Origin of the sequence: Yoonia tamlensis, assembly GCF_900115105.1 — a bacterium.
GTDB classification, from domain to species: Bacteria; Pseudomonadota; Alphaproteobacteria; order Rhodobacterales; family Rhodobacteraceae; genus Yoonia; species Yoonia tamlensis.
Map to the genome: position 1 here is coordinate 1,831,088 of NZ_FOYP01000001.1, position 115,343 is coordinate 1,946,430.

Consider the following 115,343-nt stretch of genomic DNA (forward strand, 5'->3'; position numbering starts at 1 on the left):
TAGACCGCATCGATCGCAGGGTCCGCCAGCAGGGCGTCATAGCTGTCATGCACCTTTAGCCCCGGTGCAAAGGCCTGAAACGGCACAGCCTTGGCCGGATTAGACGTGGCAAGCGCTGCCAATTCGGCCCCGCGCGCAGCATGGATCGCAGGCGCCATATGGTTGAGCGCGAAATTTGCAGCGCCCAAAACGCCCCAACGCAGTGAAGTCATTTTTGTCTCTCCCGATTTTGGCGCGATGTTAGCGCTAAAAATGCGCAAAGGGAAATAGGCAGAAACCCCCAAAACAAAAAACCCGCCAGAACAATCCGGCGGGTCAGAGGTGTTTTTTGTGCAGTGGTTTTAATCCGCTGGCACCAGCATGCCCTTTTCCTTGGCAAGCTCTTGCATCTTTTCTTGCAGCTTTTCAAAGGCGCGCACTTCGATTTGACGAATACGTTCGCGGCTGACGTCATACTGGCTGCTCAGATCTTCAAGCGTGACAGTTTCGTCCGACAGTCGGCGCTGAACGAGAATATCTTTTTCGCGCTCGTTCAGCACGTCCATTGCCTGAGCCAAAAGCGCACGGCGCACGTCCAATTCATCGTGTTCTTCGTAATCGCCAGCGGTGTTCGCGCTCTCGTCCTCAAGCCAATCCTGCCATTGCATGGTGCCTTCGCCGTCAGAACCAACCTGCGCATTCAGTGACGCATCCCCGCCCGACATGCGGCGGTTCATCGAAATCACTTCATCTTCGGTCACGCCAAGATCGGTCGCAATGCGGGCCACGTTTTCAGGACGCAAATCACCCTCTTCAAGCGCTCCAATCCGATTCTTGGCCTTGCGCAGGTTGAAAAACAGCTTTTTTTGCGCCGATGTCGTGCCAAGTTTAACAAGCGACCACGACCGCAGGATGTATTCCTGGATCGACGCGCGGATCCACCACATCGCATAGGTCGCCAAACGGAAACCTTTTTCCGGATCAAAGCGTTTGACCGCCTGCATCAGGCCGACGTTGGCCTCGGAAATGACTTCGGCTTGGGGCAAGCCATAGCCACGGTAGCCCATCGCGATTTTCGCGGCCAGTCGCAGGTGCGATGTGACCATCTTATGCGCGGCTTCGGTGTCTTCGTGATCGACCCAGCGTTTGGCCAGCATATATTCTTCCTCAGGCTCCAGCATCGGGAACTTGCGGATTTCTTGCATATAACGGTTCAGCCCGCCCTCTGGGGTTGGTGCTGGTAAATTCTTATAGTTGCTCACTGTCGTGCCCTCCTATGTTTAAAGGCTTAACATGGATATGGTAACGCTATCAAATCGTTTCAAGACGCGATATTGATTTTCTGTTAAGACAATATGAACCGAGCAGTTCAGTTATGCGAGGGGAAAACATGTGCGTTCACGCACATGGGAACGCATGTTTCAGCCCTGATAACCCAAATCCGCCAAAAGTGCGCGCATATCAGCGGGCAAAGCGGCCTCGAACTCCATAAACTCTTCGGTCACCGGATGTACAAAGCCCAAAGTCGCCGCATGTAGCGCCTGCCGCGAAAACGCGGCAACGGCATCAACGCCCGCCTCACCGACTGCCTTTGGCGACAGTTTGCGCCGCCCGCCATAGACCGGATCACCGATCAACGCATGGCCACAATGCGCCATATGCACCCTGATCTGATGGGTGCGCCCCGTTTCGAGCCAGCATTCGATCAGCGCCGCACAGGGCGGCATGCCCAAAGGCTGCAAGATCCGCGACCGCGTGACCGCATGACGGCCAGTAGTAAAGGACACCGCTTGCCGCTGCCGGTCGGTTTTATGGCGCCCCAAAAACGTCTGCACCTTCAAAATATTGCCCGGCTCGAACGAGGTGCCTTTGATGCCGCGCAGGCGCGGATCATTGGCGTCAGGCACCCCGTAACAAATCGCCAGATAGCGCCGTTCAACCGTGTGGGTCGCAAATTGCGCGGCCAGATGATGGTGCGCACGGTCCGATTTCGCCGCGACCAACAGACCTGTGGTTTCCTTGTCAATCCGGTGCACAACGCCGGGGCGTTTCATACCGCCAACGCCCGACAGGCTATCGCCGCAATGATGGATCAGCGCATTGACCAACGTGCCGCCCGGCGTACCGGGGGCGGGATGCACAACCATACCGCTGGGCTTATTGACGACAATCAGGTCATCATCCTCATAAACCACCTCAAGCGCGATTTCCTCGCCAACGATATGGCTTTCTTGGGCGATTTCGACTGTCACATCGACCTGCGCGCCCTCGAGCACGCGGTGACGCGGGTCCGTAATGACAACGCCATCTACGGTGACCGCACCCTCTGCGATCAATTTTGCCAAACGCGACCGGCTAAGCGACGCATCTTCGGGCACGTCCCGGCCCAACGCCTTGTCCAAACGCGGCGGCGGGGCCGGTTGGATCACAAAGGAAATCACATCAGACATAGAAAATCAGTTCTCACATACGAAAATGGACGCCAAAGATGCTGGTGGCCTGGCTTTCGGGGTTTGCGGGATTGCCCAACAAATAGCAAGTGTGCTGGACGGCGTTAAATGTAGACCAGCAAGCATCCAAAGAAGCGACGCTCGTTTTCCGGTGCAATGGACAGGCAGTGGCCTGCTAAACAGTCGCCTAGCGCAGTGCAGGTAGTCATGGCTTGATCACAGCGGCATGCGACTGGCGATCACGGCGCGGGACATCAAAAACACCGCCGATAGCCGCTCCGCGGGACAAAGCGACTTTGGTTCAGTTTCGTTTTTCCTGCGAAACGGCTTTCTACTCAAATGCCGATGCGTAGCAGAATTGCTGCGGCAACTGCACAGCCAACACTAGCGAACATGAAGCTTTCAAAACTGCGGCCCAAAAGCAGCCCTGATTTATTGCCTGAAAACAGCATCAAGAGCCACACACCCGAACAAATCAGAAAACACAGCAAAGCAATCAATCCCAACATTTGTTTTTCCTATGGAAGCTACTGAATGTGAGTAAACTGTCGGTCGCCATGTAACGTTGAATTTAACTAAAATAGCTTGGCAACACAATGGGCTCAAACCTGCCATTCGCTGCATTCCTCTCGAAAGTCCGGTTTTCCATCTTGGGGAAGGAGATAGTGGTAAGGTAAGGTCAAATTTGACCACCGCTTTTCACCAAACACTACGAAATTTGAGAATGGTACCGCCTCCCCGGCTTGAACGGGGGACCCCTGGTTCCACAAACCAGTGCTCTAACCAACTGAGCTAAGGCGGCATTGCGCGTGATTTAGCGGCACGTGCGGATGAATGCAAGTGCCTCATGCCGAAAAACCCGCGTCAAAGCATGGCGCGCGACGACACCCTTGCCAATTATGCCCGCGCCCTTGTAGGAAACCCCATCAATAAAGGAATGACCATGGGCATTAACAGCGAACGCGACATCGAAGCGAATATGCAAATCGGGCCAACCGACCAAGGGATGGTGCGCATCTTTATCGAATCCGGCGGCACCGAAATCCCGATGGATTTCGAACCCGAAGAAGCCGAAGAAATCGCCGAAGAAATCCGCGCCGCCGTGATGGCCGCCCGCGCAATCAAAAAGCGCTGATAAATCCGGGGTCTTGCGCCGCCTGCGCCCGAATGGCGGCATGGCGCGCGATTTTTTGCACCAACACCTTGCGCCGCGCTGGCGCAAGCTTGGCCTCTGGGCCCATCCGGATAATTTCCGCGCCGTATGCATCGGCAAAGATCAGCCCCGTATCATCCGGCAAAAGATCGGTCGGAAAATCGCTGTCGACCGCCCAAAAATACCGGTCACACCAATCCAGATAGCCCTGCCATTTTTGGTCTGTTGTAAAATCCGCACGGCTTGATTTGCATTCAACGATCCAGACTTCGCCCTTTGGGCCTAGCCCCATCACATCCACCCGCAGCCCTTTGGCGGGGGCAAGCTCTTGTACTGAGACGAAATCATAGCTGCGCAAATGCCGCGCAACCCCGCGCGCCAGCAACTGGCCGGGCATTAAATCGCAAAGAGGTGAGTCGCCTGCCATGCTAATAATGTGAACAATACGTGAACAAATGGCAATAACCCAAAACTTTTCCTAAAAATATCGACAAAATTACAGAATGCATAAAATTGAAGGCAATATTAACAGCATTAGCCTCCTCCCCTTATTAATAAGGCGCAAACGCGATCTTTGGGTCGCTATGCTGCGACACCCGCGACAAACATTGTTCACAATAAGGCAGCTTACGTAGGGGCAATGCCCAATTTACCTCCCCAAGGTCACGGTTTTGTCCAGTTTATGCGCGAATACATAAGTGTTGGTTAAGATGCGGTACAACACGGCGTCGCGAAAACCAGAACCGAACGGCAGGAGAGCAAGATGTCACTTTTTAGCGGGATTACTGTTTACGAAGTTTCAATGGCCCTGATCATGGTCGGTCTTGCCGAGCGCGTTCTCCTGGCCTACGCGCCGATTGAAATGGTTGGCCCGAATGGCTGGCTGATCAAAGGCGACATCAAAGAATAATCTGTGATCCCTACTTGCCCTGCCCCATAATCCACCCTACCTGTAAACACGGCGGGTTTCTGCTCTTCTCGTTATCCCGGGTACAAATCCAGCGGCCTTAAGCAAATCCTAGGATGCTGGCTCTGTTCTGACCCTGGTTAGTTTACCTGGCGCCCACCTGTACATACAGGTCCTCAGGATTAGTTACCCCTACGGCTGCCGCGGTTCCCGCCACCTTTACCGCTTACCGCCGCATGTTGGGGGTTGAAAATGAACCAGTTCACCGGAACCTGCCTGTGCGGGGCAGTGCAATTCACGGCCTCGGAACAGCCCCTGCGCATCGGCATTTGCCACTGCCGAGATTGCCGCAGGCACCACGGGGCCGCATTTTATGCCGCCGCCGTTTTTGACCGGCATGCCGTGACAATCACCGGAACCTATGCCGCCCACGCAGGGCGCGCGTTTTGCCCCGAATGCGGATCATCCGTGTTTGCGCGCTGTGGCGACGAAATTGAATTGCATCTCGGCGCGCTATCAAACGGCGAAACATTGGTCCCGACATACGAACTTTGGACAGAGCAGCGATTGCCTTGGGTGCAGCCACTGCCAGCGGCGCAGCAATTCGCGCGTGGGCGCGATTAAAACTTCTCTGGCTGCGCTTCGCGGGCCATGTGATCAAGCACTGCGTTCACGAACTTCGGCTCTTTGCCGTCATGTGAAAACGCTTCTGAAACGGCGACAAATTCGCTGATCACGACTTTGGGCGGGGTTTCGCCCTGACGCAGTTCAGCCCCAGCAGCGCGAAACAGTGCGCGCCATGTCGGGTCGATCCGTGCAATCGGCCATTTAGCTACAAGCGCGCGGTCGGTCATCTGGTCAATCGCGGCCTGTTCGTTCACCGCGCCGTCCATAAGCGCGCGAAATGTGTCCAGATCGCCCTCGATCATTTCAACGTCATCATAGGTCGCGCCAAAGCGGTGGTCTTCGAATTCGCGCATCACCTGATCGACGGTCTGGCCCGAGGCCTCCATCTGGAACAAGGCCTGCACAGCATAAAGCCGTGCGGCGGATTTCATTTTGCGACGTTGGTTGTTCGAAATGGTCATGCGTTTGTTTTGCCGTCTGTTTGACCCGCGAGCAGAATTTCTTGGGTAAAGCCCACCGGTTTTTCGGATTGGCCCCACTTACGGGCGAGCGCGACAAGGTGCAAGGCCGCAGCGGCCGCGCCGCCACCTTTATTCATTTGTGCGGGATCTGCGCGCACTTCGGCTTGTGTGCGGTTTTCGACCGTCAGGATGCCATTGCCAATACAGACGCCTTGCAGCCCCAGCAGCTGGATGGCGCGCGAACTGTCATTGCAGACCGTGTCATAATGGGTGGTTTCACCGCGGATCACACAGCCCAATGCGACATAACCGTCGAAATTCGACATGCGTTCGGCAATGCCGATGGCGGTTGGGATTTCAAGCGCGCCGGGGACTTCGACGATATCCCATGTGGCGCCCGCTTTTTCGATTTCAGCCTTGGCGCCCGCGATCTGGTTGTCGGAAATATCCTTGTAATAGGGCGAGGCCACAATCAGGATTTTCACCGGCTTTTCAAAGGTTGGCAGCGGCATGATGTAATGCGATGGTCCGGCCATTATCCGATCTCCGAAATTTTGCGTGTGCCTGTGATTTCAAGCCCGTAAGCGTCAAGACCCACGACCTTGGGCATTGGGGAGTTGGTCAGCAGCTCGATCTTGTGCAACCCGAGCGAGCTGAGGATCTGCGCGCCCAGCCCGTATTGGCGCAAGGTCTTGGGCGATGCTTCGGCGTCCGGATCGACCTGCATATGCAGATCACGCAGCAGGACAAGCGCGCCGCGCCCCTCATCTGCAATCAGCTGCATCGCATCACCAAATTCGTTGCGCCGCCCCGCAGGGCCCGCGCCGATCACATCCAGCATCGGGTCAAGCGCATGCATCCGCACCAGCACAGGTTCAGGGGTGGTGATGTCGCCTTTGACCAAAGCGATATGTTCGGCCCCTTGGGTTTCATCGGTGTAAATCCGCATTTCCCAGTTACCGCCGAATTCGGACTGGATCTGGCTGACCTCGCGGACGCGTACCAGATTGTCGTGGCGGCGACGGTAGGCGATCAGATCGCTGATCGTGCCGATCTTCAGCCCGTGCAATTGCGCAAATGCGATCAGGTCCGGCAGACGCGCCATTTCGCCGTCTTCTTTCATGATCTCGCAAATCACGCCGGATGGGTTCAGCCCCGCAAGCCGTGAAATATCGACGGCGGCCTCTGTATGGCCTGCGCGGACCAGAACGCCGCCATCGCGCGCGCGCAGCGGGAACACGTGGCCCGGCGTGGCGATATCGGCGGCACCTTTGGATGCATCAATCGCCGTGGCGACAGTGCGCGCGCGGTCATGGGCAGAAATGCCGGTGCTGACGCCTTCGCGGGCTTCAATGCTCACTGTGAAAGCGGTTTCATGGCGCGATGAATTATGCGAGGCCATCAGCGGCAGACCCAGCGCATCGATACGGCTGCCGGGCAAGGTCAGGCAGATCAGCCCGCGCCCGTGGGTCGCCATAAAGTTGATCGCGTCAGGCGTGGCCATTTGCGCAGGGATCACCAGATCGCCTTCGTTTTCGCGGTCCTCGTGATCGACAAGCACGAACATGCGGCCGTTGCGCGCGTCTTCGATGATATCTTCGATCGTGCTGATCGCATCCGCCCAGTCTTGTTCGACCGGACCGGGTGTTTCGAAATTCTGGCTCATGCGGATCCCCGAAAAATATGTTCCTTCGCAGATAGACCAGCCGCCCCAGTTTGAAAAGGGTGGTGGATCAAGATCCACCCTACGACGTTACGATGCGATGAGTCCGTAGGGTGGATTTCAAACCACCGCCTGCGCGAAATAGACATCCGCGGGCACATAGCCCGCCATTTTGCCTGTCTCGACCCATTCGCGCTCAAACGCGGTATCACCGACCAGCACCAGCCGGCTTGCAGGTGTTTTGGCATCGGCTGTCATGGCACGAAACTGGTCGCGGACGCTTGACCAGCTATCGGTAAATTGCGGCGCGCGGAATGCACGGTCGATTTGCGGCAATGCCTGCAAGTGTTTGACCATCGCAGGCGCATGCGCCAATGCAATACGCTGCGCACCAATCAATTGATCAAGCTTGCGTTTCCGGTCCGCAGCCATCGCCTGCCCTGCACGCAAAACCCGCAGCGCGTTATTCGAGAACATAAACCCGATCAGATCATCGCCGGAACTGGCCCGAATGCCTGCATAGGTCTTGTAGGGCAGCCCCAGTTCGGCGGCGCGGCGCACCCGCATACGGATCACCTCGACCGGCAGGGTGGGCATAAGTTTCTTGCGCGCTTTGGTCCAGACATGTTTGCGCCAGGTATGGCCGGGTTCAATCACGCGGCCCGAATTATGCCCGATGCCCGCCATCACGCAAACTCTTGTAACCGCGCGACATAGCGCGCCATCGTGTCGATCTCGATGTTGATCTCATCGCCGACCCGCGCATCGCCCCATGTGGTCGCTGTTTTGGTATGCGGGATAATATTGATCCCGAATTCCGCGCCCGACACTTCGTTGACCGTCAGGGACGTGCCGTTGAGCGCAACCGATCCTTTGGGTGCGATAAATCTGGCCAGCGCATCAGGCGCACGGAACGTCACCCGCGTGCTATCGCCTTCATCATGCATCGCAATCACCTGTGCGACCCCGTCCACATGGCCCGACACAATATGCCCGCCCAATTCGTCCCCGACTTTCAACGCGCGTTCGAGGTTCAGTCGCGTGCCGACAGCCCAGCCGCCAACATTCGTCGCACCCACCGTTTCAGCCGAGATTTCCACATCAAACCAGTTGCGCGGCGCATCGCCCAGCGCGATCACCGTCAGGCAAACCCCGTTGCAGGCGATCGACGCGCCGATATCAACCCCGCCCACATCATAGCCCGTCGCGATCCGCGCGCGCAGGTCGCCGCGTTGCTCAAGCGTGATCACTTCGCCAATATCTGTGACAATCCCTGTAAACATGCACCCGTCCTTTATTGCTGTCATTTGACTAGCCCGTGGCGTGCAGCCACGCAAGCGCGCGCACATCATATCTTTACGCTTAACCGCTTACCTCGGCGCGCATCAGCCGTTATATGTGGGCCTTATGGATAGCACGCGTAACTTTTTGTTTCTCCAAGGGCCGCACGGGCCGTTTTTTGCGCAGCTTGCAAAAATGCTGGTTGCGGCGGGGGCTAACGTGCACCGCGTGGGCTTTAACGCAGGTGACCGCGTGTTTTGGGGGCGGATGCCCAATTATATCGCGTTTCGCGCGGCGCGCGATGCGTGGCCAGAAAGGCTCTGCGCTATTCTGCGCGACCGCGCGATCACCGATATTGTGATCTATGGCGATACCCGCCCGATCCACGCCACTGCCGTCGCCCAAGCCAAGGCCGCTGGCCTGCGTATACATGTCTTCGAAGAAGGCTATCTGCGCCCCTATTGGGTCACTTATGAACGTGACGGATCCAACGGGCATTCCGCGCTGATGGATATCCCTCTGCCCGAGATGCGCGCCCGACTGGCCGCAGGCACCACCGATATCCCGCCGCCGCCGTCGCATTGGGGCGATATGCGCCAGCATATTTTCTATGGCGCGCTTTATCATTGGTTTGTGATGTTCTGGAACCGTGGCTACCCGCAATTCAAACCGCACCGCGCCCTGCCTATCCACCGCGAGGCGCTGCTTTATTCCAAACGCCTGTGCTTGATGCCGTTTCTGGCGCTTAGCCGGATATATGCCACGTATAAAATCAAAAAAGCAGGCTACCCCTATCATATCGCGCTATTGCAGCTTGAACATGACGCAAGCTTTCAGGCGCATTCGCCGTTTGACGATATGCACGGGTTTCTGGCGCTTGTCATCGACGGGTTCGCGCGCGGCGCGCCGGCGCATCATCACCTTGTGATCAAGGCGCATCCGCTTGAAAGCGGGCAATCGCCGCTGCGCAAGATGATCCGCAAACTGGCGCAAGAACACGGGGTTGCCAAACGGGTGCATTATCTGCGTGGTGGCAAGCTGGCCGGTATTCTAGCCCAAGCGCGCAGTGCGGTGACGGTGAACTCCACGGCGGGCCAGCAAGCGCTTTGGCGCGGCATTCCGCTCCGCGCCTTTGGCACCAGCATTTATGAAAAACCCGAATTTGTATCCACGCAGCCCCTGCCCGCATTCTTTGCCCACCCCATGCGGCCGGATGCCGAAGCCTACCGCGACTACCGGCAGTTTTTGTTGCAAACCAGTCAGGTTCCCGGCGGGTTTTATTCTTCCAAGGGGCGCGATCAGCTCAAGCGGCAATTGGTCGACAAGATGCTTGCGCCCCAAGGCCCCTATGCGCGCGCGCCACAGTCCAAAGCGCGTACGATGAAGGTCGTGCGCTAGGACATGCGGGTGCCGGATCGCAAAAACCTGTTTGTCTATAATGGCGGGCTGCTGACCAAAGGGCGCGTGCGGCGCATAATCGAACTGGCGGGCTATGAAATCCGGCTGGGTGTCCCCGCAGAGGGTGATCAGGTCGGGGTTTGGGGGCATAGCCCCACTGCCCCGCGCGGCGAGGCGGTCGCCGGTCGCAAGGATTCGCCGATCGTGCGGGTTGAGGATTCGTTTTTGCGTTCCGTCAGGCTGGGTCGCGATGGTGACGCGCCAATCGGGCTGAATATTGATACGCGCGGCGTGCATTTTGATCCCAGCGTGCCCAGCGATCTTGAAACGATCCTGAACGAAGACCCGCTGGATAACACAGCACTATTAAACCGCGCGCGCGCAGGAATTGCGCTGCTCAAATCCGCGCATCTGTCGAAATACAACGCCTTTGACCCTGCCCTCCCTACCCCCGAAGCGGGTTACGTTCTGGTCATCGACCAAACCCGCAAGGACGCGTCGATCAAGGCCAGCGGCGCCGATAGCAACACCTTCCGCGAGATGTTGTTTTTCGCGCTCACCGAACATCCCGGCGCGCGCATTGTAATCAAAACCCACCCCGAAACTGTCGCGGGCCACCGCACGGGGTATTTCACCGAAAAAGACTGCGATAGCCGCATTGAACTGTGTGACGCGCCGCTGTCGCCTTGGGCGCTGCTGGAAGGCGCGATTGCGGTCTATACGGTCACATCACAACTGGGGTTCGAGGCGATTCTGGCAGGGCACAAGCCCGTGGTCTTTGGCCAACCGTTCTACATGGGTTGGGGGCTGACCGATGACCGCAAGCCGCTGCAACGCCGCCAGCGCAACCTGACGCGCGCGCAACTGTTTGCAGGGGCGATGCTGATCTATCCCAAATGGTACGACCCCTTCCATGACCGCCTGTGCAGCTTTGAAGAGGCAAGCGTCACATTGGCCGCCGCTGCACGCGCATGGCGTGACGATCACAACGGCTGGGTCGCCGCCAATATGCGTCTGTGGAAACGAAAACCCCTGCAAGACCTGTTTGGCGCGCATAAACGCGTGATCTTTGCCAAAGGCGCGCGCGCCGCGCAACGCGCCAACAAGACAAATCGCCGCCTTATGCGTTGGGCCAGCACAGGCGCCACAGACGCCACATTGGTCGAAGACGGGTTCTTGCGTTCGCGCGGGCTTGGCGCTGATCTGGTTGCGCCGCTCAGCCTCGTGCTGGATGACATCGGCATTTATTATGACGCAACGCGGCCCAGCGCGCTTGAAAACCTGATCAACGGCGCGGATGACCTTTCTGACGGCGACCGCGCCCGCGCACAGGCGCTGATCACGCGGCTGCTGGATGCGCGTTTGACGAAATATAACCTGTCAAAACCCGCCACAGTAGACCTGCCAAAAGGGCGGCGCATTCTGGTGCCCGGACAGGTCGAGGATGACGCCTCTATCCGTTTGGGCTGCACGGATGTGGCGACGAACCGCGATCTGCTAAGGGCCGCGCGCGCGGCGAACCCTGCCGCGATTATCGCCTATAAACCCCATCCGGATGTCGAGGCAGGGCTGCGCCCCGGCGCTGTGCCCGACGCGCTGCAATGGGCGGATGTTGTGCTGCAAGACGCCGACCCGCTTGCGGCCCTTGAACAGGCTGATGCGGTCTGGACCATGACATCATTGATCGGGTTTGAGGCGCTTTTGCGCGGCAAGCAAGTCACCTGTTTGGGGATGCCGTTTTATGCAGGCTGGGGACTGACAGATGATCGCGCCATGCCAATCGCGCGCCGCCATGCGCAGGTTGATCTGATCGCGCTGACCCATGCCGCGCTGATCAGCTATCCGCGCTATTTTGATCCGCTTACAGGGCTGCCCTGCCCTGTCGAGGTGATCGTCGACCGGCTTGCAAATGATGACATTCCCGATGCCAGCGCGCTGAACCGCAGTCTGGCCAAACTGCAAGGCGTCTTTGCCAGCGCCGCCCCTTTGTGGCGCAGACGCTAGGCCCGCCGCCAGATATGCATGATATCGCCGCCCAAGGGCTGCACCTGTTCCAGCACAAAACGCGGCGCTTGCGCCAGACGGTCAATGCCCATTGCGGCCAGCGCTGGCGTGCCTTCGGCGCCGATGGCCTGACCTGCGGTAAACACGACCAATCGGTCGACCAATCCGGCCGACAAAAGGGACGCAGCCAACATGCCGCCGCCTTCGCAAAATACACGGGTAATGCCCCGATCCGCCAGCGCGTTCATCGCCGCAAGCGGGTCAATCTGGCCTGCGGATACGGCGCAAGGCAGGCTTTGCGCGCCTTGATCCACCCAAGCGGATGCATCGCTATTGGCACCGTGGCACAGATAAACGGGGGTTTCACGCGCGGTCCGCGCAAGCTGGCAATCGGCGGGGATTTTCATCCCGCGCGACACAACCACCCGCACCGGCTGGCGCGCAATGCCAAGCCCGCGCACAGTTAGCGAAGGATCATCGGCACGCACCGTGCCCGCCCCCACCATCACCGCATCATGACGCGCGCGCATCATATGCACGGCGCGGCGGGCCTCAGGCCCCGTGATCCATTGGCTTTCGCCCGTCGCGGTGGCAATCCGCCCATCCAAAGTGCCCGCAAGTTTAAGCGTCACAAAGGGGCGGTTGTGCGTGATGCGCAGCAAGAATCCGGCGTGATCGACGCGGGCCTGATCAGCCAGAATATCGGTCGTCACGGCAATCCCCGCGTCACGCAGCATCTGCACGCCGCGCCCCGCTACGCGCGGATCAGGATCGCCCAGCGCAATCACCACACGGGCCACGCCTGCATCAATCAGCGCCTGCGCGCAGGGCGGGGTTTTGCCAAAATGCGCGCAAGGTTCAAGCGTGACATAGGCGGTCGCACCACGCGCAGCGGCGCCAGCTTGTGCAAGTGCTGCCGTTTCCGCGTGGGGCCGTCCACCATCGGCAGTGCGCCCGCGTCCGACGATCACGCCACCCTGCACAATCACACAGCCCACAGCAGGGTTCGGCCAAACACGGCCCATCCCGCGCCGCCCCAAATTCAGGGCAAGCGCCATAAACCTTTCGTCAGATTGCAGGCTCACTCTTTTGCGGGGTCGCTGGGGCGCAATTCACTGACAAATTTGTCAAAATCATCGGCCGCTTGGAAATTCTTGTAGACGCTCGCAAAGCGCACATAAGCCACCGTATCAATCCGCGCGAGGCTTTCCATCACGATTTCACCAATGGTGCCGGACGGGATATCGGTTTCACCCATGCTTTCCAGACGGCGCACGATGCCGCTGATCATCTGGTCCATGCGTTCAGGCTCGACAGGGCGTTTTTGCAAGGCGATACGGATAGAGCGTTCGAGTTTCGGACGGTCGAAATCTTCGCGGCGGCCATTGGATTTGATCACCACCAGATCACGTAGCTGCACCCGCTCATAAGTCGTAAACCGCCCGCCACAAGCCGGACAAAGCCGCCGTCTGCGAATTGCGGAATGATCTTCGGCTGGTCGTGAATCTTTGACTTGAGTGTCAACATTTCCGCAAAATGGGCAACGCATATCCGGTCCTCGTCAGTTCGCAATTGGGGGAAACCCCAAGTTATCCACAGCCACTATAGGAACCCGCACAGGTTTTGGGTAGTGGGCAATTCACACCGCTAGATGATGGGTGCAAATCGTGGCGATTGGGACTCAGTTCCTACACGCGTCCCGATCTGCTGGCCGGTGCATCAAACCCGTCTGGATACAGCGGTTTCAGCTGGGCCTTCAACGGTGCAAGATGTGCGTCATACCGCTGCCAGCGTCGCATGGATGACGTATAAAGCGGTTCACGCACTTGCCCCGCTGAGAGTGTCTGCACCCGATTTTTAGAGGTTTGGTATTCAAGACAGGCCGGATCCCAATCGAGCCCCAGGAAATCAACAGCCCTGCGCCCTTGGGTTTCGATATCACGCACGACATCTTCATAATTCACCTGCAAAATCGGGTTTGGCAGCACCTTTTCCCAATGCGCCATCAGGCGATCATATTGCATATAGGCGTGCCCCAAACTATCGAGATCTTGTGTGTATTTATGCCAAGCTGACAGGTTTTGCATGTAACACGAAACACAAGTGTCAAGCGGATCGCGGCGCATATGGATGATCCGTGCACGCGGAAACAGGACCGCGAAGAAGCCCAACAATTCAAAATTATGCAGGGACTTATCCAACGTCCGCAGCGCGCCCGTTTGGGCGGTTTCTGCCAAATACCTTGCCGCCATTTTTTGCGCTGCGCCATCGGGAATTTGCTTGATCGCACGGACCAGATCTTCGCCGTTGTGACTGCGCGCTTTGGTGTCTTGCACGATCACGTTCAGGCTTGGGCTTTCGCCCGCGCTACCAATTTGGCCGTGGCTGGCGAGCACCTGTTCCAGCAGGGTTGAACCGCTTCGCGGCATCCCCACGATCAGCACTGGCGCGTCGCTTTGGCTGCCCCGCGCAAAATAGTCGGCCCGACTGATGTTTGTACATTGGGTACTCACAAAGTTGGCGTAGTGTTTGGCGTCATATTGCATCGGCAAGACCGCCTTGGCCCGCGCAAACAGGTTAAATGCCCCGTCATAGTCACCAAAGTCATTAGACGCCTTGGCCAACTGCTTGACCACATTTGAAAGATGCATTCCGCCAATTTTTTCCGTTGCTGGCAATATAACGTCGCGCAAATACACAAAAATCGGGTCATCTGACTTGATCCGCGTTGCATGAATATAAAGCCCGATCACATTCATATCGTCGGGATTGGCCTGCAATAGATCGCGGCAAAGCGATTGTGCCGTCGCCAATTCGCCCGTAGCGACCAATGCCCTGGCAGATTGCAACATGGATTGCCTGTGCCCCGGCCGGATTTCCAAGGCATGTGTTAAATGGCCTAGCGCGGTGTCATATTCTCGCTGTGCCATTGCAACATGGGCTGCAATAAACAACACGTCAGGGTCATCGGGCGCCAGCGCCAACGCGGTTTGCGCATGCTGACTAGCAGAGGCCAACCGCGCACAATTACACATTGTTTCGGCGGCCAACGCGTGGCTGCTTGCGGCTTTGGGCCGCAGTTTCAACAGCAATTGCAGCATTGGTAACGCGCGCCGGAAACGCATACTATAGCGGTTGTGAAAACTGATAACGGCGCTAAGGACAACAATATTTTGCGGCTTTTGCGCCAGCAGCTGCTCGTACATCTGTCCCGCATCGGCAGTGCGGCCAGCCTTGGCCAATGCCATCGCATGACCCAAAGTGGCGACCTTATTCAGTTTATTGGCCAAGATGTGCGCCCCCGCGGCGGTTGAGCGAATGATCGCGTTGTTCAAACAAATAGACGCCTTGGGCAAACCCGCTTGAGCGATCGGCAAATTTGCAAAGCCCGGCGCCACGGGTCGTGATTTCAAATGTTGTCTGCATCTGCCCAGTTTGCACGTTCCAAGATCCAAGCACAACTACCCGCGCTGCACTTGTGGGAAACCTCAAAACATGGTTTTCAGCGGGCATAGTAACGTAGCGAGACCCAAGATGGCCAAAGCACCCAAAGACCCGTTTATCAGGCAGGCCAAAGCCGCCGAAGCAGCCGGACAACTTGCGGCGGCCGAACAGCTGCTGAAAAAGGCCATTGCACGCGCTCCCAAAGACCCCAACGCCTATGCTGTGATTATCCATCTGTACATGCGCCGAATGGACAAAACAGAGAAAGCACACGCGCTACTGCCCAAACTTTTGAAACTTGCCCCGCGGGCCGCACTGACCCATGAACTGGCTGCCGAGTGTTATTGCCGGCTCCATATGCTGCCCAAAGCAAAAGCGCATGCTGACAAAAGCCTGCAGCTCGGACCGAAATCACCCGACGGATTATATGTTGCCGCAACAGTCTATTCGACAATGGAAGACTTTGCCGCCGCAACCGTTTGCATGGAAACATGCCTTGCCATCCGGCCCAAACACCTCCCCTCGCGCCTGCTTTATGCAAAGTCACTGCGCAGCACAGGCGCGCTCAAGACCGCTGAAAACATCTGTCGCGACATATTTAGGGAATTTCCGGATAGCCTTGCGAACTACCTGATCTGGAACCAGACGTGCAAAATCACCGCCGACGATCCCATTTATCTACGCATACGCGACAAGACCCTCCCGTTAATGATCGAAAAGAAATTGCCAGGCCAGATTGAATTGTTGCGCGTGCTTGGAAAAGCGGAAAACGACATCGGCAACTTTGAAACCTCTTTCCGGCATTTCACCGATGCGAAGGCGCTTGAAGCTAAACGGCATAACCGCGCGGTCAACAGGGTATTTGTCAACACCGTGCTGTCCGGCGTCTCGAAGGCCGATTATTTTGGGGCGCAGGGCGATGACAGCGATAGCCCCGTTCTGATTGTGGGGATGCCCCGTTCCGGCAGCACGTTGCTTGAACAGATCCTTTCAAGCCATCCGCAAATCGGCGGCATCGGCGAAAGCAGGAACCTGCGCGAAATTTCGACAAATGCCGGTGTGAAGCCACAAAATGGCCCCGCAATTGTTAGCGCGATCCGCAATATGAGCCCCGAACAGACGCAGGCACTCGCGGCCAAATATCTTGAGGCGTCTACAACTGCGCAGCCAAACAGGCTGCGGATCGTTGACAAGAACCTTCACAACTTCGAAGTCTTGGGACTATTCGCCAAAATGTTTCCAAAAGCGCGTATTATCAACGCTCTGCGGGACCCGATGGATAATTGCGTGTCGTGTTATCTTGCTCCGCTCAACAGCTTTCACAGCTATACCCAAGATCTGACGTCATTGGGCCAATATTACTGCGAATACCGGAGCCTTATGGCGCATTGGAAGAATGTGGTGCCAAACCCGATCATGGAAGTGCATTACGAGGACATTGTTGCCGACACCGAAGGTAAGGCGCGCGAGGTCATTGATTTTCTCGGGCTTGACTGGGACCCTGCATGTCTTGACTACCAGCAAAACGAAAATCGGGCACGAACAATCTCTACATGGCAGGTGCGGCAGCCGATTTACAAAAGCTCGGTCAAACGCTGGGCGCGCTATGAAAAGCACCTTGATCCGCTAAAGGCGGAACTGAAACAGTTTTATCCCGACGGTTTTTAGGTTTCGCCTTGGCCTCGGGCGTGGCTGCTGATTAACTCTGCCCAAATTCAGGGAGCCGAATAATGTTTGCAAAAGAAAAAATGTCCTATAGCGCCATGCCCCTGCCCGATCATGCGCAAATGACGGATGCAGATGCCCAAGCCGCGGCCGCCGATTTTCGCGCCTTTATGGCCAAGCGCCATTCGGTGCGCGATTTCACAGACCAGCCGGTGCCGCGCGAAATCATCGAAGATTGCCTGATGACCGCGGGCAGCGCGCCGTCTGGCGCCAACCACCAGCCATGGTTTTTTGCCTGCGTGTCTGACCCTGCGCTCAAGGCGCGTATCCGCGAGGAAGCCGAGGTTGAAGAACGTAAATTTTACGACGGCGGCGGCAGCGACGAATGGATCAAAGCGCTCGAGCCCATCGGCACCAATGCAGACAAACCGCACCTGACGACCGCGCCCTGGTTGATCGTGATTTTCGCACAGCGCTGGGGCGAATTTGACGATGGCACGCGGTATAAAAACTACTACGTCCCTGAAAGCGTGGGCATTGCAACGGGGTTCTTGATCACCGCGCTGCATAACGCGGGGCTGTCGTGTTTGACGCATACCCCCAACCCGATGAAGTTCCTGAATGCCGCGCTTGACCGCCCCGATTCCGAAAAACCGGTGATGATCCTGACGGTCGGTCACCCGTCCAAGGACGCAACCGTGCCTGCGGTGGCGAAATACAAAAAACCGCTTGATAAGATCGCGCGGTTCTTTTGATCAACGGAAAATGCTGTCGCCCTGCTGGTCAATGACCACGCGGGCCTTGGCCGCCCCTTCGGTCCGCGCGACATTCTCGCTTTCAAGCATATCCGCGCGGATCAATTGGTGCACCTTCAGCTCTCCGTCGATCTCTTTTTCGATCTTCGCGGCCAGACGAAACTTACCACCTTCGCGGATCGGCTCTGGGGTGATGGTGTAGCCGTTGTATTCTTCCGAAGGGACCACGGCGGGTGCGGCACTGCCGCCGAAAAGGCGTTTGAAAAGGGACATGAGAAGGCTCCGTGTTTTCGGTTTTTTACCGTACCGTCCAAGCGACAAAAGCGAAAGAAGTCAGTTTCCAATCGCAATCAATCAGCCTGAACAACTATGTCCATACGACGAGCACATAGCCCATTTGAGTCGAGGTTATCGACCGCACCAAGGACAAATCTAAATTTACTGTACCATTCGAAGCTTTACTAAGGTTGTACACTTGAAACAACCCTCTGAATGTCCACGATTGGCATAGGGTGGGCTCGAAGATATGAAGGCCTATCCTCCATCTCCATTATCATATTGAAAATATTTGCTAAATACCGATCTCTTGCAGGAGGTTTTTGCTCTTTAGACCATTTTACAAATTGCAAACTACCACAGCGGGTTTCGACGTACGGCTCGTCAAAACTGATGGTCGCACGATGAGCAAACTTGTTACGAATTTGCGTCAAAATCTTTAATGTGTCCCGTTCATCTTGGGAGATGAGGCCTAAAGAAAGACATAAATCGGCAACTGTCGAAGACCGCATGTTCGAAACCAGCTTTTCCATATGAGCTGTATTTTGCGCGTAGGCGACTAATATTTCTTGTAATATCTCATCCAAAAAAGCTGACCCTACGATCACCGCTCCACGGTCACTTTCAGCGCTCAATTCATCAATAATTTTTTTGACGTTATTGTAGGCGGCATCACCACCACCCAGCACCACAAACCGTTTAGTCTTTTCTTGAGAGGGCCAGTACTCTAGCATAATTTATGCTCCACGCTTCCAAAACAAAAACGCCCCCGTTTCCGGAGGCGCCTTTCTAATTATTGATCCAAGAAGCTCCGCAGCTTTCTACTCCGGCTTGGGTGTTTCAGCTTCCGCAGTGCTTTCGCTTCGATCTGGCGGATACGTTCGCGCGTTACGCTGAATTGTTGGCCGACTTCTTCGAGCGTGTGGTCGGTGTTCATGCCGATCCCGAAACGCATGCGCAGCACGCGTTCTTCGCGTGGGGTCAGGGATGCCAGCACCCGCGTTGTGGTTTCTTTCAGGTTTTCCTGAATCGCGGAATCCAGCGGCAAGATCGCGTTTTTGTCTTCGATGAAATCGCCAAGCTGCGAATCTTCCTCGTCGCCAATGGGCGTTTCCAAAGAAATCGGCTCTTTCGCGATTTTCATAACCTTGCGGACTTTTTCCAAAGGCATTTGCAGTTTTTCTGCCAATTCCTCTGGTGTCGGCTCGCGGCCAATTTCGTGCAACATCTGGCGCCCCGTGCGAACCAGCTTGTTGATCGTTTCGATCATATGCACCGGAATACGGATCGTGCGCGCCTGATCCGCGATAGAGCGCGTGATCGCCTGACGGATCCACCATGTCGCATAGGTCGAAAATTTATAACCGCGGCGATATTCGAATTTATCAACCGCTTTCATCAGGCCGATGTTGCCTTCCTGAATAAGATCAAGGAATTGCAGGCCACGGTTTGTGTATTTCTTGGCAATCGAAATCACCAAACGCAGATTGGCTTCGACCATTTCTTTCTTGGCCTGACGCGCCTCTTTTTCACCTTTTTGGACCTGCTGCACAATGCGGCGGAATTCGGTGATGTCGACGCCAACATATTGGCCAACTTGGGCCATGTCGCCGCGCAGCTCTTCGATTTTATCAGTCGATTTTTCGACCATCATCTGCCAGCCACGGCCCGCCTTTTCGCCCATTTCCTCAAGCCAGTTCGGGTCAAGCTCGCGACCACGATAGGCATCAATAAATTCGCGACGGTTAATCCGGGCTTGGTCGGCCAATTTGACCATGGAGCTGTCGATCTGCATGATCCGGCGGTTGATGCCGTAAAGCTGGTCAATCAGCGCTTCGATCCGGTTGTTGTGCAGGTGCAGTGAATTCACCATCAGCACGATTTCCGACCGCAGTTTCTGGTATTTCTTTTCCTGCTTGTCGGTGAACGACGAATCCTCGTTAAGGGTCGCGGACATCCGCGCGTCTTGCATATCGGACAATTCGGCAAAATCATGCGCGATGACTTCAAGCGTTTCGAGCACGCGCGGCTTCAGCGCGGCCTCCATCGCGGCAAGCGACATATTGGCCTGATCGTCTTCGTCCTCTTCGTCGTCTTTGGCAATCGGGTTGCCGTCAGCGTCCAGTTCTTGGGTTTTTTCCGATTTAGCCGGCGCACCGGCAACGGCTTCGACGACGGGTTCTTCGTCTTCGCCCAACTGGTTGCCAAAGGTGGTTTCCAGATCAATCACATCGCGCAGCAGAATGTCTTCGGACAAAAGCTCGTCGCGCCAGATCGTGATCGCCTGAAATGTCAGCGGGCTTTCGCACAGCCCGAGGATCATCGTATTGCGGCCGGCCTCGATCCGTTTGGCGATGGCAATTTCGCCTTCGCGTGACAGCAGTTCAACCGATCCCATTTCGCGCAGATACATGCGCACGGGGTCGTCGGTACGGTCGAGTTTTTCGGTTTCCGCACCACCAAGCGCCACTTCGCGCGAACCGGCAACGGTCGCGACTTCGGTGCCGGACTGGTTTTCTTCGGATTCTTCTGATTCTTCTTCTTCGGTGACCTGAATGCCCATTTCCGACAGCATGGACATCACGTCTTCGATCTGGTCGGACGAAACTTGCTCTGGCGGCAAAACGGCGTTCAACTGGTCGTAAGTGATGTAGCCCCGTTCGCGCGCATCAGCGATCATCTTTTTGACCGCTGCCTGGCTCATATCAAGGCTGTCATCGCCGTCCTGGTCCGCATTCTTACGATCGTCGTTGTCTTTCGCAGCCATCAAAAGGACCTTTCCAAGTCGTCGTTTGCGCGCCGAAGTGATTCGGCTGATTCGGTTAGCGTCGAATCAAACCTGCATTGCACTGATTCGCAAGCAGATCGCACCTTGTTTTCAAATATGTGACACTCCAGAACCGTCAACTCTACGGCATGGCTCATCCGGTCGCCACCAGAACTAACTTCATGACCATGTTTGTAATCAGTTATTTCTTCGGTTTCTTGGTGTTAGATATGATGTCTGCAACAATTTTTGCAAGGGCGTCCCGCTCAGATCGATCCATTGAAAGCCCGTTACTACTCACATCATATTCCACTGACTGTTCGAGGGATGTGCCACCCGAATCATTTAGAGCGTAGTTGGCGAGCTGCACGCGGTGCGTCAGGCCTTCATCTACGTAACCTGACATATCAAATTCTGCATCTTCCATCGCTTGCCTATGACCTCGCTCTGCATCAAGCTTGGCAAATTGCTCGGCCAGAGTCATGCGTGGAACTTCAAATTGCACATCGCGCTGCATGGCTGGCAAAACTCGGACCATGGGATCGTTGAAAATTTTTGATACGACGGACTCCAGGCCGAACTTACCTAAATACATCAGTATTTCATCATCTCCATGCGACAGCGCCACGTCGATCAAACGCAATGCCAGTTCTTGATGATCAGGCTCCAAGAATTCGAAATTTTCCAATGCGGCCTCAAACTCGGAACGCATTTGTGCGTGACGTACACATAGCGCCAATATGACCCGCTCTCGCAGAGCCTCGATCGAACGGCCGTTTGGGTCATTTACTAGCGCTGAAGCTTTAGTGCTTGCTAGTGGACCGCCGGGGGCCTTCCTACGATCAAATCTATTCGCGGGAGCATAGTAGTTGGGGCGGAACGTAATCCATCGAAGTTCCTTTATTGCTTCCGCGTAATAGCGCTTAACATCTTGGTTTTGAATTTTGCCGATAGCCATTCTCAACCGTAGATCAAGTCCAGCGCGTTGCTCTGGCGTCGAAGCTGGTGCTGCTTCTAGCTCTCTATCCCAGAGCATTCGTACCATCGGAATCGCGCCATCCAGCAGTTTTTGCATTGCGCTGGCACCTTGGGTTTTGATCAGATCGTCGGGGTCCAACCCTTCGGGCATCAGCGCAAAGCGCAGCGATTTCCCAGCCTCAAGCAGCGGCAGCGCAATGTCGATCACACGCATCGCCGCGCGCAAACCGGCCGTGTCGCCGTCCAATGCGATGATCGGCTCGTCCGCGATCCGCCACAAAAGGTGCAACTGGTTGTCGGTGATCGCGGTGCCAAGCGGCGCAACGGTCGCCGCAAATCCGGCCTCTGACAGGGCGATGACATCCATATAACCTTCGGCGACGATCAGCGGCTTGCCCTTGCCTGCGGCCTCGCGGGCGGGGCCTTGGTTATACAGGCTACGGCCCTTGTCGAACAAATCGGTTTCCGGTGAATTATAGTATTTCGCCGGATGGTTCGGGTCCATCGCGCGACCACCAAACCCGATCGGCCGCCCGCGCCCGTCACGGATCGGAAACATGATCCGGTCGCGAAACCGGTTATAAAGCCCGCTTCCGCGGTCGCTTTGCGCCGCCAAACCAGCGTCAACGATCAGTTTTTCGGCGACCCCTTTGCCCGTCAGATATTCAAGTACACCGCCCTGCGCAGGGGCAAAACCGATATCCCAGCGCGCTTGGGCCTCGGGGTTCAAACCGCGGTGTTCAAGATATTCGCGGGCCTGTGCCGCCGCGCCGGTTTGAAGCTGCATCTTGTGGAACTGTACCGCCTGTTCCATCACCGCAACCAATGCGCTGCGGTGATCCGTCTTTTGCTGCGCCTGCGGGTCGCGTTCGGGCATGGGCAACCCCGCCTCGCCCGCCAGAATGCGCACGGCCTCCATGAAATCGACATTTTCGGTTTCGCGTACAAATGTAATTGCATCGCCTTTGGCGTGACAGCCAAAGCAGTAATAAAACCCTTTGCGGTCATCGACATGGAAGCTCGCGGATTTTTCCTGATGGAACGGGCACGGCGCCCAAAGATCGCCCTTGCCCTGATTTGACTTGCGCGTATCCCACATGACTTTGCGCCCGACGACCTGCCCCAAGGACAGCCGGCTGCGCAATTCATCAAGGAAACCGGGCGGCAAACTCATGCGCGCAGTATCGCGCAGTTGCGGGGCAATTGCCATGTGCTTATGCGTGAATTTGCAGCCGCATGTACGGCACGCAAAACCACGCCTTCGCGCCGATTCGCGACATTTTTGGCAGCACAATGCCCGCAAGCACAATCAGACCGAGGCGAAACGGCAACAAATTGCCGACCCGCAAATCGCAGAACTCGACAAATTCATGAACAATTGCCGCCCACGCATCGAATTGTTCGCAGTTTACCGCAGGTCAGCAGCCTTGCGCCAAAGTATCGCCACATTCTTGCCATCACATGCTCTGGCGTTCATGTCATGTTTATATTCAGTTATGCAGCCCTTTCAGATTAGCGTATGAAAGCCTTGGTGTATTGCCGCGGGGAAAAATCAGCCGATGACAAAGAATATTCAGACTCCAGTGATCGATCAGCGCGACAGCGTTTTGCGGCGTTTTGCCAAAGACGAGGACGGCGGCATTATTGTGATGACCCTGCTCTTGCTGGTCACGATGTTGATCATGGGCGGCATGGCCGTGGACTTTATGCGGTTCGAGGCAAAGCGCGCCGAATTGCAAAGCGTTGCAGACCGCGCTGTGCTTGCCGCGGCCGAACTTGACCAAAGCCTCGACGCCAAGGATGTCGTCGTCGATATGTTCGAAAAAACGGGCTATGGCGATAATATTATCGGCGAACCGTCTGTAAACAGCATGGCCGCTTCGCGCTCTGTGAGTGTGCAGTCGCGGTTGAATCTGGATACTTTCTATCTGCGTCTTGCCGGCATCGACACACTGTCTGTTCCCGCCCAGTCAGCCGCGATTGAGGGTGCCGGTAACATTGAAATCTCGCTGGTGCTTGATATTTCCGGGTCGATGGGGTCCAGCGCAACCGATGCCAATGGCAATAGTAGTGACCGCATCACCATCCTGCAGGAAGCGGCAAACAATTTTATCGACCAGTTGTTGATCGAAGACTACGAAGACCAGATCTCGATCAACCTTATTGCCTATTCACAGCAGGTGAATATTGGCGATGCGATTTTTGACCAGCTGACGCTGGATGAAGACCCATCAATGTTCGAATTTGAAACTGACAGGCTCTTGCCCGCAGCGAATCGCGTGGGTGACTGGTATACGAACCCAAGCCGTTGTATCGATTTCGACTCGGACGAATTCCTGACAACCACATTTGACACATCGCGTGCCTACCATCAGGTTGAGACATTCGATCACTACTCTGGTAGCAGCACAAGCACGGTTCGCCTGCCGCTTTGCCCTGCGACAGTTTCCGGCGGCATGCAAACGCATATCATCCCGTTGTCACAAGACGCCGACGAGCTGAAAGCCGCGATCAACAGCTATGAGCCAACAACCTTTACGGCGATCCATCTGGGTATGAAATGGGGCGTGTCCCTGCTTGATCCGTCGATGCGCACATTGCTGGGCAATGCATCAGGCATTGATCCTGCATTTGCCGGTGAACGCCCGTCGAACTATTCTGCCAATGATGATGGTGTCTCGACGGTGAAATACGTCATTCTCATGACCGATGGTCAGAACGTGGCCGGCAAGCGCATACTACCCAGCCGCTATGATGAACTTGACGAACGCATTATCTGGGGCACATACCCGCACGCCTATTGGTACAACTGGAACCGCTACCAGAACATCACCCCCGTCATTCCGCGCGAAAGCGAAAACACCGTTTCCTATTCGGGCTATTCAAAGGCTGACGCCGACCGGCAGCTCGAGGAAATCTGCACCGCTGCAAAGGGCGAAAACATCATCGTGCATGCGATCGCAATGGGTGCCGGTAGCTCGCAGATGTCAAGCTGCGCATCATCGGTGGCGGGCCACTATCACGAAACACAAGGTGCCGAGCTGGAAGCAATTTTCGAACAGATTGCCGAGCAAATCACCGAACTGCGGTTGAGCCTGTAATGCGGCACCTGATGTCAAAATTCCGGCAATTCGCGGGTGACGACTCTGGGGTCGTCACCGTCGAATTTGTGCTTGTCTTTCCGATGTTCTTTGGCTTTTTTCTGATGACCTATGAACAGGGCGTCATATCGCTGCGCAATGTGATGCTCGAGCGTGGCGTTGACATGGCCGTCCGCGAGATCCGTATCGGCGCGATGCCCGAACCGACCGGCCCCCTGCTCAAAACCGCGATCTGTGGCTACGCCGAGATTTTGCCAGATTGCGAAGAACAGATTGAACTTGAAATGGTTGTGCGCGACGTGCGCAACTGGGTCGATATTCCGTCACAAGTGCGCTGCATCGACAGGAGCGTAACAACCCAAGCCTCGGTTGAATTTGTCAACGGCGGAAATAACAAACTGGTTTTCTTGCGGGCCTGCATCCGGCTTGACCCGATGTTGCCGACTTCGGGCATTGGACGCTCGATCGTCACTGCGGCCGAAGGAAATGATGCCGCCGGTGGTTCATATGCGCTGGTCGCATCTGCCGCCTTTGTAGTGGAGCCATTTGCAGATGAAGATGAAGAATAACTTTAGGTCGCTTGTCCGGAATTTTCATCAAGACGAAAGCGGTGTAATCGCGATCGAACTCTTGCTTGTCGTCCCGATTCTCGTTTGGGCGCTTTTGTCGACGCTTGTGTATTTTGATGCCTTCAAGGCGCAGTCAATCAGTACCCGCATGAGCATGACGCTCGCTGATATGTTCAGCCGCGAAACCGATGTTGACTGGACCTTTATCAACGGCGCATACGACCTGCTTGATGCGCTTTCGCATTCTGCCAGCGCGCCGGACTTGCGCGTCACCGTCTACAGCTACGACGAAGCGAATGACCAATATTCACGCGAATGGTCACGCAACAAAGGAAGCTATTATTCCAACCATACCAATGCGACGCTGCGCGCTGAATCGGACCGCTTGCCGATCTTGGCGGATGGCGACCGCGCCCTGCTTGTTGAAACGCACACCGAATATTCTGCGCCATTTTCGATTGGCATCGGCCCGTTTTTGCAAACCGATCTGGACGATTTCACGTTCGACACTTTTACAACCATCCGTCCACGCTATACCGAATCCGTCTGCTTTGTAAAAAACAACGGTGATCTGCTTTGCTAAAGCCGTGCTGCGGTTATCCGTAGCGCGATTTGTTCGGCCATGAATTTGGCTTGGCCTGCGGATGTTACCCCACCGACACCAATGCGGCGACCATACCGCCACCAAAGCCCCGGCGCCCATGAGCGGGGCTTTTTCTCTTTGAGTTTCAAGGTAAAACCGTTGGACGGTTTGAACGCAAATGCGCCACGGTCGACGGCGATGATTTCATCCATCCGCGCCAGAACAAAACCGTTGCTGGCGCGCAATTCGGTTTCGGTCAATTCGATCGACAACAGCGTGCAGCGGCGCATCGTCTCTGCCAGCCAAAGCATCGCGCCCCCGAACGCCAACATAAACACCAGCCACACCGGTGCAGGCGGCTGCACGAGCGCCGTATAGATCACCAGCCCCCCCAGCCCGAGCAAGACCCCAAAGGCAAAAATCCGGCGCAGCGCAGAGGCTTGCACGGTGGCATAGACGCCGTTTTCATCGGATTGAAACATGGTGATCCTCTTGTTTGTTGCAAGTGATCTAACCGATCTGTTGATGAATGCCCAGTTGCACTGGCGCGCGCGGAATGCAAAACATCACACTATGCGTTTTATGCCCCTTCTTCTTGTCGCTTTGGCCGGCTGTGCACAAATTCCGGCGCTTGATGGCAGCATCAGCGATGCGGCGCGTGCGGCCCCCTATCCCGTGCTGACACCAATGCCCGGCATTGCCCCCGTCACAGCCGCGCAAGATTCGGATCTGGCGGCCCGCGTGGCCGCATTGCACGCCCGCGCAGCTTGGTTGCGCCAGATCGACATCGCTGCGTTGCAGTAGCCGCGCGGTTTCGCTAGTACGGCGGGAAGACAAATCAACCATGGACGGACCCTGATATGACAACACCTTTGCGCCTTGGAATTGCGGGTCTGGGCACCGTTGGCGTCGGAATCGTCAAGATCGTACAAAAACACGCGACACTACTGGAAACTCGCGCAGGCCGTCCGATTGTGATCAGCGCCGTATCCGCACGTTCAAAAGACAAAGACCGCGGCGTTGACCTGTCAGGCTACGCTTGGGAAAACGACCCTGTCGATCTGGCGAAGCGCGACGATATCGACCTGTTTATCGAAGTCATGGGCGGCCATGAAGGCCCGGCCAAAGACGCAACGATCGCCGCGATAAACGCTGGCAAAGACGTGGTTTCAGCCAATAAGGCGCTGCTTGCGATCCATGGTCAGGCGCTTGCGGAATCGGCCGAAATGGCCGGTCGCGTGATCCGCTTCGAAGCGGCCGTTGCAGGCGGTATTCCGGTGGTCAAGGCACTGACCGAAGGGCTGGCGGGCAACGGTATTTCACGTGTAATGGGCGTGATGAACGGCAGCTGCAACTATATCCTGACGCGCATGGAAAACGCAGGGCTCAGCTATGAGGCGGTCTTTGAAGAGGCCAATAACCTTGGCTATCTGGAAGCCGACCCCGAACTTGATGTTGGTGGCATCGACGCAGGGCACAAGCTGGCGATATTGGCGGCAATAGCCTTTGGCACACAGGTGGATTTCGAAGCGGTCGAGCTTGAAGGCATCGGCGCGGTCACCATCGAAGACATCCATCAGGCGGCCGACATGGGCTATAAAATCAAATTGCTTGGCGTGGCGCAAATGACGGGTCGCGGGTTGGAACAACGCATGTCACCCTGCCTTGTGCCCGACACCTCGCCTTTGGGGCAGCTTGAAGGCGGCACCAATATGGTTGTGCTGGAAGGTGACGCCGTCGGGCAGATCGTATTGCGCGGCCCCGGCGCAGGCGAAGGCCCGACCGCAAGCGCTGTGATGGGCGATGTGATGGATATCGCGCGCGGGCTGCGCATGTCGACATTCGGACAGCCTGCCAAAACCCTGCGCAACGCGCGCGCCGCCCGCGCGGCTGTATCCGCACCCTATTATCTGCGGATGCAACTGGTCGATAAACCGGGCGCCTTGGCCAAGGTCGCCCACGCGCTGAGCGAAGCAGGTATTTCGATCGACCGCATGCGCCAGTATGGGCATCAAGATACCGCAGCACCTGTGCTGATCGTCACCCATAAAACCACCCGCAGCGCGCTTGACGAAGCGATTGGCGAATTCGAAAAAACCGGCGTTGTTTCTGGCACACCGGTCGCGATCCGAATCGAACAGATTTAGGCGTCCAAAAATTCGCGAATTTTTGGTTCCAGAATTTGTTTCAAATTCTGACGCCGCCAAAGTTAGCGCAAACAGTCTTGCGGCGCGGCAGCTGACACGGTTTAGGGAGACCAACCATCAAAGGAGTCCCATCGTGACCAAAGCCGCCGATTTCAATGACCGCTCTCTTTCACTTGGGCTTGCCCGTGTTTCCGAAGCGGCCGCGATTGCCTGCACCCCGCTGATCGGGCGCGGCGATGAAAAGGCCGCTGATCAGGCTGCTGTGGATGCGATGCGAAAGCAGCTCAACAAGCTTGATATTGCCGGTGTCGTTGTGATCGGCGAAGGCGAACGCGACGAAGCCCCGATGCTTTATATCGGCGAAGAGGTCGGCACCGGTGACGGGCCAGGTGTTGATATTGCGCTTGATCCGCTGGAAGGGACAACATTGACGGCAAAAGACATGCCAAACGCGCTGGCCGTGATTGCAATGGGCCCGCGCGGATCCATGTTGCATGCGCCTGATGTCTACATGGACAAGCTTGCCATTGGTCCCGGTTTTGCGCCGAATGTTGTCACGCTCGACATGTCGCCAAGCGAGCGTGTCGCCGCGCTTGCTGCCGCCAAGGGCTGCACGGCGCGCGACATCACAGTTTGCGTGCTTGAACGCCCGCGCCACGAGGACATGATCGCCGAACTGCGCAGCACCGGTGCTGCGATCCGCCTGATTACCGATGGCGATGTTGCGGGTGTCATGCATTGTGCCGAACCCGACATTACAGGTATCGACATGTATATGGGCTCTGGTGGCGCGCCCGAAGGTGTGCTGGCTGCTGCCGCTCTCAAATGTATGGGCGGGCAGATTTTGGGGCGTCTTCTGTTTCGCAACGATGACGAACGCGGCCGCGCCGCAAAGGCCGGAATCACCGATCTGAACCGCGTCTACACCCGCGACGATCTTGTGACCGAGGACGTGATTTTTGCAGCCACCGGTGTGACAGATGGATCACTTGTGCACGGTATCAAACGCGAGGTCGGCTATGTGACCGCCGAAACGATCCTGATGCGTTCCAAAACCGGTTCTGTACGGCGCATGATCTATCGCAATCCTGTTTCCTAGACCGCCACTGCGCGGGAAAACTGCGCCGGCCGACGGCATGCAAGGTCTGGCCCGCTTGGATGCGGGCACAGGTATCAATTGCCTGCGCGCTTAGGCTTGCGCAGCGCTTTGTCGCGCGCCGCTTAGCCGCAATATTTCAAATGAATTCTTGCCGGAAGCACTTGTCTGCATGCGCGACGCGAGCAAAACGCCAGCCGTCGCGAGGGTAGATCAATTAATGCTGTCCATTTCAAATGCTTAACCAAATTTCTTTCCTGATAGGCCCCTGCGACGAATCAAAGGCGTTTACATGTCTTAACCAATGTGGCTCAATGCCGCCACCAACAGGGATACTAGTCTACAAATTAAGACCGATTCCAAACCGTCTGGGAGGACACTATGTTTCAATTCAAATCAATGACCACCTTTGCTGCGAGCGCCGTTGCCGCGACAACGATTCTGGCGACTTCAGTTGCGGCTGAAACAACATTGCGCGGCGCCAGCATGTTCGATGAAGAGCACGCCTATACAAAAACACTGCGTGAATTCTCTCGTCTTGTTTCCGAAAACTATGCTGGCGAAGTTTCTTTCGATATCAGTTTGAACGGTGAACTTGGCGACGAAAGCGACTTTGTCACATTCCTGCAGCAAGGTGTTGCGATCGACTTTGCAATCATGGCCCCATCCAACATGGCGACCTTTGCACCTTCGATCCCGCTGATGGACATGCCGTTCTTGTTCCGTGACCTCGAGCACTGGAACACAGCGCTGTCCAGCGGCGTTATGGCCCCGCTTGAAGCCGAGCTTCTTGAAAAAGCAAACATCCGCGTGATCGGCTATGCTGGTGGCGGCGTACGTAACCTTGCTTCTGCCGATCCGATCACCAACATGGAAGAGCTGAACGGCCACCAGATGCGGGTTATGGGCGCACCGATCCAAGCGCAGATTTTCGCAGCGATTCAGGCCGCACCTTCGGCGATTGCCTATAACGAAGTCTACAACGCGATCCAGACCGGCGTGATTGCAGGTTTTGAAAACGAAGCGGCTTCGATCCAGAACCTCAAGTTCTACGAAGTTGCACCGCATATCACCCTGACACGCCACGCGATCACTGTGCGCCCGTTGGTGATGGCAGAAAGCACATTTAGCGCTCTGGATGCCGACCTTCAGGCTGTCATTCTGGCTGCCGGTGCAGACGCAGGTGCCTTTGGCCGTGAACTGGAAAGCCGCCAGGATGGTGAAAAGCTGCAAGAAATGATCGATGCCGGTCAGGTTTTCGTCAGCGAATTCGAAGGCCGCGACGCGCTGCTTGAAATGGTTATCCCCGTACAGGACGCCTATGCGGCCGAACTGGGCGCGACTGACCTTCTCGCGGCGATCCGCGCACAATAAGGCGCTTTGAAAAGCAGATTATCGGCGCCCTCGGGGGCGCCGATAGTTCATTTCGGGGACGAACCTTCGGGGACTGGAGACTATCATGTTTGGACGCTTTCTTGAACAATTGTGCAATTGCCTGAAGGTATTACTCGGGGCTCTGATTGCGCTTCTTGCGGTGCCCGTCGGCATGCAGGTCATCGCCCGCTACACAGGCATCATACCTGTCTATCTTTGGACCGAAGAGCTTGCAACGTTCCTGTTTGTCTGGGCCGTTATGATCGGCGCCATGATCGCCGTTTGGGAAAAGACGCATTTTGACGTGCGCGTTATTCCGGATGCGAAACACCCCCTTATGGTACTGCTCCAGGACGGATTTGTTCTGGTCATGATCCTCGGGTTTGCGGGTGTTTTTGCATGGTACGGCATTGAATACGCAAAATTCGGCTACATCCAGAACTCTGTCATGATGCGCGCGAATATGATGATCACCTATATTTCCGTGCCGATCGCAGGTGTGGTCTGGATCCTGTTCGCGGGCTACCGCCTCTATGAGGCCATCTCAACCTACAAAAACCGGGCGGTAAACTAATATGATTATTTCAACTGGTCTTGCCTGCGCGATCCTTGTCGGTTGCTTTATTCTTTTGGTTATCTTGCGCGTACCTGTCGCGTTTGCGCTTGCGATTTCGACCGTTCCAATCGTGGTGCTTGAACTGCGGCTGACCCCCTTCATCGTGCTGGACCGCATGTTCCAGTCCTACAATTCGTTTATCCTGTTGGCCGTGCCCTTTTTCTTGTTGGCGGCGAACCTGATGAACTCGGGCAAGGTGACAGACCGCCTGATTGATCTGGCGCGCGTCCTGACCGGCTGGATGCCGGGCGGTTTGGGCCATGTGAACGTTGCCGTTTCGATGCTGTTTGCGGGTATTTCAGGGTCCTCGACGGCGGATGCCGCCGGCTGCGGCAAAATCCTGATCCCTGCGATGCTCAAGGAAGGTTATGACCGCAAGTTCGCAATTGCGATCACCGCCTGTTCATCGGTTATGGGCGTCATTATCCCGCCATCCATTTTGATGATCGTCTGGGGCGGGGTTATGAAAACCTCTGTTGGTGCGTTGTTTCTTGCAGGTGCAATCCCGGGGATCATGATCGGCCTTGCGCTGATGGCAACGGTTTACGGCTACGCCAAGGTCTATGACTACCCGATCATCGGCAAACCGACGCTCAGCGAGATCTGGACTGCATTCAAAGGCGCGTTTCTTGCCATGCTGACTCCGATTTTTGTGATCGGCAGTATCGTTGCCGGTATCGTGACCCCGACAGAAAGCGCGATTATCGCGGCAGGGTATTCCTTGATCCTCGGGATGTTCGTCTACCGCACGGTAACGATCAAAGACCTCGGCCATATTTTCTATGACACCGGACGTTTTGCGTCGATTTCATTGTTCGCGATTGGTTCGGCCTCTGCATTCGGCTGGCTGCTGGCGTTCTATCATGTGCCGCAGCTTGTTGTTGACGCGATGACCAGCCTTGAGTTCGGGCCGTTCGGCACCGCCATGGTTATCGCCGGGCTGTTCTTGTTCTTTGGCCTGTTCATTGATGCGATCCCGACCATCATCATTTTGGGCACCGTATTGTTGCCAGTCGCACAAGCGGCCGACATCCATCCCATTGTCTTTGCGATCATCGGGATTGTGTCGCTTGCATTCGGTCTGGTGACACCGCCCTACGGGCTTTGTCTGCTGATATCCGCATCGATCGGTGGCATGAACGTTGCGCAGGTTATGCGCGAAGTCTGTATCATCTTGCTGCCGATGCTGGCGATCCTGCTGCTGATTATCATCTTCCCCGGCATCGCACTCTGGCTGCCAGAGCTGTTGATGCCCGATTCAGTCAAATAGGTGCGGCGTGTCCTATGATAACGGCGCGCAGCCGCGCGATGCATCCGACTGGTCCAACTGGTTCTGGAACGACTATTTTGGCGCGTGGCTGGCGCGCGTGCAGGATGGGCAGAACGGTGTCTTTGATGCGCTGAACGCGGATGGCACGGCGGATGTGACGGCGGGAAAATCAGTGTTGGCGCAGGCCCGCACGCTATTCACCTTGTCGCATGTCGCATTGCTATCCGGCGACACGGCGCATATTGACGCCGCGCGCCAACAAGCCGCATTCTTGCGCCACTATTGCAAGGCACCCGGGCTGTACCGCTGCAACGCAAACCGCGATGGCAGCCCGACGGGCAAGTCGGCCGATGAAATCGCGCGAAGCTACGACCAGACCTTTGTCATTTTGGGGCTGGTCACATGGCACAAGCTGGCCCCGTCCAACGAAGTCGCGGTACTGATCTCAGAATGCTGGAACGCGCTGCAAACCCATTTGCGTAACCCGCAAACGGGACTTTTGCGCAATGATGATTCCGCCGACATCAGCAACCCCGCGCAGAACCCGCATATGCATCTCTACGAGGCCTGCCTGCAAGCCTACCGCATGACCGGCGTAACAATCTGGCTAACACGCGCCGCCGATCTTCGGATGACCGGCCTCAAGCAGTTTATGGACCCGCAAAGCGGCAGCATCGCGGAATTTGTGACGCCATCATTGCAACCCTTGCCCGGGGACGCAGGCCAGCGCCGCGAGATTGGCCACCAATGCGAATGGGCGTGGCTATTGCTGGAAGAAGCCGCGCTTGCAAACAAGCCCGAACTGCGCAAAATCGCGGCACGGCTGTCGGATTTCGCGCAGGCGCACGGGTTTGCCACAAGGCCGCCACTTACTGGGGCGGCATTTGATGCGGTCTCCACGTCCGGCACTATTGTCGAACACAGCTTTCTGCTCTGGCCGCAAACCGAAGCAATCAAACTGCTTGCGCTACATCATCTGGCCGGTGATCCCAAAGCCGCAGATAAGGCGCGGGCGCTGCTTTGCCTTGTTTTCGAACGCTATTTTGCTGATCGCCCCTGCTATGTGAACCAGCTGGATACGCACGCCGATGTGATCTGGGATCAGGCCCTGACGCGGCTGATGTATCACTTTGTGCTCGCTATGACCGAAGGTGCAAAAGCAGGCTTGTGGCCTGATGTACCAAGCACCCGGTAAGCATTCACAGGCATCTGCAACCGCATGAATACGCGGAATTTTGCGGCCCTTTCCATGCAAATTATCCGGCGCTTGCACGGCGCATGGTTGTACGCCCGTTTGCAAATTTTCGAAAAATCGGGTATATTTTGCGGACTGGGTACTAGTGTTCATCGTTCTGAGTTCCGTGAAAGGATGCGAAATGTTTAACTTTCGTACGCGACTTCACCCTTGTTTTCTGCCACTTACGACCGCGAAAAGCACATTGGCGGTCCTCGCTTTTTGTGGCGCTGCGGCCCATGCGCAAACCGCCGATGCCCCCGATGTGGCACTCGCGCAGGGGCGCGCGCTTGTTTACGCGTCAAACACCGTAACACCCGCAACACGCGAAGGCTTGCAGTTGCTTGAATCCCAAGCCGAAGCCGGAAACACCGCCGCGATGATCGAATTGGGGGCGCTTTATCTTTACGGCACTATTCTTCCCCAAGACTGGCCGCGCGCGCTTGAATATTTCGAAGCCGCGGCCGAAGCCGGTGATCCCGACGGGATCTATCAATATGCAATGATGCTGATGTGGAGCGAACGCGCACCTGCCCGTGCCGAGGCCATGCTGCAACGCGCTGGCAATCTGGGCGCGACCAAGGCCTGGGTCACATTGGCCGAGGGCGCGATGTATGGATACTTGGGCGGCGGCAGCGTATCGCGCGCCAAATTCGCAGGTTATGCCGCACAGGCCCATGCCGCTGGCGAAGAACGCATTGCCGTGCTCGAAGCGACCCGCTTTATGTGGGGGATATCCGTGCGCGCCTCTGGGCCGCAAACGATTGCCGTGCTTGAACAGGCCGCAGATGCGGGCAATAGCGAAGCAGCCATGTTTCTGATCCGGCTTGTGCGGTCGGGCAATCGCTATAACATCCGGCGCGAGCCGGATCGGGCCAGCGCGTATCTGGAACAATATCGCGACCTGCTAAGTCAGGCGCAGATCTGGCAGTTACAAATTGCAATTGCGGCGCAGACTGCGCGCAGTGCGACGCAGATGGCCGACATCGTCGCAAGACTTGATGCGCAGCCGCAGCTTATCACCCAAGGCTTTGGCGCCGACCTGCTAACAGCCAATGAAAACGTTGCGATCTATGTGCTGCAAACGCGGCTTGCCGCGCAGGGCCATGCTGTTGGTCAGCTAGACGGGTTTGCCGGAAACCGCACGCTGCGCGCCATGAATGCCGCCTGTCGCGAGATTGCACCGCTTGCAGCATGCGCTGATTCCGTGATGCGCCCTGACCTTGTCGCCCTGCTGATCGAAAAGCTTTAAAAACAACAGTTTAGACGCGCAAATCCTCCTAGGATCGGCACCGCGAATTTATTGCAAATATGGCGTAAATTTGTCCTAATCTTGACAAAGATGCGATTCGAGCGCCATATTACTTCATTGTTTGAGTGAGTCGGCAAAGCGCCTACCAAGTATGTCAAGCGCGCTTTCCGGTATTAACTAGGTTGGCCAGTCTGTTTTTTGGCCGACACCTTTTTGGAGAGGTGTACCATGAAAGACCATGCTTTCGATGGCTTTTTGCCCCGTATAAATTCTAATCATCGCACAGTATTAATCGCAGGCGGCGCCGGCTTTTTGGGATCGCATTTGTGTGAATTCCATCTGCAACAGGGCCATTCTGTGATCTGTGTCGACAATTTCCAGACCGGCGCGATGGCGAATATCAGACCGTTTCTGGGGCGTCCGAATTTTTCCCTGATCAACCATGACATCACAACGCCGCTGCAGATCCTGCAGCCCGTTGACCAGATATTTAACATGGCCTGCGCGGCTTCGCCTCCGGGTTATCAAAAAAATCCGGTGCATACGATGCTAACCAACGTGATGGGGGCCAAACACCTGCTGGATTTGGCCCGCGACAAAGGTGCGCGCATTTTGCAATCCTCCACATCCGAGGTTTACGGCGACCCTGAAATCAAGGTTCAGGTTGAAACCTACCGCGGCAACGTAAACACCTGCGGCCCGCGCGCCTGCTATGACGAAGGCAAGCGCGCCGCCGAAGCGCTTTTTTGGGATTATCACCACAGTTTCGGCGTGCAGACCCGTGTTGCGCGGATTTTCAACACATACGGGCCGCGCATGCATCCCGATGACGGGCGCGTCGTGTCCAACTTTATCCGCCAAGCGCTTAAGGACGAGCCGCTCACTGTCTATGGTGACGGATCCCAAACGCGGTCGTTTTGCTTTGTGTCCGATTTGGTCGCAGGGCTGGTCAAGCTGATGAATTCCGAAGAAACAGAACCGGTAAACCTTGGGAATCCGACCGAAATTACCATGCTGGAGCTGGCAAATATCATCCGCCGCAAGACCAATTCGGAATCGAAAATTGTGCATTTGCGCTTGCCGACCGATGATCCCAAACAACGCCGTCCGGACATCTGCCGCGCGAAAACGCTGTTGGGCTGGCAGCCTGCTGTCGCCTTTGAAGATGGTCTTGCACAGATGATCGACTGGTACAGATCCGAACTTGACGGCGCCAGACTGGATGACGCTCTGGTGTCATAATGCAAAAACTGGGTACAGCGGTTTTGGTAACGGGTGGGGCCGGATTCATCGGGTCCCATGCGTGCAAAGCATTGGCAGCGCAGGGCTATCTGCCTGTTACAATTGACAATTTATCGACTGGCCACGCGGATGCAGTGCGCTATGGCCCTTTGGTGCGGGCCGATATTCGCGACAGCGATGCGGTAAATGCGACGATCCGGTCCTATGATATCGCCGCAATCATTCATTTTGCGGCATCGGCCTATGTCGGCGAAAGCGTGCAGGACCCGCTTGCCTATTATCGCAATAATATCGGCGGCATGACGGCGTTGTTGCAGGCGGCGCAAGGCGCTGGCATCAAGCGCATTGTTTTCTCCTCGAGCTGCGCGACCTACGGGGTGCCACGCGATTTTCCGATCACCGAAAATTACCCGCAGCGGCCGATCAACCCCTATGGGCGCACCAAACTGATCGGCGAGCAGATGCTTGCAGATATGGCTGTGGCGCACGGGATCACCTATGCGGCGCTGCGCTATTTCAACGCGGCGGGCGCGGATCCGGATGGGGTGCTCGGCGAACGCCATGCGCCTGAAACCCATCTGATTCCGCTTGCGCTTTTGGCGGCTGCGGGCAATGGCCCCGCGCTGACCGTCTTTGGCACCGATTACCCGACGCCCGACGGCACATGTGTACGCGACTACATTCACGTCGATGATCTTGCGCGCGCGCATGTGGCCGCCTTGGCGCATCTTCTTGCGGGTGGCGAAACGCTGCATCTGAATTTGGGCAGCGGCTTTGGCCTGTCGATCCGCGATGTCATCGCTGGGATCGAAGCCTTTACCGGCGCGCCGTTGCCCGTGTGTTATGGCCCGCGCCGCGCCGGTGATCCGCCAATCCTGACCGCAGATCCGGCCGCGGCCGCGCGTTTGTTGGGGTTCAAGACCCGCCTGTCCGATTTACCCACGTTGCTGGCGCATGCGGCGCCATGGTTTGGGGTGAAACAACATGAGAAAGCATAGGGCAAAACCGCTGTTCTTGGGTTCGCTGCATAGCCGCGCCGGCATGGTGGTTTATTGCGCGCTGGTCGCCGTCTGGCTGGGGGCTGTGCTGTTTTTCTGGGTTTGGTGGTTGCAGCCTGCGCATATGTTGCCAGGTCTGCGGTATTGGGTCGTCACCGCATTGCTGGGCTGGGTCAGCTTTTTGCAATTATATTTCGTCTTTTTCGCGCTGCGTGCTGTGCGCTCTGTCGCGCCCGACCCGACCCCTGGCGCGTGGCGCGTCGCGATGATCGTCACCAAAACCCCTTCCGAGCCGTTTTCGGTCCTGCAAGAAACGCTGCGCGCAATGCTGGCACAAGATTACCCGCATGACACATGGCTGGCCGATGAAAACCCGACAAAAGAAACCCGCGACTGGTGCGCGCAACATGGGGTCAAAATTTCAAGCCGCTATGGCGTTGCCGCCTATCATCAATCGCATTGGCCACGTCGTACCCGCTGCAAAGAAGGCAACCTTACCTATTTCTATGACCAATGGGGCTATACCAATTACGATATCGTCAGCCAGCTCGATGCCGACCATGTGCCGCAACCCGGCTATCTGCGCGAAATGGTCCGCCCCTTTATTGATCCCGCAGTGGGCTATGTCAGCGCGCCGTCGATTTGCGCTGCCAACCAGAACCGGCATTGGGCCGTCCGCACGCGGCTGCACACCGAAAGCGCGTTTCACGGGATTTTGCAGGCGGGCTATTGCAACGGGTTTGCGCCGATGTGCATCGGGTCACATTATGCGGTGCGCACCAAAGCGCTTAAGGCCGTTGGCGGGCTAGGGCCGGAACTGGCCGAAGACCATTCAACAACGATGATCCTTAACGCAGGCGGCTGGCGCGGTGTGCACGCAATCGACGCGATTGCTATCGGTGATGGTCCGGCCTCGATTGCCGATCTCGCAATTCAGGAATTCCAGTGGTCGCGCAGCCTTGTGACATTGTTACTGCAATATACGCCACGCTATCTGCGCGCGCTGCCGCTGCGGCTAAAGGTGCAGTTCCTGTTTTGCCAACTTCTTTACCCGATTTTTGCGGTGACATTTCTGGCTATGTATCTGCTGCCCGTTTTCGCGGTTGTGTTTGACATGCGCTATGCCGAGGTCACCTATCCGCAGTTCATCGCCCATGCGCTGCCGCAGATTGTCGTACTGCTGGTGATCTCTGCGCGGTTGCGCGCTGCAAAGGCGCTGCGCCCTGTCAACGCGCCAATTATAAGCTGGGCGCGGATGGTGTTTGTCATGCTGCAATGGCCTTGGGTGCTTTGGGGGTGCTTGGCTGCGCTGCGTGACACGATCACCGGCGAATTCGTCGATTTCCGGATCACCCCCAAAGGCGCCGGACAAAAGCAGCAGTTGCCGTTCAAGATATTGGGCGTTTATGCGGTGCTGGCGCTGGGGTGTATCCTGCCGGTGATGATCTTTGGCCAACTGGCACAGGCCCAAGGGTTCTATGTCCTGAGCCTGCTGTCGGGGCTGTTATATGGTTTGACACTTTTGACAATTATCGTTCGCCACTATGCCGAAGAAGGCTGGCAAATCGCAGCGCCGCGTATTCTGGTAGCACATGTCAGCACGATGGCAATGGTGACGGTGCTCTTTGGCGCCGCGCTGACAATGCGCTCGGCCGAAGGGGTCTATGCGCTCGCGATCGGGCTTGAACCGCTTGAGATCGTTGAGGTCAAGACCCGCATCGCAGGTGCGGGCAGCGACAGCCGCAAACCGTTTGAATATGCTTTTAATCTTAGTTTCACCCGCCCTGAAACCAACGGGTCACCTGACCCTCGCAATTGAAGGAATACGCATCATGCGACACGCACAGATGATCACATCCATCAAGACAACATTGGTTGCAGCGGCCTGCACATTGCCCACGCTTGCGCATGCCCTGCCGCCAGGCAATATGCCATATGGCGCATTTGATCCCGGTGGCGACTACCGCGATGAAACGGTCAATGTCATCGAACATATCTTCCTGCCATGGGAAGATGTCGCGCTCAGTTCTTTGACCGACGCCGATCTTTACGCGCTGGAACGCAACCGCGCGCTGATGATCACAATTGAACCATGGACATGGACCGTGGACGAACGCAACACGCCCGCGTTTTTGCGCAATGGTGTGCTTGATGGCTATTACGACGGCAATATGCGCACCGTCTGCCGCATTATCGGCGGCATGCAAAGCCCCGTCACCGTCCGGTGGGGCCATGAAATGGAGCGTAACGATGGCCAGTTCATCTGGGCCGGATGGGAACCGGCCGATTATATCAGGGCGTTCCGCCGGATGATTGATATCTGCCGCAGCGAAGCCCCCAATATCAACATCGTCTGGTCACCTGCCGGCGATGACGGGATGGAACGCTACTATCCGGGCGACGATTATGTCGACATTATCGGCGTCTCGATTTTTGGCTATGAACCTTGGGAGGTGGGGATTCTTGGCGGTCCGCGCAATTATCAGGATATTCTCGATGAAATTTATGAACGCGCATCCATTTATGGCCTGCCTGTAATGGTCGCCGAACTGGGGTATTCCGGTAGCGCCGGTTACGTTGACGCATGGGAAAACATCGTTCGGCAGCCGCAACCGGATAAGCCATTGTTATCAGCCGTGGTTTACTTTAACCAAGAAGAGGTACACCCTTGGCCAAACGGCTATGGCTACCCTGATTGGCGGCTGTCCGAGCGGGTTATCGAATAGAATAATCGTTTGTTCCCGACATGATTGTGATGGGCGGCCATTGTTTCGCCCATTTCCTGCTGCAATCCCTGCCTAATTTCGCTGCAAATGCCCAATACGAACCCGCTTGGAATAGAGCAGTACGTATAAGGGCACATTTACATGACAGCAGTTTCGCGCAAGTCCGCGCCACTTCTCGTAGCCGTTAGTATTGCAGGCCTTTTGCCCACAGCGTCTTTGGCAGATCACTCCACCACCACCACCACATCACATGCAGTTGCAGCAAACGGGTTTAACTGGCTCGCTAATGGTAGCAACGTCGAACGTGAACATGCCTTGGCAATCGCGCGCGAACGCCAGCAACTGGCCGCCGCACAAATGGGCGACGGCAGCTGGATCTGCAGCCCCGCAGGATTCGGGCAAAAATCCTACTGCGTCAGTAACTAAGCCCGCGTTTCACGCAAAACACCTGCCGCCGCAATTGTGCGCCCGTGGCAGGTGACCGCATCCGAATTGTAGTTGAACCAGAACCGTTCATTGCCCGTGTCGCGGATGCGAACTCCGTCGGGCAGATCAATCGTCGTGATCCCTGCCTGCACACAGGCGGCGCGCAGAAAATCCGCCATCGCCACGGGGTCAAGCCACCCGCCCAGATAGGTGTGCAACCCGTCGCGCATCGCAACCGATTCGCCATTTGCGGTCTGCAGAACGCTCTGCGCAGCCCCTGCCAATACATCGCGGTAGTTCACAATATTGCCGCCTGATGCCAGTGGGATCGGCATATCGGGGCGTAGGCTTTCGACTTCGGTAACAGTGACGTCAAGATTTGGGATCGCAGGCGGCAGCGGATTGGGAATACCCATTTCCGCATTGCGCGCACCCGTGCGCGGGCCGTAAATCACCTGCGCACCGCTATCGTTAAGCGCAGATTTCAAATCATCCGCCAGCATCATCATCCCCGGCACCAGCACCAGCCCGTAGCCCGCAAAATCGCGCGCCGTGGCGGGCAGAATATCCACCGAAAGCCCAAGCGCGCGCAGTCCGCGGTACATATCCAGAACCAGCCCGAAATAGCTAAGCCCTGCGCCATGCGGCTGCACGGCCCACGCAAAATCAGCGTCATAATCAAAGACAATCGCGACAGGCGCCTGCACCGGCACGACATCGGGCGCATCGGCCAGTTCAGCCGTGATTTGGGCCAGTTCGCCCATTACACCTGCATCAACGCTATCAGGGCGCAAAAGCCCCGCGTGCATCTGCTCTTGGGCCACGGGGGCCTGACGCCAGCGGAAATAGCAGACAGCCTCGGCCCCGTGGGCAAAGGCCTCCCATGACCAAAGCCGGACCATACCGGGCAGCGGCGCGGGGTTGTAAGGCGCCCAATTCACTGGGCCGGGTTGTTGCTCCATCACCCACCAGCGCCCTTTGCCGACCGCGCGGTAAAGATCGTGATGCAAGGCCTGAAAATCGGGATCGCCCTGACGGGCAAAGGCACGCTGACGCGCCGCATCCGCGCCAACACGGTCCTCAAGAAACCCGAGCGGATAACTGTCCCAGCACGCGATTTCCAGATCATCACCAACCGCAAAATGGTCAAAATCCGTGATCCGGCCCATGTAGTTATGCGCGATCGGCGCGTCGGTCTGCGCGCGGATCAGATCGACCTGCAACCGGTTGAACGCCACCACCTGATCCGAACTGAACCGCCGAAACGCAAGGCTATGCGCGGGGTTCGGTTCGGTCACGGTCAGATTGGGCAGGTCAACATCGTCAAAGCTGGGATAATCCATCGACCAGAACGTATTGCCCCAATCGGCGTTCAGCTGGTCAATGCTGCCATAGCGTTTTGCAAGCCATCCTTGGAACGCCACGCGCGCCGCATCGCTATAAGAAATCGTGGTATCGTGGCAGCCATATTCATTGTCGGTCTGCCACGCGGCCACATGCGGGTTCGGGCCATAGCGTTCAGCCATCAGACCCACAATCTTGGCGCATTCGACCTTGTAGGGTTCATGGCTAAAACAATAATGCCGCCGCGATCCGAATTTGCGCGGCCGTCCGTCGCGATCCACCGCCAGCATATCGGGATGGCGGGTCAGCATCCAGCGTGGTGGCGTGGCGGTGGGTGTGCCCAGCACGACCTTTAGCCCCGCGTCGCCCAGCGTTTGAATGGCGCGGTCCAGCCATGCCCAATCATATTTCTCAGGCTCGGGTTCAAGCTTTGCCCAAGAAAACTCGCCAATGCGCACCCATGTCAGACCGGCGGCAACCATCCGGCGCGCGTCCTCGGCCCAAATATCCGAAGGCCATTGTTCAGGGTAATAGCAGGTGCCAAGCGTGCGTTTCATGGGGTCTCACTTTGCAATAAAAACTTAGGCCGTGGCCTGATCATAGGCCGTAACAATCGCGCGGGCGCGGTCGCGGACATCTTGGGCGCTAAAGCCGGACTTATAGATGCCTGTGCCAATGCCAAAACCTGCAGCCCCTGCCGCAATCCAGTCGGCAAAGTTATCCGGCCCCGCCCCGCCAACCGCATAAACAGGCATATCTTTGGGCAGCACGGCCTTATATGCGGCAAGCCCGCTTGTGCCGATCACAGAGGACGGAAATATTTTCAACCCGTCTGCGCCTGCATGAATGGCGGCGAAGCATTCGGTTGGCGTTAAAACGCCGGGATAAGACAGCATCCCCGCCGTTTTGGTTGCTTTGATCACTTCGACATCCGCGTTGGGTGACACGATCAACGTACCACCTGCGGCCTGAACATTTGCGACGTCTTGCACCGTCAGCACCGTACCCGCGCCGATCACAACACCCGCAGGCGCAACTGCAACCATTGCGGCGATTGACGCAAACGGATCCGGCGAATTCAGCGGCACTTCGATATGGGTGATGCCTTCGGCCACCAGAACCGCGCAAATTTCCGCAGCTTCGGGCGGGGTGATCCCGCGCAAGATGGCAATGATATTTCTGCTCATAGTTTCAAACCCTTATGCATGGCCTGTGACACCTATCCGGTGGTCACAACGCCGCCATCAACAACCATCATCTGTCCGGTCATCATCCGGCTGGAGCGCGACGCCAAGAAAAGCACCGCATCAACGATATCTTGCGGGGCAAGTGTTTCTTTCAGGCATTGCCGTTCGACATGCGCGGCCAAGCCTTCGGGTGTGACCCACATTTCTTTTTGTTTCTCGGTCAGCACCCAACCCGGTGCCAGCGCGTTAAAGCGGATGTTATCGGGCCCGAATTCGCGCGCAAGCGACCGTGTCATGCCGTTGATCCCTGCGTTTGCAGTCGTATAGGACACAAAGCCCGCGCCGCCCATCATATAGGAAATCGAGCTCATGTTGATCACCGCACCGCCGCCCTGTGCGCGCATGCCCGCAATCACGGCCTGACTTGCGAAAAAATAGGGCTTGAGATTGATCGCCTGCGATTGATCCCAAAATTCTTCGGTTACATCTTCGGCCGCGTGGCGCGCATCATTGGCCGCATTATTGACCAGAACGCTGACCGGCCCATGGGTTTCGGCCGCCTGCGCGATACAGGTTTGCAGCGCGCCAATGTCAGAAATATCGCAGCGCATCGCATGCGGGCTACGGCCATGCTTTGCCTTCATTTCATCACAAAACGCGGTCGCATCACGGCGTTGTACAAAACTGACATCTGCGCCCTGCCCCATAAACCCGTCAGTCAAATGCGCACCAATGCCGCTGCCGCCGCCAGTGATAAAGACCGACTGCCCGTTCAGATCGGGAAAGATGGCACCTTTTGTCATTTAGTGGCTTTCGCGGGTGACAGGACGGGTGTCTTTGCCGACCAGAAAATCAAGATCAGCGCCTTTGTCGGCCTGCAAAACCGTATCGACATACATCTTGGCATAGCCGCGGGTGTAGTGTGGCGCATCCGGCTGCCATGCGGCACGGCGCTCAGCCAGAACCGCGTCTGATACCAACAGGTCAAGCGCACCTTTGCTCGCGGACAACCGGACACGGTCGCCGGTTTTGACCAGCGCCAGATTGCCGCCCGCGTTGGCTTCGGGGCTGACATGCAGCACCACCGTGCCAAATGCCGTGCCCGACATCCGCGCATCAGACACGCGCACCATATCGCGCACGCCTTCTTTGACCAGTTTTGCAGGGATCGGCATATTACCGACCTCTGGCATGCCAGGATAGCCCTTAGGCCCGCAACCCTTAAGCACAAGGATAGTGTCGGCAGTCACGGGCAGGTCTTCGCGGTCGATATTGGCTTTCATATCTTCGATGTTTTCAAAAACATAAGCCTCGCCCTCGTGCTCCAACAGCGCTTCGGTTGCAGCGGATGGTTTCACGATGGCCCCGTTTGGTGCCAGATTGCCACGCAAAACACGCAGGCCCGCCGCCGGTTTCAGCGGATTGTCAAAGGGTCGGATCACATCATCATTGTAGCATTCAGCGCCGTCGGCATAGGCCATAATATCGCCGCCCAGAACCGTTTTCGCGGGCCGCAATTTGTCTTTGAGTTCGGACAAAACAACTGGCATGCCGCCCGCATAGCAAAAATCTTCCATCAGGTATTTGCCCGATGGCATACAATTCACCAAGAGCGGAATGTCGGTGCCAATCTCAAAGTCGTCTAGAGATAGATCAATCCCAACACGCCCAGCAATCGCAAGTAGATGGATAACTGCGTTGGTCGACCCACCCACAGCCGCATTGGCCAAAATTGCGTTTTCAAACGCCGCGCGGGTCATGACTTGGGATAGTTTCAGGTCTTCTTCGACCATTTCCACGATCCGTTTTCCGGTCATATGCGACAGCGCCATGCGGCGCGCGTCAACGGCAGGAAGCGCCGCATTTGTGGGCAGTGACATGCCCATCGCCTCGACCACGCTGGCCATTGTGGATGCGGTGCCCATGGTCATGCAGACGCCCTTTGACCGACTCATGCCGGATTCCGCGTTCATGAAATCCTTGAGCGTCATATCGCCCGCGCGCACAGCTTCTGAGAATTTCCAGACATCCGTGCCCGATCCGATATCCTTGCCTTTGAACTTGCCGTTCAACATCGGGCCAGAACTGACAACGATCGTCGGCAGATCAACGGATGCAGCCCCCATCAATTGACCCGGCGTGGTTTTATCGCAACCGCCCAGCAGCACAACACCGTCAATCCCGTAGGCGCGAATGCTTTCTTCGACATCCATCGCCAGAAGATTGCGAAATAGCATTGCGGTCGGTTTCATCTGGGTTTCGCCCAACGACATGACAGGGAATTCAACGGGAAATCCGCCGGCTTCCCAGACGCCTCGTTTGACGCCCTCGGCCAGATCGCGCAGACCGGAATTGCAGGGGGTCAGTTCGGACCATGTGTTGCAAATCCCAATGATCGGACGCCCGTCAAACGCGTGATCAGGAAAGCCCTGATTTTTCATCCAGCTACGGTGGATAAACCCGTCGCGGTCCTGTTTGCCGTACCATGCGCGGTTGCGTTTTTCTTTGGTCATAGTCGTGTTCCTTCAACGACCCACATGCGCTCTGGGAACGACCAAGGAAGCGTGATGCCGTGGCGCATGAGATACGCACCTGACAGTTCCAAGGTTTGATCCTTAAGGGCTGTTGTTCCGCGTGAAAGGGTCGAGATTTCAGCACGGTTTTTCAGTGAAATACGGTAGAATGCTGCGGGGTCAAGCCCGGTTAACGGCAAGGGGCGCGGCGCGATTTGTCGCGACGTGGTCGATTTGCCTGCAAACACGACAAAGCGCGCGCCATCAGCGGCCAGTTGTTGTTCAGCCGTGACGGCGGGGTCCGCGCTATCAAGGCGCAAAATATCCGCGCGGCGCATCCAGTCACGGTTGTCTTTCCACCAGCTTGTAACCTGCGACAACACCGCAACTTCGCGGGCATCCAACTCGCGCGGGTCCATTTCAAACCCCATATGGCGCTGTGCCGCAACCCAAGCGCGAAACGTGATATCCAGCGTCCGGCCAGAGGTATGGCAAACGCGCGGGCCGACATGGCTGCCGGTCACCGCACTTGGCAAAAACAGCGCGGCGTCATGTTGAATGCGCAGCCGTTCAATCGCGTCATTGCTATCAGACAGCCAAACACGCTGGGTCCGGCTGAGAATGCCAAAATCAATCCGCCCCCCGCCCGATGCGCAGCTTTCAATCTCGACAGCGGGGAAATCAGCGCGCAACCGATCAATCAGCGCGTAGGTGCCATGCGTCTGTGCCGCATCCGGTGCGGGCAGCACCCGATTATGATCCCATTTGATATAGTCGACATCATTGCCCCGCAAAACTGTGGCAATATGATCATATAGATAGTCGCGCACAGCAGGCAGCGCCATATCAAGCACATTCTGCTGGCGCCCCAATATCTGGTCCACTGGCCCAAGAACCCAGTCAGGATTGGTGCGATAGACATCGCTATCTTTGTTCACCATTTCCGGTTCAAACCAGATCCCGAATGTCATCCCAAGGGAATGCACATGATCAATCAGCGGCGTTAGCCCGTCTGGGAATTTGCGCGGATCAATCACCCAATCGCCAAGGCTTGTGGTGTCATCATCGCGCTTACCGAACCAGCCGTCGTCCAGCACAAACCGTTCCGCTCCAAGGGCAGCGGCGCGTGCGGCGATGTCTTTCAGCTCGGGCAGGTCATGGTTGAAATAGACGGCTTCCCAACAATTGTAATGCACAGGGCGCGCAGTATCGGGCTTGGGCCAAGTCACGATCCGGTCGCGCAGGTGCCGCTGAAAACTGACGGCGCAGCCGTTTAATCCGGTATCTGAATAGGTCAGATAAAGCGGCGCGGTCCGGAAATGCCTGCCAGCCGCCATTTGCGTGCGGGTTGCATGACCAAACTGGACCTGACGGCGGCCGTCTTGCAGTTCTTCGGCGAACATCGTGTGCCCGCCTGACCAGCCATAGTGGAACGCGTGACATGCACCTTGCGTGTTTGTTGTGCCTGCACTCGGGATCAAGAGCCCCGGAAAATGTTCGTGCCCTGTACGCCCGGTGCGGTTTTCGCGCATGTGCACACCAGCGGTCCACGGTGTCCGGTTCAACTGAAATTCGTCGCACCAACGGCCAGAGACATCAATCATTTCAACCGCTTGCTGTGGCGCGGGTATAACGGGTGCTGCCAACCAGTGCAGCTGCACCGGACGGTCCGCGTCCAATGTCGTCTGGCACGTGATCACATGGGTCTGCGGGTCGGTGACGAAATGCACCGTCAGTTTCAGCCCGTTGGCGCTGTCTGTGCTGGTCAGCGTCAGCCCGTTTGATTGATCAACAACCGTATTGCCGAAAACTGGCAACACCGGCGCGCCCGTTTCATCGTTAAGGATCAACCCCGCCTGCCCCTGAAACGACCGCCCCGCTTCGGGGCAGATTGACAGATCGGGGTTCTGGTCCAGCATCCCGCCCGTGACATCAATCGCATGGGCTGCGCAAATCGCGGTCAGGTCTTCGGTCTCTGGCAGGGGCGCGCCCCAATAGACCACCTGCGGCAGGCCGCCACCAGCTACTGCCAGCACAAGGGTTTGCTGGCCATCATCAAGACGATAGGCGTCCATTTATTTTACCGCTCCAAGGGTGAGCCCTGCAATAAAGTGTTTTTGCATCAGGAAGAACATTGCGACAGGCGGCAGGGCCGCGACAATCGATCCCGCGCTCATCAGGTGATAGGCCGCGCGGAATTGCGAGTTGAATTCGGTGATCCCTGCGGTCACGGGCTGCGCACTCGGCCCTTGGGTCAGAACCACCGCCCAGAAGTAATCATTCCAGATAAAGGTAAAGATCAGCACGGCCAAAGCCGCCAGCGCGGGCTTCATCAATGGCAGCACAACGTACCAGAAAATACGCCATTCCGCGACGCCTTCGACACGGGCGGCTTCGATCAGCGGGAATGGCAGGGCGCGGATAAAGTTGCGCATAAACAGGGTACAAAACCCCGTTTGGAACGCGATATGGAACAGCACAAGCCCTTGAATACTATCATACATCCCCATGTTGATCGTCAGGTCACGCACAGGCACCATCAGGATCTGGAACGGCACAAAATTGCCCGCGATGAACATGAAAAAGATGAACAGATTGCCCTTGAATTTATAGATGCCCAGCGCAAAGCCCGCCATGCTGGACAGCGCAACCGCGCCCAGAACCGTCGGGATCGTGATGAACATCGAGTTCAACAAATAACGCGGCATATTGGATTCAAGGAAGACCTTACCGTAGTTGGTGAACCCTTCAAAACTGGACGGCCAGCCCCAATAATTGCCGTTGGCGAAATCTGCGGCGGGTTTGATCGAAAACATCGCCACGGCAATCAGTGGCAACAGCCACAGGATCAATGCAAACGGCAGTACCGCCTGATAGGTCAGCTGATAGCTGCGCGATTTCTTTGCAATAGGTGTCGGAAACATCAGCGTGCTCCTTTTTCGTCGCGCCACATGGAATACAAAAAGTATCCGATAAAGCCGAGCATGATAAAGAATAGAACCACCGCAATCGCCGAGCCATATCCCATGCGGAACCCGAATTCGGACAGGGATTCCTCGAACATATAGAACGACAGCACGCGGGTTGACCCGAACGGCCCGCCGTTGGTCATCACGCTGATCAGATCAAACGACCGCAGCGCACCGATGATGGTCACGACAAAGGCGATGAATGTCGCCGGTTTGAGTTGCGGCAGGATGATATACCACAGCATTTTATAGCCTTTCGCCCCGTCCAGACGCGCCGCTTCGACTTGTTCGGGGTCAACCGCGTTCAGCCCCGTCAGATACAAGATCATGCAATAGGCCGTCTGCGGCCATAGCCCCGCCGCGATAATCCCGTAAGTGGCGAGGGTCGGATCGCCAAGAATATTCACAGGACCGGCCCCGAACACGCCTAGAATCGCGTTCAACAGGCCTTCGCGTGGCAGGTAGAACCATGAAAACACAAGGCCGACAACGACCTGCGAAATCACAAAAGGAAAGAAGAACAGGGATTTATAAAGACGGATACCGCGCACCGTCTGGTTCAGCAGCAGCGCAATGAACAGCCCTGCGGGCACAGCCAAAAGATACAGCACCAACCATTTGAGATTGTTCCAGAACGATGTTTCAAACTTGCGGTCGATATTCTGATCACCGATGCCAAGTAGCCGTTCGTAGTTGGCGGTCCCGATATAGGTCTTTTCGCCCAACCCGTCCCATTGATGGAAACTGATCCAGAAACTTTGGCCGATGGGAATGATCACATAGACCGCAAAGAAAAGCATTGCGGGGAAAAGGAACAGCCAAGGTGTCAGCGCGATTTCATTGCGCTTGTACCAGCTTCGTGATGTGGGGGTCAGTGATGACATGTCATGGCCTTCCGCAGATTTAACACATGCGAAAACCATACAGCGGTTTGCGGATGGGTTAAGTTGGGGGCGCATCCCCCGTCCAGGACGGGAGATGCAAAGATTTATTGATTATTGGTAGATACGCTGACGCGCTTCTTCGAGACGTGCAAGGATGTCATCCAGATTGTCCGGGAACACCATGAATTCTTGCAGGCCTTCCATGCCAACGCTGGCCATTTCCGCAGGGAAATCACGGTCAAAGAACTGCGCGACGCCGCCCTTTGCGTTTGTGGACAGCATTGCAAAGCCCTGCTCGAGGAATTCATCCGCATCAACACCGGATTCCGCGTTGATTGGCAGTTGGCCAAGCGCATCACCAGAGTTGATTTCGGTCTGAACGTTGGCCGAAGTCACATACTGAAGGAAAGCACGTGCGTTTTCCTTGTTTTCCGCACCGGATGGGATGTGGAATGTGTCAGTCGGTGCATCTTCGCCCTGTGGGAAATCGCCGATCAGCGGGAACTGATAGAAATCGATTTGCTCGTCTGTCAGGCCTGCTTCACGCATCGCGGCAACCGCAAAGTTACCCATCAGATAAGATGTGGCTTCGCCGTCGATCATGAAGTTCAGGGCTTCTTGCCATGAATACGACTGGTGATCAGCAATAAAGCCGCCCATGTCGATCAGCTTGCGCCAGTTTGCAAATGTTTCGCGGACGCGTGGGTCTGTCCATTCAACTTCGCCACGGGCAAGCTGCATGTGGAAATCAAAGCCGTTGGTGCGCATGTTCATATAGTCGAACCAGCCACCAGCAGTCCAAAGGAACTTGGTCCCGATTGCGTAACACGCACGGCCTGAATCAACGATGACTTGGCAGTTCGCGATTTCTTCGTCGAATGTGACAGGCTCTGACAGGCCCAGTTCGTTAAAGATGTCTTCGCGGTAATACATGCCCCACTGATAGTAAGTATACGGAACACCGTATTGCTTGCCGTCAAGTGTCAGCGCGCCTTGCACGGCGTCCAGACCTGGCAGGTCGCCGTTCGCGTACATGTCAGAGATGTCTTCGAACAGGCCCGCATCAACGTATGGACCCATACGGTTGGCTGCGTACCAGTTCACAACGTCCGGCGGGTTTGCGCCCAGCGCGTTGCGGATCTGTGTTTTCCACGCTTCGCGGTCAACAACAGTCAGTTCGATGTTCAAATCTGGGTGCAGCTCTTGGAAACCCGCAACCAGACCTTCCATCACTGCGCGTGGCGCAGGGTTGGACATGTCGGATGTGATTTTCAGATCGCCGGTCAGTTGATGGCCTTCAGCGAATGCCGCTGTTGCTGCCATACCCAATGCGGCCACCGCCGCGCACGAGGTTTTCAAAATGGAATGCATGGTTTCCTCCCTAAGCTTCCGGTGCAATATTTTGTCTCACTATGTGAAACGACGTTTTGCATATTGATACTAAACCGCGACTCGGTTACCGTTGTCAACAGTTAGCAGTGGGTTTAGGTCAAAATCCGAACGTGCAGCTAGCAAGGGAGACGCGACAAATGGGGAGGGAAACCATGGGCGTTGTGACCGGTGACGGCACAGTCGGCAAAGCACTTACCGTGCTTGATCAGGTCGCGGGCATTGGCCGCCCTGTGCGCATGCGCGAATTGCTTGAAACTTCCGAATTCCCCAAACCCACGCTGCACCGTTTGCTGCAAACCCTGACCAACCAAGGCATGCTGACCTATGACCCCGATGCGCAGACCTATGCACCCGGCATCCGTCTGGTCCGGATGGCGCATATTGCATGGTCGCAAGCCTCGCTTGCGCCAATTGCGCGCCCGCATATTGATGCGCTTGCCGCCAACCTGCGCGAGGCGGTCCATGTGGCCCAAATCGACAACGGTCAGGTGGTGTTTGTCGACAAACGCCAAGCCAGCACAAAATTCTCGACCCTTGCCCAAGCAGGCCAGGTCGCCCCCGCCTATTGCACCGGCGTCGGCAAGGCGATCCTTGCGTTTTTGCCAAAGCCAGAGCTGAAACAGGCGCTTCAATTGCAAGCCTTCCACCGCTACACGCCTGCAACCCACACCAATGCAGAAACGCTAAAGGCCGAACTGGCAACCATCCGCAAAGACGGCATTGCCTATGACCGCGAAGAACATGCGCAGGGCATCATCAGCATTGCAGCCCCCATTCTGACCCCCGCGAACCGCGTTGTCGGGGCGATGTCGATCGCAACAGCCACCAACCGGCATTCACTCGACGGGCTAGAGGCATTCCGCCCTGCCTTGGTGGAATGCGCCCAGAAAATCGGGGCCGAGGCGCAGTCTTGGCAACCCCCATCACTTCCCTAGTTGAAAGGAACGACCCATGTCCGGCGTAGTCATGAAAGATGTCATCAAGCGATATGGTGACGTGCAAGTCATCCACGGGATTGATCTTGAAATTAACGATGGCGAATTCTGCGTCTTTGTCGGTCCGTCCGGCTGTGGGAAATCCACGCTTTTGCGCATGGTCGCTGGGCTGGAAGAAACCACCGAAGGGGCCATGTCGATTGGCACCCGTGATGTAACCAGAATGGACCCCGCCGAACGCGGCGTGGCGATGGTGTTCCAGACCTACGCGCTTTATCCGCATATGACGGTGCGCGACAACATGGGTTTTGGCCTGAAAATGAACGGCCACCCCAAGGCGGAAATCGCCGAGAAAGTCGCCGAAGCCACCCGCATTCTGAAACTCGAAGAATATCTCGACCGCAAGCCTGCAGCCCTCTCAGGCGGTCAACGCCAGCGGGTGTCTATCGGGCGCGCCATCGTGCGCGGCCCCGAAGTGTTCTTGTTTGATGAACCGCTCTCGAACCTTGATGCGGAACTGCGCGTCGAAATGCGGGTCGAGATTGCCCGCCTGCACAAGGAAATCGGCGCGACAATGATCTATGTGACCCATGATCAGGTCGAAGCCATGACGCTGGCGGATAAGATCGTCGTGCTGCGTGCAGGACGCATCGAACAGGTCGGCGCGCCGCTTGATCTGTACCGCGACCCTGACAATAAATTTGTTGCTGGGTTTATCGGATCTCCTGCGATGAACTTCCTGGATGGTGTATCAACGGGCGAAGCGGTGACGCTCAATGATCTTGCAGGCGCATTTGCATTGCCCGTCACGATCCCGTCCGCAGGCACCGAAATCAGCGTGGGCATCCGCCCCGAACATATCGCAATCGACCCCGATGGTGACACGCATACGGTCGAACTGACCGAAGCCTTGGGCGGCGTGTCCTATGTGCATCTGAAATCAAATTCCGGCGCAAAAATCATCGTCGAAGAACGTGGCGACGACCGGTCGCGCGCTGGCATCCGTGTCGGCATTACCCTCCCACTGGAGCGGGCAATGCTGTTTGATCGCAAGACCGAACAACGCATCCGCTAACGGTGTTCTGCCGAACCCCACGGGAATAACGCCCCGCCGACAGCAAGCGGTGGGGCGTTTTTTTGCAATACACGCGCCGGAAATTTCGCGCGGCGCCGGATAAGGTTGCAAACAATCATCGGGGAACCACCATACACCGCCTCCTTCGCAAAATCCCTTTGGCAGCGTCATCGCACAGCCGCTCGGCGCCGAAACCTATCGCGTTGACGTCTGGGCCGACACTGGTTTGTGCTTCATTTGAACGGCAAAATTGTCGACCAGAATAGCGTGCCGATTACGACCGAACGGTCGTTCAACACCGAATCCTTTACCTTTGACGCCACCGCCCCGTTTACTGTCGGCCTGCACGCGATGGATTTCAAAGAAAACGACAGCGGCCTTGAATATATCGGAACCGCGCGGCAGCAAATGGGCGATGGTGGCGTGATTGCACAGATACGCGACGCCGCGGGAAACACCGTCGCGGGTCAGGGCGCCTGCGCATTTAGCGCCGCATATGCACCTGATGGCTGAGATACGGCTGGATTCGACGATGCCGGATGGCAGGCCGCAACCGTGTTTACAGAAAATCAGGTCAGCCCCAAAGACGGCTATGACCGCATTGACTGGGACACAAACGCCCAACTTGTCTGGGGCCCTGATCTGGAAACCGATAAAACGGTGCGATGCCGCGCAACCGTGCAATAGCTGCGTTTCTTCCCCATTAACGGCGCAACATTTCGCCCCGCAGGCAAAAACCTGCGGGGCGTTTTTTATGCCGCGCCACAGGCCGTTTTACAGGTCGTCCGGTCGATGCACGTTGCGGGAATGTTCTGATGTTTACGTCAAATTAAGAGACGCACGCGCATAACGCAGTCGAAGCCAAAGATGTGCCGATAAAGACAATGAACGGATTGCTTTTACGATGACAACACCCGCTCCTCCCTATCAGCTTGCCGCATTGATGACCTTGGAAGACTGCGAAAAGCTGCATGAACATCTGAATACCGCATACGAATCTGCCGTGACATTGGACTGCGCAGAGGTCACGCGCCTGCCCGGGTTGGCGGCACAGCTTTTGGCGATGGCGCAAAAATCATGGGAACAGCGCGGATTTGCATTCGCGCTAACAAATGTCAGCGATGCCTGCAAGGAAAACCTGCAAACGCTGGGTTTGGCGCAACTATTGACACATAAAGAAGCCACATCATGAAAACGCGCATTCTGGCAATTGATGACTCGCGGACCATTCGCAGCCTTTTGACCATGGCGCTGGAAAAAGCCGGTTTTGAAGTGACGACCGCGGTGGACGGCGTCGACGGCATCGCAAAATTTCGCGCGTCCGACGCGGATTTGGTGATCACTGACGTGAATATGCCCAATAAGGACGGGTTCGGCGTGATCGACGATATTCGGGGGGGCGTCAAAAACCGCGCGGTGCCGGTTCTGGTACTGACCACCGAAAGCGGTGCTGCTCTCAAGGATCGCGCGCGCAAGGCCGGTGCTACCGGCTGGATCGTGAAACCTTTTGACGATGATGCGCTTGTTTCGGTCATCCGCCGGCTGACGGGGGCGTGAAATGACATCGGCCCCGTCAATTCTGGATACGTTTTTCGAAGAATGTGAAGACCTGATCGTCGCGCTGACAGAGGGTCTGACCGAAATGCGCGAAGGTGAGGCAGACGACGAAACAGTAAATGCTGTTTTTCGTTCGGTCCACTCGATCAAAGGTGCCGCCGGCGCATTCTCTCTCGATGAGCTGGTCGGATTCGCCCATAAATTCGAAACCGTCCTTGACGAGCTGCGCGCGCACAGGCTCAAGACCGATGACAATCTGCTGCGCGTGCTACAACGCGCGGGCGATGTTCTTGCCGATCTGGTCGAAGCCGCGCGCGACAATATTCCGGCAAATCGCGATCAAGTCGATCCGGTCCTCAACGAGCTTCAATCGTTCTTGGGCGATGCCGATGATGAACACGAAGAAGAATTCGTCTTTGAAGCGATGGCGCTCGATTTTGGCGCGCAGCCTGTGCAGGCCGGCTACCGCGTTTCATTCAAACCCAATCACGAATTCTATGCCTGCGGCCATGATCCGCTCCTTATTCTCAAGGCGCTTTGCGCCCTTGGCCCCGCGCAGATCACGGTCGATTGCGACGCGCTCCCTGATGATTTTGCGGCCTACGACTGGGAAGGCGGCTATCTGCGCTGGGTCGTCGAAATTGACGATCTGGGCAACGATCTGGGCATTCTTGAAATATTCCAGTTTGTCGACGACCTGTGCGAATTGTCGGTCACGCCGCGCGAAGACGACGCCGAACCGCAGGACGAAATCGCACCGGCCCCTGCCGCGCCGCCTGAAATCGTTGTGGTCAACGACCCCGCACCAACGCCCGCGCCCGCCACTGCACCGACACCCGATAGCGTGCCGCAAACCGCCATCCCGAAAGCCGACAGCAAACCCGCAAAACGCAGCGCAACCAGCCTGCGCGTAGACCCTGAACGGGTCGACAGATTAATTAACGCGGTCGGCGAGCTGATCATCAACCAATCCGTCATTTCGCAGCGGCTGGAAAAGGCCAAGCTACCAAATTCTTCCGAACTGTTTGCCGATCTTGACGACTACAAACTTCTTGCCCGCGAAATTCAGGAAGGCGTAATGGCGATCCGTGCGCAGCCGGTCAAACCACTGTTTCAACGCATGTTGCGGATCGCGCGCGAAGCGGCGGATGGCACAGGCAAGGACGTCGCACTGTTGACCGATGGCGAGAATACCGAGGTCGACAAAACCGTTGTCGAACGGCTTGCAGATCCGCTGACACATATGATCCGAAACGCGATCGATCACGGGATCGAATCGCCCGCGCAACGCAAGGCCGTAGGCAAGCCCGCACAGGGTGTGCTTTCACTGACCGCGCGGCAAAGATCGGGCAGTATTGTCATCGAAATCGCCGATGACGGCGCCGGATTGAACCGCAAACGCATCCATGAAATCGCCATCAAAAAGGGGCTTGTTGCCGGTGATGCGGTGCTTAGCGAACAAGAAATCGACCAATTGCTCTTTGCGCCAGGTTTTTCGACGGCCGCCGAGGTGACAAACCTGTCGGGCCGCGGGGTCGGGATGGATGTTGTAAAAACGGCGATCACGGCGCTCGGCGGGCGCGTCGCCATCGCCAGTATGCCGGGCAAGGGCACCACGTTTTCAATAACCCTGCCGCTCACGCTGGCGGTGATGGACGGGATGATCATCAATGTCGGTGGCCAAACGATGGTGGTTCCGATTTCGAGTATTCTTGAATCGATCCGGCCAAATGCGGCTGACCTTTCGCGCATCGGCCTGAACGGCGAACTTTTGCGGATTCGCGGCGAATATGTCCCGATTATTGATCTGGCGGACAGGCTCGGGCAGCCGCGCGACGGGCGCTCCATGACAGAGCGTGTGCTGCTTTTGATCCAGACAGAGGCTGTGCCGCAATGCGCGCTGGCCGTCGACGACATTTACGACCAAAGGCAGGTCGTCGTGAAAAGCATGCTTGGCAATTACGGCGCAATAGCCGGCATTTCCGGCGCAACCATTCTGGGTGACGGTAAAATCGCCTTGATCATTGACCCCGATGCAATCGCGCAAAACGCGCGCCCCCTTAACTATGAAGAGGAGCCGGCGCATGTCGCAGCAGGCTGAATCCCCGCAAGCAAAACAGCTCGAATTTGTCACTCTGGTTGCCGGTGGCCAGAATTTCTGCGTCGAAATCACGCAAATCCGCGAAATCAGGCGCTGGACCCCGGTCACGATCCTGCCGCATTCGCCGCCGCATGTTTTGGGCGTCATCAACCTGCGCGGGGCCGTCATCCCGATCATCGATCTTGCCGTGAAGATGGGATTTGAAAAAATCCAGCCAACAGAAAGGCACGTCATTATCATCACAGCCATTGATGAACGCATTGTCGGGCTTTTGGTTGAATCGGTTTCCGAAATTCTCGGGGTCAGCGCCGAGATGGTGCGCGATACCCCGCGCGGCCCAGAAGATCCGGCAACGCGCGCGATCCAGGGAATCATCCCTGTCGCCGACGATATGACCAAAATCATCAATCTGAGCGCGTTACTGCCCAGCCCTGATCCGGTGGCGGCATGAATGCACCCGCACGCGCCACAACGGATAGTCAACTGGCTGAATTCACCTTTTCAGAAAGCGATTTTTCACGCATTGCCAAGCTGGCCCGCGAAAAATACGGGCTGGATCTTCAGCCATCAAAAAAAGCGCTGGTCTACTCGCGCCTTGCCAAACGGCTGCGTTTTCTCAAGCTGACGGCCTTTTCCGACTATTGCGACCTGTTGACCCAAGCCCGCGGCCAAGAGGAAAACCCGCATTTCTTGTCTGCACTCACGACAAATGTGACGCATTTTTTTCGCGAAGCGCACCATTTCACTTATCTTGAAAAAGTAGTGATGCCAAAACTGGTTGCAAAAGCACGTGCAGGTCAGCCCGTGCGCCTGTGGTCATCGGCGTGTTCGTCGGGACAAGAAGCCTATTGTATGGCCACCGTGGTCGATGCCGCCTGTCCCGATTTTGCGTCGCTCGATATCAAGATTCTGGCGACAGATATCGACCCTGCGGTGGTTGCACAGGCCAAAGCGGGCAAATATCCGGACACGCAGATATCGGCGATCCCGCAAAAATACCGGAAAACCATGATCGGGGCGGGTGCGGAACCCGACGCGACGATCGTCATCCACCCAAAGATCAAATCATTGATTTCGTTTGCAGAGTTGAATTTGATCGGCGATTGGCCAATGCGAAAGGCGTTTGACGTCATCTTTTGTCGCAATACTGCGATCTATTTTGACCCCGAAACGCAACACCGGCTATGGGCGCGGTTTCACGATCTGCTTGCCCCCGACGGATACCTCATGATCGGCCATTCGGAACGGCTTGGCGGAGAAGCTGCAAAGCATTTTCGCAATGTCGACATCACGACCTACCAAAAATGCCAGGAACACAGCGCGTTTCTGGACAGACAGAAAGCATAAAACATGAGCCTCAAAGACTCGCTACGCGTAATGATTGTTGATGATATGGGGGTTAGCCGCGGGCTTTTGGTCCAAGCAATCGAAGAGATGGGCATCTGGAAAAACCAGGCCGAAAACGATGGCCGTGCGGCCCTGGCAAAACTGATTGCCGATCCGGTCCACCTTGTGCTGTCCGACTACAATATGCCCGGGATGGACGGGTTGGAACTGCTTAAAGCTTTGCGCCAAAACCGATCAACCGCGCGTGTGGGCTTTATTCTGGTCACCGGCAACCCCACAGCCGAACTGGTCACCAAGGGCAAAGAGCTGGGCGTGAACAATATCATCAAGAAACCCTTTACCACGGCGAGCATGAAACAATGCATCGAAAGCGTCGTTGGCCGCCTATGAGCAATGCAGGCAATCAGATGGACCGACATGATCTCAAGGCCGTGCTCAGGAACACAAGTGCCGCGATGCGTGAACTGGGTCAGACGCTTACTCAATTGGAAGAAGGGCTGTTGGCGGATGTGCTGAACGGCACAAAATTGCAGCACAACAAGCAGGCCCTGCAAACGATCGATTTCCTGATGCAGTCAATCGAAGAACTTGCCTTGATGTTTGACCGGATGGAAGCGCACGAACATGTCTCGGGCGAGGTGGACTATATCGATGTGATTGCGCCAATCCGGTTGCAACGCATCCGCGAACATATTGCAGGCCGGCGGGCGCGATATGCGCAAACCGACGATTTACCAAAAACCAACGGGATTTCAATGTTTTAGGCCATGATCGGTGACATGGCTTTCGAGGAAAGCAAAGTGCACATAGTTGACCAGCAAATGCCCGCGATACGGCGCTGTGACGTGCAGATGGCCGCGCAGGCCGGCACGGCACCCGCACGGCCGTTAAAACCGGACAAATCCCGCCAGAATGCCGATAACGGGCGGGATCAAAAAATAATTTTGCTGGGCGCATCGACCGGCGGGGTCGACGCATTGTTGCAAATCCTGCGTCATTTTTCGCCGTTTTGCCCGCCGACGCTTATTGTCCAGCATACCGGCGGTCAATTCGCGGCAAGCCTGATCCGGCTGCTTGACCGCGCGACGCAAGCAACAGTCTGTGCCGCCCAGGATGGTGCTGTGCCGACCATGGGGCATATCTATCTTTCGCCAAGCACGGAATATCACCTGCGCATCGCCACCGGAACGCCGCTGCGGATCGCGCTATGCAACAGCCCTGCCCGCATGGGCCACCGCCCCGCGGTCGACGCGCTTTTTGAATCCGCGCTGCCATTTGCGCCAAATATCACCGCAGCGCTGCTGACAGGTATGGGGAAGGACGGCGCGCGCGGGCTTTTGGCGCTGCGTCAGGCAGGCGCGCGCACCCTTGGGCAGGACGAGAAAACATCGATTATCTACGGCATGCCGCGCGTTGCAAAAACGCTGGGCGCGGTCGAACGCGAACTTCCAATTTCGGAAATCGGGCCCGCCCTGCTGCGCACTGCAATGAACAGGAGCTGACATGAATTTTCCGCGCACAGCCGAACAACCAATGCAGATCGTCACCGTGATCCAGGGCGACTTTGTCGTTTCCGCCGACCCACATGTGATCTTGTCGACCGTCTTGGGGTCTTGTGTCGCGGTTTGTCTGTTTGATCCGTTTGCGCGGGTCGGAGGCATGAACCATTTTTTGCTGGCCAGCAGCACAGGTAGCCAATCAAATGACCTGCGCTATGGCGTCAACGCGATGGAGCTTTTGATCAACCGCGTTTTGCATGCCGGCGGCGATCGCGCGTCGTTGCAGGCAAAGGTATTTGGCGGCGCCCGCATGACCGCCCATGCGGCCGCAATCGGGCGCAATAATGCCGATTTCGCGCTTGATTTCCTGCACCGCGAGGGGATCGCCTGTGTGTCGCAAAGTCTTGGCGGCGATCAGGCCCGCCGCGTCCAGTTCACCCCGACTACAGGGGCCGCACGGCAGTTACAAATTCTCGGATCAGAGCCCGTCATCGAAACCGTGCAACCACCCGTCCCCGCGACAAGCGACATCACATTGTTCTAGGATTGCCCGTCAAGCGCCCGCAACCGTTTCAACAGCGATGACGTATCCCAGCGCCCGCCGCCCAGTTTCTGCACATCCTTGTAGAACTGGTCCACCAGCGCGGTCAGTGGCAGGCTCGCGCCATTTTCATCGGCAGTGTCCAGACAGATGCCCAGATCCTTGCGCATCCAGTCCACCGCAAACCCGTGTGCATAATGATCGTCAAGCATGGTTTCATAGCGGTTGGCCATCTGCCAGCTACCCGCGGCACCTTGGCTGATCACCTCGACCACGGCGCGCCCGTCAAGGCCTGCCTTCTGGGCGAAATGCAAGGCTTCCGACAGGCCTTGCACCACCCCTGCAATGGCGATCTGGTTGCACATTTTGGTCAATTGCCCTGCGCCGCTTTCACCGATGCGACGACAAATACGCGCATAGGCGTCCAGCACAGGCGCGGCGCGGTCAAAGTCTTCTTGCGCGCCGCCGCACATCAAAGACAGCACGCCGTTTTCGGCACCCGCCTGCCCGCCGGACACGGGCGCATCAATAAAGGCAATGCCTTTTTCAGCGGCCGCCGCGTGCAATTCGCGCGTGACGGCCGCGGAAACGGTGGTGTGGTCGATAAAAATCGACCCCGACGCCATGCTTGCAAATGCACCATCTTCGCCAAGACAAACCGCGCGCAGGTCATCGTCATTGCCGACGCATGCCATCACCATTTCGGCACCTTCGGCGGCGGCGCGCGGTGTTGCGCCGGTTTGCCCGCCGTGGGTTTCGGCCCATTTTTGGGCCTTGGCCGCCGTCCGGTTATAAACCGTGACGGCGTGCCCTGCCGCTTGCAAATGCCCTGCCATGGGAAACCCCATAACGCCAAGCCCCAAAAACCCCAGTTTCGCCATGTCTTACGTCCTTTTGTAACGGAGCGTTATGTGGCGATTTCCCATGCAACCGTATAGGCACCCAACGCTTTCTCGATCACTTTTTCGTCCACATCGGCGGGTTTTGCAATACGCGCAACCAGCCCACGTTTTTTGTGTTCAACGACAGCAACAACGGTCGCGCCTGTATCTGCCAGCTCTGTGTTGTAAATGCGGGCAATCGCTTTCTTGCGCAGGTCGGGCTTAAAGATCTTGCCGACCGCAGTTTTTGGCAACTCGTCAAGGATTTCCAGATATTTCGGATAGGCTGCACGTTCGTGGATATGCTCCTTGGCAAAGGCGATCAGTTCTTCGGGAGTAATTTCAGCGCCCGCAACCAGTTCAACATAGGCGCAAGGGATTTCGCCCGCATGCGCATCCGGCTGGCCGATCGCACCTGCAAAGGCAACGGCGGGATGACCGGCAAGCGCCTCTTCGATCTCGGCGGGATCGATATTATGCCCGCCGCGAATGATCAGATCTTTGGCGCGTCCTGTGATCCACAAATAGCCGTCAGGGTCAAAGCGTCCCAAATCACCGGTGCGCAGATATTGGGTTTGCGACTTGTCGCCGGGGTAATACAGATCCTCGTTTTTGTCGGCTTCGGTATAGGTTGCGCCCATGGACACACCTGGGTTCGAGACGCAAATTTCACCGATTTCATCAACGCCGACGGCCTCGCCGGTCGCGACAGACATGATTTTGACGTCTGTATAGGGGAACGGAATCCCGATCGAACCGACACGTTTTTCACCTTCTGGCGGGTTGATCGAAACCAGACAGGTGGCCTCGGTCAGGCCGTAGCCTTCGCAAATCGTGACGCCTGCGGCCGCTTCGAACCGTTTGTATAGCTCAAGCGGCAGCGGCGCAGAGCCGCAAAATGCCAGCCGCAATGTCGAAATATCGGCATTCACGGGCCGTTGCATCAGCGCCGACATCGCCGTTGGCACGGTGATCATAAAGGTGACTTTGTGCTTTTCGATCAGCTTCCAGAAGTTGTCAAACACGCCGTCACCACGATAGCCTTGCGGTGTCGGGAATACCACTTCGGCGCCCGACCCCAATGATGCCCCCAAGGACACAATCGTCGCAAATACGTGAAACAGCGGCAGCGGGCAGATTTGCACGTCTTTTTCAGTAAACAACAGCCGCGCGCCCAGCCAAGCGTTGTAGACAATCCCTGAATAGCGGTGTTGCACGACCTTTGGCATCCCTGTGGTGCCGCCGGTGTGGAAATAGGCCGCAACACGGTCGCCAGCACTATCCGCAAAGGCAAGCGTGCGGGGCTGTTTTGCCATTTCTTTGTTAAAATCCAGCACCTGTGCGTCGTGATTGGTCGGGTTCTTGGGCCGGATCAGCGGCACAATAAATTTCTTTACGCCTGTCAGATAGCGCAGCAAATCCACCTCGAGAACGGTTTTGACATTCGGTGCAAACCGGACCGCCTCGGCGGCCTTTTGCGCAACGTCGGTCTTTGGAAACGCCTTGAGCGTCACAAGCACCTTGGCGTTGGTTTCGCGCAGAATGGCCGAAATCTGTTCGGCTTCCAGCAAGGGGTTGATCGGGTTGACGATACCGGCGACCTGCCCGCCCAGATAGGTCAGGATGGTCTCAGTCGCGTTGGGCAGCAAAAACGCGACGACATCATTTTCGCCCACACCCAACGACCGGAACAGGTTTGCAACCTGCGCGGTTTGCGCGCGCAGTTCATTCCAGGACAAGGTTTCGCATTTTGCCGCGGGATCAGACAGCAAGCTATAGCTTACCGCGTTGCGCTCTCCGAATTTGTCAGCGGTCTGGCTTAGCAGCGCAAAGGTGGTCTTGGGCAAATCGCGTGCGTCCCAAGGCATTTCATTCTGAATCGCATTGCGATCCTCTATCGTAGCATAAGCCATGCCGTTTCTCCTCCCCTGTGAGTGACGCTGCCATGCTTTTTACGGCAGTCGCATCTGAACGCCAGCGTGAGCAAATCTACAGCATTGCGCAAGTCTGACGCTACGCAATTTCGTGATTATTCCGCAGTTTGCCCTTCGGTGAATTGCAGCTTGGCCAGCCGCGCATAAAGCCCGCCTTGCGCGACAAGGCTGTCATGCGTGCCTTGGGCGACGATCCGGCCCTCTTCGAACACGACAATCCGGTCGGCTTTTTTGACGGTGGCCAGACGGTGCGCCACGATCAATGTCGTGCGGGTCTTGGCCAGCTCTTCCACCGCAACCTGCACCGCATGTTCGCTTTCGGCGTCCAGTGCGCTCGTTGCCTCGTCCAAAAGCAGGATCGGCGCGTCGCGCAAAATGGCGCGCGCAATAGCGATCCGCTGCTTTTGCCCCCCAGAAAGCATCACCCCGCGTTCGCCGACATAGCTGTCATAGCCATCCGGCAGCGCAGTCAGGAAATCATGCGCAGCGGCGGCTTTGGCGGCTTGTGTAACCTCTTCGTCGGTGGCGGTAGGGCGGCCAAAGCGAATATTTTCGCGGGCGGTATCGGCAAAGATAACAGGGTCTTGCGGCACAAGCGCGATGTGCTGGCGAAACGCTGCGCGTTCCATATCACGCAGATCCTGCCCGTCGATACGCACAGCACCCTCCTGCGGGTCATAGAACCGCTGCACCATATGGATCATCGTGCTTTTGCCCGCGCCGGACGGTCCGACAAGCGCCACGGTTTCACCAGGTTTGATATCAAGATCAATGCCATGCAGCGCCGGAATATCCGCGCGCGACGGGTAGCTAAAGTGTACATTATCAAACACCAGCCCGCCTTTGACGGGCGTCACCACAGCATCGGGTTCGGCAGGGTCTTGCACCGTGTCCTGAATGGTTAGCAATTCGACTAAGCGTTCTGTTGCCCCTGCCGCGCGCTGGAGTTCCCCCCAGACTTCGGACAGGGCCGCAACCGCGCCGCCGACCATGATCGTGTAGATCATGAATTGCACCAATCCGCCTTCGGTTGTTTCGCCCGTGCGCACATCTTGCGAACCCATCCGCAAAAACAGCACAATCGCGGAAAACACCATAAAAATAACCAATGCCGTCAACATCGCGCGGGTGAAAATCCGCCGACGGGCCGAACGGTAACTTTGCTCTGTTACGTCATCGAACTTGGCGCGGCTGCGGTCCTCGTGGGTAAAGGCCTGCACGGTTTGCGCCGCAAGCAATTGTTCGGATGCACCGCCGCTGGATTCCGCGATCAGGTCCTGGTTTTCCTTGGATTGGCTACGCACCCGCCGGCCAAGAATGACCATCGGTATCAAAACAACCGGAATCGGCCACAGGACCATGACGCTCATCTTGACGGATGTCAGCATCATCAGCACCACACCCCCAAGGAAAATCAACACGTTACGCAGCGCGATTGAAGCAGAACTACCAACCACCGACAGGATCAGTGTCGTATCGGTGGTGATCCGGCTAAGCACCTCACCTGTCATGACGCGTTCATAAAATGCAGGGCTCATCCCGATCATCCGCGCAAAAACCGCCTTGCGAATATCGGCGACAATCCGTTCACCCAGCCGCGTGACAAGGAAATAGCGCAGCGCCGTCCCTACCGCCAAAAGTCCGGCAAAGGTCATCATTGTTTTGAAATGCTGCGCCAGCATCGTGCCGTCATCAGCGCCAAAATTGTCAACAATCAGCCGCGCTGCAATTGGCAAAACCAATGATATCGACGCCGTAAACACTAGCGCAAGCGCTGCTGCGATCACGTTCATGCGGTAAGGTTTCAAGAACGGCCATAACGCCCTGAGCGCACCCACCTTTTTGCCGGGTGTGCGATCTAAACCAATCTTCGGGGGTCGGGCCATTTGTGTCTCAATCTATTGCTTAGCGCAGACATAAAACCGCCCCGCCCAATTCACAAGGCGCAGCTACAATTAACCGTTATACAAATTGAAAGGGATTTTGGAGCGGGCGACGGGAATCGAACCCGTGTCATCAGCTTGGAAGGCTGAGGTCTTACCATTACACAACGCCCGCGCTCGGGCTTTCAATATGCGAGCCCATTTGGATGGTCAAGCGTCCAGCGACCACTTTGGCGCGCAAATCGGTCAACTATTGCCCCGTCTGGCGCGCGGCATCCGCCAAAGCGCGCGCAGCCTCTTGCGACATAACGGGCGCATAGGGCTGACCGGGGGTGATCGTGCCTTGCAAATGCAATGTGGCATAGAAATCTTCGCCACGGCTGGCCGCCGCATTTTCAAGATCGCGTAGATGCGCCAGATCAGCAGGCGTCGCCGCGCCGCGCTGCACCCTGTCGGCAAGCTGCGCAAAATCGGCCGTGGCTTGGGGCGGCAAGACGGTATAGCCTTGGCGTGTCAGCGCTTCGGTCTCAAGCGCTGCAATCGCGCGCAACTGGTCATCAAACGTGGCATCGGGCCCTGTGACCAGCGTCTCTAATATATCTTCGGGCACCCCTGCCCCGCGTGCATTGGCCACGGCTGTCACCATCGTGCGCGCGGCATTGGCCCGCGTCACAACCGCCCGCGCATTCACAAAGGCATCGCTGCGATGCGTTGGCACCGCGTCATTGGCCAGACGGTTTGCAATATCGGAACGCGCTGCGGCATCCGCACGGGCGGCTGCGGTTTCGAGTTCCGCCAGCCGGTTGTCGACCACGGGCGAAGGCGCGGACGCGGGCGCGGGCGCGCGAGTCAGCGGGCTGTTTGGCAGTGTGTTAAAGTCCAGATCGCCCACGCTCCAAGGCGCGCTGTCGGATGCAGGTGTTGTCGGCGGCGGCGCGAACCCCGCGTCGGCAACAGGCCCAGTGGCGCGTGCAGGGCTGGCGGGCGGCGCAAAGGCAAGATTATCAAAACCATCCGCAAATTCCGCCACATCATCCAGCAAAGCGCCTTCATCCACCATGCCGCGCAGGCTTGCGATGGCATCAGGGGTCATCGCGGGCTGGAAACCATCGGCGGTGGAATAGCGGCCCGTGCGGGCCAGATCGTCAAAATAATTGCCACCGCGCGCCGCCGCATCATCAATGCTGGCACGCAGCGCGATCAGATCACCGGGTTCGGGCTGTCCGGCCAAAACCCGCGTCATGCGGCCTTGCAAGGCGTTGCCATCTGCGGCCGATTGCAAGAAGTGGCCGGATCGGGTCAACAGTTCGCGCTGCGCATTGCCGACAGGGCCTAGCCAGCGGCTGATATTATCCGGCCCCGCAATACCCAAACCGCCGACCAGATCCATGATTTCCGCCTCGCTCGCGCCAAGCCCGCGCAGCTGGTCAACCGCCGATTCCAGCGCCTCTTGATGCGCCATGCCTTGGCGCGCGTCCAAAACAGGCTGCAAGGTTTCGGCCAGATCTTCAGGGGCAAGCTGCGCGTAATCACCGCGTTGCCATGCTGTAACGATGCCCTGCACACGGGCCTCCTCGGCTTCAAGCATCTGGCGGCGGCTGGCGACCAGATCGGCGGGATTATCGAACCCGGCTACAGGTGTCGGCGCGGTATCCGCCGCGGCCCCCGGCTGGATCACGGTTTCGTCCAGCCCGGGCGTGGCATTGCCCGGCCCCGGCTGGATCATGGTTTCATCCAGCGCGCCACCCGCGTCAGCATCCCCCGCCGCGCGGTAAATGGATTGGTCCTCGACCCCGCGCATGGATTCCAGATTTAGCCCACCCAGACGGCCGACCTCATCAGGCATCGGGATCGGCGTCAGCCCGCCTTCGGGGATGGTCAGCTGCCGTTCAAGCCGCAGCGCATCATAAAGCGATCCATAGGTGCCGCGCAGGTTTTCGCGCAGTGCGGAAACGGCTGATACCGGCCCGTCTTCGCCCGCAATGCGTGCAAATGCGCTGGCGTCATCAAGCTTGGCCGCGCCTTCACGGCCCATTTGCCGCAAAAAGTGGAACTCCTCCATCCATGCGCGCATTTCGCCGTGGCCCATCCGATGCGCAAATTCGTGAATAAAGGTCGCCGCCATATCATCAAGCGTGCGCACACGGGACGCCCCGCCCGTGATCGCATCATGCCGAAAGAACGGGTTGACGGCGATTTCATCAATCGGAATTTCGCGCCCGTCCGGCAGCACGCGTTTGGGCGCATAGCCCAGAAACGGGCTTTCGGCATCAAACCGCAGCCGCACGTTTCCGGCATCCAGATGCGCCAGAAATGCCTGTGCGGTCTGGTTGTCATTGGGCGGCGCGGCCGCGCGGCGGATGATATCAAGCACCCCGTCTTGCACCTCTTGTTGCAGCCCCGGGTTATTGCGCCAAAGCGCGACCTGTTCGGGTGTCGCAATCGGGCCGTTATCGGCGCGCCGCAGCGTGTTCATATAGCTGCTTTCAAGCCCCGCAAGATCGTCGATCTCGCGCCGCAAGGCCTGCACCATCGCGGCGCGTTCCGGGCCGATTTCGCCCCTGCGGATCGCGTCATAGACGCTGTCCCAATCGCCGCGGTGCGTGTCCCCAAAGACCAGATCGGTGGTCCGGTTCAGATCATCCGCCGACATATTCGGCGTGCGTGAAGTCATGAATTGCACCAAAGGATCATCCGCCATATCGGGCGGCACGCGGGTGCCGTCTTGCATCCGCACCCAGTCGTCGCCCACAGCCGCCCCATCCGCAGGGCGCGCATAGGCCGACACCGGCGGCAGATTTCCATCCGTGATATCAGGTAGCCGCGCTGGCGGCGGGTTTTGCGTCAAAAGCGGGATATCAGGCCCGAGGCTTGCCGGCGCTTCGGGCAAGTCAGGGATCGGATCGGGGCGCGTTGGCACAGTTTCAGCCGCATCCGCGCGCCGTGGCAGCGCAGGCCCTGTTTCGGGGCGCGGTGTTACGGGTGGGGCCGCGCCCGTGGATGGTGCGCCAATATCCAACCGGTCGAAATCATCCGCAGCCCCCGCAGGCGGCGCACCGCCATCGCCCGCCATGCGCCCTGGCGGCGGCAAATCATCCGCAGCACCAATCCCGTCGGCGGCACGAATTTCGGCCTCAAGCGCGTCAAGCGCGGCCGCGCGCGCGGCGACAGGTGCGATTTCAGCGGCGCGCGGGTCGCCAAGGTTGCGGCTGATCACATCCTCGGGCACGCCGGCGCTGCGCGCATCGGCAACACGCCCGTCGATCGCATCTTGCAGACGCGCGGTCTCAAGCGCCTCATCCGCACGCAAGGCTTCTGCCGCATACCCGCCATCGCGGGCCGTATCGGCGGCGCGCGCAACCTGACGGTCCGCAGAGCCGCGCAAGGCTTGCGTGCGCGCATCAACCTCGGGCGGTGCGGCTGTGCGGCGCGGCAGACCTTCGGAGGCGGCACGGACAGGCTCTGCATCCGCAATTTCCGCCGGGTCGCGGGTGGTCGGCGCATCAGCGCGCGGGGTTTCAGCGCCGGGGGTTTCAGGGCGCACATTTGTTGGCACATCTGTGTCAGGCGCGCGCGCATCAGGGCGCGGGGTTTCAGGCTGCACGCGCGCAGTCGTGCCCGCATCATCCGCCGCACCCGCATTTTCAAGCCGGTTACTGATCCCTGTGTTTTCAGCGGGTGGGGCATCAGCAGCGGGGGTGCGCGTGCCTGCGGTGCCGCCCGCCTCGACCAGTTCGGCATCCAGCGCATCAAGATCATCAGCCCCGGATCGCGGTGGCGTAATTGCACGGCCAGCATCAGTAGGCGTCACATCCGGTGACACATCGGCGGGCCGCGCGGCGCTGACATCTTCAGCGCTTGCAAGCCGCGCGACATCGCCCGTTTCGGCCGCCCCCCCCGCGCGGTTGGCGGCGGTTGCTTCGTCCAGCCAAGCCAGCGATCCGCGTTCCAGATCGGTCAGGCTATCCGCCCCGCCTTCGGCTGCGCGTTTTGCTTCGGCGCGCGACAGGAATGACAATAAATCGACCTTCTCTGCCTCGCTCAGATTTGTGGCTGCCGTTCCGCTGCGCAACCGCGCGGCAACATCCGCGCCGCGCCGCGCCGAGAGCGCATCGCTTACCAGACCCGCGCTGCGATACGCAGTAAAACCCGCCCCCACACCAGAACCAAGCACACCAAGCGCGGCCTCGTACCATGTCTTGGCTTCGGCGCTTTCCATATCCAGCCGTTCGGTGCCAATCACCGGCGATGCGCCGCGCGCGAATGTCACGTTGGATTGGTCTTGCAGGTATTCGGGAATTTCAGTGGCCAGCGTAAAGGCCAGATCAGCCGTATCCACGCCGAGCGTGACAACCGCGCTTAGCACGCCTTCGCCCAGAATGGCGCCTGCGCCAACCGATACTGCCGCAATCGACAAGGCGATCATCGTGTTATCAAGCGCTGCGTAATCCTCTTGGGCTTTGACGGCGGCGGCCAATGTGCCAAGGCTGCTTACCCAGCCGCGCGCGGCCAGATCGGGCTCCCAATATTGGCGGTCGGGTTCGCGTTCTGTGCGCAGGCGTAACAGATCCGGCAACAGATCACGCGCCACCGCGTCAAAGCCAAACCCCGTCAGTTGCAACAATTCTTGCGCATCGCAATCGCCCGCGGCATTGCCTTTGGCAATCGAGGTTTCCATATGCCCGATAAACACATCCAGCGCCGCGCGCGTCTGCGCCAATTGCCATGCGGCAAATTGGTCTTGCGTCAGCGCCCAGCGGCGGCGCACCCAATCAGCATTATTCACCGCCGTAAAATCAAGCTTGCTGCCATCGGGGGCTGCAATTTCAATACGGTTGATCGGCAGATTGCGATCAAACACCTGCCCCGACATCAGGCGGATGAAATTGCGCGTTTTATCCGTATCGGCCCGAATGGCGCGGTATTCACCCAAAATGCGGGCCATCTTTTGGTTAAAGCGGTCGCGCAGCAAAATCATCGCCGCATGATCGCCAAAGGTCACGCGCAACGACCGCCGCGAAAACCATTCCGAGAAATTGCGATCAAACACGATCCGGTTGGATATTTCGTCAGATTCCTGTGCCGCAATCCTGCGAAAATCGATTCCCGTCATATCGTGGCAGCGCGCCGCGCGTGCCAGCGCCTCTGTCCACAGCCCGTTGACTTCGGCGGGGCCGGAAATGACCGGCACGCGCAGCAATGCAGGCGTGGCGCGGATTTGATCGGGGTTGGCAAGCATAGCCTGGATCACTTGCCCCGCCTGCACAGGCAGCCCGATTTGCCCCGCAACAGGCGGCGGCGCGCGGTGCGCCTGCACCGGATGATGCAGTGCAATCGCGGGGCTCAGGTAGGTGTTGCCGTCACCGCCGCTAACGCGGGTCAGGGTGATCAGGTTCGGATCACGTGGCGCGGCATCCGGATTGGCCGCCGTAGCGTCCGGCATTTCAAGCGTCACGGGCTGCCCGTCAACGCCCAGCCGCACGCCGATTGTTTCCATCGGCAACCGCCCCGCAAGCCTGACACGCACAAAGGCGCGCTCCATCGGGGTGACACGCGCAGTGGGTTCAAATTCGTCCTCGCGGATTTCGCGCACAAACGCCAGCTCGCCCAGCGCATCGCCAAAGCCCAAGGTCCAGACCCCCGCTGCCCCGTTCATCTTAAGCAATGTTTCACCGGGCAAAACACCCGGCTCTAGGGTAGCCGTGACCAGAAATGCATCCTGCCCAGCCGCAGGCCGCGACCCGCGCCGTTCAAAGGCCCAGTCGAAATCATGGCGCAACACCCCGTTGCTCCCAACGTCCCTGTAATCCCCGCGCAACGCATAGCGGATCGGGTTGCCTTGCGCGTCGAAAACCACCCGATCATCGGCACCGCCACGCGGAAAATTCTGCCCAATGACCAAAAGTGTGCGCCTGTTATGCCCCAGATTGCGACCTTGCGCGTCAAACGGATAGGGGTAGGAAATACCGGCCTCGTCTTGGTGGAACTGGTCGGTGACAACAAAAATTTCTTCAATAATCGGGGTCTTGTTCCGCCAAAGCGCCGTGCCGCTGGCGCGCGGCTGGCCGGCATTGTCAAAGCTTTGCCAAAAGCCCTGCAAATCGCCCGTTTCCGTCTGGCCCAGCCGGATTTCAATGTCGCGCCCTTGTGCGGCATCAATGGTCGCGCTGGCCGTCGCCGCCGCATAGGTCAGCACCATCGTTCGCGCATTTGCGGGCACTTCGAACACCTGTGCAGCGGCCGCACCCAGTTCCAGATTGCCCGCAACGCTGGCTTGGGCGGGCGGGTTTGGCGGTTCCGGCCATTCGCCGCGCAAGCGCAAGGTGAGCGCGCCCGCATCCATGCGCAGGGATACGGCCTGCGTGGCGTAGCTGCGGTCAAAATCTTCAAGCGCAAGCGTGACCGCGCCATTTGCATCAATCTGCACAGGGCCGCCAAATTTGATACGCGCCGGATCGGGGTGCTGGTGTTCGGCCTCCCACGGGCCGGCAAGCTGGGTCAAAAGCCCTGCAAGTTCCGGTGCAACCTCTGGCCCGGGCAATGCCGCGCCCTGCCCGGGCGCGAGCCTGATCGGCCCCGAACGATAAAGCCGCGCGGTGATTTTGGTCAGCACCACGCCGGTTGGCGCGGCCCCTTCGGGGGTTAGCAGCACGGTGATTTGGTTTTCGGGCGGGGCGGTTTCAAACTGCGCCTCAATCACATAGGGCCTGCCATAGGTCAGCGGCATCGGCGCTTGCCGCCAGCGCCAGCGTCCATTTTCCGCAGGGCCGGATTGCGCCGCCACACGCAGCTGCGCGCCACCACCAGGCAGGGCCACAGTGACCATCAAGGGCTGCGCCAGCCTGAAGGTTGTCAACACCGCGAACGGGGCCACCACGGGAATCTGCACAATCAGGGTTTCACGCAGCTGCGCGGCCTCGGTTTCGGTTAACATGCGGCTAAACCCGATCAGCCGCAGATGCGCAATCTGGCTGTCGCGGCGCAAAGCGGCCGCGGTTGCGGCTGGCACTTCGGCCCCGATATCAAGCCTGCGCGCACCAACCGCAAGCGTCAGCCGGTAACCACCGTTTTCGGCTTGCAGCAACGGGCGCACCATAATCTCGGCGCGCGCGGCGGTCGGCAACTGGCTGCGTGCGCCCGTGGTGCCTGTGCCACCCCCGCCCACGCCGGCATTTTCCATCGCGGCAGCAACGCAGCCCAATTCGCCAACAATCGACCCGCCCGCACAATTCTGGGCTTGTGCGCCGTCACCAGTTCCGTCGCCGCTTTGGTCTGCGCGCGCCCCTTGAAACACCAGCCGCGCCGCGACCGGCCGACCCAAACCAGCCGAAGGCGCGTCAGGCAGGGCGTCGATAAAATCAGCCGCCGCTGCGCTCGCGTCCTGCACGGCCCGCGCGGTATTCGCGATTGCATCGTCCAGATCATCAAAAACGTCATCTTGGGCCGCAACTGGCAAAATCCAGACCCAAAGCAGCAGCATCAGCCCTGCGGTATGTGCGAAAATGCGGCTCATGGCAGCACCCCGACGCCAAGCGCCTGCCCCAAACGGTAGGCCAATGTGCCAAAGGCGCAGTCTTGCAGCACCGGCTGCGCATCGGTTTGGGCTTCAAGCGCCGCAAACAGGGACACATGACAGGGGCTTGGTGCATTGGGGTCATCTGCATCCTCAAGCCCTGACGGCACGCCCAGATCAAATTCCGGCGCGAAATACAGCAATGTCGCATCGGGTGGTGGTGGCACTGCGGCTCCGGCGGCGCGCGAAAGCCTGCGTTCCAGCATATAGCTGACCGCCGCATGCGCGCCCGGATCACCCGCCTGCAAATCCACCAGAACACCATCGGCCGATCCCGCAAGCGCACGCGTCACAGCCGCCCACCAGCGTGCATTTGCATCCTGCGCGGCGATTTGCCCGAAAGCCGCCGCAGCCGTCGCATAATCCGATAGCACATATGCCACATCAGCCCTTTGCCGCCAAAGCCCGGCATCCTGCGGATATTGCCCGACGGCCACCGCCAAAAGCGCATCAGCCGCAGCGATCCGGTCGTGATCGAGATACATATTCACCGCCACACGCGTTACGCGCGCGGGGTCGCCGATCATATCGCCAATGGCCAGTATCTGTGTTGCGGCCGCATCGATCTGGCCGGTTGCGGCCAGCGCGCGTCCCAAAGCCAATCGCGTACGCGGGTTATCAGGCGCGGCATCATATGCGGCGCGCGCCTGCGAAAGGCGGGCCTGCGCCATGCGCAAGCGCGCAGCGTCCTGACCGTAACCGATTGGCATGACCAGTTGTTGCTGCGTGCCAAAGGCATCCAGCAACACATGCAGCACCAGCCCGTCTATTCCGACCACATTATCCGGCAGCGCGGCTTGCAGCACAAAGGGCCGTGACCCGGGTGGTGGGCTATCGATCAGCGCAATGCGCTGCCCTGCGTGTGTCAGGTAAACATCCGCAACCAAGGGCCGCGCGCCGTCGCGCATCAGATGTGCCAAACGCAAGGGAGAGTTTTCAATCATCGTGGCAAGGCTTGCCTCGCGGTGGCGCGCCCAGTCGAATGTCAGCGCGATCCGCAGATCACCTTCGATCAGTCCGGCCTGCGCATGCAAACGGCCGATCAATGCCCCTTGCGGCGCGTCCGATGGGCGGCGCAACGAAAAGTGACACCAGTCGGCGGCGCAATAATCGGGGGCATAGGTTTCGGCCGCAACAACCAATGCAGGCGCTACCACCGTCGTTTCCGAGGCGATAACCCCTTCAAGCGCTTGCGCCAGAGCATCCACACCCGCATGGCGCGCCACCCCGAACCTGCTGTCGTCACCGCTTGCAAAATCGGTCAAAGCTTGGGGTTGCGCCCAGTCCCTGCGCATCCAGGCGGCATAGGTGATATAATTTTCAAACGGTGCAAACAGCGATTTTGCGGCAAATGCGTTTGGCCGGCATTCGGCGATATGCCCGTTAAACAGGTAACTGCCAAATAGCGCGCTCCGCTGCGCCCCAAGGTTCGTGATCTCGAGCAGCGCCGCATTGGTTTGATACTGCGTGGCCAAAGCAGCCTCGAACGCGCGCGCCTCGGGTTCGGGCAACCGGTCAAGCACGGGGCAGAACATGCGGATCTGGTTGGTTTGAAACAACGGGCCGTCAGGGCGGGCCGCGCCGATCAGATTGGCCACCAATGCTTCACGCCCGGCAATCAGCGGCAGGATTTCACGCAGCATATGTTCCGCTTGCGGCACGGAAAAGGCGGCGGCCAATGTCTCTGGATCATCCGACCGCCCGATCAGCGCGATTGCGGCGCTGCGTGCAGCCCAGACTGTCGGATCATTGCGCAGCGCCTGTGCATCCGCCCCTTGGGCGCGCAATTGTGCGGCGCTTTCATGATGCGCGGCGATAATTTCACGCAAATACCCGTGGCTTTGCGGCAAATCGCCGGCAGGCACATAGGACAGCCCCGCCATCGCAAGCCCCCATGTCTGCGGATCGGCCAGCCCTTGCAAAATCACATCATCCGCCGCAGGCATCCCGTATTGGCGCAGCAGTTGCGCCGCGTGCTGGCGCAGATCCGGATCATCGCGCAGTGCCATGACCGCGCCGTCTTGCAAGCGGCCCAGACGTATCTCGATTGCAATCGCCCGATGCAGCGCGCTGTACGGGCCCCGGCCATCCTGCGCAGCCAGCCGCGCGGCCGCAATCGCGGCAGCGACATCGCTTTGGTCACCGTAGGCGATGATCAGCCGTTCGGCCGCATCGGCACTGCGCCGCACCCTTTGATAGGTCGCATTCAACGCGGCAAACCCGCCAGGAAACTGGTCGGGCGTCGCATATTGCGCGCCAAGCGCAACAACACGCGCGTCCAATCCGGCATAGGCCGCGCGTGCCTGCGCCAATGCGGCCTGCGTTGCACCCGAAGGTGCAAGCACCGCCGCCGGAAGCTGCCGGCTAGCGGGTGGCGCCCAGCGCGCTTGGCGCTCTGCAAGTGGCAAAAGCGTGACGGGAATGTCGGTAAGTACATATTGCCCCGCAGCATTCGACCATTGCTCGAGCTTCAAAAGCGCCGTGGTCGGCAACATGATTTCGACGCTTTTGGCACCCGATCGGGTGATGTCGACGACTTGCGGATCATGCGCGCCCTGATCTGCCGCAACGACATAGGTGCCCAAGGGCAATCGTAGCTCAGCGCCACCCGATTGCAGCGTAGAAATGCCCGCCCCGACGATCCGGTTATCCAGATCATAAACCGTGTAGCCGACCGCTATGTCCTGACCGAAACGATCCTTGACCGTCACCTGCAGCGCGCCCATCGCATCCACCTGCGCGCGTGCATCCGCGTCAAGCTCCGCAAGGGCTGCGCGCGCTGCAATAACACCAGACCAATCGCCGGAAATTGCCGCATCCACAGCCGGTGTCAGCGCTGCCAGCACTGCATCCACCGCGCCCCGATCAAGCGGCACCTGCCCAAGCGCGCGGGTCGTGCCATCGGTTGCAATATCCATTTCGGCATAGATCGCCCCGCCGCTGTGTGCCGGTGCCGCGCCCGCCCAGATATCGGCCTGCGCATGGTGCCCTGCCGCCGCTGATTGCAAGATCACCAACGCGTCAGCCGTTGCCAGCCCCATGCTGCGCGTCGATTGCAAAACTGCCGCGTGCTGCACATAGACCGCAGTTTCGCCTTGCGCGGCAAACAGATTGTTCGCGAACGCGGTTTCGGTGCCGTTCTCGAACAAAAGCGCAAGCCCGTTGGCCGCCAGAAACGCGTTTGCGGATATATCCACCGGCCCTGTCATCCCCCCATAAAGCGCTTGCCCCGCGCGCGCCGCAACCGCGTTATCGTGCAATTCAACCCCCTGCGACTGGCCGCTCAGAACGACGCCCGACCGCCCGCCAACGATGCGATTGGCGCGCACTTGGCCCGTTACAGGCCCCTCGATTGCCAACCCGTTACTATCGCCAAATGCGCGCAAGACATTGTTTTCAATATGCAATCGGCCCACGATATTGCGCAGATCCACGGCGCCCGACAGGCCAAGCAACGCACTGTCGGTCACGGCAACAGGGCCAGTATCTTGGATGATCAGCGCGGTATCATTGACCGCCGCGATATCGGCGCGTTGCATGCGCAGGCTGCCTGCCTGTAACGCCAGAACCCCCGTGCCCGTAACATTGCGCATCTGCACATCCGAGGCGGCAAGCTGCGCATTTTCTTGCACCAGAATACCATGGCCTGCGGCCCCATCAATTGTGACCTGCGCCAGCTGCAACTGCGCGCCCTGCGCCGCAAAAAGCGCACCCGCCCCGATTTCCGCGACATCCACCTGCTGCAGTTGCGCGCGCGCAGGCCCTTGAATGGCAAGCGCTTGGGCCGCAAAGCCTGCTATGCGGCAGTTTGTGATTTCGATGCTTGATGCGTCAAACGCCAGAATTCCCTGCGCCGCCCCGCGCGTCAGGACCGCACTGTCAACGCCCAGCCTACCGCCCGCCAGATAGACCGCAGGCCCCGTGGAATCGGTGATCGTGACATGGCGCATTTGGGCCTGCCCGCCCTGAACATAAACCCCCATGCCAACTTGCGGCTGCGGTGTGATTGTCAGGTTTTCAAGCGTCACCTGACCGGTTTCGTCAACCGTCACAACCATTTCCGCCTCTGCGCTGCCTGTCAGAACGGTGCTGCCATCGGGCGCGCCAAGAATGGTCAGGTCTTTGGCATAGGCGACAATGATCCCCGGATAGGGGCCAGGGCCAAGCTGGATCGTCGCACCGGATTGCGCGGCTTGGGTAATTCCTGTCAGATCCGTACCCGCCGGTACCGGCTGCGCATGGGCCACACCGCCAAAAATGCACAACGCGCATATGATCAGCACGCCTGCCGGGCTTTGGCAAAAACACTGCCACAATGATCGCAAACAAGCGGGCATCCAACGTCTCCCCCTCGGGCAAGGGTAACGCCAGAAACGATTCGTCGCAAATTGGGGCAGATTTGGGGGGGGACGCGCGCCCGCGCTAGGCCGCTAGCCCGCGCTTTTCCATTCTTCAGGGCTGACATAGATGATCTTGTCGTCAACGCTGACCATCACTTCGCTATCTTGGATATTGACCTGCAACTTCATCGAACGGTTGGCAAGCTGACCCAACGCGGTGGTGTCTTGCTCTGAAATGTTGATGACGCGCAGATTGTCAAAACGGGTGGTCTTGTTCTGGGTCTTGTCCCACCACATCTGCGCGGTCCTGCCGCCATAGCAATAGACAACTACCGCCTTGGCCTTGCCGCACGACTGCCGGATGATCTTCTCGCTTGGTTGGCCCAGCGCGACCCAAAGCTCTAACTCGCCGCTCAGGCTTTTTTGCCAAATATCAGGCTCGTCATCTGTCGAAATGCCTTTGGTCATTTCCAGCTGCTCATGAGCATTCAAAGCAAAGGCCAAAAGCCGCAGCATCAGCCGCTCTTCGGTTTCAGACGGGTGCTTGGCCACAGTCAGATTGTGGGTCTCGTAATAGTTGCGATCCATATCGGCGACGGAAAGCTCGGCTTTGTAGATCGTGGATTTTTGCGCCATGGTTTGCCCCTAACTTGCGAAGATTGGTTTGCTTAAGGCGTCGCGCGTGATTGTGAAAGGCGAAACCTATGGCTGCTGCCATGAAGTTTGGCTAAGCGCGCCCAGACACAGGCGCAAAGCAAAAAAAACGCGCCGCAAGTTTCCTCGCAGCGCGTCACGTTTCAGATTACCCGCGCTTATTTCAGCGTAATGCGGCCATCTGTGTAGGGCGTGTAGGGCGCATTTTCTGCGAGGTATTCGGCGGTAACATCGGCCAGATCGGGGCCAAAGTCATAGGCGTTTGCAGCGTCTTTGAACATTGCATAGCCGTCGCCGCCGTTACGGACGTAGTTGTTGGATACCAACCCGTAAGTCGCGGCCAGATCAATGGCTTCGCCGCCGACCATCACGTCGGACACGCGGCTGCCTGCTTCGGCGGATGCGTCAACCGTAAAGGTGATGCCTGCCACTTGTGGGAAGCGCCCAGCGCCTTCTTCGATTTGGCTCACACCGTTTTCAAGCGCTGCGACCACTGTTTCGCCAGACACAAAGAAGGTCGACAAAGTGTTCTGGAACGGCAGCACTGTCAGCACTTCGCCCATTGTCACATCGCCCGCGTCGATAGACGCACGGATACCGCCAGAGTTGGCAATCGCGATTGAAATGCCTTGATCGGCCACACGGTCAAGCATCGCATCCGCAATCAGGTTGCCGCCGGAACATTCCATCGCGCGGCAGATATCGCGGTTGCCTTCGATGGTTTCAGCTGCTGTTGCCACAACTTTGTTGCGGATTTCTTCGAGCGGTTCGGCCAGTTCGGCGATCCGCGCGACAGCCGCCGCATCTTCAGCCACTTGGCCGTCAATCAGCAAAGGTGCGCCGGATGCTTCGGTCACAACGCCCGCGTCATCAAAGGTGACATTCAATTCACCCAAGAATTTGCCATAGGCATAGGCCTGCACAATCGCCGTATCGCCAACCATTGTTGGATAGGCACCTGCGGCCCCCTCCATATCGCCCAGCAATGTGTTGGAATGACCGCCGACGATCACGTCAACGCCCGTGGTATTGGCGGCAACCTGTTGGTCAACCACGTAGCCAGAATGTGAAAGAACGATGATCTTGTTCACGCCTTCAGCTGTCAGCTTGTCAACTTCGCCCTGCACCGCCTCGGAAGGGTCGGTAAAGATAATGTTGTCGCCAGGGCTTGCCAGTTCATCGGTGTCTTGAGGTGTCAAACCGATCAGGCCGATTTTTTCGCCGCCCTGTTCGATGACGGTCGATTTCATCAGCACGTCCGCTAGCAGCGGCTCGCCCGATACATCGGCGTTGGACATCAGCACAGGGAATTCGACCGCATCCATAAAGCCGCGCAGCACTTCGGGGCCGTCGTCGAATTCATGGTTGCCCACAGTCATCGCGTCATAGCCAAGCAGGTTCATGAACTCGGCCGCCATCGCGCCTTTGTAGTAGGTATAGAACAGCGTGCCCTGGAACTGGTCACCGCCATCCACAAGGATGCTATTGTTGCTGCGCGCACGCGCGTCAGCCACAGCTGTGATCAAGCGCGCGGTCCCGCCAAAGCATTCGCCGGCGGCGTTATCTTCCGCTGAACAGCCCGAATCGTATTTGCTGATCGGCTCAAATCGCGCGTGGAAATCGTTTGTGTGCAGAATGGTCAGCGAATAGTCGGCCGCAGCAGCCCCCGCAGACAGCGCAAGCGCACAGGTTGTTGTCATAATACGTGAAATCATTGTTTCAGTCCCCATGTTGGAATGGTCGCAGCTTGCCGCTGGCCCAGTGCAGAGTCAAATATCTTCGCCATCATGCCCGCTTGCCCCCACGTTAGGAAAACGAATATTCCGGCGCCGATCAGGTGCTTGACCAATTTGTGTGCAACCTGCATGACAAAACCATGAAAATTTACAAGATATTCCGCGCCGATGAATGGGCCGAACTGCAAGCCAATGGTGAAACCCGTGGCGCGCCGATTGATATTTCTGACGGCTATATCCATTTTTCAACGGCGCAAACCGTCGCCGAAACCGCCGCCAAGTATTTTGCGGGCATCGACGGGCTTGTGCTGCTGGCGCTTGAGGCCGACAGTCTCGACCCGCTGAAATGGGAGCCCGCCCGCGCAGGTGTTCTGTTCCCGCATCTTTACCGCAATCTGCGCATGGATGACATTCTTTGGGATGCACCATTGCCGCTGGTTGATGGCATCCACCAATTTCCGGATCTGACATGAAACTGCTTGAAACCATCGGGCTAAAGGCCTTTTCGAAAATTGATTCCGAAACAGCACACGGTCTGGCGCTCAGGGCGTTGAACACAGGGCTTGGCCCGCGTGGCGGGCCGTTTGCGACGGATCGTTTGCGCACCCAGATCGCGGGGCTTGATCTGCCGAACCCTGTGGGGCTTGCCGCCGGTTTCGACAAAAACGCAACTGCACTGGCAGCGCTCGGGCGTACGGGATTCGGGTTTCTAGAGGTCGGCGCCGCCACACCCCGCCCACAACCCGGCAACCCTAAACCCCGCCTGTTTCGTCTGACCGAAGACCGCGCCGCGATTAACCGTTTCGGGTTTAATAATGACGGGATGGAAACGATTGGCGCGCGCCTGTCTGCGCGGCCCGCAGGGCGCATTGTCGGGCTGAACCTTGGCGCAAACAAAGATAGCACAGATCGCGCCGCAGATTTCGCAACCGTTTTGGCCCATTGCGGCCCGCATGTGGATTTTGCCACCGTCAATGTGTCGTCCCCCAACACCGAAAAACTGCGCGACCTGCAAGGCAAGGCCGCACTCGCCGCCCTGCTTGCAGGTGTGATGGATGCCCGCGCGGGGCTGGAAGCCCAAATCCCCGTCTTTCTGAAAATCGCACCCGATCTGACGGGCGATGAGCTGTCCGAGATTGCCGAGGTCGCCAATACATCCGGCATTTCCGGCATCATCGCGACCAACACGACGCTGGACCGTATCGGGCTACACGGACCCCATGCCGCTGAAAAAGGCGGGCTTTCGGGCCAGCCATTGTTTGAAAAATCCACGCGTACGCTGGCGCAACTGTCGGGGTTGACCGATCTGCCAATTATCGGCGTGGGCGGGGTTGGGTCCGCGGACCAAGCTTACCAGAAAATCCGCGCAGGCGCGTCGGCGGTGCAGCTCTATACGGCGCTGGTCTATGGTGGTGTTTCTTTGGTCGATGAAATCACGCGCGGGCTTGACGCATTGCTGGCGCGCGACGGGTTTGCGAACGTTGCAGACGCTGTTGGATCAGGGCGCGGCGACTGGCTCTGACGCGGTCTCTAGCGCCGGATATTTCACCGCCAAAGTCGCCCCGCGCACGATAAAACTGATCAAAAACCCGATCCAAAGCCCGTGATTGCCAAACATCTGCATCAGCGGAATGACGGCGGCAAAATAGACGATGGTGGACAGGATCATCATGTTGCGCATGTCTTTGGTACGCGTTGCCCCGATAAATATCCCGTCCATCATCCATGCCACCACCCCGACAATCGGCGCGGCCACCATATAGGGCAGGTAAATCGCGGCTGCCTGTTGTACGGGGATATTCTTGGCCATGATCGCAATAATCATCGTGCCAAACAGCGCAAAACAAATCGCAAGTATGACCCCCACAACGCCGCCCCAAAACGAAGTGAGCAGCGCAGAGCGGCGCAATGCCGCGCGCGACCGCGCGCCCAGCGCATTGCCGACAAGCGCCTCTGCCGCCACGGCAAACCCGTCCATCGCATAGGCGGTCACGCTAAGAAATTGCAGCAGAATGTGGTTCGCGGCCAATTGCACTTCGCCAAAGCTCGCGCCAAAGAATAAAAAGCTGACAAAAATCGCCTGTAGCAGAACCGACCGGATCATGATGTCCGAATTGACAGCCGCCATGTTGACCAGCCTTGCACGGTCCAGCACCCGCGCGCGGTCACGCCATGCAGGCACCGCGAATGCCGCGCGACACAGCCAAAGCCCCAGCACGACCCCCGCCCATTCAGCGATAAACGTGGCCCAAGCCACCCCTGGCACGCCCCAGTCAAATTGCAGCACAAACAGCAGGTCCAGCCCGATATTCACGCCATTCATCAGCAGTTGAATGGCAAAAACCGCACCAGTGCGTTCCTGCCCGATCAGCCATCCGGTAATGCCGTAAAGCGCGATCATCGCCGGCGCGGACCAGACGCGGATTGCCATATATTGGCGCGCCAGATGTTCGACCTCCGGCGTGGCGGGCGACACGCGGAAGGCGCCCGCGAATAGCAGCGATTGCAACGCTATTATCGCAACCCCTGCCCCCAGCCCGATGATCAGCGAACGGGTGAGTAACGCGGCGACTTCGGGCGTGTTTTTGGCGCCCACCGCCTGCGCGGTCAGCCCCGAAGTGCCCATCCGCAAAAAGCCGAAAATCCAGTAGATCGCGGTCAGGATAATCGCGCCGATACCCACCGCGCCAATCGGGGCGGCGGCCCCCATCTGCCCCACCACGCCCGTATCCACGACCCCGAGGATCGGCACGGTTGCGTTAGATAAAACAATCGGCACCGCAATGGTCAGCACCCTGCGGTGGGTCAGCGGGCCTGCGTCAGCCATCGCGCTGCGGCATCAGGAAATGTCCGGTCGCTTGGGCAAACAGACGCGTACGGTTATCCTGCCATGCCTCGACGTGGACCGACGCATATCGGCGGCCCGACCGGTTTACCCGCGCACGCGCATAGGCATCGCGCGGCAGCCCCGTGCGCAGATAATCAACTGTGAAATCAATGGTCTTGGGCAGCACCACGCGCGGCGCGTCATTGGTGATCTTGCCCGCTTCCATGTCTTCCCAGATCATCGACCATGTCAGTTCCATGATCGCGGTGACCTCAAGAAACGCGGCCGTCACACCGCCGTGCAAGGCGGGCAGCATCGGGTTACCGATCAGCTTGTCATCATAGGGCAAAACGCCCGTCAGCTCATCGCCCCGACGGTCCATGCGGATACCCAGAAACCGGATATAGGGCACGCCTTCCAGCATTTTTTGCAAGGCGGCATCGCGGCGTTGTTTGATTACCTGAACAGGTTCGGGGCGTTTCATGCGCGCGCCCTTTCTACGGTGAACGCGCCGGTGGCTGTGGCCACGGGGCGGTCAAAATCGCCGTCATAGGCCGTTGCGCGCACAAAGGCGACCGAGCGCGCCACGTGGTAACATTCGGCGCGCGTTGTGATCATATCGCCCGGTTTTGCCGCGCGCATATAGTCGATCCGCAAATCCAGCGTCGCGGTGGCGACAGGCGCCGCTGGATGCGCCATGACGGCCGCGCCGCAACAGGTATCCATCAATGCCGATACCGCGCCGCCATGAATGACCCCCGTTTCGGGATCACCGACCAGACGCGCGTCATAGGGCATCGTGATTTCCGCACCGGCGTTGTCGATCCGCGTCAATTGCATACCCAGCACTTTGGCATGGGGAATGGCCTCGATGAACTGGCGCGCGATTTTTGTGCGCACATCGGCATTTGGGTCCGGCATGGAGAATCCTTGCATTGCGTTGCCCTGATTGTGACGGGCTGGACCATATCCGCAAGTACAGATTGCCAAAAGTCGCCACGGTCATAGTTGCCGCCCGGCTAAACACCCGCTACGTTAGCAATAGGGAGATCACGATGCCGGATAAACGCCTTTCATTCAAAGAGATGTGTGCGCAGTTCGATGTAACGCCGCGAACCTTGCGCTATTACGAATATATCGAGCTGCTAACCCCCCTGAAAGAGGGCCGCGCACGGTTTTACGGCGCCAAAGAACTGGCCCGCATGACCCTGATCCTGCGCGGTCGCCGTTTTGGATTCTCGCTCGAGGAAATTCGCCAATGGCTGCTGATTTATGAAAATGAAGGCACGCAGGCCCAAATGCGCGAATGGATTGCACTTGCCGACCGGCAGATGGTCGAACTCGCCGAGCAGAAAAAACAGCTCGAAGACACAATGACCGAACTCAGCGCCCTGCGCGAGGCGACCGCCAAAACGCTTGGCTAGAACCGCCGCCAGGGCCTTGTTTTATTGGCAATCCGGCAAGCGCCGCAAATATTTTCTGGACGCAATACTTTGCTCTGATGCATAATCGGGCCATGAAACATGCATCCTTGGTATTATCGTTCGTCGCTGCCTTCGTCATGTTGCCGACACTGGCCCATGCGGATGATGCGGCGTTTTGTAACAATTCCCCCCTCGCGCTGCTTGGCGCGATCGAAGGGCAGTGGACTTTCGAACAAAGGGCCGGATACGGCATCGGCGGCCCCCTGCCATTTCCGCTGCCTGCGCAGCCTGCGCAATCGGTACGGATCGAACTGAACGCGGATGAGGGCGCAGCCTATCTGCGGCACGCGGGCCAACAAATGGCGATGATCCCCGTCGATGCAGTATTTGCGCGCGAATTGGACTTTTATCTATCGCCCGAGGAAGAAGCGAACATTCTTGGCGAAAGCGATGGCTGCGACTGGCAAACAATTCCGCTGATTGTCGGGGCAAATGTCTATTCACTGGTTGCAGAAGCAGACGAAGGGCCAAGAAGTCGCTTCATTATGCAAATTGGCGATGAATTTCTGGAAAAGTGTACCGGCACTGATTATCAGTTGTCGAACCCTCCGGGCGAGCCGCAAACTTTTTTCAGTTACACTGCGGCTAATGGCAGGCAGATGCGCGCGGAAGTCGTGGATGGCAAAGTTTATGTTAGCTCGGAAGATGAGTATGGAGATCGAGCCGCAAACAGGGAATGGGCCGAAAAATATTGCGATAGACTCGCTGACGTTCCGGACGCCGCCCCGGGTCAGATGGTTATGTCGCTGATTGTCAAATTCAACTCGGCCAATTCAGGCGCAGGCGTGCTGCAGTTCAATGGCCAACAAGGCCCTGTCAGCTTTGCCGCACGGGCACCGGTCATTCTGTCACGGTAAAAGCCGCCCCCGTTGCGATGCCCTTGTCATGCCGTAATAACCGGATAGGGTTTGCGCACATTCGCAACGCCAAACCAACATCGTTTTCATATTCTCGGGCGCAAGCACGTGGCGCACGCACGCTTATTTGCCCGCAATTTTATTTCACATTCCCCTGCGTCACCTTGCCTTACCTTTCGTCAGCTTCGAAATGACGCCACGTTTCGTTTACGTTAACGTCACCTTTACTTGTAAGGTACGACTCATATCCGCAAGTGCAGACCAATCATGGCACTAAGGAAAAATATGATGACGACCGAAATGATGAACATTCGCGAAATGTGTGACGCCTTTGATGTCACGCCACGCACGCTGCGCTTTTACGAATCAAAGGAACTATTGTTCCCGACCCGTGAAGGCCAAAAGCGCCTGTTTTCCAAGCGCGACCGTGCGCGCCTGAAGCTGATCCTGCGCGGCAAGCGCTTTGGCTTCAGTCTCGAGGAAATCCGCCAGTTGCTGGATCTTTATCACATGGATGACGGGCAAGAGGCGCAATTGTCAAAAACCTACGTCACCGCCGAACGCCATCTGGCCGACATGGAAGCCCAGCGCGCCGAACTGGACGAGGCGATCAGCGAATTGAAACAACAAATGGCTTGGGGTGCGGCAAAACTTGCTGAACTCGGCCTACGCAAAACCGACGCGGCCTGACCGCCGCGCAAGACACGACCCTAGGGAGAGAGACCAAAATGCCGATTTACAACGCCCCCACCAAAGACCTGCAATTTGTTTTGCACGATCTGCTGAAAGTCAGCGAACAGGATATCGCCGGCTACGAAGATCTGGACCGTGATTTCACCGGCGCGGTTCTGGAAGAAGCCGGCAAGGTTGCCACGGCTGTTCTGCACCCGCTGAATGTTGTCGGCGACAAAGAAGGCTGCGTCTTGGAAAACGGCGTTGTGCGGACACCCAAAGGGTTCAAAGCCGCGTTCGAGCAGATGAAAGAAGGCGGCTGGACCGCGATGGACTGCGACCCCGAATATGGCGGTCAGGGCCTGCCCTATGTGATGAACAGCGCCGCGATGGAACCCTTTGTTTCGGCCAATATGGCGTTCAACATGTATCAGGGTCTGACCCATGGCGCCTATTCCGCGATCCACGCCCACGGCACAGACGAACAAAAACAGAAATTCCTGCCCAAAATGGTGTCCTGCGAATGGACCGGCACGATGAACCTGACCGAACCGCATTGCGGCACCGATCTGGGTCTGATGCGTACCAAAGCCGCCCCACAGGCCGACGGCAGCTATAAAATCACCGGCCAAAAGATTTTCATCTCGGCGGGCGATCACGATCTGGCCGATAACATCATCCACCTTGTGCTGGCCAAAATCGAAGGCGGCCCCGAAGGCATCAAGGGCGTGTCCTTGTTTATTGTCCCCAAGATCATCGTGAACGATGACGGATCACTGGGCGACCGTAACGCCGTGTCTGTTGGCTCCATCGAAGAGAAAATGGGCATCCACGGCAATTCGACCTGCGTGATGAACTATGACGGCGCGACAGGTTACCTGCTGGGCACCGAACACAAAGGCATGCGCGCCATGTTCACCATGATGAACGAAGCCCGCATCGGCGTTGGCCTGCAAGGCTATGCCCAAGCCGAAAGCGCCTACCAAAACGCCGTGGCCTATGCCAACGACCGCCTGCAAGGGCGGGCTGTAACTGGCGCAGAAAATCCCGATGGCCCCGCCGATCCGCTGATCGTGCACCCTGATATCCGCCGCAACCTGATGGACCAGAAATCATTCGTTGAGGGCGCGCGCGCATTCACATTCTGGGGTGCAAACCTGATCGACCGCGCACATCGCAACGGCGACAAGGACGCAGACGGGCTGATCTCGCTGCTGACACCGGTGATCAAAGGGTTCCAGACCGACAAAGGTTTCGAATATGCCGTTGCCGCACAACAGGTCTACGGCGGCCACGGCTATATCGAAGAATGGGGCATGTCCCAATACGCCCGCGACGCCCGCATCGCCATGATCTATGAAGGCGCAAACGGCGTGCAGGCGCTTGACCTTGTGGGCCGTAAACTGGCCCAGGACGGCGGCAAACATGTCATGGCCTTCTTCGAGATGATCAAGACTTTCATCAAAGAAAACGAAGGCAATGAAGCGCTGAAAGCTGATTTCCTTGATCCGCTGAAAGCCGCGTCAAAAGACCTGCAAGCAGCGGGCATGTATTTCATGCAAAACGGCATGAAAAACCCCAACCACGCGCTCGCCGGATCTTATGACTTTATGCATATGATGGGGCATGTCTGCTTTGGCCTGATGTGGGCGAAAATGGCCAAGGCCGCGATGGAAGCACTCGAAGGCGGCGCATCCGACACCGCGTTCTACGAGACGAAAATCGCAACAGGCCGCTACTACATGGCCCGTCAATTGCCCGCCACCACCATGCATCTGGCGCGCATTAACACCGGTGCCGATACTGTGATGGCACTGGACGCTGCAAACTTCTAAGCTCTGCGCGGGCGCTTCATTCTGCGGCGCCCGCAACCCGATGATCCACCAGCGACATCGCCCACAAAGGTTTAGGAGGCCTGCACCATGACCATGAAATTGCACTGCTTTGGCGAAAGCGGCCATTCGTACAAAGTTGCGATGGCCCTGTCGATGATGGACATCGAATGGGAACCTGTTTTCGTCGACTTTTTCAAAGGTGCATCACGTAGCCCCGAATACCGCGACCTGAATATCATGGGCGAAGCCCCCGTGCTGCAAGACGGCGACCTGACGCTGACGCAATCGGGCGTGATCCTTGATTATCTCAGCTCGAAAACCGGCAAAATGGGCGGGCGCTCTGCCGATGCCCGCCGCGAAGTGTTGCGCTGGATGTTCTTTGATAACCACAAGGTGTCCAGCATCGCGGGCATTCTGCGGTTTCAGATGAATTTCCTGCCCGAAGAAAAACGCAACGCCGATGTGATCGGGTTTCTGTCGGCCCGCCTTGCTGGCGCGCTGAAAACCTTGGACGACCAGTTGACCAACCACGCGTGGCTTGCTGGCGACGATATCACCGTCGCTGACCTGTCCTGCGCGGGCTACCTGTTCTACCCCGAAGCCTTCACCTTTGATCGCAAAGATTACCCCCATATCGACCGCTGGCTGGACGCAATCGCCGCCCAACCCGGTTGGAAACCACCCTATGACTTGATGCAGCCCGCATTTGCGGCGCCTGCGTAAACCGGAGGAAACTATGACCGAAGCCTATATCTATGACGCCGTGCGCACCCCGCGCGGCAAGGGCCGCAAGGACGGCAGCCTACACGAGGTGACATCCGCGCGGCTTTCTGCTGGCGTTCTCAATGCGCTCAAAGAGCGTAACAACCTTGAAGGCCACGCCGTCGAGGATGTCATTTGGGGCAACGTGACCCAAGTCGGCGAACAGGGCGGTTGCCTTGCGCGCACGGCGGTTCTGGCTTCGGATCTTGACCAATCCATCCCCGGTCTTGCGATCAACCGTTTCTGCGCCTCGGGCATGGAAGCTGTGAACTTGGCCGCGAACCAAGTGAAGGGCGGCGCAGGGTCCGCCTATATCGCAGGTGGCGTCGAAATGATGGGCCGCGTCGCGATGGGATCTGACGGCGCGGCAATTGCCGTTGACCCATCCATCGCGATGGACACATATTTTGTGCCCCAAGGGATTTCTGCCGATATTATCGCGACTGAATACGGGTTCACCCGTGAGATGGCCGACCAATTGGCCGTTGAAAGCCAGAAACGCGCAGCCGCGGCATGGGCCGACAACCGTTTTGCAAAATCCATCGTGCCTGTCACCGACATCAACGGCCTGACCATTCTGGACCGCGACGAATACATGCGCCCCGGCACGGATATGCAATCGCTTGGCGGGTTGAATCCTGCGTTCCAAGCCATGGGCGAGGTCATGCCCGGCTTTGATAAGGTCGCGCTGATGAAATACCCGCACCTTGAGCGGATCAACCACATCCACCACGCCGGAAACTCCTCTGGTATCGTGGACGGTGCGGCTGGCGTGTTGATCGGGTCCAAAGAATACGGCGAAGCCATGGGGATCAAACCCCGCGCAATCATCCGCGCCACGGCCAAGATCGGCACTGACCCGACAATCATGCTGACAGGGCCCGTGCCCGTCACCGAGAAAATTCTGGCAGATAGCGGCATGTCGATTTCCGACATCGACCTGTTCGAAGTCAACGAAGCCTTTGCATCGGTCGTCCTGCGGTTCATGCAGGCGTTCAACGTCGATGACAGCCGCGTCAACGTCAACGGCGGGTCCATCGCGATGGGTCACCCGCTGGGCGCAACCGGCGCAATCATCATCGGCACATTGCTGGATGAATTGGAACGCACAGGCAAAGGCACAGGTCTTGCCACGCTTTGCATCGCATCCGGCATGGGTGCAGCCACAATCATCGAGCGTATCTAATATGGCATACACGCATCCCATCGGCGACGATCACCCGTTTCCCGCAGTGTTCGCCTTGGCGCAGGCCGAAGGCTTTGCACAGCTTGAAATCGTGAACGCCCACGATGGGGCGCTGTTTCGCTTGTTTTGCAATAATCCGGACCTCGTTTTCCGGCTGCAAGGCGATCCGGGCAGCGCGATGGATCGGCAGACATTCGACTATTACAAACACATCACCGTCGACCCTGCCGAGCCGCATAACATGCTTGCCACACTGAAATCCCACATCGCTGCGAGCGGCGCGCAGTAAGCGCCCCCAGACGAAAGGAGACTTTAAATGACTGACTTTACAATGAAAACTGATACCGATGGCGTCGCGGTAATCACTTGGGACGTGCAGGGTAAATCCATGAACGTCATGACCCTAGAGGCATGGCCGCTGCTTGACGGCCTGATCGACGAAGCCCTTGCTGACGATGCGGTCAAAGGCATCGTGATCACATCCGGCAAAGACACATTTGCGGGCGGCATGGACCTGAACGTTATCGCCAAGATGAAAGAAAGCGCGGGCGACAACCCTGCAAAGGGCCTGTTCGACGGGCTGATGGAAAGCCACGCAATCCTGCGCAAGATCGAACGCGCGGGCATGGACCCCAAAACTAACAAGGGTGGCAAGCCTATCGCAGCCGCCCTGCCCGGCACAGCGCTTGGCATTGGTTTGGAAATCCCGCTGGCCTGTCACCGCATCTTTGCCGCTGACAACCCCAAAGCCAAAATCGGCCTGCCCGAAATCATGGTCGGCATTTTCCCCGGCATGGGCGGCACCACACGGCTGTCACGCAAGCTGGGTGCAATGGGCGCATCGCCCCTGCTGCTTGAAGGCAAATTGAACGACCCACAAAAAGCCAAAGCGGCTGGCGTTGTTGACGAAGTCGTGCCCGCAGATGAATTGCTGGCAGCCGCCAAAGCATGGGTTCTATCCGGCCCCGCGATTGTCAAACCATGGGATGAAAAAGGCTATAAAATGCCCGGTGGCACGCCTTACCACCCTGCCGGTTTCATGACCTTTGTCGGCGCATCCGCAATGGTCAACGGCAAGACCCAAGGCGCATTCCCTGCGGCGAAGGCATTGCTTTCTGCGGTTTATGAGGGCGCATTGGTACCGTTCGACACGGCGTTGAAAATCGAGGCCCGCTGGTTCACCAATGTCCTGATGAACCCGTCATCATCTGCAATGATCCGCAGTCTTTTCATCAACAAAGAGGCACTTGAAAAAGGGGCCAACCGTCCCGTTGTGGCGGACCAAAAGGTGCAGAAAGTCGGCGTCATCGGCGCAGGCATGATGGGTGCGGGCATTGCGCTGGTCTCGGCCTTGGCTGGCATTCAGGTTGTCCTGATCGACAGCACCCAAGAGGCCGCGGACAAAGGCAAAGCCTATACCACCGCGCATCTTGATAAGGGCATCGCGCGCAAGAAAACCACGCCCGAGAAAAAAGACGCCGTGCTTGGCCTGATCAACGCGACAACCGATTACGCGGCCCTTGCTGGTTGTGATCTGATCGTCGAAGCCGTGTTCGAAGACGTGGGTGTAAAAGCCGAAGTGACCAAAAAGGTCCAAGCCGTCGTCGGCCCTGATTGCATCTTTGCAACCAACACTTCGACCCTGCCGATCACCGAATTGGCCAAAGCATCAAATGACGCCGACAAATTCATCGGCATCCACTTCTTTAGCCCTGTCGATAAGATGCTGCTGGTTGAGATCATCAAGGGTAAACAGACAGGCGATGTAGCCGTGGCCAAGGCGCTCGATTTCGTGCGTCAGATCCGCAAAACACCGATTGTCGTCAATGATGAACGGTTCTTCTATGCCAACCGCTGCATCATTCCTTACATCAACGAAGGTATCCGGATGGTGAAGGAAGGCGTGGAACCCGCGCTGATCGAAAACGCGGCAAAACTGCTGGGCATGCCTTTGGGGCCGCTACAACTGGTTGACGAAACCTCTGTCGATCTGGGCGTGAAAATCGCCAAAGCCACGCGCGCCGCGATGGGCGATGATTACCCAGACGGCGAAGTCGATGAAGTTCTGTTCTGGATGTTTGACCAGAAACGTCTGGGCCGCAAATCCAACAGCGGTTTCTACAGCTATGATGACAAAGGCAAGCGGACAGGTCTTTGGGAAGGTCTTACCGCGCAATACCCTGTCGCGGATGATCAACCCGAACTGACCACCGTGCAGCACCGTCTGATGTTCGCGCAGGTGCTTGAGGCCGTGCGTGCGCTGGAAGAAAACGTGCTTGAAGACATCCGCGAAGGCGATGTTGGTGCGATCCTTGGCTGGGGCTTTGCGCCTTGGTCGGGTGGCCCGTTCAGCTGGCTTGATATCATCGGCGCGCCCTATGCGGCCGAACGTTGTGACCAGTTGACCGCCGAATTTGGCGCACGCTTCACAACCCCTGCCTTGCTGCGTGAAATGGCCGACAAGAACCAGGAATTCTACAAACGGTTCGCGGCAGCTGCCAAAGCGGCCTAAGCCACAAATTTAGCGAAATTTGAAACGCGCCTTGCTTGCAGGGCGCGTTTTTCTTTGGGATAACCGCAGGGTAGGAGATTTTTCAATGCATTACATTACTCTGGCCGCCGCCGCATTGCTGGCAACCCCGATGACTGCCGGCGAAATTACCAGCTATTACGCCGATCTGGATGCGGCCGATATGCGCAATTCGGGCGGCGCGGTACTGCGCGATATGGGCGCAGTGTTGCAGCAAGACCGCGCCAATGTGCACCGCTTTGGCATCACCCAAGAAGGCGATGAAATCGACGCCGTGTTTGCAGACCGTGACATGCGCGCACAAATTCCGGCGCTTTATGCCAATGGTCCAAAGGTGGACGGGCTTGCCGGTTGGATCGCGCGCGGACAAAGCATCCGCGTCTTTGTCAGCATTTGCGGCACAAAATCGCGCCCCGACTATATGATCGTCAACTTTGGCGATGGCGCGCTGGCCTATACCTGCGATTAGGACGCGGGCGGGTAATTCCCTCCATGACAATCACGCGCCCCCGCGATAAGTTCAAAGAAAAGGGCGGTTGGGGCAATGACAGCACTTGCAAAATATGAGCGGCTGGAATGCGACGGGCTTTGGCGCGCGGATAAGGATGCGCAACGGCGCGATGTTGTTGTTTCTTTTGGCAACGCAACGCTGGTCATTGCCGACGGGGCCGGACGGCCGCTGACACATTGGTCGCTGCCCGCGCTCGAACGGCGCAACCCGGGCGAAGTCCCCGCGATCTATGCGCCCGGCGAAGATGCCGACGAATATTTAGAGATCGCCGACGACCTCATGATCGACGCCATCACCGCAATCCATAAAGCCTTGGATAAATCACGGCCCAAGCCCGGAAAATTGCGGCAGTTCATGACGCTCGGCACGATCGTCGCAGTGCTGGCAATCGCGATATTCTGGCTGCCCGGTGCCTTGTCGCGGCAAACGCTGGCGGTGGTGCCAATCGCCAAACGCATGGAAATCGGGGCAAGCCTGCTTGGGTATATGCAAGAAACCACAGGGCAAGCCTGCAACGAGCCGCGCGCAAATGCGGCGGCGACAACACTGGCCAAACGTCTGTTCGGGGCTGATACGCGCACCCGTATTGTGGTTGTTCCCGACCTTACTCAGGGTGCGCTGGCGATCCCGGGGCGGCTGATCCTTGTCGACTACGGGTTGCTGCAACGCGCCGATGATCCGGCAGCCGTTGCAGGGTTTATTGTAGCAAGCCGCGCGAAAACGGGCGAAAGCGACCCGCTCGAAGCCTTGTTGCAGCGTGCAGGGCTCGGGGTGACATTCCGGCTGCTCACCACCGGTGAAATTCCGGCGCAAGTCCTGCAAGACAACGCCCGCACCCTGCTCGACACGCCGCCCCAGACAGCTGGCCGCGATGCCATCCATACGGCCTTTGGCAAGGCGCAAATTCCGCTGGCCCCCTATGCCGCGTTGCTCGACCGGACAACCGGCAATATGCCGGATTTGGGCGCGGACCCTTTGGATGGCCAAGCGCTGCCGGCCATTTTGACCGACAGCGCCTGGGTAAGTTTGCAAAACATCTGTAACGGGTAGCCGCCAAATCCTTTCAAAGGATTTGGTCGCAGACTTTGGGACAAAGTCTGCCGCCTATTTCGTGCCGAACATCCGGTCGCCCGCATCGCCCAAGCCGGGAACGATATAGCCTTTTTCATTCAGCTTTTCATCAATTGCCGCGGTGACAATCGGCACATCCGGATGCGCCTGTTTCATCCGCGCGATCCCTTCAGGGGACGCCAGCAAGCACAGGAAACGGATGTTCGTTGCGCCCGCTTTTTTCAGCAGATCAATCGCGGCAACAGATGAATTGCCGGTTGCCAGCATCGGATCAACGGCGATCACCAAACGGTCCTCAAGCTCGGTCGGGACCTTGAAATAATATTGCACAGGTTCCAGCGTGACTTCGTCGCGGTAAAGCCCGACAAATCCGACCCGCGCAGAGGGGATCAGTTCCAGCACCCCGTCCAGCAACCCGTTGCCTGCGCGCAAAATCGACACTAGCGCCAGCTTTTTACCGTCGATCACCGGCGCGTCCATCTTCTGCAGCGGCGTTTCGATCTGGCGTGTGGTCATCGGCAGACCGCGGGTCACCTCATAAGCCAAAAGCTGTGAAATCTCGCGCAAGAGCTGGCGAAAGCCCGCTGTTGACGTGTCTTTCTGGCGCATCAGCGTCAGTTTGTGCTGCACAAGCGGGTGGGTCACATGGGTGACGTGGTCATTCATCTTTTGGCTCCAGTCGTTTTGCCACGCGGGCGCGGGTTTCATCGTCGCAGAATGCGGCATCAAGGGCGATTTTGTTAAGCGCCCGGAAATCATCTGCACCCCAGCCAAATGTCTTGGCCAGCATGTCATATTCATCGGTCATTGTTGTGTGGAAAAACGGCGGATCATCGGTTGAAACCGTGACAGGCACGCCCGCGTCGCGCAGTTTGGCAATCGGGTGCGCGTCCCAGCCTGATACAGCCTTGAGCACCACGTTTGATCCGGGGCAAACTTCAAGAACAATGCCCTTATCGGCAATCTCGGCCATCAACTTGGGATCATCAATCGCGCCGATCCCGTGCCCGATCCGTGCGACTTTTAAATCACGAATGGTTTCCGCCACCATCGACGGCCCGCCCCATTCGCCCGCATGGGCGGTCAGCTGCAAACCGGCCTCGCGGGCCATGTCGAAACTATAGGCGTAATCGCCGGGACGCCCGACCATTTCGCCACCCGCCATGCCAAAACCGGTGATAAAATCACCCTTTGTCTCTGCGGCGCAGGCGGCGGCGATCTTGCACTGGTCGGGGCCAAAATGGCGGATGCCAGTGACAATCCCGCGCAGGGTGATGCCCATTGTGCGTTCGGCCTCATCCGCTGCATCCTGCATTGCGGCGAGATAATCGCGCCATGCCGCGACATCGCCACCGCCGCAAAAATCGGGCGAGACAAATGTTTCCATATAGACCACGCCATGCGCTGCGGTTTCTTCAAGCACGGCCAAGGTCAGCCGGCGAAAATCCTCGGGCGATTGCAGCGTGGTGCAGGCGGCCTCGTAGACCTGGAGAAAATGGTCGAAATCGCGGAAGGCATAGCCGCCTTGGGCGTCAAAAATCCCCGAGATGTCGATGTTTTTCTCGCGCGCGAGTCCCGCGATAAACGCAGGCGGTGCCGATCCTTCAAGGTGGGTGTGCAGTTCAACCTTTGGAATGTCTCTGAAATTCATAAGAAACTTTGCCCTTCTCCGTCATATTCCACGTTCAAATGCGCAGCGATGCTGGCGGCGACATCCACAAATTGCAGCGGCCCCAGCGCGCGCGCCCCCAACCCATGCACCAAGACAGGCACCTGTTCGCGGGTATGGTCCGTTCCGGGCCATGTCGGGTCATTGCCATGATCGGCGGTAACGATCAACAGATCATCGGGGCGCAAGCGCGGCAATATCTGCCCAAGGCGGCGGTCAAACCATGCCAGATGCGCGGCATATCCCGCAGGGTCGCGGCGGTGCCCATATTCGCTGTCGAATTCTACCAGATTGGCAAAGACAAACGCCCCGTCTTCGGCCGTATCAACCAGATCATCGATATGCCCCATCAGTGCCACGTCGCGCCCTTTGCGCAGATCATCAATCCCGCGCATCGAGAAAATATCGCCGATCTTGCCCACGGCGTGCACCTTGCGTCCGGCCTGATGCACATAGTCGCAAATGGTTGGCGCAGGCGGCGCGATGGCAAAATCCTTGCGGTTGGCGGTGCGTGCAAAGCTGCCCACATCACCCGCAAAGGGGCGCGCAATCACCCGCCCGACCTTCATTGCGTGCAAGGTCGGGGCAATATCCGCGCAAAGCTGCAAAAGGCGGTCCAGCCCGAAATGTTCTTCGTGGGCGGCAATCTGCAACACCGAATCCGCCGAAGTATAGCAAATCGGCCAGCCGGATCTGACGTGGGCCGCGCCCTCTTGTTCGATAATCGCGGTGCCGGAGGCGTGGCAATTTCCCAAAATCCCCTCAGTCCCTGCGGCTGCACAAATCTGCGCAACCAGATTTTCGGGGAATGAATTCTGCTTGTCGGTAAACACATGCCAATCCCACGGCACCGGCACGCCCGCCAGTTCCCAATGGCCGGATGGCGTATCCTTGCCCCGCGATATTTCGCGCGCAGCCCCCCAAGCACCTGTCGGGTCAGCGCCCAGCCCCGGAGCAACATCGCCAGAGGCCAACGTGACCGCAGCGCCAAGCCCCAGCGCATCCATCACCGGCACATCCAGCCCCGCCGTTTGCGCGATATGCGCCACCGTATTGGCGCCGGTATCCGGCAAATCACCGTTGAAAAACTGGTCCGCATCGGGTGCGCCGCCAATGCCGACGCTGTCGATAACAATCAAAAAGGCACGTGCCATCATGTGATCCTTTCAATGATCAACGGGCCGGGCGTGACCGGATCGCCAATGGTGATTGCGGCCTGCACCGCAATGATTGCGGCATCCGCATCCGCATCGGTGGCGGCATGCACCGTGCACAGCGGATCGCCCGATGACACCGCCTGCCCCAGCCCGACCGCATCAGCCAGCCCGACGCTTGGGTTGATCCTATCCGTTTCAACCCTGCGGCCTCCGCCAAGCGCGACAACGGCAAGCCCCAATGCCTCGCCATTGATCGCGGCCACATGACCCGCAGTCAGCGCATGCACAGGTTTCACGACAGGGGCTTTGGGCAGATGGGTGTGCCAATCGTCGGCCATATCGGGCGGGCCGCCCAAGGCGGCGACCATCTGGCTGAATTTTTCCAGCGCAGCCCCCGATGTGATCGCGGTTTCTACTTGCGTCTTTGCATCCGTGGCCCCGCGCATCGCGAGCAAGCGTTCGCACAAGGATAGGGTCAATGCATAGAGGCGGGGTGCGGCGGCATGATTGCCCGATAGCACCTCCATACAGACCGCGACTTCGAGCGCATTGCCAAGCGCTGGCGCCAGCGGCGCGTTCATATCGGTAATCAGGCTTTCGGTCTTGCAGCCCGCGCCATTGCTGGCATCGGTCAGCGCCCGCGCCAAGGCCCGCGCGTCATCGGGCGTTTTCATAAATGCACCTGATCCGCATTTGACGTCCAGGATCAACCCTTCCAGCCCCGCGGCCAGCTTTTTAGCCAAAATCGACGCGGTAATCAGATCGACGCTTTCGACCGTCGCGGTCACGTCGCGGATCGCATATAGCCGCTTGTCCGCAGGCGCGATTTGCCCCGTGGCGCTGACAATCGCGCAGCCCACTTCGCGGGTGATTTTGCGCAAACGCGCCTCGTCGACATCCACTGAAAGGCCCGGGATCGCCTCTAGTTTATCGAGCGTGCCACCCGTATGCCCAAGGCCCCGCCCCGAAATCATCGGCACGTAAACGCCGCAAGCGGCCAGCACAGGCGCAAGGATCAGCGACACACAATCACCCACGCCGCCGGTGGAATGCTTGTCCAGCACAGGCCCTGGAAGATCCCACGCCAGCACATCGCCGCTGTCGCGCATGCCCTTGGTCAATGCCACGCGGCCCGCATCCGACAACCCGTTCAGACAGACCGCCATCGCAAAGGCACCCGCCTGCGCATCGCTGACCGCACCCGAGGCCAAGCCATTGGCAAACCACGCAAGTTCCGCGTCACTTGGCGTTTGCTTGCGGCGCAGGCCTGCAATGATCGCGCGGGCATCCATCCTAGCTGCGCACCATATAGGCGGCATCAAAACTGCCTGGCAACAGGTCGGCCACAGTGGTTTGCGCCTGCAGCCCTTCAACCGTTGCCATTGTCACCACCACGTCCCCATCCGCAAATTCCGCGATCTTTTGACGGCAACCGCCACAGCAGCTGACGGGTTGCGGGCTGTCGGCGATCACGGCGATTTCGGCAATGCGTTTATCGCCCGCCGCAATCATCGCGGCAATCGCGCCCGCTTCGGCGCAGGTGCCTTCGGGATAGGCGACGTTTTCGACGTTGCAGCCAGCATAGACCGCACCAGATGTCGCACGGATCGCCGCCCCGACCTTGAAATTCGAATAGGGCGCATGGGCATTTTCACGCACGGCGCGTGCGGCTTCGATCAGGGTCATCTATCTCTCCGGTGTTGATCGACCCAGATTGATCTTTGCGGCCCCCAGATGCAAGTCCGATCAGGCGGTTTGCCCCCATTCAAACCGGCCCGGCAGGCTCACTTCAAGCAATTCAAGATCGTCGGACGGATCAGCGTAACGCGTGGCCAGCCCCGGCGGGATCACAAAGGCATCACCGGGCGCAAGGGCGCGCGGATCGTGGCCGTCGCCATGCAAGACCATCTGCCCCTGCATCACAAAGGTAAAATGGATATCCGCGTCATGTCTGGCCCAAACCGGATCCCCCTGACCGCGACGGATCACCTGCACACCAGCCACGTCTTTGGTGTTGGTCGCAATGGTCGTATCGCGCGCAACAAAGCCGGGCAATTGCGCGGGTAGCCAATCGGCATCTTTCGCCTGATTGAACACAAACTTTTGCCCCTGCCATTCACGGTCTGGCCGCAGATGCGGGGTGGGCAGCGTCATTTCATGGTCGATTTCGGTGATATGTTCGGCAGGCACGCCGATTTCGATCACTTCGATCCCGTCTGACGCCTCGAGCACGCGGTGCCGGATTTCGGGCGGCTGGATAAAACAATCGCCAGCGGTCAGGCGGATCGGTGGGCCTTGGTCCTCATAGACGACATCAACCCAGCCGCGATAACAGAAAATCAACTGGAACCCGACACGGTGGAAATGCACCATATCAGGCACAGGGCCGCCGTCGGGAATACGGATATGGCTGGCAATGATCGACCCGCCCAGACGGCTGGGGATCAGATCGCGGTAATGCATGCCCGCACGGCCAATCACCCAAGGGGCCTGATCGGCAAGACGGCGCACCACAAAATCATGCGCCGTAACGGGCTGCGCAACAGGCGGGTTCAGCGGATGCACAGAAATTTGCGTACCGCCCGGCGCTGTCAGGCTGATCGCCCCATCCGCAAAGGCCTGATCATCGGTCAAAATACGCAATTGCCCCGCAGGCCCATCGCCTTGCGACAGCCGCACAGACAGGCCGTGCCCTGAAAAAACAGCGGTGTTGGGGTTGTCGGCCGGAAAAATCATATCCAGCCGCATCCCCAGCACTTTGCCAAAAAAACCAAGGTCCGCGCGCAGATCTGTGGTGGTAAAACAGGCCTCTGCCCGGATTTGATGCTTGTCTGTCATTGCGCAATCGTGTCGCGCCGGCCCGCGATTTGCAATCTATGATTTGCCAATAGCGTGCAAACAATGTTTAAACCACAACACATGATATGCGCGGCAGGCGTGGATAGTTTAGCATTAAACTATAATCCGGAGGAAGTGATGACCGACAATATAAATGACAGCACGCGGCAGGCCGCGCTGGATTATCATCAGTTCCCCAAACCTGGCAAACTTGAAATCCGTGCAACCAAACCGCTGGCCAACGGGCGCGATCTGTCGCGCGCCTATTCGCCCGGCGTTGCCGAAGCCTGCCTCGAGATCAAGGCAAACCCCGACACCGCCCGCGACTATACCACACGCGGCAATCTTGTGGGCGTTGTGACCAACGGCACCGCCGTGCTGGGGCTTGGCAATATCGGCGGGCTGGCATCAAAGCCGGTGATGGAAGGCAAGGCGGTTTTGTTCAAAAAATTCGCCAATATCGACTGCTTTGATATCGAACTGAACGAACCGGACCCCGAAAAACTGGCCGATATCGTCTGCGCGCTGGAACCCACGTTCGGTGCGATCAACCTTGAAGACATCAAAGCCCCCGATTGCTTTATCGTCGAAAAGATCTGCCGCGAGCGGATGAATATCCCCGTGTTCCACGACGACCAGCACGGCACAGCCATTGTTGTGGGTGCCGCCGCCACAAACGCGCTGCGCGTCGCAGGCAAGACATTCGAAGACATCAAAATCGTCAGCACCGGCGGCGGTGCTGCGGGCATTGCCTGTCTGAACATGCTGCTGAAGCTGGGTGTGAAACGCGAAAACGTCTATCTGTGCGACATCGAAGGGCTTGTCTACAACGGCCGCGAAAAAGACATGACACCGCAAAAAGCGGAATATGCCCAAGGCACCGCGCCCGCCACATTGGATGATGTAATCGCGGGCGCGGATATGTTCCTTGGTCTGTCCGGCCCCGGTGTTTTGAAACCTGAAATGGTCGCCAAAATGACCGACGCGCCGATCATCTTTGCGCTGGCCAACCCGACCCCCGAAATCAGCCCCGATGCGGCGCGCAGCGTCAAACCCGACGCGATTATCGCCACCGGACGCAGCGATTATCCCAATCAGGTCAACAACGTGTTGTGTTTCCCGTTCATCTTCCGTGGTGCGCTTGATTGCGGCGCAACCGACATCAACGACGAGATGAAAATCGCCTGCATCGAAGGGATCGCGGCATTGGCCCGCGCCACCACCAGCGCCGAAGCCGCCGCCGCCTATACCGGTGAAAAGCTGACCTTTGGGGCTGACTATCTGATCCCCAAACCCTTTGACCCGCGCCTGATGGGCGTTGTCGCCAGTTCAGTCGCCAAGGCCGCGATGGAAACCGGCGTGGCCACCCGCCCGATCCCCGATATGCAAGCCTATAAGGCAAAGCTCGACGGCTCTGTCTTTAAATCCGCGATGATCATGCGCCCCGTGTTCGAGGCCGCACGCACCGTCAACCGCACCATCGTTTTCGCCGAAGGCGAGGACGAGCGCGTGTTGCGCGCATCCCAAGCGATCATGGAAGAAACCACCGACACCCCCATCCTGATCGGGCGGCCCGATGTGATCGCGCAGCGCTGCGAACGGGCGGGGCTCAAAATCCGGCCTGGCGTGGATTTCAGCATTGTGAACCCCGAAAATGACCCGCGCTACCGTGACTATTGGGAAACCTATCACAATCTGATGGCGCGCAAGGGCGTCACCCCCGATCTGGCCAAGGCGATCATGCGCACCAATACCACCGCCATCGGCGCGGTTATGGTGCAGCGCGGCGAGGCAGACAGCCTCATTTGCGGCACCTTTGGCCAGTTCCTGTGGCATCTCAATTACGTCACGCAAATTTTGGGCGACAAGGCGTTGCACCCAGTCGGCGCGCTGTCGCTGATGATCCTTGAAGACGGGCCGCTGTTTATCGCCGATACCCAAGTCCACGCAGAACCCACCCCCGAACAGATCGCCGAAACCGTCATCGGGGCCGCGCGCCACGTGCGCCGCTTTGGGGTCCAGCCAAAAATTGCGCTTTGTTCGCACAGCCAGTTTGGCAATCTCGATAGCGATTCTGGCCGGCGGATGCGTGCAGCGATGGAAATTCTGGACAGCACCCCGCGCGATTTCGACTATGAAGGCGAAATGCATATTGATGCCGCGCTTGATGTCGAACTGCGCAACCGCGTATTCCCCGAAGCGCATCTTCCTGGTGCGGCGAACGTGCTGGTCTTTGCCAATACCGATGCAGCGTCAGGCGTCCGCAACATCCTGAAAATGAAAGGCGGCGGGCTCGAGGTCGGGCCGATCCTGATGGGCATGGGCAACCGCTGCCATATTGTCACTCCATCGATCACGCCGCGCGGCCTGCTGAACATGTCCGCGCTCGCTGGCACGCCTGTGACCCATTATGGCTGACGCACCCCTACAAACGTTTCTCTGCTTTAAGTGGGGAAGCGGATACCCTTGCAAATACACCAATATATTGTTCCGCGCGTTGACCGATATCATGGAAACGCCGTTCGAATTTGTCTGCATGACAGACGACCCGCGCGGGCTGGCCGAGGGAATCAAGGCAATTGAATTCCCGCCATTTGCAATGGACAAATCCTGCTGGCACCGCGGTATGTGGCCCAAGGTCTGCGCCTTTGCGCCGGATCTTTTCGCCGCAGGCACGCCTGTCATTATGATGGATGTTGACGTGCTTATCTTGCGTGATCTGACGCCGTTATTTGATCGGGTGCGCGCGGGAAACGATCTGCATATAATACGCGAAATACCCGATACGCTGCCACGGCTGTTTCCCAAACTGTTCGGAAAAGAACTGAAATCAAATTCTTCGACCGTTGGTTTTGTCGCAGGCACCCAAAACCATCTCTATCTGGAAAGCTGCGACAAGACATATGACCAGCTGCGCCACTACGGCAACGACCAGAACTATATCCACCGCAACGCCCGCAACCGCCAAAGCTGGCCAGCGGGCTGGATACTGTCGTTCAAGAAAAGCCTCGCTTGGCATTTTCCGGTCAACCTTGTGCGACCAATTGCCCGCCCCGACGGCTATGTCGTCATCTTTCACGGCAAACCCGATCCCGAAGACATGACCAAACGCCCGTTCAAACGCTGGGGCACTGCCGAAAAATTCGGTTATTTTCCAGTGCGTTGGATCAAAGACTACTGGTACAAATACCTGCGCGATACGGATCAGTAACGCGCACCCGCACGGTTGAAAATAACTTTACTATTTCGCTATTGCCGCACTCAGCGGCGCTTGCCGGGCGGATATGCAATGCGTAACACTTCACCCCAAGTTGTTTTGGGAGGAACACGATGGGTTACGCGGACGTCTATGCAGCATGGAAGGCCGATCCGGAAGCATTCTGGATGGAACAGGCAAAAGCCATTGATTGGGACACGCCGCCAACGCGCGCGCTCAATGATGACAACGCGCCTATGTATGAATGGTTTTCAGAGGCAAAGGTGAACACCTGCTACAACGCTGTGGACCGCCATGTCGAAAATGGCCGCGGCGAACAGACCGCGATCATCTACGACAGCCCGATCACCCATACCAAACGCGAGATTTCGTTCATCGAGCTGCGCAACCGCGTTGCCAGCCTTGCCGGTGCCTTACGCGCCAAAGGCGTCGAAAAAGGCGACCGCGTCATTATCTATATGCCGATGATCCCAGAGGCGCTTGAGGCGATGCTCGCCTGTGCGCGGCTTGGCGCGGTGCATTCGGTAGTTTTTGGCGGCTTTGCTGCCAACGAATTGGCAGTGCGCATTGATGACGCCAAGCCCAAAGCGATCATCGCGGCATCCTGCGGGATGGAGCCGGGGCGTGTGGTCCACTATAAACCGCTGGTTGATGGCGCGATCGAATTGGCGACACACAAACCCGATTTTTGCGTGATCTTCCAGCGCGAGCAAGAGGTCGCAGAGCTGATCCCTGGCCGCGACTATAACTGGCACGGGTTCCAATACGGTGTCGCACCCGCTGAATGTGTGCCTGTCGAAGGCAACCACCCAGCCTATATTCTCTATACGTCCGGCACCACCGGCGCCCCCAAAGGCGTGGTGCGCCACACGGCAGGCCATCTGGTTGCGCTGAACTGGACGATGAAAAACATCTATAACGTCGATCCCGGTGATGTGTTCTGGGCGGCCTCAGATGTCGGCTGGGTCGTGGGGCACAGCTATATCTGCTATGGCCCACTGGTCCACGGCAACACCACAATTGTGTTCGAAGGCAAGCCCATCGGCACCCCTGATGCGGGCACATTCTGGCGGGTGATCCAAGAACATAACGTCAAATCCTTCTTTACCGCGCCCACTGCATTCCGCGCCGTCAAACGCGAGGACCCAAAGGGCGAATTCGTCAAGAAATACGATCTGTCGTGCCTGAACGCGATTTATCTAGCGGGCGAACGCGCCGATCCCGACACGATCAAATGGACCCAGGAAATGACGGGCAAGCCTGTCTATGACCATTGGTGGCAGACAGAAACCGGCTATACGATTGCAGGCAACCCCGTGGGGATCGAACCGCTACCCGTCAAGATCGGATCGCCCACTGTGGCAATGCCCGGCTATGACGTGCAGATCCTCGATGATGCGGGCCATCCTGTTGCCGCTGGCGAATTGGGCGCAATCGCGATCAAACTGCCGCTGCCGCCTGGTACATTACCAACGCTTTGGAATGCGGCGGACCGGTTTCAGAAATCCTATCTCAACACCTTCCCCGGCTACTATGAAACCGGCGATGCGGGCATGATCGACGAAGACGGCTATCTTTACATCATGGCGCGCACGGATGACGTGATCAACGTTGCAGGCCACCGCCTGTCAACAGGCGCAATGGAAGAAGTGCTGGCCAACCATCCCGATGTTGGCGAATGCGCGGTGATCGGCGTGACGGACCAGCTCAAGGGGCAGTTGCCGCTCGGGTTTATCTGTCTCAACAACGGCTGCGACCGCCCCCATGAAGATGTGATCAAAGAGGTCATCGCCTCGGTGCGCAACACCATCGGCCCTGTTGCCGCATTCAAACTGGTGACGGTTGTTGACCGTCTGCCCAAAACCCGTTCGGGTAAAATCCTGCGCGCGACCATGGTCAAAATCGCCGATAACGCGGAATTCAAAATGCCCGCTACGATTGATGATCCGGCGATTTTGGATGAAATCCGCGCGGCGCTCAAACCGATGGGCTACGCGGGCGTCTAGGCCTGCGTGACATCAATGATCCGGCCATCGCGCGACGATGTTTCGATGGCCGTGATCAGGTGATGGGATGCCAATGCATGGCGTCCTGTCACCATCGGGGCCGTGCCATTGCGCACTGCATCTGCAAAATCTGCGATTATCGCTTGGTGCCATTCGTGTTTGGCAACGACTGGCCCATTGTCAGACGCACCGCCCGCAACAAGAACCTCGTGATCATTGCGCGCACCCCGCCAGAACACATCCAGACTGCCCGTGCCGATACGCAAAGTTGCGTGTTCATAATGCAAGGTGATCGTTTCAACCCCGTGCGGATAGCTCGCCGTGCTGGCTGTCAGTGACCCCACGGCGCCATTTTCAAACCGCAGACCGGCCACCGCCATATCCTCGGATTCCATCTTGTGCAGCGCGGTTGTGGCCACCATTGCCTGCACCTGTGTCACCGCGCCGGTAAAACGCAGCGCCAGATCAATTGTATGGATTGCTTGGGTGATCAGCACGCCGCCCCCGTCACGCGCATAGGTGCCGCGCCCCAATTCATCATAATAGGATTGGTCGCGCCAAAGCGGGATCGCAATTTCCACATGCGCCAGCTTGCCAAGCCCGCCTTTGGCAATCAAATCCGCTGCCGCAATCGACGGCGCGCGCGCGCGGTGCTGGAACAGAATGCCCAATGAGACGCCTGCGTTTTCGCAAATCTCGACCACTTGCAGGGCTTCGGCGCTGTTTCGCGCCACAGGTTTTTCCAAGAGGATATGTTTGCCCGCTTTGGCCAATGCGGTGATCAGATCAATCCGCACTGATGGCGGGGTCGCGACAATCGCCATATGAATATCGGGGTTGTCGGTCACCTGCGCCAGATCCGCCGTAAACAGCGGCGCGTCCCCCGCATAGTGATCCGCCAAATAGGCCGCATTTTCAGGCCGGCGCGCCACAACAGCGTCCAACCGCAGTTCATTACGCATCGCCGACAGGGCCGCAACATGGGTCGGCGCGATCATGCCCGCACCGATCAGGGCCACGCCCATGCGGGCATTCAAATCTTGCTGTGTCATCCTAGCCTCCGCTTTCTGGTATACCAGACCAGAGCCGCGAGGCAGAGGCAAGCAACAAAAAACCCCGCCGCAGTTTCCTGCGACGGGGTAAATTTTGTAACGCTAAAAGCGGGTGACTTATTCGTCGCCGCCCTTAAGCGCCGCGCCAAGGATATCACCCAAGGACGCGCCGGAATCAGATGAGCCGAACTGCTCAACCGCTTCTTTTTCTTCAGCGATTTCACGTGCTTTGATCGACAGACCCAGTTTGCGAGTTTTGCTGTCGATGTTGGTGACGCGAACATCAACCTTGTCGCCAACGCCGAAACGCTCTGGGCGCTGCTCGGCACGGTCACGTGACAGGTCCGAACGACGGATAAAGGATTTTGCACCTTCATAGTCGACTTCGATGCCGCCGTCTTCGATCTTGGTCACTTCAACAGTGATGACAGAACCGCGCTTCACGCCGCCAACAGCTTCTGCGAACGGATCACCGTCCAGCGCTTTGATGGACAGGGAAATACGTTCTTTTTCAACGTCAACTTCAGCAACTTTGGCTTTGACAACGTCACCTTTGCGGAAATCGCCGATGACGTCTTCGCCGCGGCCTTCCCATGTCAGGTCGGACAGGTGAACCATGCCGTCGATGTCGCCTTCAAGGCCAATGAACAGACCGAATTCGGTGATGTTTTTGACTTCGCCTTCGACTTCAGTGCCTTCTGGGTGTGTCTCGGCAAAGACTTCCCACGGGTTGCGCTGTGTCTGCTTGAGACCCAAAGAAACGCGACGCTTGGTGCTGTCGATTTCCAGAACCATGACTTCGACTTCTTGTGAAGTAGACACGATTTTGCCCGGGTGTACGTTTTTCTTTGTCCAAGACATCTCGGACACGTGCACCAGACCTTCAACACCGGCTTCCAGCTCAACAAATGCGCCGTAATCAGTGATGTTGGTCACGCGACCTTGGTGTACAGAACCAAGGCTGAATTTCGCTTCGACAGCATCCCATGGATCGTCCTGCAGCTGCTTCATGCCAAGGCTGATGCGATGTGTTTCTTTGTTGATCTTGATGACCTGCACCTTGATCGTCTCACCAATTGTGAGGATCTCGGATGGGTGGTTCACACGGCGCCATGCCATGTCGGTCACGTGCAACAGACCGTCAACACCGCCAAGGTCAACGAACGCACCGTATTCGGTGATGTTCTTGACGACGCCGTCAACTTCTTGGCCTTCTGTCAGGTTGCCGATGACTTCGGCACGCTGTTCGGCACGTGATTCTTCAAGGATCGCACGACGTGATACAACGATGTTCCCGCGACGGCGGTCCATCTTCAGGATCTGGAATGGCTGCTTAAGACCCATCAACGGGCCTGCGTCACGCACAGGGCGGACGTCAACCTGAGAACCCGGCAAGAACGCAACCGCGCCGCCAAGATCAACAGTGAAACCACCTTTGACACGGCCGAAGATGGCACCGTCTACGCGCAGTTCGTCAGCATATGCTTTTTCCAGACGATCCCAAGCTTCCTCGCGGCGCGCCATCTCGCGAGAGATAACAGCTTCGCCACGGGCGTTCTCGACCTGACGCAGGAACACTTCGACAGTGTCGCCAACAGCCAGTTCGGCTTCTTCACCTGGGTTTGCAAATTCTTTGAGATCAACGCGGCCTTCCATTTTGTAGCCTACGTCGATGATCGCTTGGCCAGCCTCGATTGAGATGACTTTGCCTTTGACAACAGACCCTTCGGCCGGTGTGTCCATTTCGAAGCTTTCGTTCAAGAGTGCTTCAAACTCTTCCATTGTATTAGCCATGTGGCGTCGTTTTCCTAACGTTTGGTTTTATACGGGCCGTGCGGTTGTCTCCGCCGGTCTTTCAGTTGCGTTTGGTCTGGGCACCTTTGCGAACATAAAACAACAGGGCCGGTTCATCACCGACCCCGCTCACGTCTCACGTCCGCACCTGTAATCGGTACTTCGACAGGGCGGCGTATAGGCGCGTTTTGTCATGTTTGCAAGGGGTTTTACAGTTCCGCAATCGGTCAGCGTCTAACTGTCTGAATCAGAGGAACTGTCATACCCGGGAAACAAAAGCGGGCGCTGATGCGGTGGAATTTCACTCACCGGCATACGCCCATGTTCCCAAACATGGGCTGCTGACGAATTATAGAAGGTCGTACCACCGGGCGACATCGGCGCATATTGCGAACTATACGCCATGTTTTGTTCGGTATCATCGCTCATTTCGGCTTCGTCATCGCTGTCGAAACGCAGCCTCGGATCAGCGGCCGCGCCGATAAATCGGTTTGTTACAGAATCATCAAGCCGCAGATTATGGGGGGCGCTATTCAGGTGACCGCACAGTACCTTGACGTTATTGGTTGTGGCGCCTGCCAGCACCGCATTGCGTGCAATGACCATGTTTGCATAGAAATCAAGGTGAGGATTGCTGCCATACAATGCGTCGGACGACCCCTCAAAGTAGGGTTGATCTATATCACCGTTCAAGAACGCTTCGACCAGATCGTCACGAATTTCCTGCCATGATCGTGAATGGCATCTGTCAAGTTCTTCATCGCTTAGATTGACACTGCTTGCGTCAAGCTGCTGGTCCGGCTCATCGGCATGTGTGTCATTCCACTCTGCTACCAGATATCTGGTCAAGACAGTCGTACGAATGAACGCAGGGCGGCCTGATACCGTCCATGTACCGCCATTATTCACAACACTGACCGCCCTTTGCAGGGTATCACCCGCAGCGGATGAAACAGGTGCGCAATCAAATGTATGTTGCGCGGTCAGCGCCGCCATCTGCACCGGCGCACGGCCCTCATCGGCAGCGACCTGCAATGCGGCTTGCTTTGTCGCAACGGGGCTCTGGATTGCCATACGCTGTAGCATCGCCAAAGGCCCGGCAGATTGACCTGTGTTCGCCCTGCGTCGCGCGAGGGGCATTGCGGCGGGTATTGCGCTTTGTGCCGTCTTATAAGTCATAGCACTTCCGGAAATTCTTCAAATGAATATATGCATAGCTACCACATTCCGCCGTGCAATTACATCAAAAACAGAATTCCTGTCTCAGGCGCGGCCGAACGCACTGTGCGACCGCAGTCAATTTGCCATACGCTTTGCCGACGCAAAGCAGACGTCACTCCGACCGAAGATCTCTTATGTTTTCGAGCGGTAGATCATACCCCCCGCCCGCAGGTATTGCAGGCAGGGGGCTGCGCACGCAGCGCCTACATATTGTCGAGCGGCACCAGCGTCGCCGCTGCGTCCACATACATGCCGACAACGGTGTTCATATTCGCCATTGTGACGTTAAGCTGTTGGAATTTTGCAGTATTGTCGTCGGGGTTCAACGGATTCCCCGCCAGCACATCCATCACAAACGGCTTTGCAGTGCTCCAATCATTCAGCACCCCGTCCAGCCCTTCGGCAATCGTGTCATTGGGCGGCGGGCGCACGCCAACCACCGGCATCCCGTGGCGCAATGCCTCAAGCGAGTTCTCGAAAATCACCATCGTGCCATTCAGGTCTTCGGCAGTCACAAGCGTTTCGAAATTGCCTTCCAAGATGCAGGATTCCTTGGACATTTTCTGGGTCAACATCCGTTGGCGTCCCGAAATATCCACCAGAACCAGCGCCGCGAACGTCGTCGCATTCGGGTTGGAATACTGCTGCACAAGCCGTTCAACAAGCAGCTGCGCCGCGCGCAAGACGGCAAGGTTTTCGTTATAAAGATAGTCGCGTTCCGCATCGGTTGCCGCACCGCTTGCGACCGCCTCGGCAGCGGCTTTCAGAGGTTCCCAACGCGACCGCAAATCGGCAATCAGCGCCAGCGTGCGGTCGTTGGTTTCGGGCTGCTGGATATTCAGATCGGCATCGCCAAACTCAAGACCTGTCAGAATTTTTTCAAATTCCGCCGTTGCACCCGCCAGCAAAGCAGCCGATCCATCCAGATCAATGCCCCGCGAATAATGACAAGCCGCAGCAGGAATGCGCTGCGACAACATCCGAAGTTTTCCGGAAAAATTGATCCGCTGCTCTGCGTTGTCTTCGATAATAGGTGCGGCTTGGCTATAGGTCACGCTGGGCAAAAAAGTTACGGGAAATGCAGCTGCAAGTAGCAGTGCAAACTTAAGATACTTCGGTCTCATAATATTCTTTCTGTCTCTACGCATAGGTGACGGCACCAAACCGGCACCACGGCACATCCGATTCGAATCGTTTGGTCACGATCGGTCCAATTTCTCGGGGTCTTGCTAGCATTATTAAGCACTTAGCCAATTGATCTACCTCAAACGCGAATTTGCTAGTATACCAGATATGAGGCCTGAGAATTTGGGCGCTAAATATCCCCAATGCCCATATTTTGATCACTTTGTGCGTCATGAATTTGCGCAAATAGCTGAACGTGCAACGACAGGCGCGCTTGCGAACTACCTTTATGGTTGCAACGCACTGACAGGTGAAAATACGGTGGCGTGCGCGCGGTTAGCGCGCGTCAAGTCGTGCTTGCACTGCGTCAATCGCTGCGGCCACGGCCTGTGCCACTGTCAAATCGGAGGTATCGATGAACACGGCATCAGTCGCGGCTACCAATGGCGCGGTTGCGCGGTTACGGTCGCGCGCGTCGCGGGTTTTGACATCGGCCAAAACCTGTTCAAACGTCAGATCCATACCCTTTTCAGCCAACTCCTTGAACCGTCGCTCGGCGCGGCATTCGGCGCTCGCGGTCACAAACAGTTTTGCATTTGCATCAGGGCAGATCACGGTGCCAATATCGCGCCCGTCGAGCACCGCCCCGCCATCGCGTGCGGCAAATTTGCGTTGAAAATCAACAAGCGCGCTGCGCACATCGACGATGACCGCAATTTCGCTGGCGGCTTGGGCCACGGCAGGCGTGCGCAGGCTTTCGTCCTCGAGATCGATCGGATCAAGCCCGCGCGCCGCGGCAACCGGATCGGCCCCGTTCAGCACTTTGGCCCCGACTGCACGGTACAAAAGCCCCGTATCCAAATGCGCAAAGCCGAAATGCGCGGCAACGGCCTTGCTGATTGTGCCTTTGCCAGCGGCGGCAGGCCCGTCGATGGCGACCGTAAAAATCATGCGTTCGCGCGCACGACCTGCGCGCCAAGGCCGGCCATCAGCGGCTCGAAAATCGGGAAGGATGTCGCGATGGGCGATCCATCATCAACTGTCATTGGCTTTTGCGTGGCCATGCCCATGACCATGAACGCCATCGCAATCCGGTGATCCAGCACACTGGCCACGGTCACGCCGCCGGGCACATTGCCGTGCCCCAATCCGGTGACTTTCCACCAATCAGGGCCTTCGTCGACGGTGACGCCTGCGGCGCGCAGGCCCTTGGCCATCGCATCAATCCGGTCGCTTTCTTTGACGCGCAATTCCTTGACGCCTTGCATGTCTGTGACGCCTTGCGCAAATGCGGCCACGACTGACAGCACCGGATATTCGTCAATCATGCTGGCCGCGCGGGCGGGTGGCACGGCGATGCCTTTCAGGTCAGGCGAGAATTTGGCGCGCAGATCGGCAACAGGTTCGCCGCCCTCTTCGCGCATGTTTTCATAGGTCAGGTCGGCGCCCATTTCGATCAACGTGGTGAACAGGCCTGCGCGCGTTGGATTCAGCCCGATATTAGGGACCAAAACATCTGATCCGGGCGTGATGATCGCGGCGCAAACGGGGAATGCAGCGGATGACGGATCGCGCGGAACGATGATGGTTTGTCCGGTCAGTTCGGGTTGCCCGTCAAGCGTGATCACGCGGCCTTCGTCTGTATCTTCGACGGTCAATGTCGCGCCGAACCCTTGCAACATGCGTTCTGTGTGGTCGCGGGTGGCTTCTTTTTCGATCACGACGGTCTGGCCGGGCGCGTTCAGCCCTGCCAGCAACACGGCCGATTTCACTTGGGCCGACGGCACAGGCACCACATAACGCACAGGCACCGGATCAGCGGCCCCGACAAGCGTCATCGGCAGACGGCCACCTTGGCGACCCACAGTCTGGGTGCCAAACAGCGCCAGCGGATCGGTCACGCGGCCCATCGGGCGGCCATTAAGCGATGCATCGCCTGTGAATGTCGCCGTGATCGGCGTTGTCGCCATCGCGCCCATGATCAGGCGCACGCCAGTGCCGGAATTGCCGCAATCAATCACGTTTTCGGGTTCGGCAAAGCCGCCAACACCAACGCCCTGCACCGACCATTCGCCGCCGCCGTGGTCGGTTACGGTTGCACCAAACGCGCGCATCGCCTTGGCCGTATCAAGCACGTCTTCGCCCTCAAGCAGCCCTGTCACCCGCGTTTCACCGACAGATAGCGCCCCCAAAATCAGTGAGCGGTGCGAAATGGATTTATCACCGGGCACATGCGCCTCACCCCTGAGCGGGCCGCAGGGGCGGGATGTCATAGGGATTGGGGTGCCGTGGCCAGACATGTCGTGTTCCTTATTCTTCTAAAAGGCGGTTTACCCTAGGGGCGGCAAAGGGTCTATGTCATATCCGCCGGAAAGTCAGGTAATGGGGCGTGCGCCCTTCGCGCAGCGCTTTTTGTTCGTAGCGGGTTGAAATCCAGTCTTCCCACGGGTTGCGCCAATCGGTTGGGCCTTCGGCCAGCCATTCAAACCCTTGCGGCGGAACCTCTTCAAGCGTCTGGCGCACGTAATCCTTGATATCGGTGGCGACGCGCAGTTCTGCACCCGGCCTCATCACACGGTGCAGCGGCGCCAGATGTTCAGGGGTCACAAACCGTCGGCGGTGGTGGCGTTTCTTGGGCCAAGGATCGGGATAGTTCAGGAATACCTTGCTCAGGCTGTGATCAGGCAAGACATCAAACAGATCGCGCACATCGCCAGGATGCACGCGCAGATTATCCACATCCGCCTTGCGGATCTTGCCAAGCAGCATGGCAACCCCGTTGATAAAGGGTTCGCAGCCGATCAGCCCGATATCGGGATAGGTTTCGGCCATGTGGATCAGATGTTCGCCGCCGCCAAAACCGATTTCCAGCCAGATGTCCTTACCGCCAAAAACGGTGCTCAGGTCCAGCGGATTGCGGTCGGGGTTTTCTTCCCAGCTGATCGCGCCGGGTGACAGCGGTGCCAGATCGTTTTCAAGATAATCCTGCTGGCTACTGCGTATCGTTTTCCCCCGAAAACGGCCATAAAAATTGCGCCACGGAGCGCCCGAAGGGTGTCTATCATTTTCCATGGCGCTGCCTTACCAAGCCGCCGCGCGCTGCGCAATTCCTTCAATCGCGCAAGACGCCCGCTTCTTCCAGCTCGCGCCGTGTCGGATACCAGATATTTGACCGCTCGCGCTTGGTTTCGATCGCAAAGACCGGATCGACACCGCGCGCCACCAGATAGGACAGCTGGCGGTGCATTTCGGTCTGCACATCACGGTAAAGCCATGACCCGAAGTCGAACGGGTTGTCCCAGTTTTCATCGCGGTGCCAATATTTATAATATTCGCGCAGCCCGTCCGCGTGCCACGCATTCTGGTGAAAACCGATGGCGCCGCCGCGATCCAGCACGCGCTGGTTTCCAGCCAGAAACAAGGTCACGCAAGCACTGCTGCATTCACCCGAAACGCGCGTGTCCAGACGGTAATCCATCGCGATACGCGCCATTTCCTCGCCTGCCCAGACCGACCCGCCGGTGCTGGTCAATTGGAGCAGTTTGGTGTTGGGGTTGGCCTCTAGGATATCAGAAAACAACGCGACATCGTCGCTTTCCATTTCGGCATATTGATCGGGGGGCACGTTATTGGTGTTGTAAATCAATGTGGTCCCGTCAACGAAAAACTTGCCAACCTGCGCGTCGACGCCGTTTGGAATTTTCTGCGCACTGACCGGACCGGCGGTCGCGATGATCAGGCTCAAATACAGGCTAAACAATTTCATAAAACGCTCCCTCAACTTGCGCAAGTTGATCAAAATTGCGCGGGCACCTCAACCCTATAGGTTGCACAAAATGAAAAAAGGGCATCGTGAAACGCCCCTTTTATTGGTTGTGCTTTTGCTTGGCTATACCGCGCGTTTAAGCGCCTCAACCAGATCTGTACGTTCCCAGCTGAACCCGCCGTCGGCATCAGGTTCGCGGCCAAAATGGCCGTAAGCTGCCGTGCGTTCATAGATCGGCTTGTTCAGGCTCAGATGCTGGCGGATGCCGCGCGGGGTCAGGTCCATAACCTGTGCAATCGCGCGTTCAATCGCGGCGGCAGCCACTTCGCCGGTGCCGTGGGTGTCAGCGTAGATCGACAGTGGCTTGGCCACGCCAATCGCATAAGAAAGCTGGATCGTGCAGCGGTCCGCCATGCCGGATGCAACAACGTTTTTCGCCAGATAACGCGCTGCATAGGCGGCAGAGCGGTCAACCTTTGTCGGGTCTTTGCCAGAAAACGCACCACCCCCGTGCGGGGCTGCGCCACCGTATGTGTCCACGATAATCTTGCGCCCTGTCAGGCCCGCGTCACCGTCAGGGCCGCCGATCACAAATGTACCTGTCGGGTTCACCCACCATTCGGTTTTGGGGGTAATGAAACCTGCGGGCAGCACTTCGCGGATATAGGGTTCGACGATGGCGCGGATATCGGCGCTGGTCTGGCTTTCGTCGCGGTGCTGTGTGGACAGCACGATTGAAGTGACCTCGACCGGTTTGCCGTTTTCATAGCGCATCGAAATCTGGCTTTTGGCATCGGGGCGCAGGGTCGGCTCTTCGCCGGACTTGCGCACTTCGGCCAAGCGGCGCAGCACCGCATGTGCATATTGGATCGGCGCGGGCATCAGCGCGTCGGTTTCGGTCGTGGCATATCCGAACATGATACCTTGGTCGCCTGCCCCTTCGTCTTTGTCGACGGCGGCGTCAACACCTTGGGCGATATGTGCGGATTGTTCGTGCAAAAGGTTGGTGATCTTGCAGGTCGCGTGGTGAAATTTGTCCTGCTCATAGCCGATGTCTTTGATGCAGGCGCGCGCGATATCATCGATGCGGCCCATGTAATCCTTTAGCTTGGATTGGTCGGAAAGCCCGACCTCGCCGCCGATCACGACACGGTTTGTGGTCGCAAATGTTTCGCACGCAACCCGCGCTTCGGGTTCTTCGGTCAGGAATGCATCCAGAATTGCATCAGAGATGCGGTCGCACACCTTATCCGGGTGCCCTTCGGAAACGGATTCCGAAGTGAAGATATAGTTTTTTCGTGCCATGAGAAGTGCTCCATTAAATACATCCGCCACGTCAGGAAGCCGTTGTGACAGAACCGGGGTCGGGTCTATGCCGCGCGCTGCGGCGCGTCAATCGCTATCGCGCCGCGCGACAACAATGCAACACAGCGTCAAGACGGCCAAAATGGCCATAAGCATCCGATCACCATAGCGCGCATAGGGTGTTACCGCACGTGCAGGAGGTAAGGCGACATCTAGCGCGCCTTGGGTATTCAGTGGCAGCGCGTCCATGATCCGCCCGTACGCATCAATCATCGCGCTAACGCCCGTGTTAGCCACGCGCACCATCGGCAGCCCCTGTTCAATCGCACGCAACCGTGCCTGCGCGAGGTGCTGGTAGGGGCCCGCCCCGCGCCCGAACCACGCGTCATTTGTGATCAGCATAAGCAGGCGCGGACGCGCACCCGCGCCACCGATTTCTTCGGCAAAAATGCCTTCGTAGCAGATCAGCGGAATCGCATCACCGATCCCCGGCAGGCTGACGCGCGGCGATGTTGTGCCCGCTGCAAACCCTGCGCCGTCGCTGGTCGCCAGCCCGTGAATGCCCAACCGCCCAAGCAAATCCCCGCCCGGGATATATTCGCCAAAGGGCACAAGATGCCGTTTGTCATACGTACTACGCAGCAACCCGCCTGGCCCCATGACGATAAGGCTGTTGAAATAACGCAGGTTTTCATCGCGCCGCTGGATGCCAAAAACCAGTGGCGCGCCGCGGGCGGCATCCGCCATCAAGGCCAGATCACCCTGCACATGGTTCAGCAAATAGGGCACGGCGGTTTCCGGCCAGACAACCAGATCGGGCCGCGCGCCCTGCCCCGTCATCGTGATCATCCGGTTTAAATAGATCTCGCGGTGCGCCGGATCCCATTTTTGGTCTTGCGGCGCATTGGGCTGTACAAGCCGCACGATCGGCGCATCCGGCAGCGCGGGTACGGCTGGCGGCGGCACCGCCCAAACACCTAATCCCAATAGCGCAATAAGAATGGCACCCCCCGCAATGCGCGCCGGACCAAATAGCGCGCAAAGGGCCCAAGCCGAGACAAGCGTAAACAGGGTCAACAAATGCGGGCCACCCAACGCCGCAAGCTGCGCCAGCGGCGTCGGCACCCAGATATGCCCCAATAATGCCCAAGGAAAACCGGTCAGCACCAGCGCACGCGCCAGTTCCGCCCAGACAATCGCCAACGCCAAAGCAATCCTAGAACCGGGTGCCACACGCGCGGCAAGATAGGCAAACAAAGCCCAAAACAAAGCCGCACCTGCCGCCATCAATACAATCGCAAACGGGGCCATCCATCCGGTTGCAGCTGCATCCACCAAAAACGGCTCAACAATCCAGCGCAGCGCAACAGCAAAATAGCCCAGCCCGAACACCCAAACCTGCAACGCGCCAACGCGCGCAGATTGCGGGTGCGCGGCCAAAAGCCCCGCCAGCGCAATGATGGTCAGATACCAATAATCCTGTGGCGCCTGCCCAAGCCCCGCAAGCGCCCCTGCCAACAGCAAACTGCAATACCGCGCCCAAGGTGAAAAACCCGCAAAGCGCAGTGCGGCGTTAGCTATCTTGCGCATTTGGCAAGCGCACGCGCAGCCGTTTGATCCGGCGCGGATCGGCATCAACAACTTCGAATTCAGGGCCGTCGGGGTGCAAAA

104 protein-coding genes, 2 tRNA genes and 1 riboswitch (2 of these 107 running past the window's edge) are annotated in these 115,343 nt (G+C 57.8%); of the genes, 51 read left to right on the forward strand and 55 right to left on the reverse strand.

Translation table 11 applies throughout. The features are described from left to right. From BM320_RS09445 to BM320_RS09460, 5 genes are all read right to left on the reverse strand, one after another. Positions 1 to 212, reverse strand: the beginning of a protein-coding gene (locus tag BM320_RS09445; protein ID WP_090199334.1) for a Gfo/Idh/MocA family protein. 757 nt of this gene lie to the left of the window's left edge; 212 of the gene's 969 nt are visible here — the first part of the coding sequence; the start codon lies at positions 210 to 212; its stop codon lies off the left edge, out of view. 129 nt (positions 213 to 341) lie between these two features. Then, a complete protein-coding gene (gene rpoH / locus BM320_RS09450) occupies positions 342 to 1,241 on the reverse strand; it encodes an RNA polymerase sigma factor RpoH (RefSeq protein ID WP_090199336.1) in 900 nt (299 codons plus the stop codon). A gap of 159 nt (positions 1,242 to 1,400) precedes the next feature. Continuing rightward, the gene (locus BM320_RS09455; RefSeq protein WP_090199338.1) at positions 1,401 to 2,429 is read right to left on the reverse strand and encodes an RluA family pseudouridine synthase; all 1,029 of its coding nucleotides are present in this window, start codon (positions 2,427 to 2,429) and stop codon (positions 1,401 to 1,403) included. A 335-nt stretch (positions 2,430 to 2,764) separates the two neighbouring features. Continuing rightward, the gene (locus BM320_RS16410; RefSeq protein WP_165615020.1) at positions 2,765 to 2,938 is read right to left on the reverse strand and encodes a hypothetical protein; all 174 of its coding nucleotides are present in this window, start codon (positions 2,936 to 2,938) and stop codon (positions 2,765 to 2,767) included. Between the two features lie 216 nt (positions 2,939 to 3,154). Further along, positions 3,155 to 3,231 (reverse strand) — tRNA-His (locus tag BM320_RS09460). Positions 3,232 to 3,372: 141 nt separating this feature from the next. On the opposite strand from BM320_RS09460, the gene BM320_RS09465 reads away from it, so the two are divergent. After that, positions 3,373 to 3,564, forward strand: coding sequence for a DUF6324 family protein (locus BM320_RS09465; protein ID WP_090200525.1), 192 nt, complete (start codon positions 3,373 to 3,375; stop codon positions 3,562 to 3,564). Here the strand turns inward: BM320_RS09465 and BM320_RS09470 are convergent. Further along, positions 3,551 to 4,009 (reverse strand): MmcB family DNA repair protein, encoded by a 459-nt coding sequence (locus BM320_RS09470; RefSeq protein ID WP_090199340.1) that lies wholly within the window; start codon positions 4,007 to 4,009, stop codon positions 3,551 to 3,553. The genes BM320_RS09465 and BM320_RS09470 overlap by 14 nt on opposite strands. 336 nt (positions 4,010 to 4,345) lie before the next feature. Here BM320_RS09470 and BM320_RS16415 point away from each other — a divergent pair, with 336 nt between their 5' ends. After that, positions 4,346 to 4,492: a hypothetical protein gene (locus BM320_RS16415; protein WP_165615021.1), complete on the forward strand. Its 147-nt coding sequence runs from the start codon at positions 4,346 to 4,348 to the stop codon at positions 4,490 to 4,492. A gap of 249 nt (positions 4,493 to 4,741) precedes the next feature. Continuing rightward, a complete protein-coding gene (locus BM320_RS09475; protein ID WP_090199342.1) occupies positions 4,742 to 5,113 on the forward strand; it encodes a GFA family protein in 372 nt (123 codons plus the stop codon). On the opposite strand, the gene nusB is transcribed toward BM320_RS09475, so the two are convergent. The 5 genes from nusB to BM320_RS09500 all read right to left on the reverse strand — a co-directional run bounded on the left by nusB (position 5,110) and on the right by BM320_RS09500 (position 8,523). Next, positions 5,110 to 5,577, reverse strand: coding sequence for a transcription antitermination factor NusB (gene nusB / locus BM320_RS09480; RefSeq protein WP_090199344.1), 468 nt, complete (start codon positions 5,575 to 5,577; stop codon positions 5,110 to 5,112). The two genes, BM320_RS09475 and nusB, sit on opposite strands and share 4 nt — an antisense overlap. Continuing rightward, entirely contained in the window at positions 5,574 to 6,113 is a 540-nt protein-coding gene (locus BM320_RS09485) for a 6,7-dimethyl-8-ribityllumazine synthase (RefSeq protein WP_090199346.1), read from the reverse strand. Before BM320_RS09485 ends, nusB begins: the two co-directional genes overlap by 4 nt. Continuing rightward, positions 6,113 to 7,243 carry a 3,4-dihydroxy-2-butanone-4-phosphate synthase gene (gene ribB / locus BM320_RS09490; RefSeq protein WP_090200527.1) on the reverse strand — a complete coding sequence of 377 codons (1,131 nt, stop codon included), beginning with the start codon at positions 7,241 to 7,243 and terminating at the stop codon, positions 6,113 to 6,115. The genes BM320_RS09485 and ribB overlap by 1 nt, the downstream gene beginning before the upstream one ends. Before the next feature lie 117 nt (positions 7,244 to 7,360). Continuing rightward, positions 7,361 to 7,927 (reverse strand): hypothetical protein, encoded by a 567-nt coding sequence (locus tag BM320_RS09495; RefSeq protein ID WP_090199348.1) that lies wholly within the window; start codon positions 7,925 to 7,927, stop codon positions 7,361 to 7,363. Beyond that, positions 7,927 to 8,523 (reverse strand): riboflavin synthase, encoded by a 597-nt coding sequence (locus BM320_RS09500; RefSeq protein WP_090199350.1) that lies wholly within the window; start codon positions 8,521 to 8,523, stop codon positions 7,927 to 7,929. Before BM320_RS09500 ends, BM320_RS09495 begins: the two co-directional genes overlap by 1 nt. A gap of 124 nt (positions 8,524 to 8,647) precedes the next feature. On the opposite strand from BM320_RS09500, the gene BM320_RS09505 reads away from it, so the two are divergent. Both BM320_RS09505 and BM320_RS09510 read left to right on the forward strand, forming a co-directional pair. Further along, a complete protein-coding gene (locus BM320_RS09505) occupies positions 8,648 to 9,919 on the forward strand; it encodes a capsule polysaccharide biogenesis protein (protein WP_090199352.1) in 1,272 nt (423 codons plus the stop codon). A 3-nt stretch (positions 9,920 to 9,922) separates the two neighbouring features. Then, entirely contained in the window at positions 9,923 to 11,923 is a 2,001-nt protein-coding gene (locus BM320_RS09510; protein ID WP_090199354.1) for a capsule polysaccharide biogenesis protein, read from the forward strand. Here the strand turns inward: BM320_RS09510 and ribD are convergent. The 3 genes from ribD to BM320_RS09525 all read right to left on the reverse strand — a co-directional run bounded on the left by ribD (position 11,920) and on the right by BM320_RS09525 (position 15,213). Next, a complete protein-coding gene (gene ribD, locus BM320_RS09515; RefSeq protein WP_278246431.1) occupies positions 11,920 to 13,002 on the reverse strand; it encodes a bifunctional diaminohydroxyphosphoribosylaminopyrimidine deaminase/5-amino-6-(5-phosphoribosylamino)uracil reductase RibD in 1,083 nt (360 codons plus the stop codon). The genes BM320_RS09510 and ribD overlap by 4 nt on opposite strands. Before the next feature lie 2 nt (positions 13,003 to 13,004). Further along, positions 13,005 to 13,472 (reverse strand): transcriptional regulator NrdR, encoded by a 468-nt coding sequence (gene nrdR, locus BM320_RS09520; protein WP_090199357.1) that lies wholly within the window; start codon positions 13,470 to 13,472, stop codon positions 13,005 to 13,007. A 139-nt stretch (positions 13,473 to 13,611) separates the two neighbouring features. Next, complete coding sequence (locus BM320_RS09525; protein ID WP_131802368.1) at positions 13,612 to 15,213, reverse strand: tetratricopeptide repeat-containing sulfotransferase family protein; 1,602 nt, start codon at positions 15,211 to 15,213, stop codon at positions 13,612 to 13,614. A gap of 244 nt (positions 15,214 to 15,457) precedes the next feature. Between BM320_RS09525 and BM320_RS09530 the strand changes: the two genes are divergently transcribed. Both BM320_RS09530 and BM320_RS09535 read left to right on the forward strand, forming a co-directional pair. After that, positions 15,458 to 17,035 (forward strand): tetratricopeptide repeat-containing sulfotransferase family protein, encoded by a 1,578-nt coding sequence (locus BM320_RS09530; protein ID WP_165615022.1) that lies wholly within the window; start codon positions 15,458 to 15,460, stop codon positions 17,033 to 17,035. Between the two features lie 62 nt (positions 17,036 to 17,097). After that, on the forward strand, positions 17,098 to 17,787 hold the full coding sequence (locus BM320_RS09535; RefSeq protein WP_090199363.1) for a nitroreductase family protein: 690 nt from the start codon (positions 17,098 to 17,100) through the stop codon (positions 17,785 to 17,787). Here BM320_RS09535 and BM320_RS09540 read toward each other — a convergent pair whose 3' ends face one another. The 4 genes from BM320_RS09540 to dnaG all read right to left on the reverse strand — a co-directional run bounded on the left by BM320_RS09540 (position 17,788) and on the right by dnaG (position 22,982). Then, a complete protein-coding gene (locus BM320_RS09540) occupies positions 17,788 to 18,060 on the reverse strand; it encodes an HlyU family transcriptional regulator (protein WP_090199365.1) in 273 nt (90 codons plus the stop codon). Positions 18,061 to 18,248: 188 nt separating this feature from the next. Next, positions 18,249 to 18,797: a hypothetical protein gene (locus BM320_RS09545; RefSeq protein WP_090199367.1), complete on the reverse strand. Its 549-nt coding sequence runs from the start codon at positions 18,795 to 18,797 to the stop codon at positions 18,249 to 18,251. Between the two features lie 59 nt (positions 18,798 to 18,856). Continuing rightward, positions 18,857 to 20,830 (reverse strand): RNA polymerase sigma factor RpoD, encoded by a 1,974-nt coding sequence (rpoD, locus tag BM320_RS09550; protein ID WP_090199370.1) that lies wholly within the window; start codon positions 20,828 to 20,830, stop codon positions 18,857 to 18,859. Between the two features lie 202 nt (positions 20,831 to 21,032). After that, entirely contained in the window at positions 21,033 to 22,982 is a 1,950-nt protein-coding gene (gene dnaG / locus BM320_RS09555; RefSeq protein ID WP_090200528.1) for a DNA primase, read from the reverse strand. A 385-nt stretch (positions 22,983 to 23,367) separates the two neighbouring features. On the opposite strand from dnaG, the gene BM320_RS09565 reads away from it, so the two are divergent. Genes BM320_RS09565 through BM320_RS09575 form a run of 3 tightly spaced genes read left to right on the forward strand, consistent with a single transcriptional unit; the run spans position 23,368 to position 26,061 of the window. After that, the gene (locus BM320_RS09565; RefSeq protein ID WP_090199374.1) at positions 23,368 to 24,909 is read left to right on the forward strand and encodes a Tad domain-containing protein; all 1,542 of its coding nucleotides are present in this window, start codon (positions 23,368 to 23,370) and stop codon (positions 24,907 to 24,909) included. 11 nt (positions 24,910 to 24,920) lie between these two features. Next, positions 24,921 to 25,478 carry a TadE/TadG family type IV pilus assembly protein gene (locus tag BM320_RS09570; RefSeq protein ID WP_242650989.1) on the forward strand — a complete coding sequence of 186 codons (558 nt, stop codon included), beginning with the start codon at positions 24,921 to 24,923 and terminating at the stop codon, positions 25,476 to 25,478. Beyond that, complete coding sequence (locus tag BM320_RS09575; protein ID WP_090199378.1) at positions 25,462 to 26,061, forward strand: TadE/TadG family type IV pilus assembly protein; 600 nt, start codon at positions 25,462 to 25,464, stop codon at positions 26,059 to 26,061. The genes BM320_RS09570 and BM320_RS09575 overlap by 17 nt, the downstream gene beginning before the upstream one ends. Here the strand turns inward: BM320_RS09575 and BM320_RS09580 are convergent. Next, positions 26,058 to 26,543, reverse strand: a complete 486-nt coding sequence (locus BM320_RS09580; RefSeq protein ID WP_090199380.1) for a hypothetical protein — start codon at positions 26,541 to 26,543, stop codon at positions 26,058 to 26,060. The two genes, BM320_RS09575 and BM320_RS09580, sit on opposite strands and share 4 nt — an antisense overlap. 100 nt (positions 26,544 to 26,643) lie before the next feature. On the opposite strand from BM320_RS09580, the gene BM320_RS09585 reads away from it, so the two are divergent. From BM320_RS09585 to BM320_RS09645, 13 genes are all read left to right on the forward strand, one after another. Continuing rightward, positions 26,644 to 26,865 (forward strand): hypothetical protein, encoded by a 222-nt coding sequence (locus tag BM320_RS09585; RefSeq protein ID WP_242650990.1) that lies wholly within the window; start codon positions 26,644 to 26,646, stop codon positions 26,863 to 26,865. Between the two features lie 56 nt (positions 26,866 to 26,921). After that, positions 26,922 to 28,208 (forward strand): homoserine dehydrogenase, encoded by a 1,287-nt coding sequence (locus BM320_RS09590; RefSeq protein ID WP_090199382.1) that lies wholly within the window; start codon positions 26,922 to 26,924, stop codon positions 28,206 to 28,208. A 133-nt stretch (positions 28,209 to 28,341) separates the two neighbouring features. Next, complete coding sequence (gene glpX, locus BM320_RS09595; RefSeq protein WP_090200531.1) at positions 28,342 to 29,307, forward strand: class II fructose-bisphosphatase; 966 nt, start codon at positions 28,342 to 28,344, stop codon at positions 29,305 to 29,307. A gap of 378 nt (positions 29,308 to 29,685) precedes the next feature. Beyond that, positions 29,686 to 30,678, forward strand: coding sequence for a TRAP transporter substrate-binding protein (locus BM320_RS09600; protein ID WP_207496865.1), 993 nt, complete (start codon positions 29,686 to 29,688; stop codon positions 30,676 to 30,678). Positions 30,679 to 30,763: 85 nt separating this feature from the next. Beyond that, positions 30,764 to 31,252: a TRAP transporter small permease gene (locus BM320_RS09605; protein ID WP_090199384.1), complete on the forward strand. Its 489-nt coding sequence runs from the start codon at positions 30,764 to 30,766 to the stop codon at positions 31,250 to 31,252. Between the two features lies 1 nt (position 31,253). Next, positions 31,254 to 32,564 carry a TRAP transporter large permease gene (locus BM320_RS09610; protein ID WP_090199386.1) on the forward strand — a complete coding sequence of 437 codons (1,311 nt, stop codon included), beginning with the start codon at positions 31,254 to 31,256 and terminating at the stop codon, positions 32,562 to 32,564. A gap of 7 nt (positions 32,565 to 32,571) precedes the next feature. Beyond that, complete coding sequence (locus BM320_RS09615) at positions 32,572 to 33,759, forward strand: AGE family epimerase/isomerase (protein ID WP_165615023.1); 1,188 nt, start codon at positions 32,572 to 32,574, stop codon at positions 33,757 to 33,759. Between the two features lie 181 nt (positions 33,760 to 33,940). Then, positions 33,941 to 35,050 carry a tetratricopeptide repeat protein gene (locus BM320_RS09620; RefSeq protein WP_131802370.1) on the forward strand — a complete coding sequence of 370 codons (1,110 nt, stop codon included), beginning with the start codon at positions 33,941 to 33,943 and terminating at the stop codon, positions 35,048 to 35,050. Positions 35,051 to 35,278: 228 nt separating this feature from the next. Beyond that, on the forward strand, positions 35,279 to 36,292 hold the full coding sequence (locus tag BM320_RS09625; protein ID WP_090199391.1) for a UDP-glucuronic acid decarboxylase family protein: 1,014 nt from the start codon (positions 35,279 to 35,281) through the stop codon (positions 36,290 to 36,292). Positions 36,293 to 36,300: 8 nt separating this feature from the next. Further along, complete coding sequence (gene galE, locus BM320_RS09630) at positions 36,301 to 37,290, forward strand: UDP-glucose 4-epimerase GalE (RefSeq protein WP_090200535.1); 990 nt, start codon at positions 36,301 to 36,303, stop codon at positions 37,288 to 37,290. Next, positions 37,277 to 39,109 carry a glycosyltransferase gene (locus BM320_RS09635; protein ID WP_090199393.1) on the forward strand — a complete coding sequence of 611 codons (1,833 nt, stop codon included), beginning with the start codon at positions 37,277 to 37,279 and terminating at the stop codon, positions 39,107 to 39,109. The genes galE and BM320_RS09635 overlap by 14 nt, the downstream gene beginning before the upstream one ends. 13 nt (positions 39,110 to 39,122) lie before the next feature. Then, the gene (locus tag BM320_RS09640; protein ID WP_090199395.1) at positions 39,123 to 40,016 is read left to right on the forward strand and encodes a glycoside hydrolase family 26 protein; all 894 of its coding nucleotides are present in this window, start codon (positions 39,123 to 39,125) and stop codon (positions 40,014 to 40,016) included. Positions 40,017 to 40,157: 141 nt separating this feature from the next. After that, positions 40,158 to 40,442 (forward strand): hypothetical protein, encoded by a 285-nt coding sequence (locus BM320_RS09645; RefSeq protein WP_090199397.1) that lies wholly within the window; start codon positions 40,158 to 40,160, stop codon positions 40,440 to 40,442. Here the strand turns inward: BM320_RS09645 and BM320_RS09650 are convergent. The 8 genes from BM320_RS09650 to BM320_RS09685 all read right to left on the reverse strand — a co-directional run bounded on the left by BM320_RS09650 (position 40,439) and on the right by BM320_RS09685 (position 50,710). Then, complete coding sequence (locus tag BM320_RS09650) at positions 40,439 to 42,343, reverse strand: beta-galactosidase (protein ID WP_090199399.1); 1,905 nt, start codon at positions 42,341 to 42,343, stop codon at positions 40,439 to 40,441. The genes BM320_RS09645 and BM320_RS09650 overlap by 4 nt on opposite strands. A gap of 24 nt (positions 42,344 to 42,367) precedes the next feature. Then, the gene (locus BM320_RS09655; RefSeq protein ID WP_090199401.1) at positions 42,368 to 42,973 is read right to left on the reverse strand and encodes a 2-dehydro-3-deoxy-6-phosphogalactonate aldolase; all 606 of its coding nucleotides are present in this window, start codon (positions 42,971 to 42,973) and stop codon (positions 42,368 to 42,370) included. Positions 42,974 to 43,005: 32 nt separating this feature from the next. After that, positions 43,006 to 43,776, reverse strand: coding sequence for an SDR family NAD(P)-dependent oxidoreductase (locus BM320_RS09660; protein WP_090199404.1), 771 nt, complete (start codon positions 43,774 to 43,776; stop codon positions 43,006 to 43,008). Then, a complete protein-coding gene (locus BM320_RS09665; RefSeq protein ID WP_090199406.1) occupies positions 43,777 to 45,486 on the reverse strand; it encodes an IlvD/Edd family dehydratase in 1,710 nt (569 codons plus the stop codon). Further along, positions 45,483 to 47,561, reverse strand: a complete 2,079-nt coding sequence (locus BM320_RS09670) for an alpha-galactosidase (protein ID WP_090199408.1) — start codon at positions 47,559 to 47,561, stop codon at positions 45,483 to 45,485. Before BM320_RS09670 ends, BM320_RS09665 begins: the two co-directional genes overlap by 4 nt. Further along, positions 47,562 to 48,410, reverse strand: coding sequence for a carbohydrate ABC transporter permease (locus BM320_RS09675; RefSeq protein ID WP_090199411.1), 849 nt, complete (start codon positions 48,408 to 48,410; stop codon positions 47,562 to 47,564). After that, entirely contained in the window at positions 48,410 to 49,339 is a 930-nt protein-coding gene (locus tag BM320_RS09680) for a carbohydrate ABC transporter permease (protein ID WP_090200537.1), read from the reverse strand. Before BM320_RS09680 ends, BM320_RS09675 begins: the two co-directional genes overlap by 1 nt. Positions 49,340 to 49,450: 111 nt before the next feature. Continuing rightward, positions 49,451 to 50,710 (reverse strand): ABC transporter substrate-binding protein, encoded by a 1,260-nt coding sequence (locus tag BM320_RS09685; protein ID WP_165615024.1) that lies wholly within the window; start codon positions 50,708 to 50,710, stop codon positions 49,451 to 49,453. Between the two features lie 173 nt (positions 50,711 to 50,883). Here BM320_RS09685 and BM320_RS09690 point away from each other — a divergent pair, with 173 nt between their 5' ends. The 13 genes from BM320_RS09690 (at position 50,884) to BM320_RS09745 (ending at position 59,789) form a co-directional block, all read left to right on the forward strand. Next, a complete protein-coding gene (locus BM320_RS09690; protein WP_090199413.1) occupies positions 50,884 to 51,666 on the forward strand; it encodes an IclR family transcriptional regulator in 783 nt (260 codons plus the stop codon). A 16-nt stretch (positions 51,667 to 51,682) separates the two neighbouring features. Then, entirely contained in the window at positions 51,683 to 52,741 is a 1,059-nt protein-coding gene (locus BM320_RS09695; RefSeq protein ID WP_090199415.1) for an ABC transporter ATP-binding protein, read from the forward strand. 237 nt (positions 52,742 to 52,978) lie between these two features. Beyond that, complete coding sequence (locus BM320_RS16510; protein WP_242650992.1) at positions 52,979 to 53,254, forward strand: hypothetical protein; 276 nt, start codon at positions 52,979 to 52,981, stop codon at positions 53,252 to 53,254. A 42-nt stretch (positions 53,255 to 53,296) separates the two neighbouring features. Further along, positions 53,297 to 53,428 (forward strand): hypothetical protein, encoded by a 132-nt coding sequence (locus tag BM320_RS16565; protein WP_278246424.1) that lies wholly within the window; start codon positions 53,297 to 53,299, stop codon positions 53,426 to 53,428. Between the two features lie 217 nt (positions 53,429 to 53,645). Beyond that, positions 53,646 to 53,933: an STAS domain-containing protein gene (locus tag BM320_RS09705; RefSeq protein ID WP_090199417.1), complete on the forward strand. Its 288-nt coding sequence runs from the start codon at positions 53,646 to 53,648 to the stop codon at positions 53,931 to 53,933. Next, entirely contained in the window at positions 53,930 to 54,298 is a 369-nt protein-coding gene (locus tag BM320_RS09710) for a response regulator (protein WP_090199420.1), read from the forward strand. Before BM320_RS09705 ends, BM320_RS09710 begins: the two co-directional genes overlap by 4 nt. Position 54,299: 1 nt before the next feature. Further along, positions 54,300 to 56,399, forward strand: a complete 2,100-nt coding sequence (locus tag BM320_RS09715; protein ID WP_090199423.1) for a chemotaxis protein CheA — start codon at positions 54,300 to 54,302, stop codon at positions 56,397 to 56,399. Then, complete coding sequence (locus tag BM320_RS09720; RefSeq protein WP_090199425.1) at positions 56,383 to 56,850, forward strand: chemotaxis protein CheW; 468 nt, start codon at positions 56,383 to 56,385, stop codon at positions 56,848 to 56,850. The genes BM320_RS09715 and BM320_RS09720 overlap by 17 nt, the downstream gene beginning before the upstream one ends. Further along, positions 56,847 to 57,746 carry a CheR family methyltransferase gene (locus BM320_RS09725; RefSeq protein WP_090199427.1) on the forward strand — a complete coding sequence of 300 codons (900 nt, stop codon included), beginning with the start codon at positions 56,847 to 56,849 and terminating at the stop codon, positions 57,744 to 57,746. The genes BM320_RS09720 and BM320_RS09725 overlap by 4 nt, the downstream gene beginning before the upstream one ends. 3 nt (positions 57,747 to 57,749) lie before the next feature. Then, positions 57,750 to 58,136 (forward strand): response regulator, encoded by a 387-nt coding sequence (locus tag BM320_RS09730; protein WP_090199429.1) that lies wholly within the window; start codon positions 57,750 to 57,752, stop codon positions 58,134 to 58,136. 17 nt (positions 58,137 to 58,153) lie between these two features. Beyond that, a complete protein-coding gene (locus BM320_RS09735; protein WP_131802372.1) occupies positions 58,154 to 58,510 on the forward strand; it encodes a hypothetical protein in 357 nt (118 codons plus the stop codon). 3 nt (positions 58,511 to 58,513) lie between these two features. Then, the gene (locus BM320_RS09740) at positions 58,514 to 59,248 is read left to right on the forward strand and encodes a CheB methylesterase domain-containing protein (protein ID WP_090199434.1); all 735 of its coding nucleotides are present in this window, start codon (positions 58,514 to 58,516) and stop codon (positions 59,246 to 59,248) included. 1 nt (position 59,249) lies between these two features. After that, positions 59,250 to 59,789 (forward strand): chemotaxis protein CheD, encoded by a 540-nt coding sequence (locus tag BM320_RS09745; protein ID WP_242650993.1) that lies wholly within the window; start codon positions 59,250 to 59,252, stop codon positions 59,787 to 59,789. Here the strand turns inward: BM320_RS09745 and BM320_RS09750 are convergent. The 8 genes from BM320_RS09750 to BM320_RS09785 all read right to left on the reverse strand — a co-directional run bounded on the left by BM320_RS09750 (position 59,786) and on the right by BM320_RS09785 (position 78,766). After that, the gene (locus BM320_RS09750) at positions 59,786 to 60,667 is read right to left on the reverse strand and encodes an NAD(P)-dependent oxidoreductase (RefSeq protein WP_090199436.1); all 882 of its coding nucleotides are present in this window, start codon (positions 60,665 to 60,667) and stop codon (positions 59,786 to 59,788) included. The two genes, BM320_RS09745 and BM320_RS09750, sit on opposite strands and share 4 nt — an antisense overlap. A 26-nt stretch (positions 60,668 to 60,693) precedes the next feature. Further along, positions 60,694 to 62,580 carry an acyl-CoA synthetase gene (locus BM320_RS09755; RefSeq protein WP_090199438.1) on the reverse strand — a complete coding sequence of 629 codons (1,887 nt, stop codon included), beginning with the start codon at positions 62,578 to 62,580 and terminating at the stop codon, positions 60,694 to 60,696. Positions 62,581 to 62,696: 116 nt separating this feature from the next. Continuing rightward, positions 62,697 to 64,487: an ATP-binding cassette domain-containing protein gene (locus BM320_RS09760; RefSeq protein ID WP_090199441.1), complete on the reverse strand. Its 1,791-nt coding sequence runs from the start codon at positions 64,485 to 64,487 to the stop codon at positions 62,697 to 62,699. 98 nt (positions 64,488 to 64,585) lie between these two features. Further along, positions 64,586 to 64,659 (reverse strand) — tRNA-Gly (locus tag BM320_RS09765). A 75-nt stretch (positions 64,660 to 64,734) separates the two neighbouring features. After that, positions 64,735 to 71,997 (reverse strand): hypothetical protein, encoded by a 7,263-nt coding sequence (locus BM320_RS09770; protein WP_090199443.1) that lies wholly within the window; start codon positions 71,995 to 71,997, stop codon positions 64,735 to 64,737. Further along, positions 71,994 to 76,340 carry a right-handed parallel beta-helix repeat-containing protein gene (locus tag BM320_RS09775; RefSeq protein WP_090199445.1) on the reverse strand — a complete coding sequence of 1,449 codons (4,347 nt, stop codon included), beginning with the start codon at positions 76,338 to 76,340 and terminating at the stop codon, positions 71,994 to 71,996. The genes BM320_RS09770 and BM320_RS09775 overlap by 4 nt, the downstream gene beginning before the upstream one ends. A 147-nt stretch (positions 76,341 to 76,487) precedes the next feature. Then, entirely contained in the window at positions 76,488 to 77,033 is a 546-nt protein-coding gene (locus tag BM320_RS09780; RefSeq protein WP_090199447.1) for a YaeQ family protein, read from the reverse strand. A 176-nt stretch (positions 77,034 to 77,209) separates the two neighbouring features. Further along, positions 77,210 to 78,766, reverse strand: coding sequence for a bifunctional metallophosphatase/5'-nucleotidase (locus tag BM320_RS09785; RefSeq protein WP_090200543.1), 1,557 nt, complete (start codon positions 78,764 to 78,766; stop codon positions 77,210 to 77,212). Between the two features lie 161 nt (positions 78,767 to 78,927). On the opposite strand from BM320_RS09785, the gene BM320_RS09790 reads away from it, so the two are divergent. Together BM320_RS09790 and BM320_RS09795 are read left to right on the forward strand one after the other, a co-directional pair. Further along, positions 78,928 to 79,260, forward strand: coding sequence for a DUF952 domain-containing protein (locus BM320_RS09790; protein WP_090200544.1), 333 nt, complete (start codon positions 78,928 to 78,930; stop codon positions 79,258 to 79,260). Further along, entirely contained in the window at positions 79,257 to 80,309 is a 1,053-nt protein-coding gene (locus tag BM320_RS09795) for a quinone-dependent dihydroorotate dehydrogenase (RefSeq protein WP_090199450.1), read from the forward strand. The genes BM320_RS09790 and BM320_RS09795 overlap by 4 nt, the downstream gene beginning before the upstream one ends. Here BM320_RS09795 and BM320_RS09800 read toward each other — a convergent pair. The 3 genes from BM320_RS09800 to BM320_RS09810 are packed head-to-tail and all read right to left on the reverse strand — an operon-like array spanning position 80,286 to position 82,535. Continuing rightward, a complete protein-coding gene (locus BM320_RS09800) occupies positions 80,286 to 81,614 on the reverse strand; it encodes an MATE family efflux transporter (RefSeq protein WP_090199452.1) in 1,329 nt (442 codons plus the stop codon). The two genes, BM320_RS09795 and BM320_RS09800, sit on opposite strands and share 24 nt — an antisense overlap. Then, positions 81,607 to 82,098 (reverse strand): PaaI family thioesterase, encoded by a 492-nt coding sequence (locus BM320_RS09805; protein ID WP_090199454.1) that lies wholly within the window; start codon positions 82,096 to 82,098, stop codon positions 81,607 to 81,609. Before BM320_RS09805 ends, BM320_RS09800 begins: the two co-directional genes overlap by 8 nt. Next, positions 82,095 to 82,535, reverse strand: a complete 441-nt coding sequence (locus BM320_RS09810) for a PaaI family thioesterase (protein WP_090199456.1) — start codon at positions 82,533 to 82,535, stop codon at positions 82,095 to 82,097. Before BM320_RS09810 ends, BM320_RS09805 begins: the two co-directional genes overlap by 4 nt. A gap of 134 nt (positions 82,536 to 82,669) precedes the next feature. On the opposite strand from BM320_RS09810, the gene BM320_RS09815 reads away from it, so the two are divergent. The 10 genes from BM320_RS09815 to BM320_RS09860 all read left to right on the forward strand — a co-directional run bounded on the left by BM320_RS09815 (position 82,670) and on the right by BM320_RS09860 (position 92,501). Continuing rightward, positions 82,670 to 83,038, forward strand: coding sequence for a MerR family transcriptional regulator (locus BM320_RS09815; RefSeq protein WP_090199458.1), 369 nt, complete (start codon positions 82,670 to 82,672; stop codon positions 83,036 to 83,038). A gap of 92 nt (positions 83,039 to 83,130) precedes the next feature. Next, a complete protein-coding gene (locus BM320_RS09820; protein WP_090199461.1) occupies positions 83,131 to 83,955 on the forward strand; it encodes a hypothetical protein in 825 nt (274 codons plus the stop codon). Between the two features lie 288 nt (positions 83,956 to 84,243). Beyond that, entirely contained in the window at positions 84,244 to 84,645 is a 402-nt protein-coding gene (locus BM320_RS09825) for a MerR family transcriptional regulator (RefSeq protein ID WP_207496894.1), read from the forward strand. A gap of 38 nt (positions 84,646 to 84,683) precedes the next feature. Then, on the forward strand, positions 84,684 to 86,462 hold the full coding sequence (locus tag BM320_RS09830; RefSeq protein WP_090199463.1) for an acyl-CoA dehydrogenase C-terminal domain-containing protein: 1,779 nt from the start codon (positions 84,684 to 84,686) through the stop codon (positions 86,460 to 86,462). 87 nt (positions 86,463 to 86,549) lie between these two features. After that, entirely contained in the window at positions 86,550 to 87,185 is a 636-nt protein-coding gene (locus BM320_RS09835; protein ID WP_090199464.1) for a glutathione S-transferase family protein, read from the forward strand. A 13-nt stretch (positions 87,186 to 87,198) separates the two neighbouring features. Further along, positions 87,199 to 88,410, forward strand: a complete 1,212-nt coding sequence (locus BM320_RS09840) for an acetyl-CoA C-acetyltransferase (RefSeq protein WP_090199465.1) — start codon at positions 87,199 to 87,201, stop codon at positions 88,408 to 88,410. A 1-nt stretch (position 88,411) separates the two neighbouring features. Continuing rightward, entirely contained in the window at positions 88,412 to 88,699 is a 288-nt protein-coding gene (locus tag BM320_RS09845; protein ID WP_090199466.1) for a hypothetical protein, read from the forward strand. Between the two features lie 27 nt (positions 88,700 to 88,726). Further along, the gene (locus BM320_RS09850; protein ID WP_090199468.1) at positions 88,727 to 90,922 is read left to right on the forward strand and encodes a 3-hydroxyacyl-CoA dehydrogenase NAD-binding domain-containing protein; all 2,196 of its coding nucleotides are present in this window, start codon (positions 88,727 to 88,729) and stop codon (positions 90,920 to 90,922) included. A gap of 85 nt (positions 90,923 to 91,007) precedes the next feature. Next, entirely contained in the window at positions 91,008 to 91,409 is a 402-nt protein-coding gene (locus BM320_RS09855) for a hypothetical protein (RefSeq protein ID WP_131802374.1), read from the forward strand. A 75-nt stretch (positions 91,410 to 91,484) separates the two neighbouring features. Continuing rightward, positions 91,485 to 92,501 (forward strand): hypothetical protein, encoded by a 1,017-nt coding sequence (locus BM320_RS09860; protein ID WP_090199472.1) that lies wholly within the window; start codon positions 91,485 to 91,487, stop codon positions 92,499 to 92,501. Positions 92,502 to 92,555: 54 nt separating this feature from the next. On the opposite strand, the gene upp is transcribed toward BM320_RS09860, so the two are convergent. From upp to BM320_RS09890, 6 genes are read right to left on the reverse strand one after another with little or no spacing between them, the layout of a single operon-like run. Beyond that, entirely contained in the window at positions 92,556 to 93,188 is a 633-nt protein-coding gene (gene upp, locus BM320_RS09865) for a uracil phosphoribosyltransferase (RefSeq protein ID WP_090199474.1), read from the reverse strand. Continuing rightward, the gene (locus tag BM320_RS09870; RefSeq protein ID WP_090199476.1) at positions 93,181 to 94,173 is read right to left on the reverse strand and encodes an adenosine deaminase; all 993 of its coding nucleotides are present in this window, start codon (positions 94,171 to 94,173) and stop codon (positions 93,181 to 93,183) included. Before BM320_RS09870 ends, upp begins: the two co-directional genes overlap by 8 nt. Further along, entirely contained in the window at positions 94,170 to 95,345 is a 1,176-nt protein-coding gene (locus BM320_RS09875; protein WP_090199478.1) for a phosphopentomutase, read from the reverse strand. The genes BM320_RS09870 and BM320_RS09875 overlap by 4 nt, the downstream gene beginning before the upstream one ends. Further along, positions 95,345 to 96,640: a thymidine phosphorylase gene (locus BM320_RS09880; RefSeq protein ID WP_090199480.1), complete on the reverse strand. Its 1,296-nt coding sequence runs from the start codon at positions 96,638 to 96,640 to the stop codon at positions 95,345 to 95,347. Before BM320_RS09880 ends, BM320_RS09875 begins: the two co-directional genes overlap by 1 nt. A 1-nt stretch (position 96,641) precedes the next feature. Continuing rightward, positions 96,642 to 97,034, reverse strand: a complete 393-nt coding sequence (locus BM320_RS09885) for a cytidine deaminase (protein WP_090199482.1) — start codon at positions 97,032 to 97,034, stop codon at positions 96,642 to 96,644. A 60-nt stretch (positions 97,035 to 97,094) separates the two neighbouring features. Further along, on the reverse strand, positions 97,095 to 98,186 hold the full coding sequence (locus tag BM320_RS09890) for a cupin domain-containing protein (protein WP_090199484.1): 1,092 nt from the start codon (positions 98,184 to 98,186) through the stop codon (positions 97,095 to 97,097). 138 nt (positions 98,187 to 98,324) lie between these two features. Here BM320_RS09890 and BM320_RS09895 point away from each other — a divergent pair, with 138 nt between their 5' ends. From BM320_RS09895 to prpE, 3 genes are all read left to right on the forward strand, one after another. After that, on the forward strand, positions 98,325 to 100,604 hold the full coding sequence (locus tag BM320_RS09895; protein ID WP_090200545.1) for an NADP-dependent malic enzyme: 2,280 nt from the start codon (positions 98,325 to 98,327) through the stop codon (positions 100,602 to 100,604). Between the two features lie 79 nt (positions 100,605 to 100,683). Further along, complete coding sequence (locus tag BM320_RS09900; RefSeq protein ID WP_242650994.1) at positions 100,684 to 101,397, forward strand: putative nucleotide-diphospho-sugar transferase; 714 nt, start codon at positions 100,684 to 100,686, stop codon at positions 101,395 to 101,397. A 119-nt stretch (positions 101,398 to 101,516) separates the two neighbouring features. Next, complete coding sequence (gene prpE / locus BM320_RS09905; RefSeq protein WP_090199488.1) at positions 101,517 to 103,409, forward strand: propionate-CoA ligase PrpE; 1,893 nt, start codon at positions 101,517 to 101,519, stop codon at positions 103,407 to 103,409. Here the strand turns inward: prpE and BM320_RS09910 are convergent. The 11 genes from BM320_RS09910 to BM320_RS09960 form a co-directional block, all read right to left on the reverse strand. Continuing rightward, a complete protein-coding gene (locus BM320_RS09910) occupies positions 103,406 to 104,461 on the reverse strand; it encodes a Gfo/Idh/MocA family protein (protein WP_207496866.1) in 1,056 nt (351 codons plus the stop codon). The genes prpE and BM320_RS09910 overlap by 4 nt on opposite strands. A 117-nt stretch (positions 104,462 to 104,578) precedes the next feature. Next, complete coding sequence (gene rpsA, locus BM320_RS09915; protein WP_278246425.1) at positions 104,579 to 106,255, reverse strand: 30S ribosomal protein S1; 1,677 nt, start codon at positions 106,253 to 106,255, stop codon at positions 104,579 to 104,581. Positions 106,256 to 106,489: 234 nt separating this feature from the next. Further along, positions 106,490 to 107,341 (reverse strand): hypothetical protein, encoded by an 852-nt coding sequence (locus BM320_RS09920; RefSeq protein ID WP_131802376.1) that lies wholly within the window; start codon positions 107,339 to 107,341, stop codon positions 106,490 to 106,492. 338 nt (positions 107,342 to 107,679) lie between these two features. Then, positions 107,680 to 108,600 carry a type IV pili methyl-accepting chemotaxis transducer N-terminal domain-containing protein gene (locus BM320_RS09925; RefSeq protein WP_165615025.1) on the reverse strand — a complete coding sequence of 307 codons (921 nt, stop codon included), beginning with the start codon at positions 108,598 to 108,600 and terminating at the stop codon, positions 107,680 to 107,682. 337 nt (positions 108,601 to 108,937) lie between these two features. Next, positions 108,938 to 109,552 (reverse strand): (d)CMP kinase, encoded by a 615-nt coding sequence (gene cmk / locus BM320_RS09930; protein ID WP_090199497.1) that lies wholly within the window; start codon positions 109,550 to 109,552, stop codon positions 108,938 to 108,940. Next, positions 109,549 to 110,901 carry a 3-phosphoshikimate 1-carboxyvinyltransferase gene (gene aroA / locus BM320_RS09935; RefSeq protein ID WP_090199498.1) on the reverse strand — a complete coding sequence of 451 codons (1,353 nt, stop codon included), beginning with the start codon at positions 110,899 to 110,901 and terminating at the stop codon, positions 109,549 to 109,551. The genes cmk and aroA overlap by 4 nt, the downstream gene beginning before the upstream one ends. A gap of 58 nt (positions 110,902 to 110,959) precedes the next feature. Then, entirely contained in the window at positions 110,960 to 111,673 is a 714-nt protein-coding gene (gene trmB / locus BM320_RS09940) for a tRNA (guanosine(46)-N7)-methyltransferase TrmB (RefSeq protein ID WP_090199500.1), read from the reverse strand. A 40-nt stretch (positions 111,674 to 111,713) separates the two neighbouring features. Then, complete coding sequence (locus BM320_RS09945; protein WP_090199503.1) at positions 111,714 to 112,367, reverse strand: COG3904 family protein; 654 nt, start codon at positions 112,365 to 112,367, stop codon at positions 111,714 to 111,716. Positions 112,368 to 112,490: 123 nt separating this feature from the next. Beyond that, positions 112,491 to 113,672, reverse strand: coding sequence for a methionine adenosyltransferase (gene metK / locus BM320_RS09950; RefSeq protein ID WP_090199504.1), 1,182 nt, complete (start codon positions 113,670 to 113,672; stop codon positions 112,491 to 112,493). Between the two features lie 6 nt (positions 113,673 to 113,678). Next, positions 113,679 to 113,726, reverse strand: a riboswitch (SAM-SAH riboswitch). Between the two features lie 33 nt (positions 113,727 to 113,759). Beyond that, a complete protein-coding gene (gene lnt / locus BM320_RS09955; RefSeq protein WP_090199506.1) occupies positions 113,760 to 115,262 on the reverse strand; it encodes an apolipoprotein N-acyltransferase in 1,503 nt (500 codons plus the stop codon). Further along, positions 115,246 to 115,343, reverse strand: partial view of a hemolysin family protein gene (locus BM320_RS09960; protein WP_090199509.1) — the end only. Its footprint extends 790 nt past the window's final position; only the last 98 of its 888 coding nucleotides appear in the window; its start codon lies beyond the right edge, outside the window; its stop codon occupies positions 115,246 to 115,248. Before BM320_RS09960 ends, lnt begins: the two co-directional genes overlap by 17 nt.

Excerpts from the sequence above, each read along its gene's own strand:
- BM320_RS09455 (WP_090199338.1), bottom strand. The coding sequence starts at position 2,429 with ATGTCTGATGTGATTTCCTTTGTGATCCAACCGGCCCCGCCGCCGCGT.
- BM320_RS16410 (WP_165615020.1), bottom strand. The coding sequence starts at position 2,938 with ATGTTGGGATTGATTGCTTTGCTGTGTTTTCTGATTTGTTCGGGTGTG.
- BM320_RS09465 (WP_090200525.1), top strand. The coding sequence starts at position 3,373 with ATGGGCATTAACAGCGAACGCGACATCGAAGCGAATATGCAAATCGGG.
- BM320_RS09470 (WP_090199340.1), bottom strand. The coding sequence starts at position 4,009 with ATGGCAGGCGACTCACCTCTTTGCGATTTAATGCCCGGCCAGTTGCTG.
- BM320_RS16415 (WP_165615021.1), top strand. The coding sequence starts at position 4,346 with ATGTCACTTTTTAGCGGGATTACTGTTTACGAAGTTTCAATGGCCCTG.
- BM320_RS09475 (WP_090199342.1), top strand. The coding sequence starts at position 4,742 with ATGAACCAGTTCACCGGAACCTGCCTGTGCGGGGCAGTGCAATTCACG.
- nusB (WP_090199344.1), bottom strand. The coding sequence starts at position 5,577 with ATGACCATTTCGAACAACCAACGTCGCAAAATGAAATCCGCCGCACGG.
- BM320_RS09485 (WP_090199346.1), bottom strand. The coding sequence starts at position 6,113 with ATGGCCGGACCATCGCATTACATCATGCCGCTGCCAACCTTTGAAAAG.
- ribB (WP_090200527.1), bottom strand. The coding sequence starts at position 7,243 with ATGAGCCAGAATTTCGAAACACCCGGTCCGGTCGAACAAGACTGGGCG.
- BM320_RS09495 (WP_090199348.1), bottom strand. The coding sequence starts at position 7,927 with ATGGCGGGCATCGGGCATAATTCGGGCCGCGTGATTGAACCCGGCCAT.
- BM320_RS09500 (WP_090199350.1), bottom strand. The coding sequence starts at position 8,523 with ATGTTTACAGGGATTGTCACAGATATTGGCGAAGTGATCACGCTTGAG.
- BM320_RS09505 (WP_090199352.1), top strand. The coding sequence starts at position 8,648 with ATGGATAGCACGCGTAACTTTTTGTTTCTCCAAGGGCCGCACGGGCCG.
- BM320_RS09510 (WP_090199354.1), top strand. The coding sequence starts at position 9,923 with ATGCGGGTGCCGGATCGCAAAAACCTGTTTGTCTATAATGGCGGGCTG.
- nrdR (WP_090199357.1), bottom strand. The coding sequence starts at position 13,472 with ATGCGTTGCCCATTTTGCGGAAATGTTGACACTCAAGTCAAAGATTCA.
- BM320_RS09530 (WP_165615022.1), top strand. The coding sequence starts at position 15,458 with ATGGCCAAAGCACCCAAAGACCCGTTTATCAGGCAGGCCAAAGCCGCC.
- BM320_RS09535 (WP_090199363.1), top strand. The coding sequence starts at position 17,098 with ATGTTTGCAAAAGAAAAAATGTCCTATAGCGCCATGCCCCTGCCCGAT.
- BM320_RS09540 (WP_090199365.1), bottom strand. The coding sequence starts at position 18,060 with ATGTCCCTTTTCAAACGCCTTTTCGGCGGCAGTGCCGCACCCGCCGTG.
- BM320_RS09545 (WP_090199367.1), bottom strand. The coding sequence starts at position 18,797 with ATGCTAGAGTACTGGCCCTCTCAAGAAAAGACTAAACGGTTTGTGGTG.
- rpoD (WP_090199370.1), bottom strand. The coding sequence starts at position 20,830 with ATGGCTGCGAAAGACAACGACGATCGTAAGAATGCGGACCAGGACGGC.
- dnaG (WP_090200528.1), bottom strand. The coding sequence starts at position 22,982 with ATGAGTTTGCCGCCCGGTTTCCTTGATGAATTGCGCAGCCGGCTGTCC.
- BM320_RS09565 (WP_090199374.1), top strand. The coding sequence starts at position 23,368 with ATGACAAAGAATATTCAGACTCCAGTGATCGATCAGCGCGACAGCGTT.
- BM320_RS09570 (WP_242650989.1), top strand. The coding sequence starts at position 24,921 with ATGTCAAAATTCCGGCAATTCGCGGGTGACGACTCTGGGGTCGTCACC.
- BM320_RS09575 (WP_090199378.1), top strand. The coding sequence starts at position 25,462 with ATGAAGATGAAGAATAACTTTAGGTCGCTTGTCCGGAATTTTCATCAA.
- BM320_RS09580 (WP_090199380.1), bottom strand. The coding sequence starts at position 26,543 with ATGTTTCAATCCGATGAAAACGGCGTCTATGCCACCGTGCAAGCCTCT.
- BM320_RS09585 (WP_242650990.1), top strand. The coding sequence starts at position 26,644 with ATGCCCCTTCTTCTTGTCGCTTTGGCCGGCTGTGCACAAATTCCGGCG.
- BM320_RS09590 (WP_090199382.1), top strand. The coding sequence starts at position 26,922 with ATGACAACACCTTTGCGCCTTGGAATTGCGGGTCTGGGCACCGTTGGC.
- BM320_RS09600 (WP_207496865.1), top strand. The coding sequence starts at position 29,686 with ATGTTTCAATTCAAATCAATGACCACCTTTGCTGCGAGCGCCGTTGCC.
- BM320_RS09605 (WP_090199384.1), top strand. The coding sequence starts at position 30,764 with ATGTTTGGACGCTTTCTTGAACAATTGTGCAATTGCCTGAAGGTATTA.
- BM320_RS09610 (WP_090199386.1), top strand. The coding sequence starts at position 31,254 with ATGATTATTTCAACTGGTCTTGCCTGCGCGATCCTTGTCGGTTGCTTT.
- BM320_RS09620 (WP_131802370.1), top strand. The coding sequence starts at position 33,941 with ATGTTTAACTTTCGTACGCGACTTCACCCTTGTTTTCTGCCACTTACG.
- BM320_RS09625 (WP_090199391.1), top strand. The coding sequence starts at position 35,279 with ATGAAAGACCATGCTTTCGATGGCTTTTTGCCCCGTATAAATTCTAAT.
- BM320_RS09635 (WP_090199393.1), top strand. The coding sequence starts at position 37,277 with ATGAGAAAGCATAGGGCAAAACCGCTGTTCTTGGGTTCGCTGCATAGC.
- BM320_RS09640 (WP_090199395.1), top strand. The coding sequence starts at position 39,123 with ATGCGACACGCACAGATGATCACATCCATCAAGACAACATTGGTTGCA.
- BM320_RS09645 (WP_090199397.1), top strand. The coding sequence starts at position 40,158 with ATGACAGCAGTTTCGCGCAAGTCCGCGCCACTTCTCGTAGCCGTTAGT.
- BM320_RS09650 (WP_090199399.1), bottom strand. The coding sequence starts at position 42,343 with ATGAAACGCACGCTTGGCACCTGCTATTACCCTGAACAATGGCCTTCG.
- BM320_RS09655 (WP_090199401.1), bottom strand. The coding sequence starts at position 42,973 with ATGAGCAGAAATATCATTGCCATCTTGCGCGGGATCACCCCGCCCGAA.
- BM320_RS09660 (WP_090199404.1), bottom strand. The coding sequence starts at position 43,776 with ATGACAAAAGGTGCCATCTTTCCCGATCTGAACGGGCAGTCGGTCTTT.
- BM320_RS09665 (WP_090199406.1), bottom strand. The coding sequence starts at position 45,486 with ATGACCAAAGAAAAACGCAACCGCGCATGGTACGGCAAACAGGACCGC.
- BM320_RS09670 (WP_090199408.1), bottom strand. The coding sequence starts at position 47,561 with ATGGACGCCTATCGTCTTGATGATGGCCAGCAAACCCTTGTGCTGGCA.
- BM320_RS09675 (WP_090199411.1), bottom strand. The coding sequence starts at position 48,410 with ATGTTTCCGACACCTATTGCAAAGAAATCGCGCAGCTATCAGCTGACC.
- BM320_RS09680 (WP_090200537.1), bottom strand. The coding sequence starts at position 49,339 with ATGTCATCACTGACCCCCACATCACGAAGCTGGTACAAGCGCAATGAA.
- BM320_RS09685 (WP_165615024.1), bottom strand. The coding sequence starts at position 50,710 with ATGCATTCCATTTTGAAAACCTCGTGCGCGGCGGTGGCCGCATTGGGT.
- BM320_RS09690 (WP_090199413.1), top strand. The coding sequence starts at position 50,884 with ATGGGCGTTGTGACCGGTGACGGCACAGTCGGCAAAGCACTTACCGTG.
- BM320_RS09695 (WP_090199415.1), top strand. The coding sequence starts at position 51,683 with ATGTCCGGCGTAGTCATGAAAGATGTCATCAAGCGATATGGTGACGTG.
- BM320_RS09705 (WP_090199417.1), top strand. The coding sequence starts at position 53,646 with ATGACAACACCCGCTCCTCCCTATCAGCTTGCCGCATTGATGACCTTG.
- BM320_RS09710 (WP_090199420.1), top strand. The coding sequence starts at position 53,930 with ATGAAAACGCGCATTCTGGCAATTGATGACTCGCGGACCATTCGCAGC.
- BM320_RS09715 (WP_090199423.1), top strand. The coding sequence starts at position 54,300 with ATGACATCGGCCCCGTCAATTCTGGATACGTTTTTCGAAGAATGTGAA.
- BM320_RS09720 (WP_090199425.1), top strand. The coding sequence starts at position 56,383 with ATGTCGCAGCAGGCTGAATCCCCGCAAGCAAAACAGCTCGAATTTGTC.
- BM320_RS09725 (WP_090199427.1), top strand. The coding sequence starts at position 56,847 with ATGAATGCACCCGCACGCGCCACAACGGATAGTCAACTGGCTGAATTC.
- BM320_RS09730 (WP_090199429.1), top strand. The coding sequence starts at position 57,750 with ATGAGCCTCAAAGACTCGCTACGCGTAATGATTGTTGATGATATGGGG.
- BM320_RS09735 (WP_131802372.1), top strand. The coding sequence starts at position 58,154 with ATGGACCGACATGATCTCAAGGCCGTGCTCAGGAACACAAGTGCCGCG.
- BM320_RS09740 (WP_090199434.1), top strand. The coding sequence starts at position 58,514 with ATGATCGGTGACATGGCTTTCGAGGAAAGCAAAGTGCACATAGTTGAC.
- BM320_RS09745 (WP_242650993.1), top strand. The coding sequence starts at position 59,250 with ATGAATTTTCCGCGCACAGCCGAACAACCAATGCAGATCGTCACCGTG.
- BM320_RS09750 (WP_090199436.1), bottom strand. The coding sequence starts at position 60,667 with ATGGCGAAACTGGGGTTTTTGGGGCTTGGCGTTATGGGGTTTCCCATG.
- BM320_RS09755 (WP_090199438.1), bottom strand. The coding sequence starts at position 62,580 with ATGGCTTATGCTACGATAGAGGATCGCAATGCGATTCAGAATGAAATG.
- BM320_RS09760 (WP_090199441.1), bottom strand. The coding sequence starts at position 64,487 with ATGGCCCGACCCCCGAAGATTGGTTTAGATCGCACACCCGGCAAAAAG.
- BM320_RS09770 (WP_090199443.1), bottom strand. The coding sequence starts at position 71,997 with ATGAGCCGCATTTTCGCACATACCGCAGGGCTGATGCTGCTGCTTTGG.
- BM320_RS09780 (WP_090199447.1), bottom strand. The coding sequence starts at position 77,033 with ATGGCGCAAAAATCCACGATCTACAAAGCCGAGCTTTCCGTCGCCGAT.
- BM320_RS09785 (WP_090200543.1), bottom strand. The coding sequence starts at position 78,766 with ATGATTTCACGTATTATGACAACAACCTGTGCGCTTGCGCTGTCTGCG.
- BM320_RS09790 (WP_090200544.1), top strand. The coding sequence starts at position 78,928 with ATGAAAATTTACAAGATATTCCGCGCCGATGAATGGGCCGAACTGCAA.
- BM320_RS09795 (WP_090199450.1), top strand. The coding sequence starts at position 79,257 with ATGAAACTGCTTGAAACCATCGGGCTAAAGGCCTTTTCGAAAATTGAT.
- BM320_RS09800 (WP_090199452.1), bottom strand. The coding sequence starts at position 81,614 with ATGGCTGACGCAGGCCCGCTGACCCACCGCAGGGTGCTGACCATTGCG.
- BM320_RS09805 (WP_090199454.1), bottom strand. The coding sequence starts at position 82,098 with ATGAAACGCCCCGAACCTGTTCAGGTAATCAAACAACGCCGCGATGCC.
- BM320_RS09810 (WP_090199456.1), bottom strand. The coding sequence starts at position 82,535 with ATGCCGGACCCAAATGCCGATGTGCGCACAAAAATCGCGCGCCAGTTC.
- BM320_RS09815 (WP_090199458.1), top strand. The coding sequence starts at position 82,670 with ATGCCGGATAAACGCCTTTCATTCAAAGAGATGTGTGCGCAGTTCGAT.
- BM320_RS09820 (WP_090199461.1), top strand. The coding sequence starts at position 83,131 with ATGAAACATGCATCCTTGGTATTATCGTTCGTCGCTGCCTTCGTCATG.
- BM320_RS09825 (WP_207496894.1), top strand. The coding sequence starts at position 84,244 with ATGACGACCGAAATGATGAACATTCGCGAAATGTGTGACGCCTTTGAT.
- BM320_RS09830 (WP_090199463.1), top strand. The coding sequence starts at position 84,684 with ATGCCGATTTACAACGCCCCCACCAAAGACCTGCAATTTGTTTTGCAC.
- BM320_RS09835 (WP_090199464.1), top strand. The coding sequence starts at position 86,550 with ATGACCATGAAATTGCACTGCTTTGGCGAAAGCGGCCATTCGTACAAA.
- BM320_RS09840 (WP_090199465.1), top strand. The coding sequence starts at position 87,199 with ATGACCGAAGCCTATATCTATGACGCCGTGCGCACCCCGCGCGGCAAG.
- BM320_RS09845 (WP_090199466.1), top strand. The coding sequence starts at position 88,412 with ATGGCATACACGCATCCCATCGGCGACGATCACCCGTTTCCCGCAGTG.
- BM320_RS09850 (WP_090199468.1), top strand. The coding sequence starts at position 88,727 with ATGACTGACTTTACAATGAAAACTGATACCGATGGCGTCGCGGTAATC.
- BM320_RS09855 (WP_131802374.1), top strand. The coding sequence starts at position 91,008 with ATGCATTACATTACTCTGGCCGCCGCCGCATTGCTGGCAACCCCGATG.
- BM320_RS09860 (WP_090199472.1), top strand. The coding sequence starts at position 91,485 with ATGACAGCACTTGCAAAATATGAGCGGCTGGAATGCGACGGGCTTTGG.
- upp (WP_090199474.1), bottom strand. The coding sequence starts at position 93,188 with ATGAATGACCACGTCACCCATGTGACCCACCCGCTTGTGCAGCACAAA.
- BM320_RS09870 (WP_090199476.1), bottom strand. The coding sequence starts at position 94,173 with ATGAATTTCAGAGACATTCCAAAGGTTGAACTGCACACCCACCTTGAA.
- BM320_RS09875 (WP_090199478.1), bottom strand. The coding sequence starts at position 95,345 with ATGGCACGTGCCTTTTTGATTGTTATCGACAGCGTCGGCATTGGCGGC.
- BM320_RS09880 (WP_090199480.1), bottom strand. The coding sequence starts at position 96,640 with ATGGATGCCCGCGCGATCATTGCAGGCCTGCGCCGCAAGCAAACGCCA.
- BM320_RS09885 (WP_090199482.1), bottom strand. The coding sequence starts at position 97,034 with ATGACCCTGATCGAAGCCGCACGCGCCGTGCGTGAAAATGCCCATGCG.
- BM320_RS09890 (WP_090199484.1), bottom strand. The coding sequence starts at position 98,186 with ATGACAGACAAGCATCAAATCCGGGCAGAGGCCTGTTTTACCACCACA.
- BM320_RS09895 (WP_090200545.1), top strand. The coding sequence starts at position 98,325 with ATGACCGACAATATAAATGACAGCACGCGGCAGGCCGCGCTGGATTAT.
- prpE (WP_090199488.1), top strand. The coding sequence starts at position 101,517 with ATGGGTTACGCGGACGTCTATGCAGCATGGAAGGCCGATCCGGAAGCA.
- BM320_RS09910 (WP_207496866.1), bottom strand. The coding sequence starts at position 104,461 with ATGACACAGCAAGATTTGAATGCCCGCATGGGCGTGGCCCTGATCGGT.
- rpsA (WP_278246425.1), bottom strand. The coding sequence starts at position 106,255 with ATGGCTAATACAATGGAAGAGTTTGAAGCACTCTTGAACGAAAGCTTC.
- BM320_RS09920 (WP_131802376.1), bottom strand. The coding sequence starts at position 107,341 with ATGCTACAGCGTATGGCAATCCAGAGCCCCGTTGCGACAAAGCAAGCC.
- BM320_RS09925 (WP_165615025.1), bottom strand. The coding sequence starts at position 108,600 with ATGAGACCGAAGTATCTTAAGTTTGCACTGCTACTTGCAGCTGCATTT.
- cmk (WP_090199497.1), bottom strand. The coding sequence starts at position 109,552 with ATGATTTTTACGGTCGCCATCGACGGGCCTGCCGCCGCTGGCAAAGGC.
- aroA (WP_090199498.1), bottom strand. The coding sequence starts at position 110,901 with ATGTCTGGCCACGGCACCCCAATCCCTATGACATCCCGCCCCTGCGGC.
- trmB (WP_090199500.1), bottom strand. The coding sequence starts at position 111,673 with ATGGAAAATGATAGACACCCTTCGGGCGCTCCGTGGCGCAATTTTTAT.
- BM320_RS09945 (WP_090199503.1), bottom strand. The coding sequence starts at position 112,367 with ATGAAATTGTTTAGCCTGTATTTGAGCCTGATCATCGCGACCGCCGGT.
- metK (WP_090199504.1), bottom strand. The coding sequence starts at position 113,672 with ATGGCACGAAAAAACTATATCTTCACTTCGGAATCCGTTTCCGAAGGG.
- lnt (WP_090199506.1), bottom strand. The coding sequence starts at position 115,262 with ATGCGCAAGATAGCTAACGCCGCACTGCGCTTTGCGGGTTTTTCACCT.